This window comes from Idiomarina sp. UBA4520, assembly GCF_002388365.1.
Taxonomy (GTDB): domain Bacteria; phylum Pseudomonadota; class Gammaproteobacteria; order Enterobacterales; family Alteromonadaceae; genus Idiomarina; species Idiomarina zobellii.
In genome coordinates this window covers 57,672-173,014 of record NZ_DGMK01000002.1, presented here as the reverse complement: position 1 = coordinate 173,014, position 115,343 = coordinate 57,672, and the positions used below count along the sequence as shown (strand labels likewise).

Genomic DNA, 115,343 nt, shown 5'->3' with positions numbered 1-115,343 from the left:
GGGGCGGAAAACACCTGAGAGGAAGCAGCAAGCAACAAGGCTGCGCAGGTGAAAGCTATCGTTTTTATTGTTTTCATCGGTTATCCTCGACACATTCGTTCGGCTGACTGACACAGACTTTAGCATGACCCGACAAGAACTCCGACGCAAGTTACAGCAAATTCGCCGCAGCTTACCCCAGGACTATTCCAAACAGGCCGGTATGGCGGTTGCTGACGCTGTTGAACAGCGACTGCACGGGTTAGAGCCTACCCAAACCACTGTTGCGGTGTATCACAGTTTTGCCGGCGAGCTGCCCACACAGCCAGTTATTGAGCGGCTTTGGGAACACGGTTTTCAAACAGTGTTGCCGGTGCTGCACCCGTTCGCCAAAGGCCACTTACTGTTTTTGCGCTACACCCCTGACACCCGCATGACTCAAAACAAGTACGGCATAGAAGAGCCGGAGCTGCGTGTCGATAATGTGGTGCCGCTAGCTGATATTGATGTACTACTTCTGCCACTGGTGGGTTTTGACGAAAAAGGCAACCGCCTGGGCATGGGCGGCGGTTATTACGACCGTACATTAGCGCAGTGGTATAACGGACATACACCCCATTTATTCCCGATTGGGCTAAGTTATGACGAGCAGCGGGTTAGTGAGCTGCCTGTCGAGGCCTGGGACATTCCTTTACCGGAAATTATTACTCCGGGTAAACACTGGCGTTTTTAATCACGTTTTTGCGGTAAAGCGTTCGATAAAAACCAACAAAAACCTTATACTGACGCTAAAAGTCAAACGGGGAATTCCACTATGTCAGGCAATACAGATTCACTTAAAAAAGCCGCTGCTGAAGCAGCCATGCAGTATATTGAAAATGGCACTGTGGTCGGTGTTGGCACCGGCTCGACAGTTAACTTTTTTATCGATGAGCTGGCAAAACGAAAAGATGATATTGAAGGTGCGGTGTCAAGCTCTGAGGAGTCGACCAAACGCCTGAAAGCCCATGACATTGAGGTGTTTGACTTAAACTCAGTAGCGGATGTTCCGGTCTATATTGACGGCGCCGACGAAATTAACGAGCACGGTCAAATGATAAAAGGCGGTGGCGGTGCACTGACTCGCGAAAAGATCATTGCGGCGGTCGCCGATAAATTCATTTGTGTGGCCGACGACAGCAAACGCGTGGGTCGTTTAGGCAGCTTCCCGTTACCGGTTGAGGTTATTCCTATGGCGCGCTCTTATGTGGCGCGGGAAATTGTGAAGTTAGGCGGTGACCCGGTGTGGCGCCAGGGCTTCACGACTGACAACGGCAACTGGATTCTCGATGTGCATAACCTGGACATTATGAAGCCTATGGAGCTTGAGTCAGACCTTAACAATATTGTCGGTGTGGTCACCAACGGCTTATTCGCGCAGCGGGGCGCCGACGTTGCGCTTATTGCTCGCGAAGACGGCGTTGAAACACTTAAGGTAGCAGGCTAATGCAAAAGTCATTGTCGAAAGACAAGATAAAAGTTTTATTGTTAGAAGGTGTGCACGACAGTGCCATACAGCTTTTCCGTCACCACGGTTATAACAATTTAGAGATTCTGCAAACCTCGCTCAGCGAAGACGAGTTGTGTGAGAAAATTAAAGACGCGCACATTGTCGGCATACGCTCGCGCAGCCAGTTGAATGAACGGGTGTTTGCGGCGGCGGAAAAACTCATTGCGGTTGGCTGTTTTTGTATTGGTACCAACCAAGTCGACCTTGAGGCGGCGAAAAAACACGGTGTTATTGTGTTTAATGCGCCGTTTTCTAATACCCGCAGTGTGGCCGAGCTGGTACTGGCTGAAATTATTATGTTGCTGCGCGGTGTTCCTGAGAAAAACGCAGTAGCTCATGAAGGCGGCTGGTTAAAGTCGGCGAAACAGTCGTTCGAGGCTCGCGGTAAAATTCTAGGCATTATTGGTTATGGTCACATTGGCAGTCAGCTGAGCGTTCTTGCCGAGCAGCTGGGCATGCACATTCGCTACTACGATGTGGAAGACAAGCTGCCAATGGGCAACGCACAGTCAGTGCCAACCCTCGATGACTTACTGGCTCAATCTGACATTGTCACTTTGCACGTACCGGAAACTGAGCAAACTCAGTGGATGATTGGCCGTCGCCAAATTGAGCGCATGAAACCCGGTAGCTTACTGATTAACGCGTCGCGCGGCACAGTGGTTGATATTGAGGCTTTGGCCGACGGTTTGTCGTCTCGCCACTTAGGCGGCGCGGCTATTGATGTGTTCCCCGTTGAGCCTAAAGGCAATAATGACGAATTTGTGTCGCCGCTGCGCGGTTTGAAAAACTGTCTGCTGACACCACACATTGGTGGTTCAACACTGGAAGCACAAGAAAACATTGGTGTGGAAGTGGCCGGGAAACTGGTGCGTTATTCGGACAATGGCTCAACGTTGTCGGCGGTGAACTTCCCGGAAGTCAGCTTGCCAACGCATGCAACCACACAACGGTTACTGCATATTCACAAAAACCAGCCGGGTATGCTGAACGCTATTAACCGCATTATTAGTGACAACCAAATAAACGTGGCGGGTCAGTACTTACAAACCGATGAAACCGTGGGTTATGTTGTTATGGATATCGACAGCGAGAATGGTGCCGATATCCTGCAACAACTGAAGGGCATTCCGGGCACCATTCGCGCCCGGCGTCTGTTTTAGTCTGCTTTTTTCCCCAAAACCGTGCGTTCCATGCTCTCCGGTGAGACATGGCGCACGTCTTTGCCTTTCACAAAGAAGATAATGTACTCGGCAATGTTCTGGCAGCGGTCGCCCATACGCTCTAATGAACGCGCTGACCACAGTACATCCATAATCTTCGGTATCGAGCGTGAGTCTTCCATCATGTAAGTCATTAGCTGACGCGTCAGTGCTTCGTACTGGCGGTCGGCCTGCTCGTCCTGTTGGTGTACGTCGTAAGCCGCTTCGAGATCCATACGTGCAAAGGCGTCGAGCACTTTGCGCAGCATGCTGAGAATGTGCTGACCTAAATTCTCCAGACTCACCAACAACTGCTGTTGGTCTTTGTTGAAGCTCTCTTTTGCCACTTTGGCAATACGCTCCGCTTCATCACCAATGCGCTCTAAGTCGGCAATGGTTTTGATAATAGCAATGACCAAACGCAAGTCACTGGCTGCCGGCTGACGTTTCGCAATAATGTGCACACACTCTTCATCAATCTGCACTTCCAGCTTATTAATTTTGTGGTCACTGCTCAGGACTTTTTCTGCCAGCTCAACGTTGCCTTTTTGAATGGCTTCCAGCGCATCGCTTATTTGCTGCTCGACCATTCCGCCCATGCTCAATACCCGGTTACGCACAGCCTCAAGCTCTTCATTGAACTTACCGGAAATGTGCTTACTCATGTTCATTTTATCCATAACACTCTCCTTAGCCGTAACGACCGGTAATGTAGTCTTCGGTTTGCTTTTCCGACGGTGTCGTAAATAACGTGTCAGTGTCTGCGTATTCTATCATTTTACCCATGTACAAAAATGCGGTCTGGTCTGACACACGCGCCGCCTGCTGCATGTTGTGGGTAACAATAACCACGGTGAACTTCTCTTTCAGCTCGGTGATAAGCTCTTCAATAGTTAAGGTTGAGATAGGATCCAACGCCGACGTCGGTTCGTCCAGCAGCAGAATTTCCGGCTCAATGGCAATAGAGCGGGCGATAACCAAACGCTGCTGCTGACCACCCGACAGGCTGAACGCACTGGCGTTCAAACGGTCTTTCACTTCGTCCCAAAGGGCGGCACCGCGCAGCGATGTTTCTACCGCTTCGTCTAATACGCGCTTGTCTTTTACGCCTTGTAAGCGCAGACCGTACACCACATTCTCGTAAATAGATTTCGGGAACGGGTTAGGACGCTGGAACACCATACCAACACGGCGTCTTAATGCGGCAACATCGACGCTTTTGTCGTAAATGTTCTGGCCGTGCATTTCAATTTCGCCTTCAATGCGGCAAATTTCCACCAGGTCGTTCATGCGGTTAATGCAACGCAATAAGGTTGATTTACCACAACCCGACGGTCCGATAAACGCGGTAACGCGGTTTTTCGGAATGCGCATGGAAATGTCATGCAGCGCCTGATCTTCACCGTAGTATAAGTTCAGGTTCTTAATATCCAACGCGGTTTGCTCGGCTGGCAAGTTGTGTAAGTCCAGCTTTTCCATGTTGCTTGTACTCGGGTTTACCGAAATCATAAATTCTGACCCTTTCGCTAATTCATCAAAATCTTCTTTGTAAACTTTAGTGCTCAAGAGAGCGGTATTTTTCACGTAAATGGTTACGCACACCAATGGCCGTCAGGTTAAGACCGACAATGACGGTAATTAATAAGAACGAGGTGGCGTACACCAGCGGTCGAGCCGCTTCAACGTTCGGGCTTTGGAAGCCAACGTCGTAAATATGAAAGCCTAAGTGCATAAACTTACGGTCTAAGTGTAAGTACGGGAAGTTCCCGTCGACCGGCAGCATAGGTGCCGACTTAACCACACCCACCAGCATTAGCGGCGCTACTTCACCTGCGGCTCGCGCGACGGCCAGAATTAAGCCAGTCATAATTGCCGGCGATGCCATTGGCAATATAATGCGCCAGATGGTTTCCCACTTGGTTGCACCCAGCGACAAACTGCCCTCGCGCAGCGATGGCGGAATGCGTGACAAGCCTTCTTCAGTCGAGACAATAACCACCGGCAGTGTCAATATTGCCAGTGTTACGGCAGACCATAGCACGCCCGGCGTACCGAAGGTTGGGTTAGGCAAAGCTTCTGGATAGAAAATTTGGTCCAGGCTACCACCCACCATGTATACGAAGAAGCCCAAACCAAACACACCGTAAACAATAGACGGGACACCGGCCAGGTTAATCACCGCAATACGAATGAGCTTGGTGACCGGGTTTTTACCGGCGTATTCGTGCAGATAAACCGCCGCAACCACACCAAAGGGCGTCACAATAATGGACATAAGCAGTACCATGAATACGGTACCGAAAATGGCCGGGAATACGCCGCCTTCCGTGTTTGCCTCACGCGGGTCGTCACTGACAAACTTACCAATTTGCTGGAAGAAATGACCCAGCTTGGCGAAAAAGCCCATGTCATTCGGAAAGTTAACGTCCAACACCCGGTACATTGGCACTTTTACGTCTTCGCCACGAAAGTCCTTCACGATTAAAGCGTCGCGCTGTGCTTGTTCACGCAGATCGAATAGCTCTTTTTCGTAGACTTGATAGTCGGCGTTTAACTGCTCACGTTGCGCCTGTAAGTCGGCGATAGCCTGCTCAGTCAACTCGTCCTGTAACTCCAGTCGACGGCGCTCAAGCGACAGCTCATTCAGCTGGTAGTTGATCGACGATATTTCGCCTTCCTGCAGTCCCATAGCTTGCATATTGAGCTCGACAGCACGTTCAACACGCTCGAACATGACTTTTCGGAAGTCTTCGTCACTTTGCTTGGCAACAACTTCGCCATTTTCGGTGACTGCCGTAATGCGGCCGTAGAAGTTGCCGTCTTTACTGCGCTCAATAACCGCCATGTTTTTTGGCGTGGTGTCTTTGGTAACCAATGACTCCAGCACCCAGGTAAAGTCCAGCGGCACGTATTCACGGTTACCAATTTTCATTAGGTAACGAGTGACGGTTTCTGACTCTATGTCAGCCAAGTCGACCATAGACTGTGGCAAACGCGTTGTCGGCACCACTTCTGAGTCGTACACCTCACCGATTATGTGCTTGGTGCTGCCGTCGGCCTGCTTAATATCCATTTCATGGATGGCAGACGGCCAGAAGAAAGACAGTCCGCGCCAGCCAATCATGATAACCAGCCCAATGACCGCAATTAGGCTGATGCTGACCGAGCCAGCGGTTAGCCAAATCCAGGGTTTTCCGGTTCTAAACCACTTTTTCATCGTTAAACCTCAATTCCGCGGGTTACATTGAGCTGTATTTGTCGCGCAAGCGTTGGCGCACAAATTCAGCAATGGTGTTAAAGAAGAAGGTGAATATGAACAACACAAAGGCTGCCAGGAACAGAATGCGGTAATGCGAGCTGCCTACCTCTGATTCCGGCATTTCAACGGCAATGTTCGCCGACAAGGTGCGCATACCTTCAAAGATATTCCAGTCCATAATTGGCGTGTTACCGGTCGCCATGAGTACTATCATGGTTTCACCAACGGCACGACCCAGTCCCATCATCACGGCTGAGAAAATACCCGGGCTGGCTGTTAGCAACACGACTTTGGTCAGGGTTTGCCATGGTGTCGCACCCAATGCCAATGAGCCATTCGACAAGTGCTTAGGTACACTAAATACCGCATCTTCAGCAATGGAGAATATGGTTGGAATAACCGCAAAGCCCATTGCAATACCGACCACCAGCGAGTTACGTTGGTCGAAAGTAACGCCAAGTTCGTTAGTAATAAAGCGACGTGCATCACCGTCAAATATGACCTGCTCGACCCACGGACTGATTTCAAACGAGAACCAACCCACTGCCAGGACAACAGGAATTAACAGTAATGCGGCGCGGCCGTCGTTGACTTTGCTCTTAATTTGAGTCGGTAACTGGCTCCACAGGGCTGCCACAAGAATAATGGCCAAGGGCACCAGCAAGAGCACTGCCACAAACCCAGGCAAATAGGCCTCGACCAAGGGTGCTAACCAAAGGCCGGCAAGGAAACCAAGAATAACCGTGGGCAATGCTTCCATTATTTCGACGGTCGGTTTGACGTATCTGCGCACCGACGGCGACATAAAGTAAGCCGTGTAAACCGCTGCCGCTAAACCAATAGGCACCGCGAATAACATGGCGTAAGCCGCTGCTTTTATAGTACCGAAAGAAATAGGCACCAGGCTGAATTTGGACTCAAAGTCGTCAGAGCCCGAGGTTGATTGCCAGGTGTAATCCGGCTCTGGATAGCCTTCGTACCAGACCTCCTGCCACAAACCACTCCAGCTGACTTCCGGGTGCTCATTGTCGACGTCGTACAAGCCATAACCTTCGGCTGTTTTCATCAGCAGATAGTTAGCGCGCGGGTCAACCATGACTGCTTGAACTTTAGCCTCGGCGGGCTTACCTCGATAGAGATCTGCCTCTGCCGTGGTATGAAAAATGTTCATGTCGCCGTTTTCAGACAAGGTGTAAAACGTACGGCGATAATATTCTACTTCAATTTCAGTGATCGGTGAGCCGGCGTCGAAGCTGCGAATGTACTGATACTGACGGCCATCGTCACCCGGTACTTCAAACCACTGTGAGACTTTCCCTGTGTCATGGGTTAGCAAGACAGAAGAGGCGCCGGCCAACAGGTACATGCCGGTGGCATTACCCAGCTCGCGCGTGCGCATAGGCAGCAGCTCACGCTCGGTTACGTTACCGCTAATGGAAATATCAAATACGTGTACGCGGTTGCCACGACGCGCAATGACTTGTCGTAAGTCCGGCGTGACAACAATGTCATCAATAGCGGTGTTTAACGGAATTTCAGTGTAGTTCGGCGTTAATGTAACTGCGCCGGTCATGAAGTTCTCTTCGGCAACAAAGTGCGTTATCAGCAAGGTGCTGTTTTCCACAGCTGCAGCGAACAGCATACCGTCGCCGTCAGTTTCATAGGACAGCTTTTCAAGTGCGCGGCCGTTTTCATCGACAACCAGCGGCTGCCCGTCATTTTTCACCTCAAAACGAGGCGTAATGACACGTTCAACTTTGTCTGTTGCAGCGGTTGCGGCTGTTTCCGGGAAAGTCACTGAAAACTTAGGTTCAACCACAACAGCTTCACCCGACTCCAACCCATAGGCGTACTGGTGGTTTACCGGTAAGGTTTTCGCAAAGCTGCTAACATTTTCCGGTTCAACAAAAGTTTCGCTCAGTAAAATATCGCCTGAGCGACGATCATTTTTGTCGATAAGGGAGAAAAATTGCAGCTCACCACTTCGTAAAAAGCGATAACCAATTTCGGCCTGCTCTTCCATACCTACGGCTTCGACTTGTCCCGATTCGGGCAGGTTAAAGCTGTTTACTTTTTTCAGGCTGACCGACTCAAATATCGGCTGCACCACGTAAAGCAGGTAGAAGAAGATCAGAAGCAGTGCGACCAATACCATAACGCCGCCAGCCGTTACGCCGTATCGCGCAAAACGGTCTTTGAACAATCGCATGCGATTGGCCGACAGCTGTTGGGCAGATTGTGTTGCCATTGTGACCTCGGACTCTAAAATGACTTTAAGTTTAACTGCGTCTTAACTGGGTAGTAGTGTAGTAAAGTTTTATGACAGTACTGTTACAGTTCCGTCATATTTTCTTCACTAAAGTGTCAAAATAGAAAAAGCCGGTAGTTTCAAGGAACTACCGGCTTTGTTATGACGTAATTTTTTAGTGGCTAAGGCCTAGCTTTTTAAGCTCAGCTTCAACAACCTGCTTCGGCAAACCAATGTAGCCGTCTTTGTTCACAATGTCCTGACCTTGCTTCGACAAAATCATTTTCATGAACTCAGCTTCTGCTTTACCTAATGGTTTGTTCGGGTGCTTGTTCACGTATACGTAGAGGAAGCGTGCCAGTGGGTATTTACCCGCTAACGCTTGCTCACGTGACGCTTCAATAAAGTCGTCGCCGTCGCCTTTAGCAATAGGTACCGCTTTCACACCAGAAGTGACATAACCAATACCTGAGTAACCAATTGCGTTCAGTGACGTAGAAACTGACTGCACAACTGACGCTGAGCCAGGCTGTTCGTTGACGTTAGAGCGGAAGTCACCGTCACAAAGACCCACTTCTTTAAAGTAACCATAAGTACCTGACACCGAGTTGCGACCGTACAGCTGTAAGTCACGACTAGTCCAGTCGCCGTCTAAGTCCAGTTGTCCCCAGCGGTTCACTTGCTGGTTAGCACCGCATTTACGGGTTGACGAGAAAATAGCGTCAACTTCGGCAATCGATAAACCTTCGATTGGGTTATCTTTATGCACGAATACCGCTAACGCGTCGATAGCAACACGTACTGGTGTTGGTTTGTAACCGTGGCGCTTTTCAAACGCTTCAATTTCTTTTGACTTCATCGCGCGGCTCATAGGGCCAAAGCTTGACGTCCCCTCGGTTAATGCCGGCGGCGCAGTTGAAGAGCCTGCCGCCTGAATTTGGATGTTAACGCTTGGGTACATGCGCTTAAATTCTTCGCCCCAGAACGTCATCATGTTGGCCAGTGTGTCAGAGCCCACTGACGATAGGTTGCCTGATAAACCGCTAACTTTTTCGTACTCTGGTAGGTCCTCGGTTGCTGCTGCCAGCGTGCTGAACATTAACGTGCCCGCTGCAACTAAACCAGTTAATGTCTTGTTCAAAGTAGATTGAAACATGTTTTTCACCTCTGTGGGTTTTGTCTAAATTCAAGAAATCGTTCTTCGATGATGAGTAGTTTAAGAACGATTTGTGACAGCTTTATGACAATGTGAAAAATTTATGACTTAATTAATCCGTGCGGCAGTTGAAATGCAAAACAACTGCCTTTGCCCGGTGTACTGCTAATATCCAGTTGAGCGTTATGATGTTCGATGGCTTGTTTCACAATAGATAACCCCAGCCCAGTTCCACCACTGGCACTGTTACGGTCTTCATCAATACGATAAAAACGTTCAGTCAATCGCGGTAGGTGCTGCGCGGGTATGCCTTTGCCATTATCGATCACGCTGAATTCAACGCCGCCCGAGGTCTCTTTCCAGCTCACCTCTATTTCGCCGCCTTCCGGCGTGTAACGAATGGCGTTAGTAATCAGGTTCTGCATGGCACTGCGTAGTAACGATTCTTTGCCGTAAATATGAATGGGGTCGATATTAAACTGCAGCTTGTGTTGCTTCTGTTCGTTAAGGCGATGCGCTTCCGTTTGTAGCTGCTCCAGTAAAGCCGGCACATTCACTTCGTGGTCAAAAACATCGTCACTGGGAGTTTCCATGCGCGATAATACTAATAGTTGATCAACCAAATTCGCCATGCGGTCACTTTGCGCATTCATATTCTCGACCGCCTTTTTCAGCATAGCCGGTGGTGTTTGCTCCGGCTCTTCCAGCATTTCCAGATACCCCTGTAACACCGTCAACGGCGTTTTTAACTCGTGCGACACGTTAGCAACGAACTCTCGACGCATTGAGTCCAGACGTTTAACTTGGGTGACGTCACGCGCAACCAACAAGAACTGGTCTTCGCTGTACGGCATAATGCGAATTTCAATGTCGAGACTGTCGCGCACAGGAGAAGGAATAGTGAGAGCATCATCAAACTGACCTTTGCTGAGATACACCGAAAACTCCGGGTGACGAATAAGGTTAGACAGCCTTTGTCCGGCGTCGTCCGGCCAACGCAGGCCGAAGTAAAACTGTGCGAGTTTGTTGCTCCACAACAGCGCACCGTCGGCACGAAACACAATTGCTGCGTCCGGTAGTGCTTCTGCCGCTTCGCGAAAGCGTCTTAATAAGCGTGCCAGCGATTTACGGCGCTTTTGACTGCGGCGTTGCGAACGATAAATGCCGTCATAAATATAGGACCAGCTACCCGGCGCTGATGGCGGCATTAAAGTACGACTTTGCCATAACCATTTAATGAGTTTTTGCTGATAAAAATAATGCCAGCAAACCAGCCCCAGCAACGCAAACGTCAGCAGCGGCCAGAGAATACCGAACAACCAGCCGACAAAAATAAACGGCAGCAGGAAAAGCGCCAGATTGCGCAGCGACTGCCAGTTTGAATAGTCTCTGTCCATATCAAGCAGACTCGCTGTTAACGACTCGAGAAACGATACCCGACTCCTCGCACGGTCTGAATAAGACGATCATAACCGTGGTCTGCCAGTGCTTTGCGTAAGCGACGAATGTGCACATCGACGGTTCTGTCCTCGACGTAAACATTAGTGCCCCAAACGTGGTCTAGCAGTTGTTCACGGCTGTACACGCGCTCTGGGTGTGTCATGAAAAAGTGCAGTAGCTTGAATTCGGTTGGTCCCATGTCAACACTGTTGTCGCCAACCGAAATGCGGTGCGATACGGGGTCGAGCTTTAAGCCTTCAACTTCCAACGGCTCGTCTAACACCGTTGGCGCTACACGGCGGAATACAGCACGCATTCTTGCCATCAGCTCTTTTGGCGAAAATGGTTTAGTTATATAGTCGTCAGCGCCGACTTCCAGACCTTTTATTTTGTCTTCTTCTTCGCCGCGGGCGGTCAACATAATAATAGGTATATTGCGGGTAAAGTCATCGCCTTTAATTTTTTTGGCCAGTTGAATACCTGAGCCGCCCGGCAGCATCCAGTCCAGCAGAACCATATCGGGATATGGCTCGGCAATTTTACCGACAGCGGCGTCAAAATCATGAGCTTCGACTGCTTGATAGCCGTGTTGCTCCATAACAAAGCTCAACATCTCACGAATGGGTGCTTCATCTTCTACAATTAGAATTCTACGCGACATGTATTTAGTCCCTTATTGGATCAGTTGAGCCAATTATTACTAAAGAATATGACATTTTTATGACCAGCGACACATTGCTGTAAGATTTCTTTTGTTTATGATGCTTTTGGGTCTATTTGTCCAATATCGTTTAATTTATTGGACAAAAATACTGTGTAATGTCCAATAAACATGCTTTAATGGACATTAATATTGCATTAGCTGTCCAATAAAGTGAGTGTTATGACCATTCAAGCTGAATTAGAAGCTATCCTTACATGTCTGGAAAGTATTGGACAGCCCGTGTCCGTCGGTGCCTTGCAAAACCACCTGGAAGCCGACATGCCCAAAAAGACGCTACAACGAAGGCTGAAAAAGCTGGTTGAGTATGGACAGGTGATTGCTGACGGTGAGAAAAAAGCACGCACTTATCGCCTGGCATCTTATGGTATTGCCAGCTCTGTGGCAGAGCGTGCCGTTACAAATAACCTTGAGCTCAATGAAGAAAAACATCAATATAATCAACACCCTATTTTTTCTGCGGAGTCCTTAGCCAAGTTAGCCTACCTGGACACGCCCCCCTATGCTCGAACTAAACGTACCTACCAGCTGCGGTTAATTGAGCAATATACTCCTAACAAGACTTTTTACGTGCCGTTGCCTGTGCGCACGAAACTTCACACAATGGGTAAGCGAGTTGACAAGGCGCTGGCTGCCGGGACTTATGCTAAAGAGATTGGACAAAAGCTACTAATAGACCTGTCGTACAACTCAAGTCGTTTAGAGGGCAATACGTACTCTAAGCTCGACACTCAAAAACTGATAGAACAAGGGGTATCAGCAGAGGGTAAGGTTCACGAAGAAACCGTGATGATAATGAACCATAAGGAAGCCATCGAATTTCTGATTGAAAATGCAGAAGATATAACACTCAGCTCTTTTACGGTTCGAAACATTCATTACTTGTTGTCTCAAGACTTACTGGCGAATCCTAATGCGTGTGGAAGAGAACGAGAGCTTGAAGTGACTATTGGGAAGTCGGCGTATACACCTCTCAGCAACCCTCACCAAATCAAAGAACTATTAGCGCGCGTGTTGTTAAAAGCCGAGCAAATTAGCGACCCTTTTGAACAAAGCTTTTTTCTGTTAATGCATTTGTCTTACTTGCAGGCATTTGAGGATGTAAACAAAAGAACAGCCCGGCTTACCTGTAACATTCCATTTATAAAAAACAATTTATGCCCGTTAAGTTTTACCGATGTGCCGCAAGAGGACTACTTTAAGGCTCTGCTGTATTTTTATGAAACTAACGAAGTACAGCCAGCTTTGGAGCTATTTGAGTGGGCTTATAAAAAATCCTGCGAGCAATATGACGTGGTAAAAGAGTCTTTGGGGGATATCGATGCCTACCGCATTAAATACCGAGCGGCCAGAAAAGAAGCGATGGGACTGGTCATAAGAAATGACATTAGCGGAGCAAAAATAAGTGCGTTTTTGAGCCGTTATTGCCATGACCACAATATTGAGCAGCCAGACAAGTTTATTGCTATGACAATAGCCGACTTAGAGCAATTGCATGAAGGTGCAATTATCGGCTTAGGTATTACCGAAGCCATGTTTAAAGCCTGGAAACGGCAGTAATCGTAGCGGTAGCCGTTTCCGTTTTACGCCAAAAATTGCATTAATTCGTAGGTTAACGGCAGTGTGATAAAGGCCAGTAGTATGCCGTAGCCGACCATGGCTGCCGATAGCCGCGGCGCCAAACCCGCCATAATAGCAACGGCGCCAGCCGTTATCATAGGCGGCATAGCCGCTTCAAAGATGGTGACTTGAATCAGTGTGTTGTCAAAGCCAAAACTGAACAGCAGTAACATAGCCACTGCCGGCATGAGTACCAGCTTGGTTAACAAGCCAATGGCCAACGGTGTTTTACTGCCTTTGGGTAAACGGAACTTCAGTTGAAAACCCACGGCTATCATAATGACCGGCACTAACGTAACGGCTAATGACTCAATTAGGCGCTGAAAAACATCGGGGTAACTCAGACTTTTAGTTAACAGCGCCAGCACCAAAGCGATAAACGGCGGGAAAGTAATAATTTTTTTAAAAACACCTGCCACGGTCGGCTTTTCGTCTTGGTCTTTATAAAGCGCAATAATAACGGTTGAGTAAATGGCCAACCCGAAGAACGAGCCAAACTGGTCATAGAGCAAACCATAGGCAATAGCGTCGCTGCCGTAGAAGGCTTCTATCATCGGAAAACCGAAGAAAGAAGTATTCCCTAAAGGAACACAAACTAACAGAGCGCCGACAATTTCTTTGCGCCAGTTCAGTGCCCTGCCAATAAGGAAGATAAACACGGCACTAAACGCCAGCAGCACCCAGGGAATAATAACCGGAATCAGTAAGTCAGCAGAAAATTCCAGGCCAGGCACTTTACTGAAAATAACACCGGGTAACGCGGCATAAATAACGTATAAGTTAAGAACTTCGGCCGTATTGTCGGGGCACTTCCCAGAGCGTTTTAGAATAAAACCAATAAGTAGGTAAAAGCCAAGTACCGCCAGGTTGGTCATGTTGAATACAGAGGTTGAGAATGACGCCTATAGTGTAGCCTGACCGAGGCGATCAGGCTACATTAGTCTGCTTTAGACGCTTACCAGGAAAAGTCGTGGCGAATGCCAACGGCGAAAAAGTCTTGCTCTGCGCCTGGTGTTGCACCACAACCACGGCTTTCGTAGGTAGCAATGTCACACTCACGACCGGTGTACCATGCGTACACACGAGTGTCGCCGGTGAAATGATAGTCAGCACCAAATGTGAACGAGGCGTCACTTTCACCGCTTTCGTCGACTGACTGGTACTGGCCTTTCAACACCCAGTTATGAATTGGGTAAGTCGCGCTCAGCAAATAACCGTCGCCGTCTTCCAGGCCGTCGGTACTTTCAAACTGCTGAACAGCGGCACCTAATTTAAAGTCACCTAATTTGGTGTGCACACTGAGTTGCTCGGTGTCGTAACCGTCGACGTCACGGTCAACCGCAATGGCAGCGTAAAATGGTGTTTTCTTAAGTTTGTCGTCTCCGTACAACACCCCCATTGAAACGCCGTCATCTTCTGCGTCGTTTTCAGATGCAATGTAAGTCACACCAAAGGTGAAGTTGTTATAGGTTGGCGAGTAATAGGTTACCGTGTTGTCCGGGCGTTCCTCACCAACGAATAAGCTTTTTAGGTCTGCTTCGTAGTCTTTAAACGCGTCGATAGAGCCTTGCGAGTCCTTCAGGAAGGTATCGTAACGGCCAATCATGACTTCACCAAAGTTACCGCGCAGGCCAACAACTTGGTTACGATTAGTTACCGCATCTTTGTCGTCGCTGGAGTCTGCCAGATCAACGCCAAATTCAAGCTGATAAAATACCTCCAAGTCGCTCTTAAGCTCAGCCGCGCCTTTAAAACCGAAGCGCGACGCGTTACTGACTACTTCGGCTTCAGCACCGTCACCAGTGTCATTACTTTGTAAAGACACATTGGCACGACCATAAACGGTCAAGGTGCCATCATCGTTCGCAAATGCTGGAAACGTGGCACCTGCAATTAACAACGCAATTAAAGACTTTTTCATAGAACCCTCATTAACTCATTACTAAACTGCCTAATTCTTAACCGCATTATCGACACGATAAGAATTATTGCAGTTATTTTTCTGCCATGAGTCAATTCTATGTCTTTTTTGTTACATCTTTATGACAGCTATAAGTCAATTAACGAAGCCAACTGCTCCTTTTGTCGATATTGCGCTTTCGCGTACTTTAACCACTGCTTTGCAGCAGATGCTGTTTTTTCATATTCGCTTGCCTGTTCAAAGGCTTGTAGCGCCAGCTTGTAGTCTTTTAAATTTAACGCCGCCATTCCTTCTACTAAATGCAAATGTCCCGGGTTCGATACCTGGCCTTTATTACGGCTGCGTTCAACGTACTTAATGGCTTGGTCATTATTGTTCAGGTTTAAATGCAGTTGTGCAATTTGCGCGGCAAAGTCGCCATGGTCGACCTGCTCTGATGCTTTCTCATAGGCCTGAATGGCTAATTCATACTCTTTTGCCTGAGCGTAGGCCTGCGCTATGAATTTCAGATTATCAACATTGGCTTCGACCACACCCTTTTGCATGGCGTTGCTTAATGTCTCTGCTGCTTTAAACGGCAGTTCATTAAAGTAGTACGCTTGTGCGAGCTGACGCCAGTCGCTGGCTTTTTCAATAAAACCCTGCTGATTCGCTGCTTCCAGAACCGCTAATTGCTTTTTGTCCTGCTCTAACTGCGCGTAGACACCCGCCAGTTGCAGCCAGTATTCCGGTTTACTGTAGTCAGTGACCAGGCGTTCCATGACTTTGGCGACTTGTTCAGTTTGTTCCAGTTCATAGTGCAGTGCACGTTTGAGTATTAACCAGTTTTCGTCGGGCGTTTTCTTGTTGGCGTCTGCATTAGCAATGGCTTTATCAATGAGCGGCAGCGCTTTATTAAAGTCTCCCGACTGATAAAAGGCTTGCGCTTTTAATACCCAGGCTTTGCCCAATTCGTCTCGTTCAGCCAACGCTTCCCAGCGCCCCAGAAATTCTACAGAACGTTGATACTGACCTTCGCTTAACGCCAGTTGAGCCAGGCTGAACAGGGTACTTTTTTTGAGCGACTCGGGAATTGGCGATTCATTCACAACTTTCTCGAAATAGTTAATGGCCTGGCCTATTTGATCCTGCTCGTAATACATAAAGCCGTAGAAGTTCCAGAGCATGGCACGCTCATAACTGTTCATACTGTCGGCTTTGCCTTCAATGTCTGACAGTATGCTAAGCCCTTGCTGAAGATTACCGTTGTCGGCTTGTTCCTGCGCCCGTGCCAGCTGACCATATACTTTTTCGCGCAGTGCTGGCACACGCTCTGTTTGTTGTGCCCCTGTCTGTTGCGCAAGAAGGGGCTGCGTTAACGCTATCCAGCCGCTTAAGGCGGCAATAACCACAAATTTCATGTTCATAAGTCACCCAATTAGTTCATTTCGAAGGTCATGCGGTTTCTGACTCCGTCAACTTCAACCGCTTCACCATCAATGACCCGTGGTTTGTATTTGAATTTCAGTACCGCATCCATAGCAGCCTGATCAAAAATGCCTTCCGGCTCTGCCTGGACAACGACAGGATCACGCACCGAGCCTTGTTTGGTCACAGTAAATTCCACCACCACATAACCTTCAATACCACGCTGTAACGCACGCCGAGGGTAAGCCGCCTGCACTTTCACAATAGGCAGATACTCGCCGTCGCTGGCTTGCAGTGACATGCCATTGCCAATGTCGGCACCGGCATCCATACCGGCCGAGAAGTCGTAACCTGAGCCGCTATCCGCATCAGCAATGTCGTTATCCATTTGTGGTTGCGGCAAATCTTCAGGCGGCTGTTCAGGCTCTGGGGGACGCTCAGGCTTACGCTCCTTTTCCTGCACTTCTTCAGACTCTGGTGTACGCACAAAGTCCAGCACACTGCCTCGCGGCGGCTCGCTCATTGCCCCTTCGCCACCGCTTATTAACGACTGCATCAAGTAAAACAGTCCAATAGTGACAAACGCGGCGACCAATAATGCTGCCAAAAGTCTCATTGCGGGTTACTCTTCGTCAGTTGCAACAGATACGTCATACACACCAGCGGCTCGCGCTGCGTCCATTACTTTAATCAGGACACGTGTGTTCGACTCTTCGTCGGCCTGAATCACCACAGAGCCTTGCGGATTCTCCGCATACAAGCGTTCGATGTTAGCCTGCACTGCACGCACATCCACCTGACGTTTGTTTATCCAAATTTCATTGTTGTCACTAATAGCAACCAGTATGTTGGCACGGTTCTTCTGCACCGCCGTTGCTGCGTCAGGGCGGTTTACATCGATACCCGCTTCTTTGACAAAAGACGCGGTAACAATGAAGAAAATCAGCATAATGAACACCACATCCAGCATGGGCGTCATGTCGATGTTGCTCTCTTCTTCTTCAATTAAGTTGGCAAAATGCTGTTTCATAGTTGTTTCCTCAGCCTCACCTTAGTGACGCTCTAAAAGTATTTTGTCTTCCAGCTTCATGCGCTCGCGACGGGTGGTGCGCTGTAACCAGGTGGCGGCGAATACGCCGGACAGTGCGCCAACCATGCCCGCCATTGTCGGGATAGTGGCTTTTGACACCCCCGATGCCATAGAGCGGGCGCTGCCGGTACCAGTTACTGCCATAACGTCGAACACTTCAATCATGCCGGTAACGGTACCCATAAGACCCAACAACGGGCATAACGCGACTAAGGCTTTTATCACTGGTAAGTTACCGCCCAGAGCCAACCCGACGCGTGAGATCATTGCCTGACGAATTTGCTCTGCGTTCCAGGATGACTTGTCTTCACGTTGCTGCCAGCGCTTAAGCGTGTCTTTAACACGCGCACGATGCCCTTTCAGGTAGTAAAAAATGCGCTCGAGAATCATTAACCACATACTAAAAATGAGGATTCCGATGACCAGCAGGACTTGCCCGCCAGCCTCAATGAAATCTCTAATCGCATTATTAAACTCGATGAGAAATAACACGGTTACTCTCCTCGCTCTGAGCGCTCCGCAATAATGCCGGACGCCTGCTCCTGCAATATGTGAATCAGGTTTTTACTGCGAGTGTGTAAGGTGGCAAACAATAAGGTCATGGGTATTGCGACCACCAAGCCGAGTACGGTTGTGACCAGGGCTTGAGAAATACCACCTGCCATCAGTTTCGGGTCACCCGTACCGAATAGTGTTATCGCCTGGAAGGTATTGATCATGCCTGTCACGGTACCCAACAGACCCATCAACGGTGCGACCACAGAAATGATTTTTATGAACGTCAGGTTGCGTGTAATTTTAGGAACTTCGCGCAAGATACCTTCACTGAGCTTCAACTCCAGCGTTTCGGTGTCGGCTTGCGGATACTTGTCCTTAATAAGCATGACTCGACCCAGCGGGTTGTCCTGACTTGGCTTGTCTTTCTTAAGCTGACGTTTCACTTTGTTGCCCAGTAGCATCAGTGACACAAAGCGCTCTAACGCAAACAGCAAGCCAATAGCACCCAAAGCAAGAATGATGTAACCCACGGTACCGCCTTGGTCGATACGCTCACCTAAGCTTGGTGCCTGAACTAATAAACCAAGAATTGAGCCGCCTGTTGGGTCAACGCCGAATGTGACAATGCCACTGTCGGTTTGCTGGATATTTTCAGCAGTGTCCAGATAGCGACCTGAGGGTTGGCGTACCAGCTCAGCAACAGATCCGGTTGAGCTCATGCGCTCTAAATACTTGCCATTTGAAACCAGGTTAAAAGCACCAACACGAACGACTTCTTGTTCAGCTTTGTCGCCGTTGGCTGCTGTCACCTCAGTCGTGAATTCAGCGACTTTACCCGATTCGGTCATTTCCTCTTGCAGGGCAAACCAGACACTTTCAATGTCTTCAATAGACGCCAGTTTAGACGACGAGCTCATGTTTTCTGCTAGCTCCTCAAGCGCATCTGAACGGCCTGGGTACTGCGCTGAAATAACCGAGTTGTCGAACTTGCCTGAAGCATCATTAGCAACCTGCTGCAGCACACCAAACAGCTCTTTGAGTGAGCCCATGCGCTGAGTCAGAGTGTCGCTTAAGTTGCCTAAATCGACTTCGTTCTGTTCAAAGTTAGTTTCCAGTTGCTCGGCGCGTTGCTCCAATTGGTTTCTTTGAGCAATTGCGTCTTCGAGCATGGCTTTTTGCTCTTGCTCTTTTTCGCGGAAGCGCTGCTCGCGTTGCTTATTGCTCTCTGACTGCGAGAACTTACCCTGCTCCAACTGCTGTAACAGCTGGTCTAAGTTAATTGGGTCTTGCGGCAGCGGCGCGGCGAGTGCAGCACTCGAGGTTGCTGCCAGCGCAATAACTGAGAACCACTGAACAATTCGTTGTGTTAATTTCATTGGTGCGACTCCTTATTGGCCAGCGGCGCTGTTTGTGGCGGCTTTGTTAGCAAAAACGGGCATCATCAGCATGTCCGGTGCTAACTGTTTTCGGGCTATGCGGATAGCTTCTTCAACGGCAGGTAAGTGCTTACTATCGAGCTCTTGCCAGTTGCGCTCCTGCTGGTTCCAGATACCCAGGTGCTGACCGTCGCGGGTTTTATAAATAAGTGCTACCCGACCAATGCGCAGGAAAGTGACGTCTTGCTGTTGGCCGTTAATCTCATGTTCTGCCGTGTAGGCTTCAATGTTGCGGCCGTAGTCTGCTTCTATTTGATAAGCTTCCATAACACGGCGGAACTTTTCAGACACATCGACGTTAGCGCGCTCCATCAGGTCGTTTAATTGCGCTAAACGCTCGTTACGCTCGGTTTCAAGGAACGGAACGTCCAGTTCAACAAAAGACTCGAGAGAGTCAATCATACGTAACATCAGCGGAGTAATTTGACGCTCGACATAACTGACCTTGTCTATTGAGTCATTGATGTCTTGCTTTTCCTGTTGTTGGTTACCAATTTGCTGCTCAAGCTGTGCGGTATACACTTTTAAACCATCAATTTCCTTCATGATGCGTTTATACTGCTGCAAACGCTCTTGCATGTTGTCTGAAATTTGGTCAATGGTCAGTTGTGACTGACGCGCAGACTGGTTAATTGAAGAGGCTTCTTCAACAACAGGCTCAAGTTTGTCCTGCTCTTGTATTGGAGCTGCGTACGCCGTGGTCGTCAGCGCTGGTAAAAACAGCGCAGAGCTTAAAACGAAAGCGCCAGCGGAGGTAATGAACTTCATAAGTTATAACCCTTGTGAATTAATTTGTGGCAACTTTAGTGAGTTTTAGTGACAGCTTGATGACCAAAGTGTGTCAGTTTTGTGTCAATTGCTCTGGGTGAGAACGCTTTGCTTTATTGCGTTATTAACAGCAATGATTTAGTTTAAGCTTATATTTACAAAAATCTTACGCACACCTCATATATGGCCATCAAAAGTATTTCATCATCGCTGCTGACACGGGTTCTGTCCGTTTACTTTGTGCTGACGCTTATTGTCACTGCAGTACAAATTGGTGCGGAATACTTTGATACCAAGCGCATACTGATTGCCGAGCTGCAAAACCAGCAACGAACCTTTAATGGGTCTTTGACGCGCTCACTTTGGGAATTTAATAGTGACCAAATTGACAGCATCGCCGACGGCCTTATTGGCATTCCGGCTATTGCCGGTGTATTGATTCGCGACGACGCCGGTAATATTTTGGTTCAGTTGGGCGAGACCTCAGAAATGTCTGACTTGCCCGAAGAAGCCAGTGAAGGAATTCTGCTTCCTGAGCGTAACGGTATTTTTGGCTACCACAACTCGCTCATTTTCGAGTTTTCCGGGCATTCCACCAAGGTCGGCGACGTTAGCCTGTTTTCAACGCGAGACATAGCCATAGACCGCATTAAAGTCAGTTTGGGCTTTATTGTTGGTAACGCGCTTATAAAGAGTACCTTTTTAATTATTCTGTTTACGGTCGCATTCAGCCGCATGTTGAGCCGCCCGCTCAATGACTTAACTCAGCAAATTAAGAGCTTCCGCCTGGATAACCTCGAGCGCTCCCGCATTCGCTTAAAAGACCAACACAATAACGAGCTGGTACTTATTGAGCAGGCGTATAATCAGTTACTCGATAACATTGAAGAATATCAGGCTGACCTGGAACGCACACAGAATAAACTGAAAGCGGCAAACCGACAGCTGGATGAACAAAATGCGATTTTAGAACAGGAGGTGGCCCGTAAAACCTCCCGTTTGAGCCAGGTGATGCTGGATCTGGAGCAGCGCAAAAACGAACTGGAAATGCGACAGGAAAAGCTTGAACGCGAAATTAGCCAACGTCGTACTATGGAAAACACGCTGCGTCAGTCTAACCAGCGGCTTGAGTCGTCGTTGAACCACTTACGCGAAACCCAGCAACAACTCATTGAGTCGGAAAAAATGGCCTCGCTTGGTGGCCTTGTGGCGGGTATTACGCACGATGTGAATACACCTATTGGTATTAGTGTCACAGCAGCTTCTTACCTGCGAGAAAAACTGGATTCGCTGGATTCGGCTTTGACCAATAAAGAACTGACACAGCAACAATTACAAAAGTTTATAGAAGAAGGCAGAGAAAGCCTCAGCTTACTGGATAACAACCTGCATCGGGCCTCTGACCTTATCAGTAGCTTTAAGCAGGTAGCGGTCGACCAGGCGTCTGACGCCATTCGCGATATAAATGTGAAACGCTACATAGAAGAGCTGATTCAGTCGCTGCAACCGCACTTAAAGAAAACGTTGCATAAAATAGAACTGAACTGTGCCGACGATTTATTTATTCGTTGCCCGGCGGGTGCGCTGTCGCAGATATTTACCAATTTAATTTTAAACTCATTACGTCATGCCTTCGACGGCATTGAGCAAGGTACCATGATCATTGATATTGAGCTGCGCGACAGCGAGCTTCATGTTGTTTATAAAGACGACGGCAATGGTCTTTCAGAAGACGCTTTAACCAAGCTCTTTAACCCATTTTTCACCACTAAGCTCAATGACGGTGGTAGTGGTTTGGGAACTCATATTGTACGCAACCTGGTTACCCAAACCCTGCAGGGCGATATTGACGCCACCAGTCAACCGGGTGAAGGGCTGACTTACACCTTTTCATTTCCTGTACAGGTTTTAAACTGACACAGACGCCGTTAGTCGATACAATTCAGGGTTTCTAATGCCGGACAGGAACCCTTATTTATGTGGTTTAAAAACCTTCGCTTTTATCATTTCAGTGAAAATTTCTCGTTACCCGAAAACTTTGAAGAGCAGCTTGCGGAGCACAGCTTTCACCCATGCTCTCGCACTGAGCAAAGCAGTTTTGGCTGGTTCTCTCCCTTTGGCCCAGACAACGAGACGTTAACCCATAGCGTCGGTAACTGCTGGTTACTCTGCGCTAAACGAGAAGAAAAAGTCCTTCCCAGCACGGTTGTGAACGCTCAGCTCGACGAAAAAGTCCGTCAGATTAGTGAAGCCGAAGGCCGCTCTGTGCCGCGCAAAGAAAAACAAAACTTAAAAGAAGACTTAATTCATCAGTTATTGCCACAGGCGTTTAGCCGTTTTCGCTTAAGCTGGGGCTACATTGATTTAGACCGTCAATTTATTGCGGTTGACGAGTCGGCGGCGAATAAAGCGGAAGACTTTCTCGGTTTATTGCGTGGCTCGGTGGGGTCTTTACCTGTCAGACCTTTCAGCCCGTCTGAGGCCGTTGAAGTGTACTTGACCGACTGGCTACAAAAACAAGACATTCCTGCCCCCTTTGAACTGGGCGACGAAGCAGAGCTGCGTTCACCCCAGGCCGACGGTGGCATCATTCGCTGTAAACAGGAAGACCTGACTCGTGACGACATTCAGGCTCATTTAACTGCCGGTAAGCAAGTGACTCGGTTAGGTTTGGTGTGGCAGGAAAACTTGGAGTTTATTCTTGAAGCCGATATGGCACTAAAACGTGTTAAGCCAACCGACGTACTGCTGGACGCAAAAGATGATTTGGTAGACCCAACCCCGGAAGAGAAAGTAGATGCCGACTTTGCGCTAATTAGCGGCGAAGCCGGGCAGCTATTTGATGATTTGAAAAAGGCGTTTGAGTAACGCGAGTTAGCCAAATAAGTCCAGCACCTGGTGGTAAGACTCTTGAGTCGAGTCTTGCTGCCAGAAGTCTTCGCTTTCAATCACTCCTCTTAATTCATACTCCACCACGGTCACATTTTGCTTTTTACCTAAGTTATTTCCTGTTAGTAAGCTGGCCAAATGAACAATATCGCAATAATTAACGGTAATGGCGTCGTCCAGGTTGGTTCGCCCTTTATTATAGTGCAGTGGCACCTGCACCAAATTAGGCGTGAACTGCCAGTAATTCAGGATATTAGTACCCAACGGCGAGCTTAACTGCATAATGCATTCATTAATAAAGGTAGGGTTAGCAAAGCTGTCCTCAAATTCACTGGCCATTCTTAGAATAGGTGTTACCCCTATTCTGGATACCATGCCTGCCAGCAGAGAGACGTCCTGATGCAGCCGGTGCCCTATTCCGCGGCGTTGGAGGTCTTTCGTAATAACCACCGACGCTGCTGCAATTTGCCGACTTTCCTTAATGTATTGCTCTGAGAACATCTTCACAATGTCGTTGTCGGGTTTAAACACCTGCTCCATTGCCATTGCAAAAGCCAGCGTGCGAATTCGACGCATGCCAATACGTGTTAACGCCTGCATCAGGCTTTCTGCCTTGTTTCGGCCCCCCAGATAGGCACTGTTTGCCAGTCGTATTAACCGGGCTGACAATACCGCGTCTTGCTGAATGATATGCGCCAGGTCGTGCAAATTACAGTCAGGATCGAGCGTAGCGTTACGCACTTGCTCCGCCGTTTTCGGTAGCCCCGGCAGGGTGAGTTCGTCACGCTGCAACCGTTCATCAATGAGTAAGTAAAGCGCATTCTGCGATGCCATTGAGGGATCCTTTTTTATAGTTATTCTATTGCTTCTAGTCAGGCATAGAAGTAGATTAACAGAACTTTCCAACAACTCAATTTTACAAAAGTATCATTATGAAAAAATCTGCATTTTTTATTGCGCCGCTGGCGCTTGCTATAGCCGCCTGCGGTCAACAAACAACGACAGAGAGTACCGAAACCACGGCTCCGAAAAGCTACCAATTGGTTGAAGGAAAAGAGCAAAGACTCGACATTTACACCCCTTATTCATTGACCAGCGACTTATCACACTTGTCCAGCGACCAGAAGAAGATGGTCAGTTTGCTTATTGATGCATCGAAAATAATGGATGAGCTGTTCTGGCAGCAAGCTTTCCCGGGCAGCAAAGACGAGCTGCTGGCTAAAGTTGAAAAGCGGGCTAAAGAATTCACAGTGATTAACTATGGCCCGTGGGATCGCCTTAACAACAACCAACCCTTTTTAACCGGCTTTGACGATAAGCCTGAAGGCGCTAACTTCTACCCGGAAGATATGACCAAAACCGAGTTTGAAAATGCAGAGCTTGCTGACAAAGACAGCCTTTATACATTATTGCGTCGTGATGAAAACGGCGACTTAATGACGCTTCCTTACTCTGAAGCGTTTAATGATTCACTGGCTGAAGCGGCCGAGTTACTGCGTCAAGCCGCTGAGCTTGCGGAAAGCGAAGACTTTGCCAAGTATTTGCGCCTGCGCGCCGATGCGTTTTTGAGCAATGAGTATCAGCCGTCGGATATGGCCTGGATGGACATGACCGACAACGATGTTGATGTGGTTATTGGCCCTATCGAAAACTACGAAGACCATTTGTACGGCTACAAAACCGCGTTTGAGTCTTACGTATTGATTAAAGACAAAGCATGGAGCGAGCGCTTAGCGAAATACGCTGAGTATCTGCCTGAATTGCAACGTGGCCTGCCAGTTGAAGACGCTTATAAAGCAGAAATGCCGGGCGCCAATGCCCAGTTGAACGCTTACGATGCAGTTTACTATGCCGGTCACTCGAATGCGGGCAGCAAAACTATTGCGATAAACCTGCCGAATGACGAAGAAGTTCAGCTGGAAAAAGGCACTCGCCGCTTACAGCTGAAAAATGCCATGCAGGCTAAGTTCGATAAAATTCTGGTGCCTATTGCTGAGCAGCTAATTGTACCGGAGCAGCGCGAGAACATTACATTTAATGCGTTCTTCGCCAATACCATGTTCCATGAAGTGGCCCACGGCCTGGGTATTAAAAACACCCTGAATGATAAAGGCACCGTGCGTTCGGCATTGAAAGAACACGCTTCAGCACTGGAAGAAGGTAAAGCCGATATTCTGGGGCTTTACATGGTGACTCAGCTGTTTGAACAAGGCGTTTTAGCTGAAGGTGAACTGGAAGACTATTACACCACCTTTATGGCCAGTATTTTCCGTTCAGTGCGCTTTGGTGCATCCAGTGCCCACGGCAAAGCCAACATGATTCGTTTCAACTACTTTGCCGATGCAGGTGCCTTCAAGCGCAATGAAAAAGGCCAATACGCCATTGATATGGACAAAATGCGTGCCGCCATGAATAGCTTGTCTCGTAAAATCCTGACCCTGCAAGGCGACGGTGACTACAACGGTGTGGCTGAACTGGTTGCAACCTTAGGCGTTGTCAGCCCACAGCTAAAAGCCGACCTCGACAAACTCGCCGACGCCGGCATCCCGGTTGACGTCACCTTCAAACAAGGCAAAGACGTACTGGGCCTATAGAGTGGGTGGAGGGATTGAACCACGAGCGCTGAGGTTTCAGGAGCTACTGCGGAGGACGCCCGTGAATACATCCCTGTAGGGCTTGTGCAGCGCCATCCATGGCGCTGCACACCTCCTCAGTAGCTCCCGAAACCATTGGGCGCACTCATGGTCCATTCCCCCACACGACCAATGGTAGATAGGGCCGGTTGCTCACTTGTAAGCGTTACGAGTGTTGAACCTCCTGTGGCGGAGTGTCGAAGGCCAAGGATGGCCTTCGTCAAGCGTTCATGGATGAACTCGTAGCGTCTCCGCCACAGGAGGTTCAATGCTCAAGCGAAACAAGTGACAACCGGCCCTCCTCCCAGCTTGGCTATTGCGCAGTCAATATATTCGGTATAACATATATATGGGCTATCGAATATATGGTATTACCTGATGACGAAGGTTTTGTTTCTGTGTACGGCGAATTCTGCGCGGTCTTTGATGGCGGAGGCTATTTTTCGGCAGTTTGCTGATGATGACTTTGAGGTTGCCAGTGCGGGTACTGAGCCGACACAACCTGAACCGGGAGCTTTAGCGGCATTAGAGCACTTGGGTGTTGAAACGGATGGGCTGCATTCAAAAGCGCTTGCTGATATTGATCTCAATAGCTTTGATTACGTGATAAGCCTGTGTGATCGGGCTCGCACTGAGTGCCAAGCTTTGTGCGGTGATCAGCACTTCATTGCCTGGGACTTCCCCGACCCGGTGGCCAGTAAAAAAGCGGATGCTTTTAAGAAAACGGCGCATGAATTAAGCGAGCGTATAAAGATGCTGTTGCTTATTTTACGCAAGAAAAGTGACCGTCCGCAGCTGTTTGATGCACCTCATGAGTTCTTCAAAATTATGGCTGACCCCCTGCGCTTGAAAATGATTCTAATGCTGCAACACCATGGTGAATTATGTGTTTGCCAGTTTGTGGACGCGACTGGTATGTCACAGCCAAAAGTGTCGCGGCATTTGGCGCAACTGCGCGAATACGGCTTATTAGCCGACCGTAAAGATCAGCGCTGGGTGTACTATCGAATAAACCCGGCCCTACAAGACTGGATGGCGACTATGATTAAAACCACGGCGGCTTATCACGCGTCGCTAATTCCCCAACAAGTTAAGGATGTCGATAATGGGTGTGTTTGAACGGTACTTATCGGTTTGGGTCGCTCTGGCGATTATTGCCGGTACCTTACTGGGTAACTTGTTCCCACCAGTTTTCGAAGTGCTGTCAGGTATTGAGTTTGCGCAGGTTAACCTGATTATCGCGGTGTTGATATGGCTGATGATTTACCCGGTCATGGTGCAGGTAAACTTCGAGTCTATTACACAAATTGCTAAAGAGCCTAAGGGGCTTATTCTAACCATCGTTATTAACTGGCTGGTAAAACCCTTCACCATGGCGCTGGTTGGCTGGCTGTTTTTCAAAGGTGTATTTGCTGACTTCATTCAGCCAGAAACTGCTAACGAGTACTTGGCCGGAGTCATTCTACTCGGTGTTGCGCCGTGTACGGCTATGGTTTTTATCTGGAGTCAGCTGACCAAAGGCGATGCCAGCTATACGCTGGTACAGGTGTCGGTCAACGACGTCATTATGATTTTTGCCTTCGCCCCCATAGCCGCGCTGCTGCTGGGGATCACCGATATTATTGTGCCCTGGCAAACCTTGCTGTTAAGTGTTGGGCTATACGTCGTGGCACCGCTTATTGCCGGACTGTTAACGCGCCAGCGGCTAAAGAGCAAAGCAACATCGCGACAGCATAATGTCGACTCTGCGCTGCAAGCCTTTGATGCACGCATGAAGCCCTGGTCCATTGTCGGCTTACTGCTAACCGTAGTGCTGCTGTTTGGCTTTCAGGCAGAGGTGTTACTGACGCGTCCCTTAGACATTGCCATGATAGCAACCCCGTTGCTAATTCAAACTTACGGCATTTTTGCTATCACTTTTATTATCGCGTTGCTGATTAAGTTGCCTTATAGAATTGCGGCTCCGGCCTGCTTGATTGGTACCTCAAACTTTTTCGAACTAGCAGTGGCTGTGGCTATCAGTCTATTTGGCCTGCAATCCGGCGCCGCACTAGCCACGGTTGTTGGTGTACTGGTAGAAGTACCGGTGATGCTCTCTTTAGTCTGGTTCGCGAATAAGACGAAACACTGGTTTAAATCATGAATGCTAAAACCCTTTAGATATAGAAGGGGGAGTTTGTTGTCTTGTAAGCGTTATGAGTGTTGAAGCTCCTGTGGTGGAGTGTCGAAGGCCAAGGATGGCCTTCGTCAAGCGTTCATGGATGAACTCGTAGCGTCTCCGCCACAGGAGGTTCAATGCTCAAGCGAAACAAGACAGTAAACTCCCCCAAAGCCCTATAACGGGCAGATAAAAGATACATAAGGAGTCTTTTATGACGATTAAGGTTGGAATTAATGGTTTGGGTCGTATTGGCCGTTTAGCGTTACGTGCGGCGTGGGACAATCCTGAGCTGCAGGTTGTTCAGGTGAATGACCCAGGCGCTGATGCGGCAACCTTTGCGCATTTGCTGAATTTTGACTCGGTGCACGGTCGCTGGGGGTATGAAGCTGAAGGTCTGGACGACGCCATTCAAATTGGTGGGAAACGCATTGCTTTCACTCAGCACAAAACCATTGCTGACAACGACTGGAGTGGTTGTGATGTGGTTTTAGAAGCTTCCGGCAAAATGAAAACCGTAAAGGTTCTGAATGATTACCTGTCACAAGGCGTAAAACGAGTTGTCGTATCGGCTCCGGTCAAAGAGCCCGGCGCTTTGAATATTGTGATGGGCGTTAATGACCACCTTTATGATCCTGAAAAACATCAGATAGTCACAGCCGCGTCCTGCACCACTAATTGTCTGGCTCCGGTAGTCAAAGTTCTGCAGGACAAAATTGGTATTAAACACGCGTCTATCACTACTATTCACGATTTGACCAACACGCAAAGCATTCTGGACGCGCCGCACAAAGACTTACGCCGTGCCCGTGCCTGCGGCATGAGCTTAATTCCGACATCCACCGGCTCGGCAACGGCCATTGTGGAGATTTTCCCTGAACTGAAAGACAAAATTGACGGTCACGCTGTCCGCGTACCCCTTGCCAATGCGTCCCTAACCGACTGTGTGTTTGAAGTCGAAAAAGCTACTTCGGTGGAAGAAATTAATGGCTGGATGAAAGAAGCCGCTGCAGGTGACCTTAAGGGCATTCTGGGTTATGAAGAGCGCCCGTTAGTGTCGATAGATTACAAAACTGACCCGCGCTCAAGCATTGTGGATGCGCTATCCACCAAGGTCATTAACGGCACGCACGTTAAGATCTATGCCTGGTATGACAATGAATGGGGTTATGCCAACCGCGCGGTTGAGCTGGTCGAAAAGGTCGGCTAATGCTGAGTCAGCTGTCGCCGGCAATACGCCAATATTTAATTGTTACCGGTAATTACTGGGCCTTTACCCTGACTGACGGCGCGCTGCGCATGCTGGTGGTGCTGCACTTCCACCAGTTGGGTTACAGTGCGTTGGAAGTGGCTATGTTATTCCTGTTCTACGAGTTTTTCGGCATAGTCACTAACTTATTTGGTGGTTGGCTGGGCGCTCGCTGGGGACTCAACAGGACCATGAATATTGGCCTCGGCATACAGATTGTGGCACTGGTCATGCTGCTGGTGCCCAGTTCTATGCTTACTGTTATTTGGGTAATGGCGGCTCAGGCGCTGTCTGGTATTGCCAAAGATCTCAATAAAATGAGTGCCAAAAGCACCATTAAGCTTTTGGTGCCGGACGACAAACAAGCTCAGCTTTATAAGTGGGTGGCTATACTCACTGGTTCAAAAAACACCTTAAAGGGCGTTGGATTTTTCCTGGGTGGCTTGTTGCTGACGTTAATTGGCTTCCAGGGGGCAGTGCTGTCCATGGCAATTATGCTCAGCGTAGTTTGGGTCGGTAGCTTAATCTTCCTGAAAAAAGAATCCGGCAAAGCTAAGTTCAAACCTAAGTTTAAGGATATTTTATCTAAAAGCAGACCTATCAATATTCTATCGGGCGCGCGCTTTTTACTTTTTGGTGCACGCGATGTTTGGTTTGTGGTGGCCTTACCGGTGTTCTTAGCCAGCCAGCTGAACTGGAACCACTGGCAGGTGGGCAGTTTTTTGGCCTTGTGGGTTATTGGCTACGGGTTTGTGCAAAGCATTGCGCCTAAATTCACGAGAAATGGTGATAACGTACCAAAAACTCAGGCGGTAGTATGGAATGCGTTACTGACGCTGAGTCCACTTGCGTTAACCCTGGCGCTTTGGCAACAATTGCCGGTTGCCCAAAGCATTATTATTGGCTTAGGCCTATTCGGCATTCTGTTTGCCATTAATTCATCGTTGCACAGTTACCTGATTGTTTCATACTCACGCGCCGACGGTGTGTCTTTAGACGTTGGTTTTTACTACATGGCGAATGCGGCTGGGCGTCTGCTGGGCACCATTTTATCGGGTTGGGTGTATCAACAATGGGGGGTGGTTGCTTGCCTAATGATATCAACGCTGCTATTGCTATTATCCACGGCTGCAATTAGCTTTTTGCCCGGGCGGGAGCAGCATCGCGTCTGATATGTCAGGCTACGCCGATGTGGAAAGCACTTGTAGTTGGCACATTTTATGCTAAAATTCGCGCTCTTTTTTTGACCAGCCTCAAACCATAAGGAGCCACCTACGTGCTGACGCGTATTACGCCACCCTAACCGTCACTTCCCTGTCACAGGTGCGCAGTAGGCTGTTCACTGCTTTTCTGGCCATTCCGGCCACTTATTACTTTATTGTGTTTAAAAATTTGGTGTCATTTAACTATGTTGAAGTCTATCCAGCAGAACTGGTTTTCTAATATACGTGGTGATTTGCTCTCAGGTATTGTCGTTGCTCTAGCGCTAATTCCTGAAGCTATCGCATTCTCTATCATTGCCGGTGTTGATCCGAAAATAGGCTTGTACGCGTCGTTCTGTATTGCGGTTGTTATCGCATTTACCGGCGGGCGTCCGGGGATGATATCTGCCGCAACAGGCGCTATGGCGCTGCTTATGGTCACCCTGGTCAAAGACCACGGGCTTGAGTACCTGCTAGCCGCCACTCTGTTGACCGGTGTGCTGCAAATAATTGCAGGTTATCTCAAGTTAGGGGACCTCATGCGCTTTGTCTCGCGCTCGGTGGTGACAGGCTTTGTGAATGCCCTGGCTATTTTGATATTTATGGCACAACTGCCCGAGCTGACCAATGTCACCTGGCATGTGTATGCAATGACGGCGGCTGGCCTGGCTATTATTTACGGCTTCCCTTACATTCCGGTTATCGGAAAAATTTTACCGTCTCCGTTGGTTTGTATTGTTTCTTTAACCATTGTTGCCGTGTTCTTAGGCTTAGACATTCGCACCGTTGGTGATATGGGCGAACTGCCGGATGCCCTGCCGATATTCTTATGGCCTGACGTTCCATTAAACTTCGAAACATTAGCAATCATTTTCCCATACTCTGCGGCACTTGCCGTTGTCGGTATTCTCGAGTCACTAATGACAGCAACCATTGTTGACGACTTAACCGACACGTCCAGCGACAAAAACCGTGAATGTAAAGGTCAGGGTATTGCCAATATAGGCTCTGGATTACTCGGCGGTATGGCGGGTTGCGCCATGATTGGTCAGTCGATTATTAATGTAAAATCAGGTGGTCGTACGCGCTTATCCACACTGGTTGCGGGTATCTTCCTGCTCATTATGGTTTTGGTATTGGACAGTATTTTAATACAAATACCCATGGCTGCTTTAGTTGCTGTCATGATCATGGTCTCCATTGGTACCTTTAGCTGGAGCTCTATCCGAGATTTAAAGAAGCATCCGCTATCGACCAATATCGTTATGGTGAGCACCGTTGCTGTCGTTGTCGCAACGCACAACCTGGCGTTAGGTGTATTAGTCGGCGTATTGCTTGCCGCTATGTTCTTTGCCAATAAAATCGGGCACTATCTGTACATTAAGTCAGACATCGATGCCGACGGCATAAAGCGCACCTACCGTGTTATTGGACAGGTGTTTTTCAGCTCGTCTGAGAAGTTTCTTGCCGCATTTGACTTTAAAGAAGGTGTCGAACGGGTTGTTATTGATGTCAGTGATGCCCATTTCTGGGATATCACCGCCGTTGAAGCACTCGACCGCGCTGTGGTTAAATTCCGTCGTGAAGGTGCTGATGTCGAAGTAATTGGGCTGAACGAAGCCAGTGCCACCATCGTGGATCGCTTTGGTGTTCATGACAAACCGGAAGCGGTTGATAAATTAATGGGCGGCCACTAAAAAGGAATTCGATGATGAAACATGTTGTTGCTTGTATTGATGGATCTGCCTCGACGCAATCGGTTTGCGATTACGCCAGCTGGGCAGCGCTGCGACTGGAAACGCCACTGACGCTTTTCCACGTACTGGACGAAGCGCGTTATCCGACTGAAACGGATATGACGGGCAATATTGGTTTAGGTAGTCGTGAGGCATTACTGGAACAGCTTGCAGAACTCGACCAACAACGCAGTAAGTTAGCGCTTGAGCAAGGGCACCATATGCTGGAAAGCGCGAAAGCTCGCGCTTTGGAAGATGGTGTCGAACAGGTCAATCTGCGCCAGCGTCATGGTGACTTAGCCGAGTCGCTGCATGAAATTGAAGACTCTATGCGTCTGTTGGTTATGGGGTTACACGGCGAGGACACAACTCGTACTAACCGTGTAGGGAGTCAGCTGGAAACCGTGGTAAGAACCATGAACCGCCCTATTCTGGTGGCGCCTGAAGAGTTTACTGAACCGAAAAGCGTTATGTTAGCTTACGATGGCAGTGACTCTTCACGAAAAGGTATACGCTTGCTGGCTGAAAGCCCTATATTCCGAGGTTTACCGCTGCATTTAGTCATGGTTGGCGCTGACACCAACGACAACCATGCCTCAATTGAGTCGGCCGCGAACCACCTGCGAGAGCTTGGCCACGATGTACGCTTTGAAATACGCTCCGGCGAGGTTGAGCCAACGCTGCACGCGTATCAGAATGAGCACAATATTGACGTGTTGGTTATGGGCGCCTACGGTCATTCCCGCATTCGTCAATTCCTGGTCGGCAGTACCACCACCAGTATTTTACAAACAACCAACTCGGCTTTGCTGTTGTTGCGTTAATTGCTTTTTAAGAGGAAAGAAGATGGTCCCAGACTGGGAAGAGTTAGAACTGGATGATCGCTTAATTGGCGTTCTTAAAGCGGCCGATTTAAACAAGCCGGCCAAGGTTCAACAATTAAGTATTCCACAAGCGCTCGACGGTCGGGACTTGTTAGTTAGCGCGCCAACAGGTACCGGCAAAACGCTGGCCTTTTTATTGCCCGCGCTGCAGCATTTGCTGGATTTTCCTCGTAAACAACCGGGACCGGCGCGCATTTTGGTGTTAGCGCCGACGCGTGAGTTAGCCGAGCAAATACACCAGCAAGCCTCACTGTTTTCTGAGGCAACGGGTTTGTCGTCAGTGGTTGTCACTGGTGGTATCAATTATGGCAGTCAACTGTCTCAGTTGGAGAAAAGCCACGACATTGTGGTCGCGACGCCAGGTCGTCTGATGGATTTACTGGAAGCCGAACAATACAACTTAGAAAGCGTTGAGTGGCTGGTTATTGATGAAGCCGACCGAATGCTGGACATGGGTTTCGCCGCTACGGTAAAAGAAATGGCCTTGCAGGCGCGACACAGACAGCAGTCGTTGTTGTTCTCAGCAACTCTGGGTAGCTCTGGGGTTATTAAGTTTTCTAAAGAACTGCTGGAAGAGCCCGAGTACATTGACGTGCAACCACCCAAGCGCGAGCGCGGTAAAATTGTTCAGTGGGTTCATTTGGCTGACACCGATGAGCACAAGCGTAAGCTTTTAGTCTCAGCGCTAAAAGACTTTGACGGTCGACAGTTTGTGTTTGTGCGTACTCGTGAGCGGGTTGAAATAGTCGCCAATTTCCTACGCAGTGAATTTACTGATACGCGTAAAATTGTCACGCTAAGAGGCGACATGCCTCAGAACGAACGTCAGCAAATTATTAATACGCTGAAGGAAAACCAGAACATCACGCTAGTTGCGACCGATGTCGCTGCCCGCGGACTGGATATTGATGACATTGCCCTAGTGGTTAATTACGACTTACCCAAACAAGCGGACGTCTACGTGCACCGTATTGGCCGCACCGCTCGTGGTGGGCAAAAAGGTACGGCAATTTCCTTAGTCGAAGCTCATGATGCTCTATTGCTTGGCAAAATTGAGCGCTATTTAGATGCACAGCTCGACAGACGTGTTATTGAGGGGCTTCGTCCTCAATACAAATTCCCGTCGACGAAAAAATCTAAGCCGAAGAAGAAAGCGAAGAAAGATACGAAAGGGAAAAAGTCAGTTAAACCGAAAAAACCTAAAAAGTCGCGTTAAGAACGCGACTTTTTTAATACATGGTGTAAGCCAAAGTAAGCAATAACACCGCAAGCGTCGGCTATCCAGTCGTAGACATCGGCACCGCGTCCCGGAGCATAACTTTGTGCGACCTCGATAGCCAAGCCGTAAAAAGCTAAAAATAACAGCGATAACCGTGCAGACAAGGCAAAAGCCTTATGAAAAGTCATCGCTAACACAAAAAATATTCCAAAATGAACCGCTTTATCTAAGTACGGTATACTTTGTGCGCCAGTTGTTGGAAATTGCCATAAAAATAAAACCGTTGTTACGGTCAACAGCAGAAAAAACAGCACTCTTGCCAGCATAAATACGTCTCTTTAGTCAGGCTTATAAACAGATACGTTGTTAAAGCCATTTTCGTGCAATAACAGCGCCTGCATGCGGCTCATAACTCCCTGATCACAATAGAGTAAGTAATCGCAACTCTGGTCTAATTCAGGAAACTTAGAGGCCAATTTAAAAAACGGAATTTCAATGACTTCTGCACTGACGTTTAATGGTGCAGCTTCAATTTCATCGTCGTTACGAATATCTATGATGACACTCTGTTTAGTGAGTTCCGCTGTAGTGTCCGGCATTTTCAATTCATTTTCAGTTTGCTCGGCAATATCCTGCATACTCAACACATTCGATGCGCGCACGACCTGCTCTAACAAATCCTGGTTCAACTTCGCTTCTTCCGCCTCGATAACTTCAGGTACCGCTTTCACCGTCGGTTTATTTGAAATAACCCCACAATATTCAGGAATTGACTTAGCTAACGGCTCGGTGCCTATTTTCTTCGCTTCGTCGACAATTTCCTGTTTGTCTTTGGTAATTAGCGGGCGTAGCACCAGTGCCGGTGTCGCCTGATCAATGACGCGTAAATTTGACAATGTCTGGCTCGACACCTGACCTATAGCCTCACCGGTGACTAAAGCCTGGGCTTTTACATAGTGCGCAACCCGGGCAGCCGCTCTTAGCATTTGACGTTTTAGTACAACCCCCATTTGGCCATTATCGACATTCGTTAAAATGTCATCGACAATAGGTGCAAAGTCGACACTAATAAACTTAATAGGGTGCGATGAGCTGTATTTTTTCCAAAGGAAATAGGCAATTTGACGCACCGCCACTTCGTGAGCGTCGCCCCCTAAGTTGAAAAAGCAGAAATGAGTACGTGCGCCTCGGCGAATAAACTCATAACTGGCAACGCCCGAATCAAAGCCGCCACTGAGCAAGGACAGCACCGTTTCCTGCGTTGGAATAGGAAAGCCGCCCAGGCCGTCGATACGTTCACCAATTAAATGAACCACCTGATTGGTAATTTGCAACTGAACTTCTTCGTCAGGTCGGGTTAACTGAACACGGGAGTTTTCAGCGTGTTTCAGTAGATAGCCGCCAATGTAGCGTTCAAGTTGCTGTGAGTTAAACTCGTGTTTACCCTGCCGCTTTACACGCACCGCAAAGCTTTTACCTTGCAGCCGCTTATTCCAATGCTCACCCACTAAATCAGTAATGTCGTCAAAGGTCGTTAACGGCTGTTCGATAACTTCCGCAAACCATGAAATGCCCGGAGTATGCCTAAGCGTTTCACGTATGGCGGCACGCGCATCATTGCTGTCGGTATCTGCCGCTACTTCAATGCGATCCCAAAGCCATTTCACATAAATGGACGGATGTATCGGCGCCAAAATTTTGCGCAAGTTATTGGTTAACACCTTACCGTGGCGTTTTCTGACGGATGCGCTTTTGATGGTAATTTCGGCGTGCAGACGAACAACAAACTTCATAGCAATATCATTAGACGTTGGGGGAAAGTCGGCAATTATACGTGTCCTAAGCGCCAGAAACCAGCGCTTAGTCTATAACGTCAACCTGCTGTTCAGACTCTGCCGCTTTACCCTGCATCACCGATATTTCAACACGGCGGTTACGGCGGCGGTTCTCTTCAGAGTTGTTAGGCACCAGTGGTTTGGTGTCTGAATACCCCATAACCACCATACGATCTTCGCTAAAGTCTTCAACTTTAAGTATTTCTTCGGCAACTGCTACGGCTCGTTTGCTGGAAAGGTCCCAACGCGAGGAGTAAATTTCTGACACCACTTGCTCGTTATCACTGTGTCCTGAAATGGTGATTTCGCCCGGGATTTCTTTAAGTGCTGTTGCTACTTGTTGAATAATCGGACGGAACTGTGGCTGCAAAAACGCCGACCCTTCCGGGAATGACCCCTGCTCACGAATACGAATAATGATTTGCTGACCATGCTGCTCTAATTCAATGGTACCTGCTTTAATTTCATTTTCGAGCTGCCGTTCAATGCGCCGCATAAGCTCTTTAGATACCTGAGTCATGGCTTCGGTGTTTTCTGATTCCGCCTGCTTTTCGTCTTCCTGACTGTCCGCTTCCTGACCGCCACGCTCGGTTTGCTGACCGCCGGCAAAATCGGACTGACCTTCCTGGAACTCCAGCATTTGCTGGGTCATTTCAACGGTTTGCTGCTGAATGGTTTCTATAGGTGTTGGTTCAGGACGCCCCGGACGGAACTCCTGAGCAATAACGCTAGTGCCTTTCGGAATGTCTTTCACTTCAATTTTATTCTGCACACCAAGTGCGTACTTCATTGAACCCGCTATTTGCTTAAACTTCAGCACGTCCATTTCTGAGAACGCCAACAGCAAGACGAAGAAGCACATTAACAGTGTCATCAGGTCGGCGAACGTTGCCATCCACATGGGAAGTCCCTGTGGTGGACAGTCGCACTCTTCTTCTTCGTCTCTTACTGTTTCAGAGGCCATTATTACTCTTCCTCGTCCCCATCGCCGATACGCTTCGACTCAGCCAGGTAATTACGCAGAATACCTTCAATAACGCGCGGGTTCTGACCGTCCTGAATACCCAAAATAGCATCCAGAACCAGCTGCTGATTCAGCTTTTCCTGCTCGGCACGCAGTATTAGCTTGTTAGCAATTGGAATAGCAATAACGTTAGCCAGAAACGCACCATACAGCGTTGTCAGCAAGGCAACAGCCATTGCCGGACCAATGGCTTTAGGGTCATCCATGTTGGACAGCATAGCCACTAGGCCAATCAACGTACCTATCATACCCATGGCTGGTGCTACATCACTGAGAATTTTAAAGACTCGAGCGCCCTCTTCATGACGCGCAAAGCTCATTTTTATGTCTTTCGAAAGAGTTGTTCTGACAACTTCTGCGTCGTGGCCGTCGACCAGCATGTCGACACCTTTACGGAAGAATTTATTGGGGATTTCGGCTTCTTCCAGTGCTAAAAAACCACCTTTACGGGCAGCATCAGCCATTTCAACCGCAGTGTCGATAAGCTCTTGCGGGTGTTCAATTTTGAAAAAGAAGGCTTTTACGACAACCTTGCCGGTGCCCAGGAACTGGCTAAGCGAGAAGTTTGCGAGCGTAATGAACAGGGAGCCACCAAAAACAATAAAAAATGAGCGAGTATCAAGAAATAGCCCAATGTCTCCCCCTAAAACCATCGCCACAACCACGAAGCCAATGGCGCCGATGATTCCTATGAGCGTTGCAATATCCACTCAGTTCTCCTCCCCAATTCTCGTTTTGCCATTCCAGCTACGCTCCATTCTTAAACAATAGCGCTGCTCTGACAAGCATCTTCTTGTTATGTTACACAGGAATAATGAGATCATCGGCTGACATTCGGGATTCTTTATCGGATAATTAGCCCTAACACACAACAATTGCGCAAGAAGCATTATGTCAGAACAACAAAAAGCCCCGTCGTTTGAGCAGGCATTAGAAGAGCTTGAGTCATTGGTTAATGAGCTTGAGCACGGTGAACTGCCACTGGAAAAGTCGCTGGAAAAGTTTGAGAAGGCCATTCAACTGGCTCGCACCAGTCAACAACAGCTGCAACAGGCTGAGCAAAAAGTGACGACACTCATGGCTGCTCAGGAAGGCTCTGCCGATAATGATGACGGAGAAGTGATGTGAGCATTAATGCGTTAACGGCTGATGTGCGCGAGCAAGTCGACGCATTTTTAAAACAGCAGCTGGCGCGTCACTCTATTAATGAAACGCTTAGGCGGGCGATGGAGCATGGCGTGCTACTGGGCGGCAAGCGTGTCCGTCCTTACTTACTAATGACTATTGCCGAAATTTGCCGTGGCGATAAACAAGCCGCGTTGACGGCTGCCGGTGCTATTGAATTAATTCATGCGTATTCACTGATTCATGACGACCTGCCCGCCATGGACAACGATGAACTCAGGCGCGGCCAACCGACCTGCCATATTGCCTTTGATGAAGCGACCGCTATTTTAGCGGGCGATGCTCTGCAAACTTTGGCCTTCGAATTATTGTCAGAATGGCCGTTAGGTGGGTTGAAGGCAGAGCGTCAGTTGTCTATGGTGAATGCATTGGCTCGTGCGAGTGGCAGTGCGGGTATGTGCGCCGGTCAGGCAATTGACTTACAAGCCACCGGTCAACAGGTAAACGAACACGAACTTGAACACATGCACCGACATAAAACCGGTGCTTTAATTGAAGCTGCGGCAACAATAGGCGTGCTGTGTGGTGAAGAGGAAGCACTAAAATGGCAGCCTCATTTTGAAGAGTTTGCGACCCATTTGGGGCTCGCATTTCAGGTTCAGGATGATATTCTCGACGTTATTGGCAACACAGAGCTACTGGGCAAACCGCAGGGCTCGGACACAGCGGCAGACAAGTCGACTTATGTTCAGCTATTAGGCGTCGAAGGTGCTCAAAAATACTTAAGCTCGTTGCATGAGAAAGCACTACTGTCACTCGCCGATATCCCTTACAATACGGCAAAACTCGAACAATTTTCTGACGTCCTGCTGAAGCGGGATCACTGAGCGAATGATACAAAATTACCCGTTACTCGATAAAATTAATTCTCCAGCTGATTTGCGCGAGCTTGCGCCGAGTCAACTGACCGATTTATGCGCTGAAGTGCGTCAGTTTTTACTGACCTCAGTCAGTCAAAGCAGTGGTCACCTAGCCTCTGGCCTTGGAACTGTTGAGCTTACTGTTGCTCTGCACTACGTGTATCACACGCCAAATGACAAGTTAGTTTGGGACGTTGGGCACCAGGCATATCCGCACAAAATTCTCACGGGTCGCAAAGAGCAGCTACATACCATTCGCCAAAAAGACGGTTTGCACCCTTTCCCATGGCGCGAAGAAAGCGACTATGACGTGCTTTCTGTTGGGCATTCGAGTACATCAATATCCGCAGCTTTAGGTTTAGCTGTTGCCGCACAGCGTCAAAAACGTGAGCAGAAAGTGGTGTCCATTATTGGTGACGGCGCTATGACTGCCGGTATGGCCTTTGAGGCAATGAACCATGCCGGTGACATAAAACCCGACATGCTGGTTATTCTGAACGACAATGACATGTCAATTTCAGAGAACGTCGGTGCGCTGAACCATCATTTCGCGCGCTTACTGTCTGGTCGTTTTTATACCTCATTACGCGAGAGCGGCAAGAAGCTGCTAAGTCCACTGCCTCATATTCGTCATTTCGCCAGCCGTGCCGAAGAGCATATGAAAGGCATGATGGCGCCAGGCACAATTTTCGAAGAGCTTGGCTTTAACTATATAGGCCCCATTGACGGTCACGATGTTAATGCGCTGGTAGACACCCTACGTAATATGAAAGACCTGAAAGGTCCTCAGTTACTGCATATAGTGACGCAAAAAGGCAAAGGCTATAAGCCCGCTGAGAAAGACCCTATTGGTTACCACGGCGTACCCAAGTTTGACCCTAAGTCATCAGAGCTGCCACAAAAAGCTCCAGGAGTGCCTAACTACTCCGATATTTTTGGTCAATGGCTGTGTAGCACAGCTCAAAACGATAAGTCGTTGATGGCGATAACACCCGCTATGCGGGAAGGCTCCGGGATGGTCGAATTTTCACAGGCCTACCCCGAACAATACTTTGATGTCGCCATAGCTGAGCAGCATAGTGTCACCTACGCCGCTGGTTTAGCCATAGCTGGTATGAAACCTGTTGTCGCTATTTACTCCACGTTCTTACAGCGCGGTTACGACCAGTTAATTCACGACGTGGCGCTACAGAACTTAGATGTATTATTTGCGATTGACCGCGCCGGTATTGTTGGTGCCGACGGCCCAACCCACCAGGGCGCTTTCGATATTAGTTACATGCGCTGCATACCGAATATGGTCATAATGACGCCTAGTGACGAGCAAGAATGCCTGGATATGCTAACCACCGGTTATCAGTATAAAGGGCCTGTTTCAGTAAGGTATCCACGCGGAGCCGGTGTCGGGCTCGAATTGAGAGACCCCAAGCCACTAGAAATAGGCAAAGCCAGAACCGTCCGCGAAGGTGAAAAAATAGCATTCCTGAACTTTGGCACACTATTGCCCGAAGTTCAGCAAGCAGCAGACGCATTAAACGCCAGTGTTATTGATATGCGCTTTGTGAAGCCTCTGGATACCCAAGCCATTGAAGACACCGTTGCCAAACACGACAGTTTAGTCACCGTTGAAGAAAACGTAACAGCCGGTGGCGCCGGCAGTGCCGTACTGGAATATCTCGCCGACAAAGGCTTGTCTATTCCTGTCCTGCAACTCGGACTCCCCGACGAGTTCATTAAGCACGGTTCCCAAGCCGAAATCCGCACCGAACTCAACCTCGACGCCAAAGGCATAGAAGCCCAAGTCAAAGCCCGCTTCGTTTAAATCGAGGAAAACGAGCGCTGAGGTTATAAGGGGCACTATGGAGGACGCCCGTAAATACATCCCTGTAGGGCTTGAGCAGCGCCATCCATGGCGCTGCACACCTCCATAGTGCCCCTTACAACCTATGTGGGCGCTCGCTTATACCCCTCGATATTACGCGGCGACTATCTTTTTCTAGCCCGAAGGGACAGATAAGCCGCTTATAAGCGTTACGAGCATAGGGAAGCTTTACTGGGGAGTGTCGAAGGCCATGGATGGCCTTCGTCAAGCGTTCATGGATGAACTCGTAGCGTCTCCACAGGAAAGCTTCCCTATGCTCAAGCGAAATAAGAGGGTTATCTGTCCCTTCGGGCTTTAAAGGAAGTATGCCGCTATATGCAAGATGGCGGTGGTTAGGATGCCGGCCAGGACGTCGTCCATCATTATGCCGGTGCCGCCGGTGAGCTTTTTGTCGGACCAGCCGATGGGGCCGGGTTTCCAGATGTCGAAAAGGCGGAATAAAATAAAGGCGGCGATGAGCCAGGTTGCTTCAAAAGGTAATGCAAACATGGCGAAGCCGTAGCCGACTATTTCGTCCCATACGATGGATGGATGGTCGTGCTCGCCCATGGCTTTGGCGGTGTATTGGCACAGAAAGATACCGATAATTGTAGCCAGTATCAGGGCGATGAGTTGCCACTGCCATGTGAGTTGGGTAATCAGGTAGACAAAGGGTATGCCGACGAGTGTGCCGAAGGTGCCGGGGGCTTTTGGGGCTAACCCTGTGCCGAAACCAAGGGAGAGCCAGTGGATGGGGTTAAACCAATTCAGTTTCGGCATGACTTACTCGCCTTCTTTGACTATTTCTTCTTCGGCAAAGTGGTTAAAGCTTTTATAGCCTTGCGGAAGTTCCCACGGCTCGCCTTCGTAGTGCATGTTAATTTTTGCTTCAGCACCTTTCATTATCCGGCCGATACAAACGGGCTTGGTCTTTAAATGCGATGTCAGCGTTTCCATGCGACCACGGTGCTCTTCAGGCAATGTAAAACATAGCTCGTAGTCGTCACCGGCTGTTAACGCCATAGCCAGGGCTTCATTGGCGTTTAATGTTTCGGTAAGTGCCAATGACAGGGGTAATTTTTCTAAATCGATTTGCGCGGAAACTTGTGCCTGATTCAGTAAATGCCCTAAATCGGCTATCAGGCCATCAGAGACGTCAATGCAAGACGTTGCAACGCCCCGAAGTACCTGCCCCATTGCCACACGAGGCGTTGGGTAATGTAACTTCTCAATAACGTGCTGCAAGTGGCGGCCTGTTGTGCTGACTTTATTCTGTGTGACTTGTAAGCCAAGTCCAGCATCACCAAGTGAGCCACTCACGTAAACCCAGTCGCCGGGCTTTGCTCCGCTTCGGCTAATTGCAGTTCCTGAAGGCAACTGCCCATGAGCAGTAACAGTTATCGTTAAAGGGCCTTTGGTTGTGTCACCACCGATAAGCTGGCAGTCATAGTAACGGCAGATTTCATCAAGGCCGCTACTGAACTCTGTCCACCAATCTTGGTTAGTATTGGGGCACGTCAGCGCTAAGCTCACCCAACTTGGTTGCGCCCCCATTGCCGCCAGGTCGCTTAAATTGACGGCAACAGCTTTGTGGCCGATGGCTCTTGGCGGCGTGGTTTTGTCGAAATGTACACCTTCAACTAAGGTGTCAGTAACCACAACGATATCGTGCTCGGGCATGGGTTTAACGACAGCGCCGTCGTCGCCAATGCCTATTACAACATCGCTCCGACGAGCGGAGCGATTTGCAAAATAATCGTTAATGAGAGAAAACTCGTCGTTAGGCATAACTATTTTCGTGCGGGTCGTAAGGTATCTACCGCTTTGTCCAGAACACCATTCACAAAACGATGGCTTTCGTCAGCACCAAATGACTTGGCAAGTTCAATCGCTTCGTTAATGGCAACTTTGTACGGAACATCCATGCGTTCGCTTAACTCGTAAGCCGCAATACGCAGAACCGCCAGCTCGATAGGATCAAGCTCGTTTATCGGACGTGCCAAAAATGGCTTCAAAGACTCGTCGAGCGAACGGTAATGACCGCCAACGCCTCGCACTAGCTCAAGAAAGTAATCTACGTCGACTTTGTCGGTGTCCGTATCTGTTAAAAACTGAGCTTCTATATCGCTAAAACTGTTTTGCGACAACTGCCAGGAGTAAATAGCCTGAACCGCTAACTTTCGTGCTTTTCTTCGTGCTGCAGGTTTCATCTTCAGATTTTATCCAGTACGTTGACCATTTCGAGCGCGCTTAAAGCGGCTTCGGAACCTTTGTTACCCGCTTTAGAGCCGCTTCGTTCAATAGCTTGCTCTAATGAGTCTGTGGTAATAACACCAAAGGCTACCGGCAGTCCAAATTCGGTTGCAACACGACCCAGCCCGCTATTGCACTCGCCTGCGACAAACTCAAAGTGCGGTGTGCCGCCACGAATTACAGCACCGACGGCAATAATTGCATCGTACTTACCCGATTGCGCTAAACGCTTTGCTGTTACCGGAATTTCATAGGCACCAGGAACACGTACCACAGTAATGTCGTCGTCCGCCACTTCGCCATAATGCTTTAATGTTTGAACAGCACCGTCCAGTAAGCTTTCAACAACGAAATGGTTGAAGCGAGATACGATAATGGCAAATTTTTTGCCAGCCGCATTGATACCGCCTTCAATTACCTGCATAAGTCTTCCTTAATTAACCTGTCTTTTATACTCAATAGCGAATTGCGCGCGATCATAGCACAACGAGGAATTATTTGCGTGAAATTGCGTATGAGAAATACTTTTCTTGTGTATCGAGGTTTCTGCCGATGTAGCGCGCCTCACTGCTTTCCAACAGCTGCAAGGCAGTAGCATTATTGTCTGAAACAGGAAACATGACCTGCCGCCACGGCCAACTCTCACCGAGCCAACGTGTTAGTAACGAGAAAAGGTCGTTGTGAAGGTTGTTGTCGACTGCGCTTTCTAGTAACCACCAACTGACTTCAGCGTTATAAGCATTTCTTGAAATACCACTTTGCTCCTGCCGCTCGGGCGCTACCGGAACCATGTACACAGCGCCGACAATCGAGCTGTCTGACTTATCAATCACAATGTAGGTAAACGCCGTTTTTTCGGCTGCCTGTTCCAGATGGTAGTTCACCATTGTACTGTTTTGCTCGAGTGTGCTTTTCTCTGAAGGCCACGACCAGCCAAGCTTTTTGTAAAGCCACTTTTGCGAGGTCATATAAGCATGGAAAAAACGTGCCTTGTCGGATTCTCTTAGCGGCCGAATGGTTAAATTATTGCTTTCTGTTTCACCGGGCACTGTCCATTGCTGCTGCCAAAAGTCGCCGGCTTTTACTGGCATTACGACCAGCAAAAGAGCACTTGTAATGACTGCAACAAAGGTCCTTAGCACGATGCTTCACTCCGTTTGCCCTGCGCATGCGCAAAAAACGACTTCACACGAAGTAGTTCTTTTTCAATTTCGTCGGTGATCATTAACGCTGGGCCAATATCAATGGCTTTACGGGCAAAGTCGAATGCAATTGGTATAACCGGTACTTTTGCTTGCTTCGCCATGTGCAAAAAGCCCTTTTTCCATTCAGTGACTTTTTTACGCGTACCCTCCGGGGTGATAACCAGAATAAGCTCGTCCTTGCTACGAAACTGCTCGACCATGCTGCCAACTACCCCATTAGCGGCACTTCTATCTACAGGAATGCCTCCCAGCTTGGTCATCAGCGTTTTTATAGGAAAGCGGAACAGGCTATTCTTACCCAGGTAATTCAGTTTAAGTCCCATAGCAAGCATAACGAACGCGCCAACCGGGAAGTCCCAGTTTGACGTATGTGGCGCCACAGGAAGAATCGCCTTTTTAACCGCTGGCATACTTCCGTTAATTTTCCAGCCTCCCATGAGACGCATTCCAACACGGCCAACCCAGCGCAAGAAACGATTATCTCTGACAGGAAATTCGCCTTTTACAAATTCAGGAAGCTGATCGTTACTTTTCATAAACTACTGCAGTGCCCTTTGGATTTCTCTAAGTTTTTGTTTAATACGCTCGATATTGTCCGGCCCCATGCGCAACAATTGCTTTTGGGCTGCCGGTAACGCTTCATAAGCATCATCCGCATAAGTATACATGACGCTGTCAGCGTTCACCTCGACCAAACCTTCCGGCACTGGTGTCGACAGCAGCACATCGATAGCTTCGATTAGGGTGTCATCAAAGTTTGAATCCGGGTAACCAATTTCCGCATACGCTTCCTGAACTAAAGGCTTAAAGAGCTCGTAGTTGTCAGCTAATGCGTAGGCGTCCAGACTAACGAACCAGTCGACTAGTGCGTCGTAACGACGGTAGGAACTCTCATCAATATAAAGCTCACCATCCACTTCTATAACGCTAAAACGACCATCCGGGCGCTGCACAATAGTGCGGTCTCGAACGATAGTGCCATTACTAATATTGTCGGCTAATACGACAGCGTCGCGGATAAGCTGAGAGCTTTTCAGCGGACGAATGTTAATATCGCTTGAGTCCAGCTCCTGTAAAACTGTCGGCGTACTGTTGTTAAGCTCTGGCAGTGCTATTTGTTCAGGCTCAGGGTCTTCTTCGGTTTGTTCAACCGGTTCAGGCTCTGGCTCTACGGGTTCCGGTAAAGGTTCCGGCTCTTGTTCTGCAGGCTCTTCAGGTTCGTATGACTCTGCTTCTACCTCTGTTGAGGTTGACTGCTCCACAACAACCTTTTCTTGCTGCTGTGACTTTTCCGAGGGCAACCACCACCAAATAACAGCAGCAATGACCGCAACCACAATGACAATAACAACGGCCCAGGTTGTTTTCCGGCTGGCATCTTCTGTTGCCGGAGAGTTTTCTACTTTGTCGTCACTCATTCAGGGCTCCTTATTTTTGCTCTGCCCGGCAAAACACCAACTCATTACCTTTTGACAGGTCTTCGTTGTAGCTGTATCCGGCCGCATCAAACTCTTTAAGATCAGACACAGATTGTGGCTTTTGGTTCACTATAAAGCGCGCCATCATGCCTCTTGCTTTCTTAGCATAGAAGCTAATGACTTTGTATTGACCATTTTTTTCGTCTTTAAACACCGGCGTTACAATGTCTGCGTTCAGCGCTTTTGGTTTTACCGCAGAAAAATACTCGTTCGATGCCAAGTTAACTAAGATTGAGCTGCCGATAGCGTCCAGGTCTTTATTGAGCTGTTCTGTTATCGACTCACCCCAAAATTCATAAAGGTTTTTGCCTTTCTCGGTTTGCAGCTTTGTACCCATTTCCAGACGATAAGGCTGCATTAAATCAAGAGGTCTTAATACACCATATAGCCCTGACAATATGCGTAAATGCTGCTGCGCATTGTTCACTGCGTCAGCATCTAACGAAGCTGCCTCTAAACCCGTGTAGACATCTCCATTAAACGCATACATTGCAGGACGAGCATTTTCTTCCGTGAACGGCCGTTGCCACTCTTCAAATCGCGCAGCGTTAAGCCCGGCTAACTTATCACTAATTTTCATTAGCGAGCCTAAGTCTTGTGGGCTTAATTTGCGACAGACTTTAACCAAAGCTTCTGCCTGGTCCAGCATTCTTGGTTGGGTGACGTCTAACTTCGGCAAGTCACTGTCATAGTCTAGATTTTTAGCAGGTGAAACAACGGCTAGCATGCTCTAATCTCCTGTAATGTTAACTCAGGCCCCTCTTATTGAAGAGGATCCTGGTCTGCACCTTCTTTTTCAACTTCCGGAGGCATTAAGTCTTCTCGGCTTACACCAAAGGCTAAGGCGACGGTACTTGCAATGTAAATTGACGAGTAGGTACCGATAACCACACCGAATAACAACGCTGTTGCGAAACCGTGAATTAATGGACCGCCTAAGAAGAACAACGTCAGCAACACCAAAATAGTGGTAATGGACGTGACCAAAGTACGGCTTAATGTGTCAGTCAGTGCCCGGTTCACAGTTTGAATAGGCGTTAACTTAGCGTACTTACGGAACGTTTCACGTATACGGTCACACACTACAACGGTATCGTTAATGGAGTAACCTATAACCGCAAGAAGCGCTGCCAGTACCGTTAAGTCAAACTCAAGGCCTAACACTGAGAACAATCCAAGTGTAAGAGTCACATCGTGCGCCAACGCAGCGACTGCGCCGACCGCTAAACGCCATTCAAAGCGCATCGCAATGTAAAGCAAAATACAGATTAGCGCTGTCAGCATAGCTAAACCGCCCTGCTCAATGAACTCGTCACCAACATTGGGGCCAACGAATTCAATACGGCGCATTTCAACTGTCTTATCGAACTCTGCACGCAGTGCTTCGAGGATATTTGAACCAAGCTCTTCGGCTTTTACGTCAGCACGGGGTTCCAGGCGAATAAGAATATCTTCCTGCGTTCCGTAATTCTGAACAACAGCATCGCCGAAGCCTTCGCTTTCTAACGAGCTACGTACTCGGTTGAGGTCCGCAGGCTCTTCAAAGCCAACTTCCAACAAAGTACCACCGGTAAAATCGAGACCAAAGTTCAGTTTGTTTACCGACAATGACACGATAGACGCAATAACCAATAATGCACTGATGATTCCGGCAATACCCCGGAAGCGCATAAAGGGAAGTCGTTCTTCTGAATTAATCATATTCCTGTACCTCCCTTATATCGACAGCTTCGATAAGCGCTTGCCACCCCAAACGGAGTTAACAATGGCACGCGTACCGACAATGGCTGTAAACATGGATGTAATAATGCCGATTGCTAGAGTAATAGCGAAGCCTTTAATAGGCCCGTTACCAATAGCGAACAGAATAAGTGCGGCAATTAATGTCGTGACGTTGGCATCGGCTATGGTCGACAGAGCACTGTCATAACCATGATGAATAGCCTGTTGCGGACTGCGCTTCGCTTTTATTTCTTCACGTATACGCTCAAAAATAAGTACGTTCGCATCGACCGCCATACCAACGGTTAAGACAATACCTGCCATACCCGGCAAGGTCAGTGTCGCTCCTGGTATCATCGACATAACGCCAATAATTAAAATTAAGTTGGTTGCCAATGCCGCATTTGCGACCAGACCAAACTTCTTGTAATACACGACCATAAAGGCCAACACTAAAACGAAGCCCCAGAAAATAGCCTGTATACCTGAATCGATGTTTTGCTGACCCAGGCTTGGACCAACGGTTCGCTCTTCAACAATTTGAATAGGCGCAATAAGAGCACCGGCGCGAAGCAGCAGCGCCAGGTTTTGCGCTTCGTTAGCACCAACACCGGTAATACGGAAGCTACTTCCAAGACGAGACTGTACGGTCGCGACGTTGATAACCTCAGCACTTTTCGTGAATTGCAGGTTGCCTTCCGAGTCGCGCTCTTCAGTTGCTTCATACTCAATAAAGACCGTTGCCATTGGCTTACCGACATTGTCCTTTGTTGCCAACGACATTTTGTTACCACCAGCACCGTCTAGCGTTATATTTACCTGAGGACGGTTATATTCGTCGTAGCCAACGCCAGCATTAACAATGTGGTCACCCGTTAAAATAACGTCTTCTTTAAGCAGTTGCTGTGGACCATCTCGCATTGGCAATAATTCACTACCAAAAGGCACGCGGCCATTTTGCGCATCACGGACATCGTTTTCAGTGTCGACCATGCGAAATTCCAGCGTTGCTGTCGCGCCGAGAATTTCTTTTGCCCGGGCAGTGTCCTGAACACCAGGTAACTCAACAACAATGCGATTGGAGCCCTGGCGTTGAATGACCGGCTCGGCGACGCCAAGCTCGTTCACACGGTTACGCATAATGGTAATATTTTGGTCAACTGCGTAGTCGCGCGTTTCGACAATCTTCTGTTCGCTCATTTCTAAGCGCAGAGTACGATTTTCTTCGTCTTCAACAAGTACATAACCTTGATAACGGTTATCAAGGTATTGGGCTGCCTGCTGATACGCTTCGTCGTTACGAAGCTCGACTTCAACGGCTGTGTCGTCAACTCGAACGGCGCTATAACGGATACGCTCTTCACGCAGCTCAGCTCTTACGGTGTCTTTCATGCCATCGACAATTTTGGACATTGCTTCGTCCATATCGATTTCCATTAAGAAGTGGACACCACCACGTAAATCGAGGCCGAGTTTCATTGGTTGGGCACCTAAGCTTTTCAGCCACTCGGGTGTTGCCGGTGCGAGGTTAAGTGCGACAATATAGTCGTCACCCAAGCTATCAAGAATGGTTTCTCTGGCCTTTAACTGCTCGTTGTCTGAGTTCAAACGAACCAACAGTTGTTCATTCTCTAATGACACGCTTTTGGGTTCAATGCCAACACTGTCCAGCGTGTTGCGCACGCGGTCCATAGTGCTTGCATCAATGGTTGCGTTTCTATCTGCGGAAATTTGCACCGCTGGGTCTTCGCCATAAATATTTGGCAGCGCATAAAGCGCTGCCACTAATACAACAAAGATAACCAGCAAGTTTTTCCACAACGGGTATTTGTTTAACACGTCGTGCCCCTGCTTATTTCTTTATCACATTACAGTGATTTCATGGTTCCCTTAGGAAGAACAGAAGTAACAGCACCTTTTTGAATGGTCACTTCTAACTCGTCAGTCAACGCGATAACAACAAAGTCTTTTTCGTCGCTCACTTTGGTGATTTTCCCAACTAACCCACCTTGAGTCAGAACTTCGTCACCTTTGCTCAAAGAGCCCATTAATTCTTTGTGTTTTTTCACGCGCTTTGCTTGTGGGCGGTAAATCATGAAGTAGAAAATCAAAGCGAACATGACCAGCATGAAGATAAGCTCCATACCGCCACCACTTTGTCCACCAGCGTCCTGGGCATAAGCTGAGCTAATAAAAAAGTCCATAAGTTTCCCTCAAATTAACGTTAAATTATTATTCGTTATGATTGCTTCTCCAGAGATATGGGGACAAAGCAACCAAAATACAATTCGTAATTTACAGACAGCGTATCTTAACAGAAAGTTTTTCAACTCTCAGTAGAATCAAATGTCATAACCTAAGCTTTTTAAACGCCGTCTCAAGCCTATCTGTGAGACACGTAGTTCCCACATCATTTTTTCGGTATCACCCCGGTGTTTTGCGTAGCTGTCTTTAATTTCCGATTCGCTGAGATCCTGCGCTGTCTGAAGACCGTCAAAGCGCTGGATTAACTGATAAACCGACGCCCTTGAGATATTCAGCTTTTTGGCAACAGCCTGGAGTTCAAATTGGCAGCTTTCCAGAGCGCCTGTAAGTTCTCCCCGACTCACACTGTTCGGCCGGCGTTGTTTAGGCACAGACTCTGCCGAACCCGTCTGAGGTGACTGAGGCTTCAATAAAGACAACAATTGCGGGTCTAAATACATTTGCTCTTGATCTCGGCTGTCGATAACAACCTGCCTCGCGACATTTCGAAGCTGACGAACATTACCCGGCCAGGTAAAAGTCATCAGCTGTTTCATCAACTCGCCCGGTATGACAAATTGATCCGCTTTTTCAGGATACAACTTGCGCCATTGCTCACGAACAAATGCGTTAAAGAGCAGGCCAATATCTTCTTTACGCTGCACTAATGGCGGCATAAATAGCTGATACGGCGCCAGCTTTTCAAACAACATCGACACCATCGACGACTCATCAACGGCACTACTCTCCTGATGGCTGGTTATTATAATGCGACATTCAATAGGTATGGCTTTAGTGCTACCTTTAGGCATGACACTTTGGCTCTGCAATGCGCGGCTCAGTAGTTGGTGTATGTTGTCTGACGCGTCTTCGATATCTTCCAACACAATAGTGCCGCCAGCCGCCTGCTCGAAATAACCCGGCTGATGCTTAGCATTTCTGACCACCCCAAATAACTCTGTTTCAGCGACCGCATCGTGAATGGCGGCTAAATTCACTGAAATGAAAGGCTTATCATCGCCAAATTGTTCTTTATGAATGGCATACGCGGCTTGTTGCTTACCAACACCAATAGCACCACGAATAATAACAGGTACGGACAACGTCGCCAGATGCTCAACTCGGTGACGTATTGCCTGAATATCTGCGCTAATACCCATTAGCGTATGGCTGTCGTCAACTGTCGTGTCTTTTAACGGAAGGCGTTTAAACAACAGCACAATACGATGGTTAAGTCCGAGTACGACACCGTTATCCAGTTCGTCCTCACTCACCAGATACTCGTCCTGAGGGCGGCGGCCGGCTAATGTCAGAACGGTTTTAGTGCTGTGCGCACGCAACTTGATGCCACCACTGTCAGTGGCCTCAAAGATAATAGGCGAGCGGCTCACATATTCATCGAGCAATGCGCGGCCGGCATTACCATTTTTCGCAAACTCAGGTTTTACACGACTTAAGTAGTCCGTTCCTGATAGGTGCAAGTCGAGCAATGCCGCTCGCTCACCAATACGCTCCCGGTTCGGGTGCGTGGCTATAATGAGCATAGGCACGCGCTGGTATGACTCTACCAGTTCATCAACCGCATGTTTTGTGGTGCACTGGGTAACACTCATTGACGCTAATCCTTAGCTTGACTGTGTGTAAGACGGCATAATTTGTGCTGGGAATCAGCAAAGGTTAATGACAAACTAAGCCTTAACATTTTGACCTTTTATACCGCACATGGAACAGATATTCTACTGGACAGATCAGGCTGGTGTCGCTGTTTTTGCGATAGCTGGCACATTATTAGCGTTTCGTAAGAAAATGGACGGCTTTGGTGTCATTGTTCTCGCTTCTGCGACTGCTATTGGCGGTGGAACGATTCGGGACTTAATACTTGGCTTGCCGGTGTTCTGGACGCACGATGAAGTTTATCTGTACACCATTTTAACCGCTGCATTACTCACCATTGTGTGGTTAAGATTTAAAGCCTACATACCCATGACAACGCTACAAATAGCCGATGCTTTCGGGTTAGCCTTTTTCGCAGCCATGGGCGCCGAAAAGACACTAGCCGCAGGCTTCTCCCCATTTATTGCCGTTATTATGGGTACAATATCGGCGTGTTTCGGCGGCATGCTTCGCGACGTTTTAGCGCGCGACATACCTATGGTGCTAAAAGGCGAACTTTACGCTACGACCTGTCTGGTTGGCGCTACGGTATATGTGTTACTGGTGCCATTCCAACCACTTATTGCGCTCGCCGCCGGTATGTCAGCAACATTAGTCATGCGCTTAGGCGCTATTAAATATCAATGGTCATTGACAGTGTTTCGTGACCATCAGGATCATTACTAGCAAAAAATAATAAGGAAAAACTATGCTAAGTATGATTGGTTTAATTGGAGGGTTAACCTTACTTATCGTGCTTACCCTGCGTGGGGTGAACTTATTCATTAGTGCCCCATTATGTGCGCTGGGCGTTGCAGTGACCAGTAACGTCAGCGTGCTTGCCGGAGATGCTAATTTTGTAACGACTTATATGGATGGCTTTTCTGGATTCATAGCATCTTGGTTTTTTATGTTCTTACTAGGCTCAATGTTCGGTAAGTTTATGGAGGACACTGGTGCTGCAGACAGCTTGGCCAAGTCTATTATCGATAAACTCGGTCGTAAACAAGCGGTACTAGCGGTTGTTCTCGCCTGCGCAGTGCTAACTTACGGCGGAGTGAGTGTGTTTATTGTTGCTTTTTCAGTTTATCCAATGGCTTTAAGCCTTTTTAAAGACGCAAATCTTCCACGCCGATTTATCCCGGCTGCACTTACCTTCGGTTCTGTTACTTTCACAATGACCTCGGCTGGTTCCCCGGAGATACAGAACTGGATACCTATCAAGTATTTAGGGACTTCCCCGTATGCGGCCTGGGAAGTTAGCTTGGTGGTTGCGTGTTTAATGGCTGTTATGGGCTACTGGTGGCTCAAGAAAATGATAAACAAGGCTGTTGCTAATGGAGAGTGCTTTGAAAGTCGCCCCGATGACCCCGAAACAATTGTCCGTGACTTACCTTCCCCGTTGAAATCTCTTATTCCGCTTTTGGTGGTACTCAGTATCTCATTCTTCTTCCACGAAGAGTTTCAGCAAAACGCTTTAATACTGGCGTTGCTGGGTGGCGTTTTGTCATTGGTCATTATTAACATCAAGCATTTTCACCGACCACAGAATGCCATTAATGAGGCAACCGTAGGAGCTCTTCTCGCTATTGGTAATACCGCCGCTGTTGTTGGCTTTGGTAGCGTCGCTAAAATAACGCCAGCGTTTGAACAGGCTGTTACAGCAATGACAGGATTACCCGGCAATGAGCTGGTGGGGGCAGCAGTAGCGGTCAGTGTGATTGCGGGACTGACGGGCTCAGCTTCCGGAGGACAGGCCATAGCGCTTCCAGAAGTGGGGCCTCACTATTTAGAGGCCGGCGTTAACCCTGAACAGCTTCATCGAATTGTCTCAATTTCTTCCGGAGCCTTAGATTCACTGCCTCATAATGGCTATATCGTTACAACCATTCGCGCTATCTGTAAGGAAACTCACGGCGCCGCATATTGGCCAATAGCTGCGGTAACCGTGGTTGTCCCTTTTATTGGGCTAGCTATCGCTATTGGCCTGTTTATGATTTAACGCATAGTTTCTTAAGCTTAAGAGTCGCCAAACAGGCGGCCCTTAAGCTTATCTTTCAGACTGTCTTCAATTTTAGATTTCAGTAACTCTTCCAGTTTCTGGTCTTTCTCACCTGATTCGCTGTTCCATTGCGTCAGGCTTTGTAGCAGCTCTTCCTGACCACCTAGCTGATCAGACACTTTTGCGGTTAAGTCAGCTTTAATATCCGCCAGTTTACCATCAGCCTCTGACATGGCGGTGTCGGCCAGTAAACTGCCCAGTTGATCATCCAGGTCCGAGTCAAAACTCAGCGAAGGACTCTGAATATCGCCCGTAATGTTGGTCGCAATGTCCAAACGCTGTAACTGGCTAAGCGCACTGGCAATAGCATTGGTCAGTTTGCTGGAGCCGCTGGCATCCATGTCCAGGTTCAGCATTCTGACCATGGCGTTACCATCAAGCTTGTTTTCTCTGACTAAAATAGTGCCGTCACTGTCGAGCAATGAGGAGACAATTTGGGCGCTCAACTCCGCACTTTCACTCAGTCCAAGGTTCTGTAACTGCGCACCTTTTAACTGCCATTGTTGCTTGGCATCAATACCCAAGTCTGAGAGCGAAAGTTCGCCGTTTAAGTTAAACGCCTTCCAGATTTCACTGTTATCAGCACGCGCCTGGTAAGTCGTTGGCTGCCCCAGTAAATTGTGCTGATGAGTAATATTCTGCCAGTCAACATCAATGACGGTGCCCGCCACCATAAACTCAGTACGCGCCTTTTTAATCAGAAACTCCGGTGGTGCGTCTTCCTCAGCAAAAGAAATGCTCTGGCCTTCACCACGCACAGGCTTAACCGTTTCTGAATTGTCTGAACGCGCCAGCATGGGCCCTAATTGTTCATAGGCCAGCAACAAATATTGACTCCATTGCTTTGCCTGCTCACCCAGTAACAAGCCAGTTACGTTCTGTAAACCTTGCCCGTCCATACTAAAGAACGACTTAATTCTATCAATGTCATTGCCCGGCGCATTTTTTAGTTCAGTTACCTGTGTTTGCAGCACACTTTTCGCTTCTGACACTTTGTCCCGGAAGTTCGCTATAGCCTCCTTGTCTTTACGAATAGACTCTTTAAGTTCGTCTAAGGCCTCTTTGCGCGCTGCAATAGCTCCTAAGTCTTTAACATCGCCTTCGGTTATTTCTTTTATCTTTTGCTCGTACTCTTTAATTTTATCTTCACTCGGCAAAGCGTCTTTCGCCGCGATAACTTGCTGCTTCTGCTTCTCATACGCCGCTTTTGACTCTTCAATAACTTTGTCAGTACGAAGGTTTACCTGAGCCATAATCTCATCGGTCGACGGCAGTGACATTTTTAAGTCTTCCCAGGACTGGCCGGCCCACTGCTTCATGTCATCTTCTGACGGCAGAACGTACACCTCGCCTTCACTATCACGCTCTTGATTGACTCTTATACCAGTCATGGTCAGCTGTTCAATAAGAGTGCGCCCCAAAATGAGTTCTGTCGGACTGATATCGGCAGACGCTTCCCCCACTTGCACCCGGTTATGCGTTGGTTGCTGAGGGTTCGTCACTTGCACACCTTTTATGCGTAACGCCAGTGGCGACCAGCTGTGCTCAACCTGCTCAATATTAACTTCAGCGCCATTTAAGCGCCCGAGTGTGTGCTCCAAAGTGACTTTTATAATAGAGTCCAGAAAAAGCCATGAAATAGCCACCAACAGCAACACGAATCCGGCAAATACGGCCAGTCCAGGCCAACGAATAATACCTCGTTTCATGGTTACCCCCTTAGACTCGTATAAATTTGCCAGAACCGACTGCCTTTAATGACTTGCACAACTCTCAGTTTCATAAAGGCTTTTTGAATACGCTTACGATAATTTGCCACGACAAAATAGCTAATAGCGGCAACAAAAGGCGCCGCCAACAAGCTGAAAATGACACTACCCATGGTTATGGTGTGGTTAAACATAGACAACCGCCCTACCGCACTGGCATAAGCGGCTTCGTAGATACCCTGCCAGCTTGAAGCATTCAGAATACTCAGGCCAATGTCGTGGAAAACCGGATCCAACAGGTAGGCAATACCCGAGAACACACCGAAAGAAACCAGGAATAAACTTAAATTCACCCGAAAAATAAGGGCCGCAAGAATAATAATGAGGTTATGGATCCGCCACAGCGGCGTCAGACCAATGAACATTCCTAAAACGACTGCTAACGCCAGCGCCCATGGGCTCGTTTCCGAGTTCAACGCCTTTAGCAGCTTAGCCAAAATTGTCAGCATTTATCTGACTCCTTTCAAAGCAAAAAAACAATAAAATCTGCTTGTTATCCGTTATCTTTCTAATATAGTGTCAGTTGCTTTTAATAAGCAAATAAACTCGTGGGTTTTACACTTTTTATATCAGGACATCATGCAAACTCAGGCTCACGTCATTATTGACGACATGGTCGATTGGCAGCCATATTACCCTAGCCAAAGCTTACTTAGCGCAAGTGAGTACTTGCAAACCACTCACTCAAATTCGCGTCAAAGTATTTTAAATCTCTGTAACGACCTGTCTTACTTGTCGACCGGCTACTATGTCAGCCTATTAGCGGAAGCCCGCGGCCAAAAAGTCATTCCGTCAGTTGCCACTATTAACGATGTGAACAACTTTTCACACTATCAGTTACTCATTAATGCGACCGACCGATCACTTCTGCGTTACCTGCAACAGTCCGACAAGAAATCGTTGTCCTTACTTATTTGTTTAGGTATGTGCGAAGAAAAAGCGCTGACGAACTTTGCCCGGCAGATTTTCGAGCGCTACCCATGCCCAATATTACGAGTACAGCTTGAGTTTAATGGTCGCTGGCACATTTCGGCTTTGCAGGCCGGTGCCCTAAACCAGTTAGACGACAACGAGCAAAGCTTTTTCGGTAATGCTTTGGATCAGTTCAGTAAACGAGTTTGGCGTAAAGCCCGCTCTCGTAAGGAGCTGCGCTTTGACCTGGCCATATTACACAACCCGGACGAGGCTATTCCTACCTCTGACAAACGCGCTCTAAGCCAATTTATTAAGGCGGCAAAAGAAGCGGATATCGACGCCGAGTTAATAACCGCAGACGACTTCAACCGTTTGCTGGAGTTTGACGCGTTATTTATAAGAGAAACCACACGAATTAACCATTACACCTACCACTTTGCTAAAAAGGCAGAAGCCAACGGTATGGTGGTGATAGACCATCCTGACGCTATTGTTCAATGCGCTAATAAGGTGTTTTTGAAAGAACTGTTAGACAAACACAAAGTAGCTACACCAAAAACTAAATTATTACTGAGTCAATCCGACATTGACTATAAAGCTATTGGCGACTCTTTAGGCTACCCGGTGGTTTTAAAAATTCCTGACGGTTCATTTTCTATCGGTGTCGAGAAAGCAGAAAACCTCGAGCAATTACAAACAACTGCGGAGTCGCTGTTTAAGCAGTCGACTATTTTGCTGGCACAAGAGTTTATTAAAACGGACTACGACTGGCGTATCGGCGTACTGAATAACCGACCTATTTATGCCTGTCAGTACTTTATGGCGCGTAACCATTGGCAAATTTATAACCACAAAGAGTCATCTTCTCGTGCTAAAAGCGGTTCGTTTACAACATTAGGGGTGCATCAGGCACCTAAAGACGTGGTCCGCCTGGCATTACAAGCGACCCGGCTTATCGGCGACGGTTTATACGGTGTCGATATTAAACAAACCGAGCGCGGCCCCGTGGTAATAGAGATTAACGATAACCCGTCCATTGAATACGGCGTGGAAGATCTGCACCTGGGGTATGAGCTTTATCGTCTCATTATGGCGGACTTTAACCGCAGGCTAGACGAGCGCAAGTAAGATCAGGTAACCCACAGTGAATGTCAATGTCGAACGCGCTCAACTTTCAGACCTGGATAACTTAGTCCGGCTGGAACGCGCGACCTTTAATTACAGTTGCATTAGCCGTCGTAGCTTTAAGCACTTAATAAGCTCTGCAACGGCTTACTGCTGGGTAGCCCGAGACGGAAACAGACTGCTTGGTTATGCGCTGGTACTGACCCGTAAAAACAGCCCGGTGTGGCGGCTCTACTCTATTGCCGTAGCGCCAGAAGCGCGCGGCAAAGGTATTGGCCAGAAGCTTATGGATGAGCTTATTTCATGCGCTCGAAAAAGCCAGGCGAAAGCTCTTTCTCTAGAGGTTAAATCAGACAATAAAGCCGCAATAGCCTGGTATCAGGACTGCGGCTTTGAAACTATTGATGTTCTCGCTAACTATTACGATGACGGCTCTGATGGCTTAAAAATGCGCTTTACTTTTGATCCGGAAAGTCCGTAAACGCGCCTTCAACACCGGTAGTTTTCAGCCACTTTCGCAATTGTGAGTGAGACTCTACACCTTCAGGTAAGTCATCCGCGCGCAAGGTATACACGTGAACATCCAGACCTTTTTTGTCGGCCGTGTCTAACACTGTTGACCATTGGGGCTGCCCCTCTTTTACGCCTTCCAGTGCGTGACTCAACCAAAGACCAATGCCCTCGGCATAAGACTTCACCGCTTCCAGTCCGGCACTGGTACGCATGGAGCTGTAATCCACATCGCTCATGCCCCAGTCGTTATCACCAATAAGCTGTATAAGTGGTTGCTCCCAGTTAAACTCACGTTTCAATCGGCGTAGCACTTCCGGGTCGAACGACTGCAAATAAATTGGGGTCGCCATAGTGTCGTGATAACCATTTTGAGCGAGTACCGACATAACCGCAGCCGTTGCATCATATCCTTGTTGCTGGTACCAACGCGGCGACTTTATCTCAACGTATATACCTGTGTTTTCTTCGCGACTCCGGTTCAGTTCATGAATTAATTTGAGTTGCTCGTCCAGGGTTTGAATGGGAAAGCGAACCTCAGTATTTGCGAAGCGCTTAGGATATACCAGCTCATAGTCCTTATGCCGTGGCGTTATTGACAGCTGTTTTAACTCAGCAAGGGAAAAATCCACCACATAATAATGGCCATCGGGACGGTGCTTTTCCGGAAATACCTGGGAAACATCGGTAATGTAATCCAGCACTTCGTCATGCAGCACAACAGGCACACTGTCACGGGTTAACTGTATGTCTTGCTCAATATAGTCTGCGCCCATTGCATGCGCCATAACGGTGCTGGCTTGCGAGTGCTCGGGTACATAACCCGATGCTCCCCGGTGTGCAATGTCTATAAACTGCGGTATTTTCAGGTCGGACAGTGACCCTTGCTGCGGCAGAACTTCCGCGGTTGCTGAAGAAACAATAACGCCCAGAAAACTTACCGCATAGACAAGTATTTTAGTCATTATTCCAGCTCACATTTAACACCTTATCGCCCAATGAACGATAGCGCTCAAACAATGCGTCTATCGGCTCCGGCTCAGTGCTCAACTCCCGGCCTCGAAGGTATTCCGGGTTATACAATTTACTGGCTGAACGTTCACCTAAGTCACAGGCGAAAGTCACAATACGTTGTCCAGCCCCTTTTTTCAGCGCTGCCGCTAAAGCAGCAGCAACATTCAGGGCAGAGCTGCTGCCGAGTACAATGCCGTCATGGTCGCGTACGTAACGGGAAATAGTCACTAAGTCCTGGTCCGGTAAGTTAACCGCATGGTCTATTTTTGCCTGCTTAAAGTTTTCCACTAAGCGCATAATACCGATGCCTTCAGTCATCGACCCGCCGTGTGATACATACTCGCCGGTTTTCAGAAACTCATAAATGCCAGAGCCGTCAGGGTCTGCCAGCCACACATCAATGGTCGAGTCCTGCTCTTTGAAAAACTTAGAATTACCGCCAATAGTACCGCCTGTGCCTGCCACCGACACAAAAACGTCGATATTGCCGTTCATTTGTTCCCAAATTTCGGGCGCAGTGTGCAGGTAATGCGCCCGTGCGTTACTGGTATTTTCAAACTGATTCGCCCACCAGCAGTCATCGCGCTCTTCGGCTAAACGACGTGCCGTATGGTAAAAGTGGTTTTCATTTTTAAAAGGTACCGGGTCCACCGCCATCAGCTCACCGCCGTGCAAGCGTATCATTCGCTCTTTTTCCGGAGTCTGATCATTGGGCATCACCGCCAGCATGTTTAATCCGTAAGCTTTAGCAACAACAGCCAAACCAATGCCAGTGTTACCCGCAGTACCCTCAACAACGGTCATCCCCGGCTTCAGCTCGCCACGTTCCATGGCATCTTCAATAAGCTGCTTTGCCGCACGGTCTTTAATAGAGCCGCCCGGGTTTTGAAACTCGCACTTCAGGAATATGTCGCACCCCGTCAAATCCGATAATGACGGAATACGTAAGAGATCGGTCTGCCCAATTAAGTCACTCTGACGTTCACCTACCAGCATGGCTAAACCCTTTAATCATTCAATAGTGTTGGTAAATAGTATCTCTTCTGAGCACACCGCATCAATAGGACTTTTTGGTGCAATGCACCCGCTTAGTGCAAGTTTCCGCTTTAATAAGCTCTTAAAAATAAATTTAACCTTAAAAATCAACACTTTGTTTTTTGGCATGGTTCGTGAAAGGCAAAGGTTAACACTGCATTAACAAGGTAAAGCCCATGAAAATGATTATCGCATTAATTAAGCCGTTTAAATTGGACGACGTGAAAGAGTCTTTATTCGAGATAGGCTGCCAAGGACTAACCGTATCGGAAGTCAGAGGTGTTGGTCGTCAAAAAGGACACACCGAACTTTACCGAGGCGCCGAATACACCGTTGATTTTCTCCCTAAAATTCGTATCGAAATTGCGGTTAGTGACGCGCAGCTAGAGCGAGCGTTAGAAGTCATTCAGTCAGCGGCGCAGACCGGCGCCATTGGCGATGGGAAAATTTTTGTCACCCCTTTAGAGCATTGCATACGCATTCGCACTGGAGAAACGAACGAACAAGCTTTATAGAGGAAGCACTCATGGAATCTCAACAGCACTTAGCGCAACTGCCTTATGTTTTAGACACTTTCTTTTTATTAATCTCCGGCGCCTTTGTTATGTGGATGGCCGCGGGTTTCTCTATGCTTGAAGCCGGTTTGGTCAGAGCTAAAAACACGACAGAGATACTGACTAAGAATATCACCCTATATGCGTTAGCCTGCCTCAGCTATTTGTTTATTGGTTATGCCATCATGTACCCAAATGCGGCGCCAACAGCCCACGCAGCTGACGCCGGCTTCTTTTTCCAAATGGTGTTTGTCGCCACCGCAATGTCTATTGTTTCGGGCGTTGTTGCAGAGCGCATGAAACTCAATAGCTTTTTACTTTTTTGTGTTGCATTAAGCGCCTTTATTTACCCAATCCAGGGCGCATGGAGCTGGGGTGGCGGTTTCCTGTCAGAACTTGGCTTCGTTGATTTTGCCGGTTCAAGTATTGTTCACCTAACCGGAGCATCCGCCGCTTTTGCCGCTGTTCTATTACTAGGTCCACGCTTGGGCAAATATTCTAAATCAGGTGCCGTAATGGCCATTCCAGGCGCTAATATGCCACTGGCCACTTTGGGAACTCTGGTTTTATGGTTCGGATGGTTCGGCTTTAATGGCGGCTCTCAGCTTGCATTAAGCTCTACCGCAGATGCCAATGCTATTGCTTCCGCCTTTGTGAATACCAACATATCAGCAGCGGGAGGAACGGTCGCGGCCTATTTGTTTACCAAAGTCTTTTTTAAAAAGGCTGACCTCACGATGATTCTAAATGGCGCCCTCGCAGGCTTAGTTGCTATAACAGCACAACCCGTTACTCCACCAAGTTGGCTGGCGGCCATTGTTGGCTTTACGGCAGGAATACTGGTTGTGCTATCCATTATTTTTCTGGACAAACTGCATATCGATGACCCTGTTGGGGCTATTTCAGTTCACGGGGTGGTGGGAATATTCGGTACCCTGGTCGTTCCAATCAGTGACTCGGGGGCAACTCTGCTTAACCAGTTGATAGGAGCATCCGTCATTCTGGCCTGGGGCTTTTTAACGAGCTTTGTCCTTTGGGGGTTACTGAAATTCACAATCGGAATAAGGGTCACCAAAGAACAAGAGTATGCGGGCTTAGATAAAGTGGACTGCGGCGTGGAGGCTTACCCTGAATTTATTCGCTCTCCGGAAGGACAGTGACTACTCATTGTCAGGGTTATAGCTTCCTGTTAAGTTAATGCGACATTTCTGGAAAGAATGGACCAAATGTTATGGCAACCTCTAAGGCATATGTTGAGGAATTATTAGCCAAGGCCGATATTCGCATTAACGGAAACCGCGCCTGGGATATGCAAGTTCATGACGAGTCTGTTTTTGATGAGGCTCTTTCGCGTGGCAACCTGGGACTTGGTGAGTCTTATATGGCTCGGCTGTGGGACGCCGAGTCACTGGATCAGTTCTTTTTTAAGCTGCTGCGCTCTGGCATTCAGGACGAAGTAAACCCTGCCCGGCTCATTTTTCATTCTCTGAAAAGCCGCTTATTTAACTTACAGGACAAGTCGCGTGCCTGGAAAGTCGGACAACACCACTACGACATGGGCAACGACCTGTATCAAGCCATGCTTGATGACAACATGGTCTATACCTGCGGTTACTGGGAAAAAGCGGATAACGTAAACGACGCACAACGTGACAAGCTAGAGCTATGCTGCCAAAAGCTAGGGCTGAAACCAGGCATGACGGTGCTGGATATTGGTTGCGGCTGGGGTAGCTTCATGAAATACGCTGCTGAAAACTATGGTGTGAAATGTGTGGGCGTCACCATTTCCAAAGAGCAGGTGGCGCTGGGCGAGAAACGCTGTGAGGGGCTACCTGTCGAGTTCCGTTTACAGGACTACCGTGACTTAAACGAGCAGTTTGACCGAGTCATTAGCTTGGGCATGTTTGAGCACGTTGGGCAGAAAAACTACGACGACTATATGGATGTGGCATTACGCTGCACCAAGCCTGACGGACTTTTTCTGCTGCACACTATTGGTAAAAACGTCAGTGATACTGCGGCAGACCCATGGATAAGCAAATACATTTTCCCCAACGGCGAAATTCCTTCTATTTCTCAAATTGGACAAGCACTGGAACAGAAGTTTGTCTGCGAAGATCTTCATAACTTTGGGGCGTATTACGATAAAACGCTCATGGCTTGGTTTGAGAACTTTGATGCGGCCTGGCCGCAGCTTAAAAGCCAGTTTGATGATGAGTTTTATCGCATGTGGAAATATTATCTGCTGTCTTGCGCCGGTGCTTTCCGCGCTCGCGACATTCAGCTTTGGCAGTGGGTATTATCGCCTAAAGGTCAGCTCGACGGTTATTTAAGACCGCAGCTTTAACGCTGCGGTTTATCGTCTTCATAGACATCGGTGGTATTAAACTCGGACATAAACAGCTGCCAAAACACCAAGAATAGCGCGGCAATGAGAGGCCCTAAAACGAAGCCGGTAATACCAAATAATGCAATACCGCCCAGCGTTGAAAACAACACTAAATAATCCGGCAGTTTGGTATCACGTCCCACTAAAAGAGGACGCAGTACATTGTCGGCCAGACCAATGACCACTGCGCCGTAGGCTACTAGTATAGAGCCAGCAACCCAACTTCCCGTCGCAAAGAGGTAAATCGATACCGGCAACCACACCAAGCTTGCTCCCACTGCAGGTATTAGCGACAAGAACGCCATAACCACACCCCATAAAATCGGGCCGGGAATATCTAACAACCAAAATATAAGGCCACCTAACGCACCTTGCACCATAGCAACGACAATGTTTCCTTTTACTGTCGCACGAGTCACTTCGGCGAACTTTTGAAACAATTGGCGTTCACGTTCGTCACCCAGTGGCAATGCCTTCATCAAGACATACAGCAACTGCTTACCGTCGCGAAGCAAAAAGAAGGTCAAATACAGCATAAGTGCGACACTCATAATAAAAGCAAACGTATTTTGACCAATACTTAAAGCTTGCTCCGCGAACATTCGGCTTGCCGTCACAGCGAATGATGACAGGCGCTCTCTAACGTCGGCTGGCGTAATATCGAACTGAGCCAGTAAGTCATTAATAAAAGGAAATGCGGTTCTAATTTCTTCGAAAAACTCACCCGGGTTGACCTTGCCTGAGTCAAGCTTTTGATAAAAGCTCAGACCTTCCTGAACAAACGAATAAGCAATGCCTAACACCGGTAATACAACAATGAACAAGGCCACCATCAGCGTACTTAAGGCCGCTCGGTTTGGCTTCTCGCCAAAAATACTTTTCAGTTTTTCCTGAAGAGGAAAGAATATAACCGCCACTGCGCAAGCCCAAAATATAGCTCCCCAGAACGGTTTCAGTACCAATGCAAATACAACACTGACAAGCGCCAAAGCCAGTATGAACGAACGCCTTTCAATAGACTCACGCATGGTGATATTCCCTAACTATTTATTAAATCTTGGTAAATGTCGTAAACATGCGGGTCGTGAACATCTAACTGTTCAAGCGCGAGCTGTAGCTTCACCAAATACTCACTGTTTGGACCGCTTGGGCCTGACGCCTGCCCGATATGCTCAGCCAACTCTTTACTGCTGGCAGGCCCTAAGAAGGCTTCGTTGTCCTCGGTTGCAATATAGACAAGCCCTTCATGCTGGCTGCCGTCTCGAAACGTCATGGGTGTGGTAAAGCGTAAATAACCGTTTTTCTCACGATGATCTAAGTGCTCAAACACATCGGGCGTTACTTTGTAGGCCATACCCGTACACTTTTCTCCCGGCGTTTCGATTAATGTCAAAACGCGCCCCGGTGCTTCCGGCGTACCACGGTGGTCGTGTGAACCCTGCCAAAAACGTCGCGACCAACCTTCAATGTAAGCTGGTGCGCGCTCTAAGTAAGGAAAGTCGACCTTGTAAATCAACGACCCATAGCCGAACAGCCAAACCTCGCTATGACCACTTAAGTCGTGACGTTTCTTGTTTTCGGCTATGGTGTTTTGCGACATACTTCTCCCGTTACGGCCTGTCGTTATTTAAGTCTTCTTCCTGTCGGAGGTAACCGGCGGCTTCCTCATCAGACGTTTGCTGCTTCTCATCTAAACGTTCTTGAGAGCCTGGAATCGCACGAGTCTGCTCATTAAGCTGATGAATTTGCGACGCATTACCCAAGTCACGCTTGCTGGTCAGCGACGCTATTGACTCTCTGTCTTTCAAAAAGTCTATCACATCGTTTCGTATACTCTCGAGCTCCGCATCGGCTCTGTGCATTTCCAGAATATGCCGCGGGTGCTCGAGGTTTCTCATACCGGTAGCAGCAAAGGTCGTAGTTACTAATCGGGAAACAATAACCCAAGGGGTAATACTGCTTCTAACCAGCGTATTTTCAGAGCGTGTGCTGTCGTGAATACCGGTTCCGGTTGATATTTTAGACTCGGTGAATGTACCTTCACACTTAAAATAAATAAGTAACGACTCAAACTGGATCTCCGCGAAGAATAGGTGTGCTACATTCGCCAGCAAGTGGGCAAAGGCCTTCAACAAATAACCAATTAAAAAAACATGAATGGCTCCAACCGCCACAGTCGCGAATGCTAAAAGCTCAGCAGATGTATTCACTTGATAGTCAATGCCTCGCAAGAAGGCAGCAACTTCTGTCACTTCATAAGCCAAGAGAAAGGTTGCAATAATACCGCCAACAAACAGCAAATTGCCCAGCAGCAGACTTATAAAACGGAACTGACCAAACGATGCACCCAATTCCATATCTTTCACTTTTGGCTGTATTTCCTGGATCATCTCACCATTAAATGCGCCCTTACCATCTACTTGCTCTTGCAAGCTAGGGTTCAGTTCACGATAGACACGATTCGGCACTTCTTTGTAACGGCGATTCGCCATGACCAGGTTGTCGAGGTTGATAAATATTTCCTTCGGGTGCACTGACTCCTGCCAGTTTTCCCGCAGCTCTGATACTTCTGATACCGGGTTGGCTTTTGCAAGGCGCTTTTTAAGTAGCAAAACTGAAATGGCAGTAGATATTAATGCACCCAATGCGATGCCTGTTAGATAAAGCCCCGCATGAAACGAAGGCAACGCGGAAAACCAAACTTCTACTTCTGAGGCTGTCACGCTTTCAGAAGACATCCACCAGGAAAATACGAGCCCCACGACAACCGGCAGTAGCAGTGAGAAAACAACCGTTTTTGCCAAAGCTCCTGCGCCCATTGAGTCAATGGACTGCTCTGCATTTCGTGAAATTGATGTTCCCGCCTTGCGCCATACTTGAATTAAATAAAGCGTCAGCAATACGGTATAAACCGGAAAGGCGAGTTCCCCAGCCTCTCCGGCGAAACCTGCCAAAGACACAAACGCAGCAAAACCGAATGCTATCATGGCGGTAATAGTACGAACCCAGGCGCCAAGCAAACGCTGCGCCATATTACGCACGGGGTATGGCATAAATAGCAGCTTAGGAAAAACCGTATGGGCAATGCGCGCCAACAGTCCTTTAGGCTCTACAAAGGTCGCATTTTTACGACCCATAAGCATTTCTTCCAAGCCCCGATCGGTATAGCCAACATAAGGCATTTCTTCTTGTGAGGTACTGCGCTCCGACTTACTAAAGTTTCGAGCCAGAGACGTTGGGTGGTTACGGCCTACAAAATAGCGAAGCATGGCCATAATACCGCCACTGATGACTTTTATGCCAGCAATCAGCAGCAGTACACCGAATATAGCCAGAACCCAACCGGTAAGCGCGTCTTCTTTGACTGAGCCGGCCGCCGATACCAGCAAAAAGACAGCCGCGACTAGCTGTATACCGCCACGCAAGGCGGTGACAAGTCCCTCTGTTTTAAATGGGTTTTTAAGCCCTAGATCTATGGAGCCGTAATCAAAAGCCACTGACAATCCCCTATTCGCTTTAGACAAAACTAAAGGTTAAAGGTTAACGGCTCGTAAACTTTTGAGCAACGAAAATATCTCAGTTTTCTTTTTAAATCACCGACTTGGTAATCACAAAAATGCCCATTAGCACAAGAAACACAGCAAATCCTTTCTGGAGCTTTTCTTTGGGTAAGCTACGGCCGATTTTAGAGCCAAAAATACTCCCGAGAATTCCGCCGGCTATCATTATAGAAATAATAAACCAGTTAAACTCGACGTCGTTAGCTGACATGACTGCATAATATTTAAAGAAGCCGGCAATAGACTTAATGACGATAATTAACAAACTTGTACCAATTGCCACAGGCATTGATAGTCCGGCTAAAAGAACCAGTGCTGGTACAATGAGAAAGCCTCCGCCGACCCCAACAAAACCGGTTATCACACCCACCACTAAGCCCTCAAGCGTTACTTTGGCATAGTTCATTTCAGTAACATGGCCAGGAGGCTTAGGCTTACTGCGCCACATAAGTAATGCTGCAACTATCATTAATAGAGAAAAGACAAGTAACTGCCAGCGGCTATCAACTAATGTGCCTATCCACGCACCACCGTATGTACCTATCATCCCGGGAATACCAAATACCCAGAAGTGGCGCCAGCTTACGTTTTTCCGTCTTATGTAGGAAATTGAGCCAAACAAACTGATGCCGGCAACAATTAATAATGACGAGGCAATTGATTCACCTGCGGGCATACCCACTAAGTACATCAGCACAGGAACAGTTAGTATTGAGCCCCCGGAGCCAAATAAGCCTAAACTCAAACCAATAATCACAGCACCTAAAATCGCTAGCAGCATTTTTTTACCTCATATTCTTATTTGAAATATGATTATAACAAAAAAGAATTAAAACAAAAAAGGCCGCGCTTAGTACGCGACCTTTAACCTGTAAATTACTTGCTAACCCGCAGAAATTACTTAAGGTTCGTCAAGCGTAGATAAGGACGCAGTGTCTCCCAGCCTTGCGGGAATTTCGCTTTTGCATCTTCGTCAGAAACACTTGGACGAATAATAACCGGTTTACCGGGCTCCCAATCTGCAGGGCAAGCCACTTCTTGACTATCCGTTGTTTGCAGTGCATCGATTACACGCAAGATTTCGGCGAAATTACGACCTACAGTCATTGGGTAAGTCATCGTCAGGCGAATTTTCATATCCGGGTCAATAATGTAAACCGAGCGGATAGCCGCATTGTCATCTTCATCCGGATGAATCATGTCATACAGTTCAGCCACTGCTTTGTCTTTGTCAGCAACAATAGGAAACTCAAGCACAGTATTTTGTGTTTCGTTAACATCTTTAATCCAACCTAGGTGCTCTTCAACCGTATCAGTTGAAAGGCCTAGTGGCTTAACATTGCGTTTAGCAAACTCTGGAGCTAACTGCGCAGTGCGACCCATTTCAGTCGTACATACTGGCGTGTAGTCGGCCGGATGACTGAAGAAAAACGTCCAAGACCCTTTAGCCCATTCATGAAAGTCGATGGGGCCTGTGGTTGTTTCAATTTTAAAGTTAGGTGCGATAGTGCCAATACGTAAACTCATTAGTATTTCCTCTCTTTCGATTGTCGTCATTTAGTTAATTCAATTAATTAAAATTTATTCGCCGGAATTTTGAAGTAATGCTGTCCATCTTTCTCGGCAGGTGGTAATTGCCCTGCACGCAAGTTAACTTGCAGAGCGTGTAACATTCTGTCTGGCAGCGCCAAGGTTTCATCGCGTTCGTCTCGTACCTTTCGGTACTCCTGCTCGCTGACATCACCCGATAAATGCACATTGCTTTGTTTGTGCTGCGCCACAGTGGCTTCCCACTGAGCCTCGCGTCCGCCTTTTCCGTAGTCATGCCCAACAAACAAGCGTGTCTCTTCGGGAAGGCTCAAGATACGCTGCAATGATTCCCATAAATCTTTTGAAGAACCACCGGGAAAGTCAGCGCGTGACGTACCACTGTCTGGATACATAAATGTGTCATGCACAAATGCGGCGTCACCCACAATATAAGTAATTGAACCCAATGTATGACCCGGTGATAACCAGACTTTGACTTCAAGATCACCAATGCTGAAGGTATCCCCCTTTTTAAATAACCGATCGAAATCCTTTTTCGGATCGAAGAGCCCTGATACGTTGTAGTAATCGCTCCATAGCTCTGCTATTTCACAGGTCTTCTCTCCAATAGCATTAGGTGCACCGGTTTTCTCTTTTAAATAAGCTGATGCCATCAAGTGGTCAGCGTGCGGGTGCGTATCTAAAACCCATTCGATGGTTAGACCGTTGTCTTTCGCCAGCTCCAATACTTCGTCAGCGCTCTCAAATGACGTTTTTGCGCTGCGCGGATCGAAGTTCTGAACAACATCAATAAGCGCCGCTTTTTTGGTATTAGGATCTGCAACGATATACTGAACAGATCCAGTGTCTTTTTCGTAGATTCCCCATACATCAGGAGAACTTCCACCTGTCGATGGGCTTTTGCGAATGATGCTTGTCATAATGACCTCCTCGCTTGAGTTTGGTTATAAGCATATAACAAAAAGTAATTACTTCAAGCGATCAGCCCATTTGAAAAACGATTACTTTAATCGTTATTTTAGATTTAAAATTTTGTTCTAATAGAATTGATAACTATAACTTATTGTTATTTGCCCATTGCTCTCTTTGGAGTTAGTGTTGGCTATATAGATATTACTTTTGGTTATATATTACTGAAGAGGCTTTATATATGTCATCAAAGAATCCTGTCGTTACTCACTTTTTCGATGAACCGACAAACACATACAGCTATGTTGTGCAGGATCCAGAATCTAAACACTGCGCTATCATTGACTCCGTACTCGATTTTGACTACGCCGCAGGCCGCACTAACACAGAGTCAGCTGAGGCTATATTGGCTTTTGTAAAAGAAAAGCAGCTTACCGTGGACTGGATTTTAGAAACCCACGTTCACGCTGACCACTTATCTGCGGCTCCTTATTTGCAAGAGAAAACCAGTGCAAAACTAGGTATTGGAGAACATATTAAGACCGTTCAGGAGACTTTCGGTAAAGCATTTAATGCGGGTACCGAGTTTGCTCGTGACGGTAGTCAGTTTGACCGGCTGTTTGCCGATGGAGATACCTTTAATATCGGTAATATTGAGGCAAGAGTACTACATACACCGGGTCATACGCCGGCCTGCCTTACCTATGTCATCGGCGACGCCGCGTTCGTTGGCGATACCCTATTTATGCCCGACTATGGCACCGCGCGCTGTGACTTTCCTGGCGGTGACGCTCGCACGTTGTACCGCTCTATACAGAAAGTATTTGCTTTGCCGGGCAACACTCGCTTATTTATGTGCCACGACTACAAAGCCCCCGATCGCGATGAGTATGCCTTTGAAACAACCGTTGCAGAAGAGAAGCAAAACAACATTCATGTCGGTGGCGGAAAAACCGAAGAAGAGTTTGTGAAAATGCGTACCGAGCGCGATGCGACACTGGGTATGCCCCGGTTAATCCTCCCCTCAGTACAAGTCAACATGCGCGCAGGGCAAATGCCGCCAGCGGAAGATAACGACCAACGTTACCTGAAAATTCCGCTTAACCTATTCTAAATGAGGTCTTGTTATGGAACGTCGTAAACTCAGCCCGTTTATCAGTGTTTCACCACAGATCTCTGTCGAGGATGTCGGTGTTGCTGCATCTCTGGGTTTCAAAACCATCGTCTGCAATCGCCCTGATAACGAAAGCGACGATCAAATCAATGCCGACAAAATTAAGCAGGCAGCTGAGAGAAATGGACTAACATTTAAACACTTACCCGTAGTTTCCGGGAATATCACCGACGATGATGTAAGTGCGTTTGCGAAGCTGATGGCCGATATCAAAGGCCCCGTACTCGCTTATTGCCGCACCGGCACTCGTTCATGTACCTTGTGGGCGTTGGCAGAGGCTGCTCATCTAGCTCCACAAACGTTACTCGATACAGCTCAAGAAGCAGGCTACGACCTCTCAGGTCAGCAATCCCGTATGCAGCAACGCTTTGAGCAAAGCACTGCTGACACTTCTCAAGCAAACGCCCCTTCGGTCAACAAACATACAGTGGTCATCGTTGGCGGCGGAGCCGGTGGCCAGTCAGTTGCCGCTAGTATTCTAAAGCGCCAACCGCAAACCGATATTGCTATTGTTGAGCCGGCTGAAGCACATTATTACCAGCCTGGATGGACCCTAGTCGGCGGTGGCGTTTTTGAGCGTGAGCAAACCAAACGACAGATGCGCGACATCATGCCGAAGGCCGCCAAGTGGTACCAAACCGCAGTCAGTCAGTTCCTGCCTGAGCAGCAACGCATCGTCCTCGAAAATGGTGACCAAATTGCGTATCAAAGTCTGGTTGTAGCAACCGGACTCAAACTAGACTGGGAAGCAATTCCGGGATTAAAAGAAAGTCTGGGGCTGCATGGTGTCACTTCAAACTATCGGTTTGATCTTGCACCGTACACTTGGAAATTAGTACAGGCCACCCGCAAGGGTAAAGCCATTTTCACGCAACCGCCAATGCCGATAAAGTGTGCTGGAGCTCCACAAAAAGCAATGTATTTATCTTGCGACGAATGGAAGCGTAGTAACTTTCTAAAAGACATTGATGTTGAGTTTTGCACGGCAGGCGCAGCTCTTTTCGGCGTCAAAGACTACGTACCGGCGTTGCAAAAATACGTTGATAGCTATGGCATCAATTTACAGTTTCAGCATAATTTAATTGCTGTAGACGGTCCCAATCAAAAAGCAACGTTTGCAGTAACTGACAGTAGCGGCCGTACCTCTGAAGTAGAGAAGTCATTCGATATGTTACATGTTTGTCCGCCGCAAAAAGCCCCTGACGTTATTGCCAAGAGCCCATTAGCCGATAAAGTAGGATGGGTCGATGTCAGTGCAGAAACACTGCAGCACAAACAGTATGGCAACATTTATGCCGTTGGAGATGTGGCTAACGCACCTAATGCGAAAACCGCTGCAGCAGTTCGTAAACAGGCCCCGGTCGTTGCCGAAAATGTACTGTCGACGCTTGCAGGTAAACCCGCAATGGCGGTTTACGAAGGCTATGGCTCTTGTCCATTGACGGTAGAGCGCGGAAAAATCGTATTGGCTGAATTTGGTTATGGCGGCAAATTACAACCTACCTTCCCAGCCTGGTTAGTTGACGGCACAAAACCGACTCGCTTGGCTTGGTTCCTAAAAGAGAAAATGTTGCCGTGGCTATATTGGGATATCATGCTTAAAGGCAAGGAATGGCTAGCCAAGCCTAAACACCTCAGTCACCGACCTGAACCGCATAGCGCACCTGACGCCTGCAATTTCGAAGAAAAGAAATAAACCTTTCCCAACCTAGTGGCGGCTACTCATTCTCTCCGGTAGTCGCTGCTTTTTAGTTAAAACGGTTTAAGTACTACCGTTTCCCCCTGTGGAATTTTCGGGTTATCAAGTTCGTTTGGCCCAAGGTGGCTAATAATAATCCACGTTTTGTCCTTGTAGGCAGCAACGATATTTTCCAGCATTCTTTTCGCCAGTTGACGCTCGAGCCCCGCAAAAGGCTCATCTAACAAAATAATGGGACGCCCTTGTAATAAAACTCTTGCTAACACAAGTCTCCGTAATTGACCGCCTGATAGCATCACGCCTCTGGCACCAACTAGGGTATTCAGTGATTCCGGTAAGGCTCTTACTACATTATCCAGTTCCACTAACTGCAATACCGCCCAGAGTTCTTCATCGCCCATAGGTTGATGCGATAGGTTCAGGTTTTCTCTTATCGACCCATCCAATACTTCCGTTCTTTGCGTTAAAAAGCTGATATGGTTATCTACATCCGCCCCTTGCGATAAGGTGATTTTTCCGGTGAAACAGGGCAGCCACCCCATAATGGCTTCGGCTAACGAGCTTTTACCAAGGCCTGACGGACCATTCAGCCAATGGACATAACCGGGTTTAAACTGTGCCGATACCGGCCTTATCAGGACTCGCTTGCCTCGTTTGACACTGATGTTATCCAGCGTCAAGGAAATAGCTTTTTTCAAAGACTTACTGCTGTGACTCTTCACTGGCTTCTGCACTGAGGCTTCATTAGCTAACAAGTGTTTCGCTGCCGCTACCGTTTTTCCATAACCTCCCCATTGAGACGGTAACTCCGCTGCAATCTCTTGCCACGCCAGCGCTGAGAGCACCAACATAATCATGTCAGCGCTGCTTATCATACCCGACTCAAAAGCAAAGCCTGAAAGTATCACCGCTAGCAAAAAGACGCTGTGAGAGAATATTTCGACAAGCCATAGTGTTTTATGCTGCATTGCCAGCTGCTTGTCGTCGAGCTGCTCTTGTCGTTGGGCTTGCTTTAGTAACGCCTGCCGGTGGGTTTTATACGCCCCCCATGCGAGTAGCTCAGTAGCTGACTCAGTAAACGCCATCGACTGCCGCCGCAAACGCTGTGTTGATTGCAGTTGTTGCATTGCCAAAGCACGTGTTTGCTTTGCCATTCGAACACTGACAAAGAGCACAAGCAATGCCGCTATTGCCAGTGCTATCGCTGCCGAAGGAATATAGATTCCCCAAAAGAGAATCAACAGACACGACGATAATACGAAAACCAACATCGGCGCCATAAGCCTTAACAGCAGGTTATCCATGGCATCCAGATTACGCGTTAAATATTGTACGCCGTCGGCAACTCGCAAAGGGGCTAAGCTTGCCAGCGAACGGCCTTGTAGTCTTTTGAACAGCGCGACACGCCAGCGCGCTTGTAGCTTTAAAACAGCATCGTGATTGATCAAACGCTCTACATAGCGGCTCAGAGTACGCGTCACAGCAAAAAAGCGAATTCCGGCCCCCGGTGTGTAAATATCAAATGCAGTATATAAAGCAGCGGCTGTTATAAACCAACCAGACAATGACAATAGACCAATACCAAATAACGCAGTCGCTGTCGCAAGCCCCAAGCCAATAAAAATCTGAAGCCGGACACTTCTAAGCTGCTTAAGCCAGGGCTTTAAATATTGCCAGTCACGGTGATTCATGCCGACACCTTTATTAATTGCGTAGCCCGTTTAATAAGTAATGGATCATGACTTGCGACAATGACGGTATTGCCATCATGGGCATAACTCTGTAAGCACTTTCTAATAGCTTCCGCAGACACTTCGTCAAGATTCTCCGTCGGCTCATCGGCGATAATGACAGCTCGTTGAGATAATAGGCAACGTGCTAACGCAAGCCGACGCTGCTCACCTCCAGATAGTCCGATCCCGTGCTCTGAAAGCTTAGTGCCAAGTCCCTCAGGGAGCGTTGCCAGAAGCTTATCAAGACGCACCTGTGCTAATGCTTCGAAAATTTGTGCGTCACTGTGATGCTCGAATATGTTGAGGTTAGCACGCAAGCTGCCTGCGGTTAGGAATGGTTGCTGAGCAAAATAGGCAATTTGGTGAGTACTTTCGACTGGTTGAGATAACTGTCCCTGAAACGGCAGCTGCCCCAACAGAACTTTGACTAGCGTCGTTTTACCGCTGCCTGAGTCACCTGTTATTACACAAAGCTCCCCCCGCGCTATCTCGCTATCAGGAAACTTTAATTGCTTATTAGCTCCGCTACTGCCAAATGTCACGCTTAGGTTATTCCAAGCATAAAGATGAGTGTCTTTGCGCAAATCATCACTAGTACCAGAGCTTTCTTCAGCGGTAAGGCTATCTTTATTTAACTCGCACAATAAGGTCGCGGCACCAACAGCCGCCGCGCGATCGTGGTAACTTTGCGCAAATTGTCGAAGTGGCGCAAAGTATTCCGGCGCCAGCAGCAAAACGAAGAGCCCTGTAAATAAGGTTAATTGGTCAGCGCCTAACCAGTCGATATAACCCAATAGACCAAAGCCCACATACAAAGCAACACCGGCAATCGCCACACTGGAAAAAAACTCCAGCACAGCTGACGATAAAAACGCAATACGAAGAGTCGACATAGTGGCTTTGCGGTAATCTTCGCCCGCTACTGCGACATCATTAACAGCAGCAGTACCGGCACCAAATAGCTTTAACGTCGTTAGGTTGCGTAATTTGTCAGTAAATACACGGCTCAACGCAAACGTTTGTTGTGCATGTTTTTGGCTTAACCTTTCAGCCCCTATACCAACAAGCGCCATAAAAACCGGAATAATCGGTCCTGAAATTAGGAGTAAAGCACCAACAACTGGGTTTAAGTAAAAGCACACCAGTAAAATAAGTAACGGAGAGGTGACGACCAAATACTGTTGCACCAAATAGCGGCTGAAGTAGCCCTTCAAAGATTCAATAGGCTCTAATTGCAACGAACCGTCTGCTGCCGCTAACGGCTTTCCCGCTAACACTTTTCGCTGCCAGTCGTCAGCAAGCTTCTGACGAGCTTGTTGGCTTGCCAATAATGTCGCTCTGCGCAGAAACTGTTGCTGTATTTGCGGCAGCGTTGCTCTTAACAAACTGGTGAGCGATAACCCGCTCAATAGCATTGGCTGAGACCAAAGTGAGTGTCCACTCACAAATAATCTTTCGGCCAATAGTGCCAGGAATGATAACTGCCCGATGACAGCCACTGTTTTTAATAAACCTAACAAAAACGCCCACTGAATGGGGCGTTTTACGTAAGCAGCAAGCTGCTTTAAATAGGCTGAAGCAGACGCAAAATCAGCGTTCATTCACCATTCCTAATGATAACCCTGGTCAGCTTTGACCTTACCTCGGAATACCCAATAGGTCCAAGCGGTATAGACCAGTACAATTGGAATAACGAATAGCAGCCCTATTAACAGAAACAGCTGAGACTCGTGTGCTGACGCCGCATCCGCAAGAGTATAATTCGGCGGTACTACGTAAGGCCATTTACTTGCCAACAAGCCTAAATACGTAAAGATAAATAGCGCCATGGTCGCAATAAATGGCGTGCCTTCGCGACGCTGACTAACAGACCGATAAATCCAGAATGCACTGAGTAAACCGAGTATAGGCAGTAGCCAAATTGCAGAGAAGCCACTAAACCAGCGCTCAGCCACAAATGCATCGACAAACGGAGTCCAAACGCTAATGACAAGGAAAATGATTAACACAGCTGCCAATAGTGGTTTAACAAGCTTGTAAGCCCAATCTTGAGTCGCTCCTTCTGACTTCATCACTAACCAGGTTGCACCAAGCAGTGCATAACCCGCAACCAAACCTACACCGGTCAAAACAGTGAAGGGTGTTAGCCAATCTAATGCACCGCCAACGTACCGCATATTCTCTGTTTCAAAACCTTGAATGTAAGCGCCCACTACCGCGCCCTGTGCAAACGCTGCAACGGTGGAGCCAATAGCGAATGACCAGTTCCATAAGTACCTGGACGAATGCGCTTTAAACCTGAATTCAAAGGCTACACCACGGAAAATGAGCCCTGCCAGAAGTAAAAACACACCAATATAAAGTGCAGGTAAGAAGATTGAATAGACTAAAGGAAAAGCAGCCAACAACCCGGCTCCACCAAGCACTAACCAGGTTTCGTTGCCGTCCCAAACAGGGGCAACCGAATTCATCATAATATCTCTATCTTGTTCGCTCGGTGCGAACATAAACAGGATACCCTGCCCCAAGTCAAAGCCGTCCATCAGTACATACATGATGACACCAAAGGCAATGATTGCAGCCCAAATATAGGTTAAGTCAAAAACGGGTTCACTCATAACTGACATCCTTAATCAAAGCTTGCTTCAGCAGCAGACAGTGGGCGTTTCGGACGATGTTTCTCATCATCGTGTTGTTCGGTACCTTCTGTACCTGTACGAATAACTCGCGTCAGATAGTAAGCGCCAGCAGCGAAAACAAACGCATAAACTAAGAAGTACCCAATCAAAGTAAACAGTGCCATCCCACCCGTTAACGATGGAGTAACTCCCTCTGCGTGCGTCATTTGCCCATAAATCAAATAAGGCGCGCGACCCACCTCGGTGACGAACCAGCCGGCCAATACAGCAATAAACGGACTTAGCGTCATTAAACGCAGTGTTTGTAAGTACCAACGCTTATGCATATAGGCTTTGTTACGTCGCAGGAACAGTCCAATAACAGCAACCAACACCATTAACAAACCCATAGCCACCATAATCCGGAAGGACCAGAATACGATAGGTACATTTGGCTGTAACTCCGGTGGCTGCTCTTTCACACCAGGAATTTCACCGTCCCAGTCGTGAGTTAATATGAAGCTAGCCATTTTCGGAATGCCCACTTCAAAGTGGTTGGTTTGCTGCTCTTGATCTGGAATTGCAAACAATAACAAAGGCGCGCCTTTTTGCGTTTCCCAGTTACCTTCCATCGCAGCCACTTTAGTTGGCTGATGCTCAAGCGTATTTAAGCCGTGCAGGTCGCCAATAAAGACTTGTAGTGGCGTCAGGAATAATAGCAGCCAAAGCGTCATCGATAATGCTTTACGATGTAACTCCGTGTCCCGCTTTTGAATCAGGAACCAGGCACTAACACCTGCAACCACAAAACCACCGGTCAAGAATGAAGCCAAGCCCATGTGAGCAAATCGATACCAGAAAGACTCGTTAAAGATGGCCGCCGACCAATCGACTACATGGTAGATACCGTCACGAATCTCTACCCCTGCAGGCGTTTGCATCCAGCTGTTAGCCGAGAGGATCCAGAATGACGAAATAAAGGTACCAATAGAGACCATCAACGCCGCAAAGAAATGCACACCGTTAGGCACTTTGCCTCGACCAAATAGCAATACCCCTAGAAACGCAGCTTCAAGGAAGAATGCTGTCACAACCTCGTAACTAAGCACAGGCCCCAGGAAGTTTGCGGTTGCCAGAGAGAAATTACTCCAGTTCGTACCAAACTGAAACGACATGACAATGCCTGACACAACTCCCATGCCAAAAACAACAGCGAAAACCTGCGTCCAGAACGCGCCTAAACGTTCCCATTTCGGGTTATTGGTTTTGAATGCAAGGCCGTAAATGAGTGCAATATAAGACGCCAGTCCGATAGTAAATACCGGGAAAATGGCATGGAAAGACACAACAAATGCGAATTGAATTCGCGAGAGGAACAGCGGGTCAAGTTCCATCACATCATCTCCTAACTAAGGATTTAAGTCATTCTAAACAATAACCTTACAATATCAAGGGTTATTGGCTTTAATTTTTTGATCTAACTAAAAAAGCGCCTCGAATCTTCCCAACTTCGAATCCAGTCGCTTTATCGTTTGGGTACTTGTCGGTAATTACTTTTCTTAGCTCAGGCTCAATGCTCGAGCCATGACACGCCGCACACTGTGGCTGCATAACGATGGCTTTCATCCAAACCGTTTGCCCCTCTTCATTCGTGTAGCGCTGAGTCGGTACGTTTTCTTTCGTTTTGTTCCATAACCGCTCGAACTCTTTTAGAACCTGCTGTTGCTTTTTAGTCGGTTCATTCTGCGGGTTTCTCACTTTCAAAGATGTACGTCCAACGCTTAGGTTTAGTTCATCACTCACCGCACTGGCAATTTCTGGTGCCTGCTCGTTACAAACAGAAATTGCAGCAACATGACCGTCTTTCTGAATGGTCGACATAAGCACCTTACCTAAACGCTGTTGCAACTGCTTCGCCGCCTCTTCGTAATTTTCTTCACTAGCAAACGCGGATGTTGATATACTAAGAAACACTATTGCAGATATAAGACGCGATACAGTGAACATAGTTAACCTCTCAGTTGAATTTTACGCTTAGGTTATATGTTTATACTGTTTAGTTCTATTGGAATTTTTGAGACATATTGTCGCAGGGGTAATCAACATTAATTTCGCAGTTTACAACCACTCAGAATAGTCAATAATGAGTTTATGACAACATCACCTTCAAACCGGAGTCTTAGTAGCATTAATAATGTCGATATTGAAAGTATACGCAAAAATATAGAAAAGCTGCCAATGCTGCCAGTGGTTGTCTATGAACTCATGAAGTACAACCCTGATAGCAAAGACTTTTACGATATTGTTTTAAAACTCGCTCAAGCCGATCCGCCGCTTGCCACCGCATTGCTAGGGTACGCCAACTCTGCCGCTTTCGCGCAACATGAAGCGACAAAAGTCTCCAGTGTTAAAGCCGCTCTCTCTCGCGTCGGCGCCAAACGTTTATTTGAGCTTCTCTTTGCACAGTCAGTGACCCGGGTTTTCCTGCCACGCAAAGCAGAACACCGAGAACTTTGGAAGCATTCACTGCAAGTAGCTCAGTTCGCCAGTTATTTAGTCGAGAGATCAGAGCACCAATATGTCGACCCTCAACAAGTATATATGGCGGGTCTACTTCACGACATTGGCCGTTTTGTCATATTGCAGTTAGCACCTCACGCCATAGACAAAACAGAAGAAAAAGGTTGGCACACAGCAAATGAGCTTATTGATGTCGAAAAAGAAATAACAGGACACACTCATGCTGAAGTCGGGTTGAGCGCTTGTAAAAAACTTCATTTACCAAGGGTTATCGGTATAGCCGTTCAGTACCATCACACACCCGAAGTATTTAATAGTAAAGCCTTGTCGAAAGAAAACAGACAGTTATTAACTGCTATTATGATTGCAGATGAAATGAGCTTCTTTTTAGCAAATAACAAAAAAAATGCACACCTTCCTCCTGCTGAAATAAAAAAAACGCTAAAGGAGTCGGTTTTAAGCGAACATATCGACACCGAGATAGTGCCCTTCAACAAGTTCTGCTATGAGTTTGGTAAAGCCCAACATCAGGTTGAGCGAACATTGGATTCGTTGGGAATAGGTGACTCAACCCATAAAGTCAACTCACATTAGTATGTAGACAGCTAATTGACAATGGTAACGATGCGTATCAATCTAAAACGAATCTCTTCCTAAACGAAAAGCTATGAAAACAATTGTAGAACATTTAGCTCAATACGCCGCTTACCACCGCAACCGTAAGAACGTTGCAACACACTTAATTGGTATTCCGATGATTGTTGTGGGTATTTTAACGCTGCTTTCGCGGCCAGTTTTGCCCATGGAGTTTATGATTATTACGCCTGCCAGCATTGCCGTTTTTCTGTCGATTATTTTTTATGTTCGGCTGGATATCCCGTTAGGCCTGCTTATGACGGTTTTGCTATGGTTTGCGTTGGCTGCCGGCCGATACTTTGCGGCTATGCCAACTGAGCTATGGCTCAGTTGGGCCATTGGCTTGTTTGTTGTAGGTTGGGTATTCCAGTTTATTGGCCATTACTTCGAAGGTCGCAAACCGGCTTTTGTTGATGACATTATGGGCTTAGCCGTCGGTCCGTTATTTGTCGTGACCGAAGTTGTATTTATGCTGGGCTTGCGAAAAGAGTTAAAAGCCGACGTTGAGCGTCAATTAGAACAATAAGTCCCAAGGCTGGCTTGGTTAAAGTCAGCCTTGAATATTCACTAATGACTTAGTTGTCTTCGGTGTTTAAGCTTTTCTCTTTTCTCGGTGGGTTCACCCAATACACATAATTACCTCCTGAACAGTCTAAACCGCTCATTACTGAGTATAGAATCTGCTCAATTTTTCGCCTCAACTAAATCTCTTTAGTAATCAATCAAGTATTTTATTGCCCTTAAAATTTTAAACTTGTATGGTTCCAACAACACCTAAAACTGATTAACAGAAAATATTGGTATGATTTAATGAAGCGCTTAATATTTATCGTTCTGGCCACTTTTTTAACGTGCTCTTTTGCTCTCAGCGTTCAAGCAGAGAAACTTAAACAAGTCTCCTTTTCAGAGGTGCTTGAACTTTCCTCAGGTAGTTCCGTTAAAAAACACAGTTATGGCACCCACCCCTCTCAGTTCTTTGAGTATTGGCCAGCGAAAAACGACGCAGGCCACTTCGACATGATTCACCCTAAAACCGATACCTGGACAATCATTATTCAGCAGCTGAACAAAGAATTGAAACCATGAATGTAACTGATGTAGAAGTCTTAGATAGCAATGACCCGTTGGCCAAATATCGTGATGAGTTTCACCTTCCTGAAAACACCATTTATCTGGACGGCAATTCACTCGGTGCGCTACCCAAACGGGTCAAACAAAGGGTCAAAGAGGTTACCGAGCAACAATGGGGTAACGACTTAATAAGCAGCTGGAACCAACATAACTGGGTCAATTTACCACAGCAAGTGGGCGAAAAAATTGCGCCAATTATAGGCGCGTCGGAAGGTCAATTAATATGCTGCGACTCTATTTCTGTCAATTTATTCAAACTGCTAAGCGCTGCACTTAGTTTTAACGGCACAAACAGCCGCAACAAAGTCATTTCAAGCCGCGACAATTTCCCTACGGATCTTTACATAGCACAGGGCTTACAAGGGCTTCTGGGTGAACAGCGCTGCCAATTCGTTGACGTTCAGGAAGATAATTTGCTTCGCAGTATCGACGACTCAACCGCTGTCGTTATGGTCACCGAAGTGAACTTCCGCAGCGGTAAGCGGCTCGATATTAAGTCGTTAACCGAAAGGGCTCATCAGCATGGTGCGCTTATTATTGTTGACTTAGCGCACAGTGCCGGTGCTATGCCTGTTCACCTGGATAACTGGAACGTCGATATGGCCGTAGGTTGTACCTATAAATACCTCAATGGTGGGCCAGGTGCTCCGGCGTTTGTTTACGTAAATAACGCTTTGCAAAATAAATTACAACAACCCATTGCCGGCTGGTTTGGCCATCATAAGCCATTTGAATTTGACCCACAGTATCAACCTGACAGCGGCATTAAACAGTTTCTCGCTGGTACACCATCTATTATTTCAATGTCAGCAATCGACGCTGCATTAGAGCTGTTTGACGATCTAGATTTGCAAACCGTGCGTAAAAAGTCAGTGACATTAACGACATTGTTTGACGACTTAATCAATCAATACGGTTTAAGTGACCAGCTACAACGTCTTTCCCCGGCGTCAGCTGAAGAGCGAGGCAGCCAACTGAGTTACTCGTTCGCGTATGCTTACGAGCTGTGTCAGGCGCTGATAGACCGGGGCGTCATTGCGGACTATCGAGCTCCGCACTTTATTCGTTTTGGCTTTGCGCCATTTTATAACAGCTATAAAGATGTATGGAACGCTGTTGAGCAAATACGAAACGTCATGCAAACAGATGCGTATAAAGAGTCACGTTACGCAGAGCGCCAGGCAGTCACTTAAACGCTATTTCGGAGGTTTTATGGGAAATACAGTATCAGGAAATGACTACCAGCCACCTAAAGTGTGGAAGTGGGAGCAAGAAAGTGGCGGCAAGTTTGCCAGTATTAATCGCCCTGTGGCTGGCGCTACGCATGACAAAGAATTACCTGTGGGTAAGCACCCGCATCAGTTGTATTCGCTGGCAACCCCGAACGGACAGAAGGTCACAATTTTATTTGAAGAGCTGTTGGAGAAAGGCATAGATGCTGCCGAATACGACGCCTATATTATCGATATTACTGAGGGTGAGCAGTTCAGTAGCGGTTTTGTGGACATCAACCCAAACTCAAAAATTCCGGCGTTGCTCGATAACTCTACAACACCAGCAACTCGGGTATTCGAGTCCGGGTCCATACTGCTTTATTTGGCCGAAAAGTTTGGGGAGTTTTTGCCGACAGAGCCCGCCAAACGTGCCGAATGTTTGAATTGGCTATTCTGGCAGATGGGCAGCGCACCTATGTTAGGGGGTGGCTTTGGTCATTTTTACTCTTATGCGCCAGAAAAACTGGAATACCCCATTAACCGTTACACCATGGAAGTAAAGCGCCAGCTCGATGTGCTCGATAAGCAACTCGCAGACAACGACTATATTGCCGGCGACGACTACACCATTGCCGACATGGCCATTTTCCCTTGGTACGGCGCACTTGTGTTAAACGAGGTTTATGAAGCCGCAGAGTTTTTACAAGCACACGAGTACAAAAACGTGGTGGCCTGGGCGAAGCGCATAAACGAACGTCCAGCCGTAAAACGCGGTCGTCGTGTGAACAAAGTTTGGGGCGAAGAAAGCGAGCAGTTACGCGAACGCCACAGCGCCAGCGACTTTGAGTAACTCCTCCGTTGGCAGTGGCTACGCCGATAATGATCAATGACTGAAAGTGTGGGATAATCCCGCACTTTCTTAGCTCTTCTATTTACAAGCGAAAGTCCCTCTCTATGGAAATCAATGTTCGTTTTCTCGAAAACATGCGCCTTGAGGCGAAGTTTGATGACTTCACCGTCATTTCTGACCAACCCATTCGTTATAAAGGCGATGGTTCAGCGCCCGGGCCGTTTGACTACTTCTTAGCGTCATCGGTTATGTGCGCTGCACATTTTATTCGTCTTTATTGCGATGCGCGCGACATTCCCACCGAGAACATTCGCATTTCCCAGAACAATGTTGTTGACCCGGAAAACCGCTATCAACAGCTGTTTAAAATTCAGGTTGAGTTGCCGGCGGACATCGACGAGAAAGATCGCAAAGGCATTATTCGTGCGGCTGAACGCTGCGCGGTTAAGCGGGTTATTGAGAACGAATTGGCGTTTGACGTTGAAGCTGTGGAAAGCATCACGCAGGACGCTCAGGCATTACTCACTATTGACCCCAGCGGTGACGAGAAAACCTACATTGAAGGCAAAGACCTGCCCTTAGAAGACACCATTAACAACATGACCAAGCTGTTAGCTGACTTGGGTATGAAAATAGAGGTGGCCTCCTGGCGCAACATTGTGCCAAACGTTTGGTCACTGCATATTCGTGACGCGGCGTCGCACATGTGCTTTACCAACGGTAAAGGCGCCAGCAAAGAAAGTGCTTTGTGCTCGGCACTGGGTGAATTTATTGAGCGCTTAAGCTGCAACTTTTTCTACAATGACCAGTATTTTGGTGAAGAAATTGCCAATGCCGACTTTGTTCATTACCCGCAAGAAAAGTGGTTTCAGCCCGGGCCAAATGATGAACTACCGGCAGAAATACTCGATGAGCGAACGCGCGAGTTTTATGATCCTGAAGGCGAACTACGCGGCTCTCATTTAATTGACACCAATTCAGGACGTGTCGATCGAGGCATTGTGTCACTGCCGTTTGTGCGTCATTCCGACGGAGAAACTATCTATTTCCCGTCAAACCTCATTGAGAACTTATACTTAAGTAACGGTATGAGCGCCGGCAATACATTGGCGGAAGCTAAAGTGCAGTGCTTGTCAGAGATTTTTGAGCGGGCGGTTAAGAAGCAAATTATTGAAGACGAGATTACCCTACCCGACGTGCCGCAAGACGTCCTGAATAAATACCCTGATATTGTTGCCGGCATAAATGCCCTTGAGGAGCAAGGCTACCCGGTATTGGTAAAAGACGCTTCACTTGGCGGACAATTCCCGGTTATGTGTGTGACGCTGATGAACCCACGTACCGGCGGCGTATTTGCCTCCTTTGGCGCGCACCCGAGCTTTGAAGTGGCATTAGAGCGCAGCTTAACGGAGCTATTACAAGGTCGCAGCTTTGAAGGACTGAACGACTTACCACCGCCAACCTTTAATTCTATGGCGGTGTCCGAGCCAAACAACTATGTAGAGCATTTTATTGACTCCTCTGGTGTCGTGTCCTGGCGCTTTTTCAGTGCCAAGTCAGACATTGAGTTTGTAGAGTGGGACTTTGCATCCCCAACCAATGATGAAGAAGCCGATACCTTGTTCAGTATTCTGAAGGAATTGGACAAAGAAGCCTACATTATGGTGCATGAAGACTTAGGGGCTCCGGTTTGCCGCATCTTAGTGCCGGGTTACTCCGAAGTGTATCCGGTTGAGGACTTAGCCTGGGACAACACCAACATCGCGTTGCAGTACCGCGAGGACATTCTGAACCTACATCGCCTGTCAGACGAGCACCTGGAAGATCTCGTCGAGCGATTAGAGGACAGCCAACTCGACAATTACATGGACATTATTACCCTTATCGGTATTGAGTTTGATGAAAATACCGAGTGGGGGCAGCTCACTATTTTAGAGCTTAAGTTGCTTATTTATCTAGCACTGCAACGTCGTGAAGACGCTCAAGAGTACGTTGAAATGTTCCTGCAGTATAATGACAACACACCAGAGCGGGTGCTGTTTTATCGGGCGGTGGAAGCCGTGCTGGAAATCACCCTCGACGACGAATTAGAGCTGAGCGATTACCGCTATAATTTAGGGCGTATGTACGGTGAAGACGTCATTGAGGCAGTTATAGGTTCTGTACAAGGCACCACACGCTTTTACGGCCTGACGCAAACCAACATGCAACTGGAAGGCATCGACCGTCATCTGAAGCTGCTGGACAGCTACAAAAAGCTACATCGTGCGCGAGCTAAGAGCGCTAGTTAATTTTAAAGCGGCCCACGGTCGCTTTCAGCTCTGATGAAATATCTCTTAAACTACTGAAGTCAGACTGCATAGAGTTAGAGTGCGCTACCATTTGTTCCGTTAAGCTATGAACGCTTTCTAACTCACCATTGACTTCAGCAGCAAGTGCCCGTTGGTCTTCTGTCGACGTGGATATACTGTGGTTCATTTGCGTCACTTTTTGCATCGCTCGCTCAATTTGGGTAATCGCATTCAGTACCAACTCAACTTGCTCTTCACCGTCATTACTCATGGCGTCTGTTTGCTCCATAGCAGCTTTGACTTTAGTCGCTTCGGCTTGCAACTTTTCAACCGTTTTCTGAATATGGTCAATGGAGTCCTGAGTTCGGGTTGCCAGTGTTCTAACTTCGTCCGCCACTACCGCAAAACCTCGTCCCTGCTCACCAGCTCGAGCTGCTTCAATCGCCGCATTTAACGCTAATAAGTTAGTTTGTTCCGCAATTCCGGTTATTACGTCTAAAACGGTGGTAATATCCGCAACATCATCGTTAAGACTTTGAACAGCTTCCGTTGCGCTGGATATAGAACGCGATACTTCACTAATAACTTGTTGCGTTTTATGCGAATTATTCGACACGACTTTGACCGATTCCGCCGCATCATCAACTGACTGGGACGCATCACGCGCATAATCAGCTATTGTCTCGCTGGTGGCATTCATTCTCTGAACCGCCTCAACAATTCGCGCTATTTGCTGTTGTTCGTTATGCACTTCACCGTTCAGTTCATTCACAGTGCCGGATACTCGATCAGCTGCCCCATTCACCTGTTCTGAGGACTGATTCGCATGTGCAATGAGCTGCTGTATCCTGTCTGAGAATCGGTTAAATTCGCGCGCCATAGTTCCGACTTCATCATCAGAATCTATTTCCAAGCGTTGAGTTAAGTCGCCGTCACCTTGAGCAACATCTTTCATCGCTGCGGCAATCGTTTTGACTGGCTTAAACACTTTCATTGACACGTAGTAGGTCACTAACGTCAGAACGATAATAATAGCTAACAGGCTACTGAAAGACATCCAGCGAGCGTTGGCTATTGGCACCTCTATCATTTCGCTTGGAACCAATAACCCTAGTTGCCAATCGATATAAGGCACTTCAGATTTCACAGGGACATAAAATACTTGATAGTCTTCTCCCTTCCACGTTAAGGAGATGCCGCTTTCTCGCGGGCTTTTTGACATGGTTTCAGATAACTTATCAAAACCTTGAGTTTCAGACTCCAAAGCTGACGAATAAACACTATCTAATTTTCCAATAGGCGTATTCAGATCCAGTTCAATATCCTGAGTCGGAAAGTAAACTAACTCATTTTTTTCATTCACCAAAAACGCCTTACCTTGCCCTTGGTAATTTATACTGTCAATAAGCTCAGCAATGGTTGTAATTAATATATCAACCCCACCAACACCTACAAGTTCACCCTGTTGGTTTTCTATGGGCATCTGCAATACTGAAGAAATTGTTTTGTCCGTCGCGTCAACCTGAGGAGACGTCAAATATAAACGCCCCTCTTCTATCGCGTTATGCCACCATGGACGCTTATTAGTAAAGTAGCCCTTGGTTGGGTCGCCCGCATCGGGCCCCGAAGTATCAACACCAATACGACCTTCCTCATAAAGGTATTCATAGGTGTTCGCAGACCCCATAAAAACAGATTTAACGGTGGGGTCATTCTGAACAATAGTTTCAAAGGACTCCTTTATTGATTGAAAATCTGAGTCCGTCGAGAGATCCTTCCCTCTTTCAGTATACTGAGTTAACCATCGAGTAATTCGCGGTTCCGTTAAAAGGGTAGTGGGAATTCGGGCTCTCTCACTGAAAAAGCTATTAATTTCAGCAGCTCTTAGCTCAATAAGCTCGGCAACCTGGGCTTCTGTTTTCTCTCGAGTTAGCTCAGCGATTGTTTGAGTAACAAATACACCAAACGCAGCCAGTAAAACAATCAAAACGCCTGAAATAGACAGAATAAGCTTACGCTGCAAAGAGCCTTTTATTTGCATGGTCCCACCGTTTTTTATTTTTATACACGTTGATATTATCGGCTAATTCATGGTTTTCTTAACGATGACTCAATGCACGGATTATATCTCGGGTAAAATCATGCTCGTTAAAGCCTGCTTTTCCCGCTAAGTCGTAACCGCGACGTACGACAATAAGGTTCTCGCTTGGAATAATGACCAGGAACTGCCCGCGATTACCACGTGCCGCAATAGTGTCGTCAGGAAGATCTGGAAAACGTTCATTGTAGAGCCACCACTGTGCGCCATAACCTGGAGCGCTTTCAGGCGGTTGGGCGGGTGTCGGGGTGCTGATATATTCCAACCAATTCGGCGGTAAGATCTGCTCCCCCTGCCACTTCCCGTTTTGTAAATGCAATACACCTAAGCGAGCCAAATCGCGTGATGTTGTCCATACTTGTGACGACAAAATGAAGTCACTCTGCCAGTCTGTTTCTAAAAACGTATGCTGCATACCGATTTTGTCGAGCAACGCTTCATAAGGGAAGGTTACGTAAGCCTCTTCACTGGACATTGTTTCACGCAGTACGCGAAGCGCCAACATGGTGTCATTGTTCGCGTACTTCCAACGAGAGCCCGGCTCAACTTCAAGTGCCGTTTCTGTTGCGGTGTCACTGACTAAACCGCCGCCCATGTAGACACGATCGGTTCGATTACCCGCCTGGTTACTATCAAGGCCTGACGCCATATGTAATAGATTTTCCAGTGTAATGCGCTGACGCGGATCCAACGGATGCGACCAGTTCTGCAGGCCTGCTTTTTGGTCAACCGATAAAATCTCCTGCTGAACCGCTGCGCCAATAACGCTGGCACCGATGCTTTTCGCCACAGACCAGGTTCGTTGGGCTGTTTCCGGCGTGAAGTCTTCTTTATAACGCTCAGCAATAATTTTATTCGGCGTCGCGATTAACACGGCAGACGTTCGTGCACCTTCGCCATAATGTTTCGTAAAGGCCTGCTCAATGACTGCATCTAGCTTGTCGTTTCCGGTGGGTTCATTAACCGCGTTACGGCTTTGCCATGGGTCTCCGGTGTCCGCTTGTTCAGCGGGGTTGTTTTGAAACGGCTGGTAAACCTGTTTAATGTCTTGTTCAGTAGCCCCTACCGGCAAATCAACACAGCCTAAGCGAGGTCGCCAGACTGAATAACGGATTCTTTTGCCATCATCATAGGCAACACGGACCCATTTATCGTTGCTATTTATTTCAGCGGTCAGCCCATTCACTTTATCGGCAATTAAAGAATAAATCCCCGTTAGCTCGTCTTCTTTAATTTGCGATGGTGACTTTCCGCCATTAAAGGTTGCGCTGCAGGTAAAGTTTGCTTTGTATCCGGCAGCGTAGGCATTGAGCGTTGTGTCGGTTTCTTCAGCGCTCACACATAGAGAAAGAGCTCCGGCTATTATGACTGTTAAATAGCGCTTCATAAAAGATCCTCAATAAAATGTTTATTCTATAAACGCTATAACAACTTCAGGACGATAGCGAGTCAGTGACTCACTCACAAACGTATTAAAGTGTCCGTTCAACGCTTTATACGCAAACTAAGCAATAGCCGCTAACCCGACCAGCCCAAAACAGCTTATTAGTCCGAGCACCGACACAAATTTAGGAATAAAACGCTGCTCTTTCTTGACTTTCAGAGCCGCTATGTTCGTGATGCCGTAGTAAATAAGTACGGTGAAAGCACTTAATGTCCAGGCGGATTCGATGCCTCCGAGCGCGGCGATAATGCCCATAATAAGAAAGGTTAGCCAGGTCGCAGCAGGTGCCGCCTTCTGGGCTTTATCGAGGCCGCCCAGAAGGCGAGGCAAGTCACCGCGGCGTCCCATAGCTAAAATGACACGCGAGACACCGAGTAATAAGTTTAAAACCACACCGCCCATAGCTAGTATTCCGCCGACAATGACCACCCACTGCCACGGAGAGTCACTGATTAGGTTAGCGATATTGAAGTGGCTCTCTTCAAATGTATTAAGGCCCCCTACATGCAGAATAGCAAAACCAACAGCAATGTATAACGCACTAACCACCGCTAACGTCAAGACCACCGCCCTGGGAATATTGCGTCTGGGGTCGGTTATTTCTTCCCCCATTGTGGCTATGCGTCCGTAGCCGGTAAATGCAACGAACATTAAAGCCGCCGCATGGAAAAGCGACAAATGGCTGGTTGGAACCAACTCATTACCAACTGCCGGTGCTTTAGAGTCACTCCCTAAAGCAACACCAATAAATACCACTAAGCCTATAATACTGACTGTGACTAACAGCATATTCAGCCAGTTAGTTCTGCGTACCCCGGACAACACAAATACCGTAAACAGCACCAAAAGGCCTATGGCAACCGCTTTTACCGTGGTTTCTGACACCCCAAAACTGGCACTGATATACCACGCCACCGCCAATGCCGCCGTTGCCGCCGAAGCGCTTTTTGCCACGATGAAGAGTCCGCCGGCTATGATACCGCTGGCTGGATTCAAAAACTGATAACCATACTCGTAAGTGCCGCCACTGACAGGGTGTGCAGCCGCTAGCTGTGCAGAAGACAACCCATTAAACAACGCGGTTAGCGCCGCTAGTACAATTGCCCAAACCAGCATATCGCCGGCTATGGTCGCACTGAGTCCTACGCTGACGTAGGCGCCGGTACCCAGAATAGAGCCCAGGCCAATGATTAACGCGCCACCTAAGCCGGTTTCCCTGACTAATTGGTTCGCCATGTTCACACCTTTAAGGGTTGCTTGATTGAGGATTGTTACATTTTAGACAGGTTTTTGTTGCAGTTTAATGGCATTTTGGAAGTGGTGGCCCCTCGCAGATTTGAACTGCGGACCAACCGATTATGAGTCGGGTGCTCTAACCACTGAGCTAAGGGGCCATTTCTGGTTGGAATGCTTGAAAGCGGCGCAGATTATACGAACTTTTTACCCTTTTGTCATGGGTATCAGCACGTTAAATCGCGATGTTTTTTCAAGTTTTTCGTAATTTATGTCGCCGCCCTGACTTTTTATTGCGTCTTTGATCACTTTTAAGCCAACGCCGTAAGCGTCCGGGTTTACGTCATCGGTTTCGAACATAGCACCTAAGTTTTTCTTGGCTACGCCGTTACTTTCGTCGCACACGGACACATTCACAAAGTTGCCTTCGATATTTGCCTGTATCAGCACTTCGGAGTTAACCGGTATAAACCTCACGACATGCCGAAGCAGGAAGTCAAAAACAAAACGAAACACTAATGGGCTTATCGTGACACGAATATTATCGTCGACAATAGAAGTTACGGTAATGTTCTTCTCACCTGAAAAGCTTTCATGATAATCCGCAATATCCTGCAGCCAGGCCTCTAACTCGAGGTCGCTTTTATCAAGCCCCTGCATGTCTGGCGACAGCTGTGAGAAGGCTTCAAACAAGCTCACAAGCTCTTGTACTTTAGATTTCAATTCAGCGCTATCACTGTCCCTTAACCGTTTCTCGATATTTTCCAAATTACTCAAAGCTAATGCCGCCATTGAACGTGCCATGCGACCGGCTAAGGTTTTTTCAGAGGCAAGGCGAAGCTTGTCAGCTTCTTTCTCGAGTTCTCGCTCAGCAGCCTGTACTTGCTGGCGTGCTTGATACAACAAAAGAAGGAAAGGCTGTATTTCACCTATTTCAGAGGTCACAGAAACGGCTTTACTAGTATCTTCAGCGTCATTCACAATGCGATCACGCTCTTTGTGCCAACGCCGATTAAACGCTGACTCTCGCACAATAATGGCAACACCAATTAATGCCAGCAACACAAATAGCACGCTTGCAGTGACACTAAAATAATTCTGTACCGGCTGTATGGGATGACTAAGCCATATGGCAAGCCCAGCGTGCTGTTTTTCCGGACATGCCACCACGACACGTATAGGCAGCTGCTCAGTGACATTTGCAGCAGCTTTATTATCAGCAATTGCCTTTCGGGCTGCGGAGCTTATAGCCAGTTGGACAGCTCCGGCTAACTGGCTGTCTTGCGAGTTACCACGTGAAGAGGCTACCGCGTAGCCCATGAATCCATTTTCAATGTGCCAAAAGCCGCCAAGCGTGTGTTCCTTATTGCGAATAGACTCGCTAATAGCCTGATACAAAAGCTCGGGGTTACTAACCGCTTGCTGCTTACTTTCAGAAGAGGGATAGAGGTTACTAACAGTTCGCTGAACAGCCGCGCAGGTTTGCTCAAGGCTACTTGTCGTTCGACTGATTAATTGACCGGATGACTGCCAATAAGTCAGCAGCAGACCACCTATCGCTATCGCAATAATAGCGATAGCGAACCAGCGATTAGTACGGGTGTGGCTTGCGAGTGACTGCACGTTGCGTCACTCGCTCTTATTAAGGAAGTTGGTAGAAGTCGCGTGCATTTTGATAAAACACTTTATCAACAGCATCTGCACCACCGTCGGCACTTTCCAACGCATTCACAATGGTTGTAATGTCCGAAGGCTCAAACGAACGGTTACTACGGGTACCTGGTAAGTCGGTGCCAAACATTAAAGCATCTGGGTTAGTTTTATATAGCGCTTTAACAGCATCAGCCACATTGACTTCTGTGCGACCAAAACCACTGGCTTTAATTTTTACGCCACCTTCGGCTAAACGACGCACTTGCGACAAGCCCGACTTAGCCATACCTAAGTGGTCAACGCTAAGTTTTGGGAGCTTCAGCAGCGTAGGCACCATGTCGTCAAGCTCGCGGCTGTCGACGTAAATTTCCAAATGCCAACCCGCTAAGTCCCAAATACGCTTACCAAATTCAACAATACCTTCAATGTCGCGGTGAACACCGCGCTTCAGGTTCACACGAACGCCACGAATGCGGTGTTCGTTCAGTTGCTGAATCTTTTCATCACTCACAGAGCCTGGTAGTTGGGTCACGCCTACAAAGTTGTCACCCAAATTTTCCAGTGCGGCTTTCAAATAACGCTGCTCAAAGCCCTGGAATGAACCCGACACAATAACACCGCCTTCAATAGGCAGGCCACGTGTTAAATTCCGATAATCATCAATATAAAAAGGCTCAGGGATATGACCTTGGTTTTCAATTAGCGGAAACTCGTCATCGTAAATATGCAAATGCGAGTCAATAATACGTTTCGGCCAATTGTCACGGTTATTACCCATGCTGCCTCCTGTGTCAGAGAATATCTTACTCATCCAAGAACGATTTCAGCTGCTCAGAGCGGCTTGGATGACGAAGCTTTCTTAATGCTTTGGCTTCAATTTGACGAATTCGTTCACGAGTTACATCAAACTGTTTACCAACTTCTTCCAAAGTATGGTCAGTATTCATATCAATACCAAAACGCATACGCAAGACTTTCGCTTCACGAGCGGTAAGGCCGCCGAGCACTTCGCGCACTGAGTTACGCAAGCTCTCAGACGTCGCCGAATCGATAGGTAAGTCCAGCGTGTTGTCTTCAATGAAATCACCCAGGTGCGAATCTTCGTCGTCACCAATAGGGGTTTCCATTGAAATCGGTTCTTTTGCAATTTTGAGAACTTTGCGAATTTTGTCTTCCGGCATCATCATGCGCTCAGCCAGTTCTTCCGGCTGCGGCTCTCGGCCCATTTCCTGCAACATTTGACGCGAAATACGGTTCAATTTATTGATGGTTTCAATCATGTGAACCGGGATACGAATCGTACGAGCCTGGTCCGCAATTGAACGAGTAATTGCCTGGCGGATCCACCACGTAGCATAGGTAGAGAACTTGTAACCACGGCGATATTCGAACTTATCCACCGCTTTCATCAAGCCGATGTTACCTTCCTGAATTAAGTCCAGGAATTGCAGGCCTCGGTTGGTGTATTTCTTCGCAATTGAAATAACCAAACGCAGGTTGGCTTCCACCATCTCTTTTTTCGCACGGCGGGCTTTCGCCTCACCAATAGACATACGGCGGTTAATTTCTTTAACTTTACCGATGGTTAAGCCGGTCTCTTTCTCAACGTCGACCAACTTATTCACGCAACGCTCAATTTCGTCGCGTGTTTCTTTCATTGTACTTGCGTAGCTCTCGCCTGAGTTAATTTGCGCATCAACCCACGCCATGCTGTTTTCATTACTTGCGAAAGCCTTCATGAAATCGCGCTTAGACATACCGCCTTGTTCAACGCTTAATTTCATAATAATACGTTCTTGCACGCGCACACGCTGCATCATTGAACGCATGTCTTTAACTAGACGGTCAAACTGCTTTGGTACCAGACGGAACTGTTTAAACAGATCGCTTAGTTTGTCAATTTCAACGCGGGCATCGGCACCATCACGACCATGCTTGGCAATTGCCTGGCGAGTCGCTTCGTATTGTTCACGCAGCTCGGTGAATTTAGCACGAGCGAATTCAGGGTCGATACCAGTATCTGACTCTTCTTCTTCGTCATCGTCTGCATCGTCGTCTTCGTCTTCCAGCTCTTCTTCTGGCAGTTCAGAACCAACGTGAGTAGCAGCAACAGGCGCTTCATCGACCTCTTCCGGGTCGATAAAACCAGAGATAATATCGGTTAAGCGTAACTCTTCCGCTTCGTAAGAGTCCCACTGATCCAATAAGAAATTAATGGCTTCAGGGTATTCCGCCACAGAGCACTGAACTTGGTTAATACCTTCTTCAATGCGCTTGGCAATATCAATTTCGCCTTCACGAGTCAGCAATTCAACAGTACCCATTTCACGCATATACATACGCACTGGGTCAGTTGTTCGGCCTATTTCGCTGTCGACCGACGCTAGGGCTTGAGCAGCTTCTTCCGCAGCATCTTCGTCTGCTGCGCTCTCGGCCATCATCAAGTCATCGGCGTCCGGCGCACTCTCAAAGACACGGATGCCCATGTCGTTGATCATGCGAATAATATCTTCAACCTGATCGGAATCTACAATTTCTTGAGGTAAATGGTCATTAACCTCAGCAAAAGTTAAAAAACCTTGCTCTTTGCCTTTCGCAATAAGTACTTTCAGTTGCGATTGCCGACTCTGCTGCATACAGACGTTCCACCCATGACTGTGAATGTAGAATACCCAAAATGACCAGACAGTATAACAGAATTCAGTCTTTTAAGCTAGAAAAGGCTGACTAGCGAGTGTTATTTCGCCTTGTTTAAGTACTGTATAATTGTCTGGTATTCTTGGCGCTCTACCTTAGTTAATGCGCCCTCTTGCGATTTTTTCAAGAGTGCGTTTGCTCTTTGTTCGAAATACTGGTCTATCAAATAAATAAAAATATCAGAGAATTCCTGCTCAATGTTTTCTTCATCGAGCTGATGATTCCAAAGCGCTAGCTTTTGCAGAGCTGAGTAATAGTCACTGTCGCGCCAGCTCTCAAGTACCTGCGCTGTTGTCATTGGCTTATTCGCACACTGTTTGTGAAGTTCAATGAACAACTCAACGCCATTTAGCTGAAGTGCCCGCAGTTCTTCCTTAACCGCTATTTTAGTGCCAAGCTGCGGGTATTGAAGCAGTAAAGATATCGCCTTTCTAATTGGCGTCATCTTTATTGACTCGGACTTAGGCCGCTTCTGATTAGGCTTGTCAAAATGTCGCTCTAACTGAGACGTTTCACGTCGAAGTATTTCAGCTAACCGTTGCATTAAAGCATCGCGGTAGTACCCACTGGCTATTTTCTCAATCAGTGGCTTTGCTGTACTGAGTAGCTGTGAGCGGCCGGCATCAGTACTAACGTCGATACCTTCCTGCAAGTGTTCAAAAAAGTATTCAGTGAAAGGCTTCGCTTGAGTTAATGCCTGTTCAAACGCTTCTTTGCCTTTATCCCTGACAACGGAGTCCGGGTCTTCACCTTCCGGCAGAAATAAAAAGGCCATATCAAGACCATCTTTTAATAAATGTAGCGCATTTTCCAGCGCTCGCCAGGCGGCATCTCGACCCGCTCGGTCTCCGTCATAACAACAGACAACACGCGGTGACGTTCTGAATAAACGCTGCAGCTGCTCAGTTGTCGTTGCCGTACCCAGCGATGCAACAGCATAGTCAATACCAGCCTGAGACAACGCAACGACATCCATATAACCTTCAACAACCACCACTTGATCTGGTCGGCGCACAGCTTGTTGCATATGCCAGTAACCGTAGAGCTCACTACCTTTATGAAACAAACGCGTTTCCGGTGAGTTCAAATACTTTGGTCCGTCACCTTCAATGATTCGTCCACCAAAGCCGACAACCCGCCCGCGCCGATCGTGGATGGGAAACATAACCCGGTCACGGAAAAAGTCATAATGACGACCTTTATCGTTACGGTTAATGAGCTTCAGTTCGAGCAACTGTTGACGCTGTTTAGCACCTTGCCCGAAGGTTTTTAGCAAGCTGTCCCAGTCGTCCGGAGCATAGCCTATTTGAAAGCGCTTAACCGTTTCGCCACTCAGACCACGCTTTTTCAGGTAGCCAATAACTTGCTCCGAACTCGCATGATGTTTCAGCTGATGCTGATAAAACCGTGCCGCTTGATTCATTATCGCGACATCATCCTGAGTTTGCTGTTGCTTCTTCTGCGCCGCTTGCGGGTTTTCCGGTTCTTCTCTGGGTACCTGCACCCCAAACAAACCTGCCAATTCTTCGACCGCGTCCGGAAACTGCAGACCATCGAACTCCATTAGAAAGTCGATAGCGTTACCATGGGCGCCGCACCCAAAGCAGTGATAAAACTGCTTGTCTTGGCTGACGGTGAAGGATGGCGATTTTTCGTTATGGAAGGGACAACATGCCTGATGGTTCTTGCCGGCTTTTTTTAGCGGCACACGACTGTCAACGACTTCAACAATGTCTGCTCTTTCGAGTAAATCATGAATAAAGCTTTTAGGGATCAAGCCTGCCATTGCCGTCTCAGTTTCAAGGTTAAAGAATCAACAGAAACACGAAAGCCGCGACAATAAGTCACGGCTTCCAGCACTTTACGAAAAAGTGAACACTCAAATTGTCGTTAAACGCTCTTAGTATAAACGAGTACGACGAGCGTTTTCACGAGCCAGCTTTTTAGCGTGACGTTTTACGGCCGCGGCTTTCTTGCGCTTGCGCTCTGCAGTAGGCTTTTCGTAGTGTTCACGACGACGAACTTCTGACAGAACACCTGCTTTTTCACAAGAGCGCTTGAAACGACGCAAAGCTACGTCAAACGGCTCGTTTTCTTTCACTTTTACGACTGGCATTAAAACATCACCTCGGATAAATTATCTATTTGATTAAAAATTAGCCGCTACTGGCTTAAATTGGTGCTGAATTGTACCGACTAAGATTCGGCTTGTAAAGTGTTATCCAATGTTTCAAAACCAATATCGTTGTCACTCAATAATGCCTTAACTTCCGACGATGCCATCAGCAGTTTTCCCAGCAAATTTTGGAACTCGTCAGGCTTATTTTTAAACGCTAACCCAAACTGCCATACCCCTGGTCCAACAATATCCAAACTTTTTACATGGAAAAGCCCAAGTGACAAATCGTTGCCCGGTTCAGTCACTGTTACGCTGGCTTGTAACCCGTCTTCGTCCTCCAGAGAAACCGGTTGAGTCCCTCGATATTGGAAACCAATACCTTTTCCCGATACATCGACAACGGTACCGCTTAATGGATTACCGTTACCCTCTGCATGATGCAGTTGAAGCTCTGCGCTACAGTTAACCGGAATGCGAGGAGATGTGCGTAAAGGCTGAATGTTCGCTTCTCGAGGATAACTCACAAACAATAACTTTTGCGGAAACTGTGTCATGCTGAGTAAATCGACCGTTCCTGTTACTTGCTCACCCGATGCAGCCACTGTGGTAAACGCAAATGTTTTATTCGCTTTTAACTGGGGCAATACATCCTGCCAACGATACTGGCGGGACAATTCAAGAATCAAGTAGTCGGGGTATTGTTGGCCAACCAGCGTGATGTTCAATGTCTGGTAGCCACCGTTTGACTGTAATGAAATTTGAGCAGGCTGCCGAAACCGATTGTTCGCCAAAACACCTTTGCCATTCTGCATTAGTGCTGTCCTTTTTTATTATTATTTTATTAACCATTCATAATAGCGAATATCTGCTACTTTTTAAGTAAATACTCGATATTTATCAGTCGATGTCAATTGACGTCAGTTTTTATAAGGAAGGCTTTCGTTAGCTTGGATCCTGTTGTTTACCGACTATGCTCGCTAGACTCTGAATTAGCTAGACAGTAAGGATGCGAACTTGGCTATTAGTTATTCCAGAGACACATTCCCATACCCGATACCCGAACGTTACCAATGCGAAGGCCTGCTCGGTTACGGCGGTAGCGGCTTGGTTTATAAAGCTTACGACGAGAGACTTCAGCGTACCGTTGCCGTGAAGTTCGCCCGCTCACCCTCGTTAGTCAGTCGTAACCGTTTGGTTCGCGAAGCTCGCTTACTGTCTCAGGTTTCACACCCTTCATTATGTCGCGTTTATGACATTGGTGAGCCAGAAGTCACCTCTTCATCTTTATTCCTTGTCATGGAGTATGTTGAAGGGACTAGGCTCGATAAACTCAATAAGCACTTATCAGTTAACGATGCGGTTGAAATTACCTATCAACTTGCCAATGCTTTAAGCGCACTACACAAGTCGGGGTACGCTCATAATGACGTGAAAGGACATAACATCATTTTGTCGAAACAGAAGCAGTCCGATGTGCCTGTATTGGTTGATTTAAGTATCGCTGAAAACGTTTCGAGAGAGTCTCAGCAACAAGATATCTATCAGGTTGGTGAATTACTGCTACTTCTTCTTGCCAGCATGACCCCCGATGTATTTTTAATGCAACCTGTAGCCGATAAGCGCCGATTGCCGTCAGGGCTGGCGGACATTATTAAGAAAGCACTCGCCGTCGACTCTTATGAATCATTTACTGACATGCCGGAACTGGCTAATACGCTAGCTAAATGGCGAGCTAAATCTTACAAGCAACGAAGACGCCTGGGCTGGGCAACGGCATTGACCGCCTCCACCCTAATACTAGGGGGGCTGGCTCTTACCGCTTTCAATAAACTCGAGACTTACGAAAGCATATACAGTGCCCCGGTTCATCAACATTCGCACGGGCAAGTATTTGCTCATTATACTGAGCACTTAATTGAAGACGGCAACTTGGGCGAGGCCCAGGAGACTGTCGAGCTAGCACTATCACATTTCGACAATGCAATTAGTGAGCATGGTGATTATTTGACGCATCACCGTGAACGCATTGAGTTCCTGCTCGGGCTTGAGCCCATTTTTTCGGATACCGAGTACACCACCCGGCTATTGAACGCTCTAAATAATATGGGCGCTCCAGCTAAATATTCCAGACCAGATGCCGCGTATCACGTCCAAGCCAAAGCTTATCTGGCACTCGCTAGAGTGAACAAAAAACAGGAGCATTTAAGAGCTCGCTGGGTTGAACAGGCCTGGGCAGCGCTGAGTTCAGCACAGGAGCTTTCCTCTGCTGAACATTACTTGCCTACCCAGAAAATGCTTGAGAAGTTTCAGTCCAGCGGCGGAACTGACTGACCGCGCTGCTGATAAAACGCCTCGACAAACTTGTCGAATGTATCGTTATCTAACGCATCGCGCATATCACTCATGACCTTTTGATAAAAACGTAGGTTATGGATAGTGTTTAAACGCCCACCCAACATTTCATTGGTTTTGTCTAAGTGATGTAAGTACGCCCGAGAGTAATTTTTACAAGTGTAGCAGTCACAGTTTTCATCCAACGGACCGGTATCGGTTCTGTGCACCGCGTTACGTATTTTTACCACGCCGGAACTGATAAACAGGTGACCGTTACGCGCATTACGGGTTGGCATGACACAGTCAAACATATCGATACCACGACGCACGGCTTCAACCAAGTCTTCCGGTTTGCCCACACCCATTAAGTAGCGTGGCTTTTGCTCCGGCATTTTGGGCGCCGTGTGCTCTAAAATGCGCATCATGTCTTCTTTGGGCTCGCCTACCGACAAGCCGCCTATCGCGTAGCCGTCAAACTCAATGTCAGTTAAGCCTTTCAAGGAAATGTCGCGCAGCTCTTCGTACATACCGCCCTGAATAATACCAAAAAGCGCTGACTTATTTCCTTCGTGCGCTTTTTTAGAACGCTCAGCCCAGCGCAGCGACAACTCCATAGAGCTACGAGCTTCTGCTTGAGTGGCTGGAAATGGCGTACACTCGTCAAAAATCATGACAATGTCAGACCCGAGTTCACGCTGAACCTGCATCGATTTTTCTGGCGTCAGTAAAATCTTCTCACCGTTAATTGGCGAACGGAAGGTCACACCTTCTTCGGTAATTTTTCTCAGCTCGCCAAGACTGAATACCTGAAAGCCGCCCGAGTCCGTCAGAATGGGCTTATCCCAATTCATAAAGTCATGCAGGTCGCCATGCTGCTGAATAATTTGCGTGCCCGGGCGAAGCATTAGGTGGAAAGTATTACCCAGACAAATCTGAGCCCCGGTATCTTTAACCTCTTCCGGGGTCATTCCCTTAACGGTCCCCAGTGTCCCAACGGGCATGAAAGCCGGTGTTTCTACGGTGCCACGCTCAAACTGCATGCGTCCACGGCGGGCTCGACCACTGGTTTTATCAAGTTCAAATTTCATTGTCATAATGTATCACTTCAAAAATTGTCTGTTTATCGCTGCAACAGCATTGCATCGCCGTAGCTAAAGAATCGGTACTTTTCATCAATGGCTTGCTGATAAGCATCCATAATTAAATCACGTCCGGCAAAGGCTGAAACCAGCATAATGAGTGTCGATTCCGGTAAGTGAAAATTCGTTATTAAACTATCGACCACTTTAAATTTGTACCCCGGATAAATAAAAATATCGGTGTCGTCGAAAAAGGGTTCGATATCGTCACTACTTGAAGCATTTGCCGCTGACTCCAGCGAGCGTACAGAGGTGGTGCCTACTGCCACAACTCGCCCACCATTGGCTCTCGTCTCTTTTATAGCATTGCAGGTTTCTTCACTGACCTTTGCGTACTCGCTATGCATGACGTGATCATTGAGATTTTCCACGCGCACCGGCTGGAATGTCCCCGCACCAACATGCAGCGTTACATAAGCAAAGTTAACACCTTTGTTTCTCAGCTTTTCCAGAATATCGTCGTCGAAATGCAACCCCGCTGTTGGCGCGGCGACAGCTCCCGGCTCACGGCTATAAACGGTTTGATAACGTTCTTTGTCGGAGCTTTCATCCGGACGGTCGATGTATGGCGGTAACGGCATGTGACCATATTCTTCAAGAATGTCCAATACGGGTTCTTCATGCTCAAATTTAAGCTCAAATAACGCATCGTGCCGCGCTAACATAGTGACCTTTACAGCACCTTCCAAAAGCAACTCTGCGCCCGCTTTAGGCGAGCGGTTCGAGCGAACATGAGCTAATACCCGGTGCTCATCCAGCAGTCGTTCTATCAGCACTTCTACTTTCCCGCCGGATACTTTTTCACCCAGCAAGCGAGCAGGAATAACGCGAGTGTCATTAAACACCAGGAGGTCACCTGAACTCAGGGTATCAATAATGTCAGTAAACTGTTTGTGCTCTATCGACTTTGACTCGGCATTGATCTGCAGCAGGCGACTGGCACTGCGCTGCTCCTGCGGATAACGGGCGATAAGCTCGTCAGGCAATTCGAACGAGAAGTCACTGACTTTTAAAGAAGACGGGTTATTTTCTGACATACCTGCGCTTTTTCTGGAACACTTTTAAAGCGCGGATTTTACTGGAAAGTTGGCAGCCTGTCACTGAAACAGGCTGCCTTTTCATGGCTTCTTAATTGGCGAAGCTTATGCCACGCCGAATATCGCCTTCAGGATATAGAAGAAGACAATAGACATAATGGCACCCGCCGGCAGGGTCACAACCCAAGACACAACGATATTGCGCACAACGCCTAAATTAAGAGCGGCAATACCACGCGCCATACCAACACCCAGTACAGCACCTACCAGAGTTTGCGTAGTAGAGATTGGCAAGCCAGTACCTGACGCAAGCACGACGGTAGACGCAGCGGCCAGTTCGGCAGCGAAACCACGGCTAGGCGTTAAGTGAGTAATACCTTTACCAATGGTCGCAATAACACGTTTGCCCAGCATTGCCAGACCGGCAACGATACCAATACCGCCTAGCGGAAGCACCCACCATGCCAACTGCGCTTTGCCACCTATTTCGCCGCCATTTGTTACGACACTGACAACAGCAGCAAGTGGTCCAATAGCGTTAGCGACATCGTTGGAGCCGTGGGCAAATGCCATGGCACAGGCAGTTACCACCATAAGTACCGCAAATACTTTCTCGACGTTGGTGTAATGCATGTCTTTGTCATCAGACGGGTTGAACTTAAGACGGCCAATGGCAAGTTTACCTATAACAAACACAAGCACAGCGATACCTAAAGCCCAAAGGTAGCCCTCCAGACTGCCTAAGTCTAAACCAACGTGCTTCAAGCCCTTTTTAATGGTAACCAACGATAGGACGAAGCCTGCAAGACCCATGTAAAAAGGTACGTATCGTTGAGCCATTTTTAACGGGTTTGAACGATCAAAAATGAGTTTTTGCGCACTCATGAATATGAGATAAGCGATGAAACCGGATATCGCCGGTGTCACAACCCAGCTCCCCACAACACCGCCAACTTTCGCCCACTGCACAGACTCCATACTGACACCAACAGCCGAGAAGCCGACAATAGCACCAATAATTGAATGTGTTGTCGATACCGGCCAGCCCAGGTAAGACGCAATAAGCAACCAAAAGCCCGCTGCCAGCAGTGCCGAAATCATGCCAAAGACAAGAAGCTCGGGCTGATCAACAAAGTAAGCCGAGTCGATAATGCCTTTACGTATCGTGGAGGTCACTTCGCCACCGGCAAGGTAAGCACCGGCGAACTCGAAAACCATCGCAATGAGAATAGCTTGTTTAATGGTTAGCGCTTTTGAACCAACCGAGGTGCCCATTGCGTTAGCAACGTCGTTAGCACCAATACCCCAGGCCATAAAAAAGCCGAACATTGCCGCCATGCCAATAAGCAGCATGCTGTAACTTGAAATAATATCCATAAATTAGACTCCGCTTAGACTCGCGCCAGCATCAATTCAAAACGTGCACCAACTCGTTCTGACAAGTCAGCTAAGTCACCCACCCAGTCCAAAATACGGTATAAAAACATGGCATCCAGTGGGTTCATATCCAGCTCTATTTTGCGTAAGTCTTTGCGTAACTGGATTTGCAGTTTATCGGTGTCTGCTTCAATTGCGTCAAGTTCTGCAATGAAATCATCAACTAAGTCGCGCTCACGACCTTTAAAACCAGTTTCCAGCAAGTCATCAAACTCGGCGATGGTTTCTCTGGCTTTCGCAGCGGCGTCAATACAGCGATTCAGGTAAGCGTCGAAGTCTTTTACCAACGGCTCAGGAATGGTTAATTCACGACCAGTCATAAGACCTGAAATGTCTTTGGCTTTGTTAGCGATGCGGTCTTGCTGAGAAACCAACTCAAGTAAGTCAGTACGCTCAACGGGCATGAATAAGCCACTTGGAAGGTTCAAACGAATTTTGCGCTTTAGTTCGTCCGCTTTTTGCTCGTGCGTAACAATTTTGCTACGAGCGGTTTCTGCCGACGCCCAGTCCTTAGCGTATACCGCTTTAAAAAACTCTTTCAGTGCTTCAGCACAGCGGTGCACTTCGTCCATGTGCTCGATCATCGGTTTAATCGGGGACTTTGCAAATACCCCAAGGAATGAGTTCATTGACATAACCAGTTCCAATTTTTTCAGCTGTTGTTAGCTGCGCGAATGGTAGCGAAAAGTTTCTGTAAATGGAACCGTGATGTTTGATTAAACATCTATCAGCTGAACGCTTGCTCAATTTCACTTTGTTGCTTATCAACCTGTAGTTCGACATTTTGCAACAACTGATGGGCATGACTCATATTATCGATTAACGATCGAATTTCCTCTGAAAACGCTGTAACCCTTGAGCTCTGCTGCTCTGCGAGCTGCAATGAGGTTTTAGCCTCGTCACTTGAAGCCTGTGCTTTCTTCGAAACTTCGTCCGCAGTATCAACCAGGACATTAACGTACTCATGCTGATTTGAGCTCGTCTCTATAATATTCTGGTAGCTACTGTCGATAGCAGCGGATGCGTCCGTCAGCTTTCCTAATGTACTATCAATACTGGTCAGTGAGGACTGAGTTTTCTGGGCTAATTGCCTTACCTCGTCAGCGACAACCGCAAAACCACGCCCTTGTTCCCCGGCTCGAGCAGCTTCAATTGCAGCATTAAGCGCCAGTAAATTAGTTTGATCAGCGATACCCGAAATAACAGACAGTGCCGAACTCACCTGCTCTACAGAACTGGCAAGTTCATTAACTGACGTTTTTGCAGAGTTCATTGCCTGCTCATTCACGTTCGACGCATCACTCAGTTTTCTGATGTATTCCCGGCTTACTTGCATCGACTCTTGTGTACCTAACGCATTTTGCTCAAGCGCTGCCGTACAGCTATTTAAAGAGGTCGTCAGCTCATTGAGCTGATTAATGCCCTCAATCGTTGATTCTGCCGATGTTTGCGTTTTATGTGACGATGAGACCAGCTCCTGCAACTCTTGTATTACCGTTTTAAGTGCGTCATTTACGACAGACATTTGACGAGACTTCTGCGCTTCACTGGACTTTGTTTGCTCAAGAATACCATTAAAAAACTTGGCGACTTCTCCGAATTCTGTTCTTTTATCCGCACCGGGTAAGTAGGTAAGCTGTTGCTGTTCGAGGAGTTGCTGCATAGCGTTACGCAAACTTCGAAGAGGCGTCAAAACCATTTGTTTTAGCAACAAAAAGTTAATTAAAGCAAAGAGTAGTAAAGCGGCAACTAACGCTACAATGGTTATCTTTATTTGTAAAAGTTGTTCTTGCTGAACGTCGATAAGCTGCTTTTCAGCAGCTACTGCTATTGCCTGAATTTGCGCAATGTCTTCTGAGATACTTTTGAATGCCTGCTCTCGTTTGGCTATTAACTCTAAAGTGGACGATAACTCTCGTGGGTAACGGTTAACCAGACTGGCCATCTCCGAGATTATTGTAGGGCCCTGCTCTTTCGCCTCACGTTGAACAAGCATCATTGACTGGTCAGGCAGTTCTTCCTTCACGCCCAGTGCTGGTAACCCCTCCAACCTATTTATTTCTTGCTTGATCGAGTTAAGAACTTGCTGAAGAACATCCTGCTCAACTTCTCCATTAAACAAACGCTCCCGGGTATGAACAAGCTCATTTATTAATAGGATGAGGTCACTACCAACCTGAGCATACTTTTGGCTGGCGGACGGGCTGTTTGCAATTCCTTTTCGGGCGTAATCAAATAACCGGGAAAGTTCATTCGACAATGAACGCTCAGCATTAAAAAGCAAAGCAGTTTCCTGCCCAGAGAGCTTCCCAACTGATCGGTAATCTTTGCCTATTCTGGTATTTATAGACTGGAGCTGGTTAACAACATCGGATTTTTTATCAAAGCCTAAGTCAACCAATTTAGTTTCGGCGTGCTCTACTGCCTTTTGGGCGTCAGTAAGCAGTAAGGTATTTCCGGACTGCAGGTAGCCACTTAGATCAGTAACCACATTAACCATCAGACTTTGCTTTACTGACGAATAAGTTGCCTGCTTATCCTCAATAGTGTTGAGCTTGTTGCTCGACCAAAACAGAACCGTTAAAAAAAACAGCGACAACCCAAGTAAAACAAAAGAAGAAACTCGACTGAATGTGGATACGCGCATAACGTCAAACCGCTTTGAATAATGCGGTCAGTTTAAGACGCTTTTATGACAATTTTATGAAAAAGGCCGCGAAGATTTACTCAACGCGGCCTTTTAGGAACAATTAAGTCTGAATAGACCTTAAAACGTATAAACCAGAGTAACAGCCGTTTCCGTATCCAGCTTTTCAATGCTTTCATCAGATACGTTTGAGTTGTGCGTTCCGCTGACAGAAAACTTCATTGCTAGTGAACTGTTAATGTTCGATGACAATGAGACTTCTGCTTTACTCTTAGTGTTGTCTTCACCCAATTCAGATGACAGCAATGCATTGAACTTTGAATTCTCGGAAATTTTCCAGTCCAGGTTACCCGCCAAACGAAGAATCATTTGCCCTTCAGATTCAACAGGGGGCTCACCTTCAATTTGAATTGGCTTGGTTCGAGAGTAACCAGGACCAATTTCATAGTCGGCGTAAATGTCTTCATCATAGCGATAACGCGCACCATAACCGGTTGCTACCGTTGCCTGGTACTCGTAACCACTAAACTCGTCTTCTTCATAAGAACCAAATACAAACAACGATGAACGACTGTCCGGTGAAAACTTGTAGTTGCTCTGAGCCGACACAAACATACGATCAGCGGTTTCAATTGACTCACCGGTTGACTGGTCTTCCTGTTCAGCCGTGTAGTAGTCAATAACACCTTTATGACGCCAATTTTGGACGTCTCGCGATATATTAAGCTTGCCTTTTAAGCTTTCAGTCTCGGTATTACCCGACGTGTAAAGCAGGCCAAACTCAGCACTTGCTTCCCACTCTTCAACCGTTTCGGTATCCATATCGTCAGCGTCATCAAACATGAAGGTTTGAGCACTGGCCGAAACTGACAAAAATAAACTTGCAAACAATACTGATAAACGCACATTAACCCCTTTATTTTACAATTGCATTTAATTCACCGCTTTCATAGCGCTGGAACATGGTTTCTAGTGTTATTGGTTTTATTTTACTTGCCATGCCTGCACAACCGAAGGCTTCATAACGCGCTTTACAGATTTCTTCCATCGCCGTTGTTGCTGCCGCTAAGAATTTACGCGGGTCGAAGTTTGATGGGTTCTCTGCCAAGTGGCGACGGATAGCACCCGTTGAGGCTAAACGTAAGTCAGTATCAATGTTGACTTTGCGAACACCGTTTTTAATGCCTTCCTGAATTTGCTCAACCGGAACGCCGTAAGTTTCAGGAATTTCGCCGCCAAATTGGTTAATAACTTTCAGCCATTCCTGAGGCACAGATGATGAACCATGCATCACCAAGTGTGTACCCGGAATACGACGATGGATCTCTTTAATGCGATCAATGGACAAAATATCGCCTGTCGGTGGGCGCGTAAATTTGTAGGCACCGTGAGACGTACCACAAGCAATTGCCAAAGCATCTACATTAGTTGCTTTAACAAACTCAGCAGCTTCTTCTGGGTCGGTCAGTAGCTGATCGTGTGACAATTTCCCTTCAGCGCCAACGCCATCTTCTTCACCGGCCTCACCTGTCTCTAACGAGCCCAGACAGCCGAGTTCACCTTCAACAGAGACACCACAAGCATGTGCCATTTCTACGGTTTGCTTAGTCACTCGAACATTGTAGTCATAATCAGCAGGGGTTTTGCCGTCTTCCAGCAACGAACCGTCCATCATGACTGAACTAAAGCCTAATTGAATAGAACGCTGGCATACCGCCGGTGACGTGCCGTGATCTTGGTGAACAACCACAGGGATATGTGGCCATTCTTCAACCGCTGCCTGAATTAAGTGACGGAGGAAAGGAGCACCTGCGTACTTGCGTGCGCCTGCTGAAGCCTGAACAATAACCGGGCTGTCAGTTGCGTCCGCTGCCTGCATAATCGCACGCATTTGCTCAAGGTTATTTACATTGAACGCCGGTACACCGTAGTCGTGCTCGGCGGCGTGATCCAATAACTGTCGTAATGACACCAGGGCCATAAAAATACTCCTTTAAATTATAAAACTTGGGTTCAGGCGTCGTTTGCGCGCTCTTCTAAAACGGCCACTGCGGGTAAAGTCTTGCCTTCCAGAAACTCCAGAAATGCTCCGCCACCTGTTGAAATATAGCTTATCTTATCAGCGATACCATATTGATCAATGGCTGCAAGGGTATCTCCCCCGCCTGCAATGGAAAAAGCATCGCTATTGGCAATGGCATCCGCAATGGCTTTTGTGCCATTTCCAAACTGCTCAAATTCAAATACGCCAACCGGGCCATTCCAAACAATGGTGCCAGCGTTAGTCAGCATAGAGGCAAGCTGCTCTGCTGTTTTTGGGCCAATATCGAAAATCATGTCATCGTCAGCCACAGCATCTACCGCTTTGGTTTCAGCCTTAGCTTCCGCACTAAATTCTTTGCCTGTCACTACATCCACCGGCAACGGAATATCACCACCTTTGGCTTTAGCTTGTTCAACTAACCGGTTGGCTTCGTCTGTGAGGTCGGCTTCATATAGCGACTTACCGACATTATGACCGGCAGCAGCTACGAAAGTATTAGCAATACCACCGCCAACAATAAGCTGGTCAACAACACCACTTAATGACTCCAGCACCGTTAATTTCGTCGATACTTTAGAGCCGCCAACAATAGCCACTAATGGACGTTTCGGATTTTCCAATGCTTTGCCAAGAGCGTCTAATTCAGCTGCCAGCAAAGGGCCTGCGCAAGCAACGGGCGCATATTTGGCAACACCATGTGTCGATGCCTGAGCGCGGTGAGCCGTGCCAAATGCATCCATAACATAGACATCACATAAGGCAGCTAGCGTCTTCGCCAGCTCATCATCGTTTTTCTTCTCACCAACGTTGAAACGTACATTTTCAAAAATAACCAGCTCGCCCGCTTCAATCTCAACGCCATCAAGATAGTCTTTGCACAAACGTACCGGGCAATCGAGAGCATCTGCCAAGTAGTCTACAACCGGTTGCATTGAAAACTGCGCATCGTATTCGCCCTCGGTCGGTCTGCCCAGGTGGGACATAACCATAACCTTCGCGCCGCCGTCCAACGCAGCTTTAATGCTTGGAATAGCCGCTTTCAGGCGAGCATCTGATGCGACTTTGCCGTCTTTAACCGGCACATTCAGGTCTTCGCGAATCAGTACACGCTTATTTGATAAATCCAAATCGGTCATTGCTATGACAGACATCTAAAACCTCTCTTCTTTAAATTCAGATTAAATCTGTTCGGCCATTTTGCGAGTCGTATCCAGTAACCGATTCGCAAAGCCCCATTCGTTATCACACCAGCATAAAAGCTTTACCAACCGCTTATGGCTAACGCGAGTTTGCGTACCATCCACAATTGACGAATGAGGATCGTGGTTAAAGTCGATAGAAACCAGTGGCTCTTCGGTATAATCCAGAATGCCTTGCAACGCACCAGCGCTATGCTCTTTGAGCACTTTATTGACCATTTCCAGCGTCGCGTCACTATTTAGCGTAACGCTTAAGTCCATTGCGGTCACATTGGTGGTTGGCACCCGCACAGCAATGGCTTCAAAGCGCCCTTCTAAGTGCGGCAATATACGCTCAATGCCGCGCGCTAATTTTGTATCGACCGGAATAATGGAACGGCCTGCGGCACGCGTACGACGTAAGTCTGGATGGTAAGCGTCTATAACCTGTTGGTCGTGCATTGCCGAGTGAATCGTAGTGATAGCACCTGAGTCTATACCAAAAACGTCATCCAGCACTTTAATAACCGGGACAATACAGTTCGTGGTACAAGAGCCGTTGGAAATCACTTTATGTTCGGGTGAAAGTTCGTTTTCATTCACGCCGTAAATAGCGGTAAAGTCGACGTCAGGTTTCCCCGGGTGCGAGAACAGTACCCGCTTAACACCTTGCTTTAAGTAACGTTGACCGTCGTCCTGAGAACCGTAAACCCCTGTGCAATCGACAACAAAATCGACGTTATAGGAACGCCAGTCTATCGCTTCAATTTCAGTTTCATGAGCTAAGGCTATATCATCACCGGCAACCGTGAGTTCATCATTTGATTGCGTTACCTTGAAACCGAAGCGACCATGGCTCGAGTCGTACTTCAGTAGGTGAGCTATCGCTTCCGAAGCCGCTGGTTCGTTGATTAGCACCACCTGAATACTGTCTCGGTAACCATTTTCATAAAGCGCACGCAAAAAGCTTCGGCCAATACGACCGAAGCCATTAATTGCGATACGAACGACTTTGCTCATTTACGCGTCCAATAAACGTTTGGCAGCGGCCACAGCGTTTTCAGCGGTAATGCCAAAGTGCTTGTATAAATCACCGGCAGGCGCTGACTCACCAAAAGTGGTCATGCCTATTACTTCCCCGTTTAAGCCAACATACTTCATCCAAAAATCGGTAATACCCGCTTCAATCGCAACACGGCATGTTACGTTTGCCGGTAAGACCGACTCTTTATATTCAGTGCTTTGAATATCAAACACATTGGTCGATGGCATAGAAACAACGCGCGCCTTACGTCCTTCTTTAGAGAGTTGTTCGTACGCTTCAACCGCTAAATCCACTTCCGAGCCAGTCGCAATGAAAATAACGTCAGGTTCGCCGTCGCAGTCTTTCAGGATGTAACCACCACGAGCAATACTTGCCACTTGCTCTTCGTCACGCTCTTGCTGCTGCATTCCCTGACGACTAAACACCAATGCCGACGGTGTTTTACTGCTTTGTATTGCTGCCCCCCAGGCTACTGCGGTTTCCACAGGGTCGCATGGGCGCCAGCATTGCAAGTTCGGTGTTTGACGTAAGTTTGCTAACTGTTCAACCGGTTGGTGTGTGGGGCCATCTTCACCCAGTCCAATAGAGTCGTGGGTGTATACAAAAATACTTGGCTGTTTCATTAACGCCGCCATACGAACCGCATTACGTGCATATTCCATAAACATCAGGAAGGTCGCGCCATAAGCTTTGAAGCCGCCGTGCAGTGTCACACCGTTCATAATGGCCGACATACCAAATTCGCGGACACCGTAGTAAACGTAATTACCGCTGGCGTCTTCTGCTGTCACACCCTTAGCACCGTCCCATAACGTGAGGTTAGAGCCCGCCAGGTCAGCTGACCCACCTAACAGTTCTGGCAGTTTCGGTCCTAGTTCGTTTAATACATTCAGTGATGCTTTACGCGTTGCAATGGCTTCCGGAGCGTTCTGTAGTTTCTGTGCGTAATTGAAGACCGTTGTCGAGAAGTCATCCGGAAGTTCGCCATTCAGTCGGCGCTGTAACTCTTTTGCAAGTTCCGGGTGCTCTTGTTCATAGGCTACCCAGCGCTTGTTCCACGATGACTCCACCGCAGCGCCTTTGTCTTTTGCTGACCACTGCTGATAGACATCAGCAGGGATTTCAAAGGCATCGTGCGACCAGTTCAACTGCTTGCGAGTAGCTTTAATTTCATCGTCACCCAGAGGTGCTCCGTGACAGCTTTCAGAGCCTTGCTTATTCGGCGAGCCAAAGCCTATAACGGTTTTACAAATAATCAGTGTTGGCTTCTCAGTTTCTGAGCGTGCTTCTTCAATAGCTTGTGTAATTGCTTGTGCGTCATGACCGTCAATCGCTTCAATAACCTGCCAGCCATAAGACTCAAAACGCTTAGCGGTATTGTCGGTAAACCAGCCTTCAACTTCACCGTCAATTGAAATACCGTTGTCGTCGTAAAACGCGATCAGCTTGCCAAGACCCAGAGTGCCTGCCAGCGAGCAAACCTCGTGAGAAATACCTTCCATCAAGCAGCCGTCACCCAGGAATGTGTATGTGTGATGGTCGATAATATTGTGGTTTTCGCGATTAAATTGTGCCGCAAGTACTTTCTCTGCCAACGCCATACCAACAGCATTAGCAATACCCTGACCCAAAGGGCCGGTCGTCGTTTCAATACCAGGGGTATAACCATACTCGGGGTGGCCAGGGGTTTTAGAATCCAGCTGACGGAATTGTTTTAAATCATCAATGCTTAAGTCGTAACCCGTCAAATGCAGCAATGAGTATATCAACATAGAGCCATGACCGTTCGACAGCACAAAGCGGTCGCGATCAGCCCAGTCCGGGTTATTCGGGTTATGCTTTAGGTAGTCACGCCACAGCACTTCTGCGATATCTGCCATGCCCATTGGCGCGCCGGGGTGTCCCGACTTGGCTTTTTGAACTGCGTCCATGCTGAGTGCACGGATGGCATTGGCGAGATATTGACGATCTAACATGAAAAACCCCCTGAGGATGAAGAGCAACTTGCGATGCGCGTATTCTCCACATTTCAGGGGGTACAAGCAAATTTATTGGTTAATTTCTGGCTAAATATCGGCCTGTAAATCGGCAGCCTTGTCCGTTTGTTCCCATGGCAAGCCATCACGACCAAAGTGCCCGTATGCCGCTGTTTGCTTATAAATAGGACGCTCTAAGTCGAGCATTTTAATCAAGCCATAAGGACGTAAATCAAAATGACGGCGCACCAGTGCAATTAATTGCTCCTCTGAGTGCTTAGACGTACCGAAGGTATCAATGCTAATAGAGGTCGGTTCAGCAACACCAATAGCGTAAGAAATTTGCAATTCGCAACGCTCTGCTAAACCGGCTGCAACCAGGTTTTTAGCAACATAGCGGGCAGCATAAGCCGCACTACGGTCAACTTTTGACGGGTCTTTACCTGAGAAAGCACCACCACCGTGACGTGCCATACCGCCATAGGTGTCGACAATGATCTTACGACCCGTCAAACCACAGTCACCCATAGGTCCGCCAACAACAAAGCGTCCGGTTGGGTTAATATGGAATTGCGTGTCTTTGGAAATCCACTGCTCCGGCAATACCGGTTTAATAATTTCTTCCATCACCGCTTCACGCAAAGTTTCCTGAGTAATGTCTTCTCTGTGTTGCGTTGACAGAACCACAGTATCAATGGCGACGGGCTTGCCGTTCTCATAAACAAAAGTCAGCTGGCTTTTAGCGTCAGGGCGTAACCAGTCCAGCGTGCCGTTGTTACGCACTTCCGACTGACGTTGCATCACTCGATGCGCATAAGTAATTGGTGCAGGCATTAGAACGGAGGTTTCGTTCGAGGCATAGCCAAACATCAGCCCCTGGTCACCTGCGCCCTGTTCTTCAGGGTGAGCACGGTCGACGCCCTGATTAATATCGCCACTTTGCTTGCCTATGGCGTTTAAAACCGCACATGACGCACCGTCAAACCCCATATCGGAATGTCGATAGCCGATGTCTTTGACGGTTTGACGAGCCAGGTCTTCAACATCAACCCAGGCTTTTGTTGAAATTTCACCGCCAACCAGCACCATGCCGGTTTTAACGTAAGTTTCACAAGCAACACGGGCTTTAGGATCTTTTGCTAAAATGGCGTCTAAAACCGCATCAGATATCTGGTCGGCAATTTTGTCCGGATGCCCTTCGGACACTGACTCTGAAGTAAACAGGTGACGTGACATATGCCCACTATTCCTTTATTTTGATGAAATCACTCAATACTGGTTGCATAATGTAACCGATCACTCTGTTTTTTTCTACTTCTGGACGTCTAAAAGTCCGAATAAGGCAAATAGCATGCGAGTACCGCGGATCTATCACCCTGATCCCATCGACCTAAACGTTGAAGCCGAACTGAGTGCTGACGGTTTTCAACACTTGATCAAAGTGCTGCGTTTAAACGTAAACGATAGCATTGTCCTGTTCAATGGGGACGGCAAAAACTACCCGGCAACCATCACTCATGTTGCGAAAAAGTCTGCGTCCTTTAAGGCAACCGCAGCCGAAGCGAACGATATTGAATCTCCGGTTCATGTGCACTTAGGACAAGTTATTTCGCGTGGCGACCGTATGGACTTCGTGTTGCAAAAATCAGTGGAACTGGGGGTCAGCGAAATTACGCCGTTGTTTAGCGAGCGCTGCGGCGTAAAGCTCAGCGGTGACAGGCTCGAAAAAAAACAGCAACAATGGCAGAAAATAGTGCGCTCGGCTTGTGAGCAGTGCGGCCGCAGTGTAGTACCGGACGTTAAACCGGCACAGACGCTAGAAAACTTTATAAACAACAGCTTTGACGGCTTGCGGTTAACGCTCGATCCAACAGCAGAACAGCCGCTGTCATCTTATACTCAAGCTGACAAGGGTATTCAGTTACTGATTGGTCCCGAAGGCGGTTTTACCGATGACGAAGTCAGCAACGCGGCAAGCCAGGGCTTTAAACCCATGAAGTTAGGCCCAAGAATATTAAGAACAGAAACCGCAGCGCTCTCTGCTTTAACCGCTGTGCAGTATCAGTTTGGCGATTTACGCTAAAGGAGTTTATATGAAAAAGTTAGCAATGGTGATGGACCCTATCGCCGACGTAAAGACCGAGAAAGATACCAGCTTCCGCTTATTACTCGAGGCACAAGCGCGCGGCTATCAATGCTTCTACCTGGAGCTGGGCGACTTAGTTATCGACAACGGAAACCCGATGGCGTTCGCACAGGAGGTCACTGTCCGCGACCAAAAAACTGACTTTTATGACCTTGGTGACAGCGAATACCTGCCTTTGGAAAGCTTCGATGTCATTATGATGCGCAAAGATCCGCCGTTTGACAGCGAATTCCTTTATGCCACGCACATATTAGAGCTTGCCGAACATCGTGGCAGCCTGGTAGTGAATAAGCCGCAAAGCCTTCGTGACTGTAATGAAAAGCTGTTCACCTCGTGGTTTGCGGACGCTATTGCTGACACCGTGGTCAGTGCCCGTGCAGACGTTATAAAAGCATTCCACAAAAAGCACGGCGATGTCATTTTGAAGCCGTTGGACGGCATGGGCGGCGCTTCAATTTTTAAAGTCACCGAAGACGGTAACAACCTGAGCGTTATTATTGAGACCCTCACCGAGAAAGGCCAGCGCTACGCCATGGCTCAGAAATATTTGCCGGAAATTAAAGACGGTGACAAGCGCATTCTGATTATTGATGGTGAGCCGGTGCCTTACTCATTAGCTCGTATTCCCAGCGCCGGTGAAACTCGCGGTAATTTAGCGGCAGGCGGCAGCGGTCGCGCACAGCCGCTTTCCGACAGTGACTGGGCGCTAGCACGTAAAGTTGGACCTGAACTGAAAAAAAGAGGCCTTATTTTGGTTGGTCTGGATGTCATTGGCGACCGTATAACAGAAATAAACGTAACCAGCCCAACCTGCATGCGGGAAATTGAAAACGCTTACGATATCAATATTGCCGAATTGGTGTTTGAAGCTGCCGAGTCGAAATTAAATTGAATTTCCTCTTTGCGCCCCCATATCGAAAGTAGAGATTATCGTTAAGGAGTCGGTGAATCGATGAACAGCTTACAAAACCATTTTTTGATAGCAACACCCATGCTAAACGATCCAGCGTTTAAACGGACCGTTACCTACATTTGTGAGCACAATGAAGAGGGCGCTATGGGGCTGGTCATTAATCAGCCTGCGGAGCTCAGCGTAACGTCGTTACTGGATAAATTAGAAATTGTTTACCCGGATAACAACGAGTATCTGCAAGGCCAGGTTTATCAAGGCGGCCCTGTCGGTCGCGAGCGTGGTTTTGTCATTCACCCGCCACAAGATAACTGGCGTGCGAGTATGAAAATGAGCGACGATATTATGGTCACCACATCGCGTGATATTTTGGAGGCGCTGGGCTCTTCGGCCGCACCGCAGCACTTTTTGCTGACACTGGGTTACGCGGGTTGGGAAGCGGGCCAACTAGAAGAGGAAATGGAAGAGAACTCTTGGTTAGCGATACCTGCCGACCCTGAGCTTTTATTCAATACTCCTGTCAGTGAGCGGTGGCAAAAAGCGACCGAGAAGCTCGGTTTCGATGTTTGGAAATTGGCGCCTGACGTAGGACACGCATGAGCACCATAATTGGCTTTGACTTTGGCACCAAGAGTATCGGAGTTGCCGTTGGTCAAAGTGTTACCGGGACAGCGTCACCGCTTAGCGCTTTAAAAGCCAAAGACGGCATTCCTAACTGGGACGCTATAGAGCAATTATTTAAAGAGTGGCAGCCAGAGCGCTTGGTTGTAGGGCTACCTTTAAACATGGATGGTAGCGAGCAACCGCTCACCCAACGTGCCAAAAAGTTCGGTAGTCGCTTACATGGACGTTTCGGCTTGCCCGTATCTTTTCAAGACGAACGGTTGACTTCAACGGCTGCACGCGAAGAGCTATTTAACAGCGGCGGCTATAAAAAGCTCGAAAAAGGACTTGTCGATAGTCAAGCCGCACTGCTAATTGTCGAGGATTTCTTGAGCAATTCTTTGCCAACCAGCGATAATTCGTTATAGTGTGCTCAGTAATCAGTTGATGTGACAGGAGCTGACCTTGTTTGGTAACGAAGAACCGTATTCAGTTACGGGCAATACAATTCTCTTAAAAGATGAAAATAAAAAACTTCTCTTAATTACTGGGCCTAAATACGACAACATTCTCGTATCGCGCAGTGGCGTTGAGTTTACTGATTTGCCGCCAGAGCGTCGCCCTGGACTCCGGCTGGTCTCTTTACTAGAAGTCTTTAAGAAAGAAAAAACCTACTTTTTTGTCCGTGCGGGCGGTGTCGAGTACCAAATCGACCTTAAATTCGAAGAAAGCCCCATTACGGAAATGAAGTTTTAAGGAC

General features: G+C 47.6%; 106 protein-coding genes and 1 tRNA gene (1 of these 107 only partly in view). 38 read left to right on the top strand and 69 right to left on the bottom strand.

Annotated elements, in window-relative coordinates; genetic code table 11:
* Positions 1-77, bottom strand: the 5' portion of a protein-coding gene (locus B3850_RS01135) for an amidohydrolase family protein (RefSeq protein WP_286911260.1). 1,510 nt of this gene lie to the left of the window's left edge; only the first 77 of its 1,587 coding nucleotides appear in the window; the start codon lies at positions 75-77; its stop codon lies beyond the left edge, outside the window.
* 47 nt (positions 78-124) lie between these two features.
* On the opposite strand from B3850_RS01135, the gene B3850_RS01130 reads away from it, so the two are divergent.
* From B3850_RS01130 to serA, 3 genes are all read left to right on the top strand, one after another.
* On the top strand, positions 125-712 hold the full coding sequence (locus B3850_RS01130; RefSeq protein ID WP_286873076.1) for a 5-formyltetrahydrofolate cyclo-ligase: 588 nt from the start codon (positions 125-127) through the stop codon (positions 710-712).
* Between the two features lie 81 nt (positions 713-793).
* Positions 794-1,465 carry a ribose-5-phosphate isomerase RpiA gene (rpiA, locus tag B3850_RS01125; RefSeq protein WP_286911259.1) on the top strand — a complete coding sequence of 224 codons (672 nt, stop codon included), beginning with the start codon at positions 794-796 and terminating at the stop codon, positions 1,463-1,465.
* Positions 1,465-2,691 (top strand): phosphoglycerate dehydrogenase, encoded by a 1,227-nt coding sequence (gene serA / locus B3850_RS01120; protein ID WP_286911257.1) that lies wholly within the window; start codon positions 1,465-1,467, stop codon positions 2,689-2,691. Before rpiA ends, serA begins: the two co-directional genes overlap by 1 nt.
* On the opposite strand, the gene phoU is transcribed toward serA, so the two are convergent.
* The 7 genes from phoU to phoB all read right to left on the bottom strand — a co-directional run bounded on the left by phoU (position 2,688) and on the right by phoB (position 11,494).
* On the bottom strand, positions 2,688-3,410 hold the full coding sequence (phoU, locus tag B3850_RS01115) for a phosphate signaling complex protein PhoU (protein WP_088767546.1): 723 nt from the start codon (positions 3,408-3,410) through the stop codon (positions 2,688-2,690). The two genes, serA and phoU, sit on opposite strands and share 4 nt — an antisense overlap.
* A 10-nt stretch (positions 3,411-3,420) precedes the next feature.
* Positions 3,421-4,239: a phosphate ABC transporter ATP-binding protein PstB gene (gene pstB / locus B3850_RS01110; RefSeq protein ID WP_058576276.1), complete on the bottom strand. Its 819-nt coding sequence runs from the start codon at positions 4,237-4,239 to the stop codon at positions 3,421-3,423.
* A gap of 46 nt (positions 4,240-4,285) precedes the next feature.
* Positions 4,286-5,947: a phosphate ABC transporter permease PstA gene (gene pstA, locus B3850_RS01105; RefSeq protein WP_053953741.1), complete on the bottom strand. Its 1,662-nt coding sequence runs from the start codon at positions 5,945-5,947 to the stop codon at positions 4,286-4,288.
* A gap of 22 nt (positions 5,948-5,969) precedes the next feature.
* A complete protein-coding gene (locus B3850_RS01100) occupies positions 5,970-8,237 on the bottom strand; it encodes an ABC transporter permease subunit (protein WP_286875268.1) in 2,268 nt (755 codons plus the stop codon).
* Between the two features lie 175 nt (positions 8,238-8,412).
* Entirely contained in the window at positions 8,413-9,393 is a 981-nt protein-coding gene (locus B3850_RS01095) for a PstS family phosphate ABC transporter substrate-binding protein (RefSeq protein ID WP_286875266.1), read from the bottom strand.
* 101 nt (positions 9,394-9,494) lie between these two features.
* Positions 9,495-10,790 (bottom strand): phosphate regulon sensor histidine kinase PhoR, encoded by a 1,296-nt coding sequence (gene phoR, locus B3850_RS01090; protein WP_286875264.1) that lies wholly within the window; start codon positions 10,788-10,790, stop codon positions 9,495-9,497.
* Between the two features lie 17 nt (positions 10,791-10,807).
* Positions 10,808-11,494 carry a phosphate regulon transcriptional regulator PhoB gene (gene phoB, locus B3850_RS01085; protein ID WP_129497118.1) on the bottom strand — a complete coding sequence of 229 codons (687 nt, stop codon included), beginning with the start codon at positions 11,492-11,494 and terminating at the stop codon, positions 10,808-10,810.
* 222 nt (positions 11,495-11,716) lie between these two features.
* Here phoB and B3850_RS01080 point away from each other — a divergent pair, with 222 nt between their 5' ends.
* The gene (locus tag B3850_RS01080) at positions 11,717-13,114 is read left to right on the top strand and encodes a Fic family protein (protein WP_286911256.1); all 1,398 of its coding nucleotides are present in this window, start codon (positions 11,717-11,719) and stop codon (positions 13,112-13,114) included.
* Positions 13,115-13,137: 23 nt separating this feature from the next.
* Here B3850_RS01080 and B3850_RS01075 read toward each other — a convergent pair whose 3' ends face one another.
* The 8 genes from B3850_RS01075 to B3850_RS01040 form a co-directional block, all read right to left on the bottom strand.
* The gene (locus tag B3850_RS01075) at positions 13,138-14,049 is read right to left on the bottom strand and encodes an AEC family transporter (protein ID WP_286875258.1); all 912 of its coding nucleotides are present in this window, start codon (positions 14,047-14,049) and stop codon (positions 13,138-13,140) included.
* Positions 14,050-14,129: 80 nt separating this feature from the next.
* Positions 14,130-15,095, bottom strand: coding sequence for a porin (locus B3850_RS01070; protein ID WP_286911255.1), 966 nt, complete (start codon positions 15,093-15,095; stop codon positions 14,130-14,132).
* A gap of 128 nt (positions 15,096-15,223) precedes the next feature.
* Positions 15,224-16,501, bottom strand: coding sequence for a tetratricopeptide repeat protein (locus B3850_RS01065; protein ID WP_286911253.1), 1,278 nt, complete (start codon positions 16,499-16,501; stop codon positions 15,224-15,226).
* Positions 16,502-16,512: 11 nt separating this feature from the next.
* Positions 16,513-17,118, bottom strand: coding sequence for an energy transducer TonB (locus B3850_RS01060; RefSeq protein WP_286875248.1), 606 nt, complete (start codon positions 17,116-17,118; stop codon positions 16,513-16,515).
* Positions 17,119-17,124: 6 nt separating this feature from the next.
* Complete coding sequence (locus tag B3850_RS01055) at positions 17,125-17,532, bottom strand: ExbD/TolR family protein (protein ID WP_053953732.1); 408 nt, start codon at positions 17,530-17,532, stop codon at positions 17,125-17,127.
* A gap of 21 nt (positions 17,533-17,553) precedes the next feature.
* Positions 17,554-18,084, bottom strand: a complete 531-nt coding sequence (locus B3850_RS01050; protein ID WP_058576215.1) for a MotA/TolQ/ExbB proton channel family protein — start codon at positions 18,082-18,084, stop codon at positions 17,554-17,556.
* Positions 18,085-18,086: 2 nt separating this feature from the next.
* The gene (locus B3850_RS01045; RefSeq protein WP_286875245.1) at positions 18,087-19,466 is read right to left on the bottom strand and encodes a MotA/TolQ/ExbB proton channel family protein; all 1,380 of its coding nucleotides are present in this window, start codon (positions 19,464-19,466) and stop codon (positions 18,087-18,089) included.
* Between the two features lie 12 nt (positions 19,467-19,478).
* A complete protein-coding gene (locus B3850_RS01040; RefSeq protein WP_286911250.1) occupies positions 19,479-20,294 on the bottom strand; it encodes a DUF3450 domain-containing protein in 816 nt (271 codons plus the stop codon).
* 183 nt (positions 20,295-20,477) lie between these two features.
* On the opposite strand from B3850_RS01040, the gene B3850_RS01035 reads away from it, so the two are divergent.
* Entirely contained in the window at positions 20,478-22,211 is a 1,734-nt protein-coding gene (locus B3850_RS01035; RefSeq protein WP_286875239.1) for a sensor histidine kinase, read from the top strand.
* A gap of 60 nt (positions 22,212-22,271) precedes the next feature.
* Positions 22,272-23,162: a recombination-associated protein RdgC gene (rdgC, locus tag B3850_RS01030; RefSeq protein WP_053953727.1), complete on the top strand. Its 891-nt coding sequence runs from the start codon at positions 22,272-22,274 to the stop codon at positions 23,160-23,162.
* A gap of 6 nt (positions 23,163-23,168) precedes the next feature.
* Here the strand turns inward: rdgC and B3850_RS01025 are convergent, their stop codons facing one another.
* Positions 23,169-24,017, bottom strand: a complete 849-nt coding sequence (locus B3850_RS01025) for an HDOD domain-containing protein (RefSeq protein ID WP_053953726.1) — start codon at positions 24,015-24,017, stop codon at positions 23,169-23,171.
* A gap of 98 nt (positions 24,018-24,115) precedes the next feature.
* Here B3850_RS01025 and B3850_RS01020 point away from each other — a divergent pair, with 98 nt between their 5' ends.
* The 8 genes from B3850_RS01020 to srmB all read left to right on the top strand — a co-directional run bounded on the left by B3850_RS01020 (position 24,116) and on the right by srmB (position 34,261).
* Positions 24,116-25,777 (top strand): dipeptidyl-peptidase 3 family protein, encoded by a 1,662-nt coding sequence (locus tag B3850_RS01020; RefSeq protein ID WP_286875234.1) that lies wholly within the window; start codon positions 24,116-24,118, stop codon positions 25,775-25,777.
* Between the two features lie 417 nt (positions 25,778-26,194).
* On the top strand, positions 26,195-26,935 hold the full coding sequence (locus B3850_RS01015; RefSeq protein ID WP_286875232.1) for a metalloregulator ArsR/SmtB family transcription factor: 741 nt from the start codon (positions 26,195-26,197) through the stop codon (positions 26,933-26,935).
* Positions 26,922-27,959: an ACR3 family arsenite efflux transporter gene (arsB, locus tag B3850_RS01010; RefSeq protein ID WP_286911248.1), complete on the top strand. Its 1,038-nt coding sequence runs from the start codon at positions 26,922-26,924 to the stop codon at positions 27,957-27,959. Before B3850_RS01015 ends, arsB begins: the two co-directional genes overlap by 14 nt.
* Before the next feature lie 229 nt (positions 27,960-28,188).
* Positions 28,189-29,184, top strand: coding sequence for an ArsJ-associated glyceraldehyde-3-phosphate dehydrogenase (locus B3850_RS01005; RefSeq protein WP_286875227.1), 996 nt, complete (start codon positions 28,189-28,191; stop codon positions 29,182-29,184).
* Entirely contained in the window at positions 29,184-30,395 is a 1,212-nt protein-coding gene (arsJ, locus tag B3850_RS01000; protein WP_286911246.1) for an organoarsenical effux MFS transporter ArsJ, read from the top strand. Before B3850_RS01005 ends, arsJ begins: the two co-directional genes overlap by 1 nt.
* 236 nt (positions 30,396-30,631) lie before the next feature.
* Positions 30,632-32,122, top strand: a complete 1,491-nt coding sequence (locus B3850_RS00995; RefSeq protein ID WP_286911245.1) for a SulP family inorganic anion transporter — start codon at positions 30,632-30,634, stop codon at positions 32,120-32,122.
* Between the two features lie 14 nt (positions 32,123-32,136).
* Positions 32,137-32,985 carry a universal stress protein gene (locus B3850_RS00990; protein ID WP_286875274.1) on the top strand — a complete coding sequence of 283 codons (849 nt, stop codon included), beginning with the start codon at positions 32,137-32,139 and terminating at the stop codon, positions 32,983-32,985.
* 22 nt (positions 32,986-33,007) lie between these two features.
* Positions 33,008-34,261: an ATP-dependent RNA helicase SrmB gene (gene srmB, locus B3850_RS00985; protein WP_286911243.1), complete on the top strand. Its 1,254-nt coding sequence runs from the start codon at positions 33,008-33,010 to the stop codon at positions 34,259-34,261.
* Here the strand turns inward: srmB and B3850_RS00980 are convergent.
* From B3850_RS00980 to pomA, 4 genes are all read right to left on the bottom strand, one after another.
* Entirely contained in the window at positions 34,258-34,590 is a 333-nt protein-coding gene (locus tag B3850_RS00980) for a VanZ family protein (protein WP_286873499.1), read from the bottom strand. The genes srmB and B3850_RS00980 overlap by 4 nt on opposite strands.
* Before the next feature lie 12 nt (positions 34,591-34,602).
* Positions 34,603-36,057, bottom strand: a complete 1,455-nt coding sequence (gene thiI / locus B3850_RS00975) for a tRNA uracil 4-sulfurtransferase ThiI (protein ID WP_286873502.1) — start codon at positions 36,055-36,057, stop codon at positions 34,603-34,605.
* Positions 36,058-36,124: 67 nt separating this feature from the next.
* Positions 36,125-37,063 (bottom strand): flagellar motor protein MotB, encoded by a 939-nt coding sequence (locus tag B3850_RS00970; RefSeq protein WP_286911242.1) that lies wholly within the window; start codon positions 37,061-37,063, stop codon positions 36,125-36,127.
* Between the two features lie 2 nt (positions 37,064-37,065).
* A complete protein-coding gene (gene pomA, locus B3850_RS00965) occupies positions 37,066-37,833 on the bottom strand; it encodes a flagellar motor protein PomA (RefSeq protein ID WP_126752415.1) in 768 nt (255 codons plus the stop codon).
* Positions 37,834-38,014: 181 nt separating this feature from the next.
* Here pomA and B3850_RS00960 point away from each other — a divergent pair, with 181 nt between their 5' ends.
* Genes B3850_RS00960 through dxs form a run of 3 tightly spaced genes read left to right on the top strand, consistent with a single transcriptional unit; the run spans position 38,015 to position 40,990 of the window.
* Positions 38,015-38,251, top strand: coding sequence for an exodeoxyribonuclease VII small subunit (locus B3850_RS00960; RefSeq protein WP_058576199.1), 237 nt, complete (start codon positions 38,015-38,017; stop codon positions 38,249-38,251).
* Positions 38,248-39,135, top strand: coding sequence for a farnesyl diphosphate synthase (locus tag B3850_RS00955; protein ID WP_286873514.1), 888 nt, complete (start codon positions 38,248-38,250; stop codon positions 39,133-39,135). The genes B3850_RS00960 and B3850_RS00955 overlap by 4 nt, the downstream gene beginning before the upstream one ends.
* A 4-nt stretch (positions 39,136-39,139) precedes the next feature.
* Positions 39,140-40,990 (top strand): 1-deoxy-D-xylulose-5-phosphate synthase, encoded by a 1,851-nt coding sequence (gene dxs, locus B3850_RS00950; protein WP_286873517.1) that lies wholly within the window; start codon positions 39,140-39,142, stop codon positions 40,988-40,990.
* 354 nt (positions 40,991-41,344) lie between these two features.
* Here the strand turns inward: dxs and B3850_RS00945 are convergent, their stop codons facing one another.
* The 12 genes from B3850_RS00945 to B3850_RS00890 form a co-directional block, all read right to left on the bottom strand.
* Positions 41,345-41,809: a phosphatidylglycerophosphatase A family protein gene (locus B3850_RS00945; RefSeq protein ID WP_286873520.1), complete on the bottom strand. Its 465-nt coding sequence runs from the start codon at positions 41,807-41,809 to the stop codon at positions 41,345-41,347.
* A 3-nt stretch (positions 41,810-41,812) separates the two neighbouring features.
* Entirely contained in the window at positions 41,813-42,817 is a 1,005-nt protein-coding gene (thiL, locus tag B3850_RS00940) for a thiamine-phosphate kinase (RefSeq protein WP_053953709.1), read from the bottom strand.
* Positions 42,818-42,819: 2 nt separating this feature from the next.
* A complete protein-coding gene (gene nusB, locus B3850_RS00935) occupies positions 42,820-43,239 on the bottom strand; it encodes a transcription antitermination factor NusB (protein WP_053953708.1) in 420 nt (139 codons plus the stop codon).
* Between the two features lie 2 nt (positions 43,240-43,241).
* Positions 43,242-43,706, bottom strand: coding sequence for a 6,7-dimethyl-8-ribityllumazine synthase (gene ribE, locus B3850_RS00930; protein WP_053953707.1), 465 nt, complete (start codon positions 43,704-43,706; stop codon positions 43,242-43,244).
* 70 nt (positions 43,707-43,776) lie between these two features.
* Complete coding sequence (locus B3850_RS00925; RefSeq protein ID WP_286873528.1) at positions 43,777-44,424, bottom strand: GNAT family N-acetyltransferase; 648 nt, start codon at positions 44,422-44,424, stop codon at positions 43,777-43,779.
* Positions 44,418-45,023: a lysophospholipid acyltransferase family protein gene (locus B3850_RS00920; protein WP_053953706.1), complete on the bottom strand. Its 606-nt coding sequence runs from the start codon at positions 45,021-45,023 to the stop codon at positions 44,418-44,420. Before B3850_RS00920 ends, B3850_RS00925 begins: the two co-directional genes overlap by 7 nt.
* A 3-nt stretch (positions 45,024-45,026) precedes the next feature.
* Positions 45,027-45,905 (bottom strand): DUF3014 domain-containing protein, encoded by an 879-nt coding sequence (locus B3850_RS00915; protein WP_286873531.1) that lies wholly within the window; start codon positions 45,903-45,905, stop codon positions 45,027-45,029.
* Positions 45,906-45,915: 10 nt separating this feature from the next.
* Positions 45,916-46,692 (bottom strand): peroxide stress protein YaaA, encoded by a 777-nt coding sequence (gene yaaA / locus B3850_RS00910; protein ID WP_273269061.1) that lies wholly within the window; start codon positions 46,690-46,692, stop codon positions 45,916-45,918.
* Positions 46,693-46,727: 35 nt separating this feature from the next.
* Complete coding sequence (secF, locus tag B3850_RS00905; RefSeq protein WP_053953703.1) at positions 46,728-47,666, bottom strand: protein translocase subunit SecF; 939 nt, start codon at positions 47,664-47,666, stop codon at positions 46,728-46,730.
* Positions 47,667-47,681: 15 nt separating this feature from the next.
* The gene (gene secD, locus B3850_RS00900; protein ID WP_053953702.1) at positions 47,682-49,526 is read right to left on the bottom strand and encodes a protein translocase subunit SecD; all 1,845 of its coding nucleotides are present in this window, start codon (positions 49,524-49,526) and stop codon (positions 47,682-47,684) included.
* Positions 49,527-49,555: 29 nt separating this feature from the next.
* Positions 49,556-49,891 carry a preprotein translocase subunit YajC gene (gene yajC / locus B3850_RS00895; RefSeq protein ID WP_053953701.1) on the bottom strand — a complete coding sequence of 112 codons (336 nt, stop codon included), beginning with the start codon at positions 49,889-49,891 and terminating at the stop codon, positions 49,556-49,558.
* Between the two features lie 138 nt (positions 49,892-50,029).
* Positions 50,030-51,544 carry a sigma-54-dependent transcriptional regulator gene (locus B3850_RS00890; protein WP_053953700.1) on the bottom strand — a complete coding sequence of 505 codons (1,515 nt, stop codon included), beginning with the start codon at positions 51,542-51,544 and terminating at the stop codon, positions 50,030-50,032.
* Between the two features lie 109 nt (positions 51,545-51,653).
* Here B3850_RS00890 and B3850_RS00885 point away from each other — a divergent pair, with 109 nt between their 5' ends.
* The gene (locus B3850_RS00885; RefSeq protein WP_053953699.1) at positions 51,654-52,271 is read left to right on the top strand and encodes a trimeric intracellular cation channel family protein; all 618 of its coding nucleotides are present in this window, start codon (positions 51,654-51,656) and stop codon (positions 52,269-52,271) included.
* Positions 52,272-52,293: 22 nt separating this feature from the next.
* Positions 52,294-53,586, top strand: coding sequence for a GntP family permease (locus tag B3850_RS00880; protein WP_053953698.1), 1,293 nt, complete (start codon positions 52,294-52,296; stop codon positions 53,584-53,586).
* A 17-nt stretch (positions 53,587-53,603) separates the two neighbouring features.
* On the opposite strand, the gene B3850_RS00875 is transcribed toward B3850_RS00880, so the two are convergent.
* Entirely contained in the window at positions 53,604-55,355 is a 1,752-nt protein-coding gene (locus B3850_RS00875; protein WP_286911237.1) for a TIGR03545 family protein, read from the bottom strand.
* Between the two features lie 2 nt (positions 55,356-55,357).
* Positions 55,358-55,864 (bottom strand): DUF2062 domain-containing protein, encoded by a 507-nt coding sequence (locus B3850_RS00870; protein WP_058576189.1) that lies wholly within the window; start codon positions 55,862-55,864, stop codon positions 55,358-55,360.
* 130 nt (positions 55,865-55,994) lie between these two features.
* On the opposite strand from B3850_RS00870, the gene B3850_RS00865 reads away from it, so the two are divergent.
* Both B3850_RS00865 and rimI read left to right on the top strand, forming a co-directional pair.
* Positions 55,995-57,458 carry a RimK family protein gene (locus B3850_RS00865; protein ID WP_286911236.1) on the top strand — a complete coding sequence of 488 codons (1,464 nt, stop codon included), beginning with the start codon at positions 55,995-55,997 and terminating at the stop codon, positions 57,456-57,458.
* Between the two features lie 16 nt (positions 57,459-57,474).
* Complete coding sequence (gene rimI, locus B3850_RS00860) at positions 57,475-57,936, top strand: ribosomal protein S18-alanine N-acetyltransferase (RefSeq protein ID WP_286872220.1); 462 nt, start codon at positions 57,475-57,477, stop codon at positions 57,934-57,936.
* Here rimI and glpQ read toward each other — a convergent pair.
* Together glpQ and B3850_RS00850 are read right to left on the bottom strand one after the other, a co-directional pair.
* The gene (gene glpQ, locus B3850_RS00855) at positions 57,911-58,930 is read right to left on the bottom strand and encodes a glycerophosphodiester phosphodiesterase (RefSeq protein ID WP_058576186.1); all 1,020 of its coding nucleotides are present in this window, start codon (positions 58,928-58,930) and stop codon (positions 57,911-57,913) included. The two genes, rimI and glpQ, sit on opposite strands and share 26 nt — an antisense overlap.
* Positions 58,923-59,975 (bottom strand): cysteine synthase A, encoded by a 1,053-nt coding sequence (locus tag B3850_RS00850; RefSeq protein ID WP_058576185.1) that lies wholly within the window; start codon positions 59,973-59,975, stop codon positions 58,923-58,925. The genes glpQ and B3850_RS00850 overlap by 8 nt, the downstream gene beginning before the upstream one ends.
* Before the next feature lie 215 nt (positions 59,976-60,190).
* Between B3850_RS00850 and B3850_RS00845 the strand changes: the two genes are divergently transcribed.
* The 3 genes from B3850_RS00845 (at position 60,191) to cfa (ending at position 62,915) form a co-directional block, all read left to right on the top strand.
* Positions 60,191-60,529 (top strand): P-II family nitrogen regulator, encoded by a 339-nt coding sequence (locus tag B3850_RS00845; protein WP_053953691.1) that lies wholly within the window; start codon positions 60,191-60,193, stop codon positions 60,527-60,529.
* Positions 60,530-60,540: 11 nt separating this feature from the next.
* The gene (locus B3850_RS00840; protein WP_286872226.1) at positions 60,541-61,728 is read left to right on the top strand and encodes an ammonium transporter; all 1,188 of its coding nucleotides are present in this window, start codon (positions 60,541-60,543) and stop codon (positions 61,726-61,728) included.
* Positions 61,729-61,799: 71 nt separating this feature from the next.
* The gene (cfa, locus tag B3850_RS00835) at positions 61,800-62,915 is read left to right on the top strand and encodes a cyclopropane fatty acyl phospholipid synthase (protein WP_286872229.1); all 1,116 of its coding nucleotides are present in this window, start codon (positions 61,800-61,802) and stop codon (positions 62,913-62,915) included.
* On the opposite strand, the gene B3850_RS00830 is transcribed toward cfa, so the two are convergent.
* The 6 genes from B3850_RS00830 to B3850_RS00805 form a co-directional block, all read right to left on the bottom strand.
* Positions 62,912-63,985 (bottom strand): AI-2E family transporter, encoded by a 1,074-nt coding sequence (locus tag B3850_RS00830; RefSeq protein WP_058576181.1) that lies wholly within the window; start codon positions 63,983-63,985, stop codon positions 62,912-62,914. The two genes, cfa and B3850_RS00830, sit on opposite strands and share 4 nt — an antisense overlap.
* A gap of 11 nt (positions 63,986-63,996) precedes the next feature.
* Positions 63,997-64,557, bottom strand: coding sequence for a gamma-glutamylcyclotransferase (locus B3850_RS00825; protein ID WP_053953687.1), 561 nt, complete (start codon positions 64,555-64,557; stop codon positions 63,997-63,999).
* Positions 64,558-64,567: 10 nt separating this feature from the next.
* Positions 64,568-66,454 carry a hypothetical protein gene (locus B3850_RS00820; RefSeq protein WP_053953686.1) on the bottom strand — a complete coding sequence of 629 codons (1,887 nt, stop codon included), beginning with the start codon at positions 66,452-66,454 and terminating at the stop codon, positions 64,568-64,570.
* A 91-nt stretch (positions 66,455-66,545) separates the two neighbouring features.
* Positions 66,546-67,298, bottom strand: coding sequence for a sulfite exporter TauE/SafE family protein (locus tag B3850_RS00815; protein WP_322295308.1), 753 nt, complete (start codon positions 67,296-67,298; stop codon positions 66,546-66,548).
* Between the two features lie 116 nt (positions 67,299-67,414).
* Positions 67,415-68,044 carry a peroxiredoxin gene (locus B3850_RS00810; protein WP_058576179.1) on the bottom strand — a complete coding sequence of 210 codons (630 nt, stop codon included), beginning with the start codon at positions 68,042-68,044 and terminating at the stop codon, positions 67,415-67,417.
* Positions 68,045-68,091: 47 nt separating this feature from the next.
* Positions 68,092-68,988 carry an MBL fold metallo-hydrolase gene (locus B3850_RS00805; RefSeq protein WP_286872237.1) on the bottom strand — a complete coding sequence of 299 codons (897 nt, stop codon included), beginning with the start codon at positions 68,986-68,988 and terminating at the stop codon, positions 68,092-68,094.
* A 230-nt stretch (positions 68,989-69,218) separates the two neighbouring features.
* On the opposite strand from B3850_RS00805, the gene B3850_RS00800 reads away from it, so the two are divergent.
* Positions 69,219-70,091, top strand: coding sequence for an MBL fold metallo-hydrolase (locus tag B3850_RS00800; protein ID WP_053953683.1), 873 nt, complete (start codon positions 69,219-69,221; stop codon positions 70,089-70,091).
* 13 nt (positions 70,092-70,104) lie between these two features.
* Positions 70,105-71,847 carry a bifunctional protein tyrosine phosphatase family protein/NAD(P)/FAD-dependent oxidoreductase gene (locus tag B3850_RS00795; protein WP_053953682.1) on the top strand — a complete coding sequence of 581 codons (1,743 nt, stop codon included), beginning with the start codon at positions 70,105-70,107 and terminating at the stop codon, positions 71,845-71,847.
* 56 nt (positions 71,848-71,903) lie between these two features.
* Here B3850_RS00795 and B3850_RS00790 read toward each other — a convergent pair whose 3' ends face one another.
* The 5 genes from B3850_RS00790 to B3850_RS00770 form a co-directional block, all read right to left on the bottom strand.
* Positions 71,904-73,541, bottom strand: coding sequence for an amino acid ABC transporter ATP-binding/permease protein (locus B3850_RS00790; RefSeq protein WP_286911235.1), 1,638 nt, complete (start codon positions 73,539-73,541; stop codon positions 71,904-71,906).
* Positions 73,538-75,184 carry an ABC transporter ATP-binding protein/permease gene (locus tag B3850_RS00785; RefSeq protein WP_286911234.1) on the bottom strand — a complete coding sequence of 549 codons (1,647 nt, stop codon included), beginning with the start codon at positions 75,182-75,184 and terminating at the stop codon, positions 73,538-73,540. The genes B3850_RS00790 and B3850_RS00785 overlap by 4 nt, the downstream gene beginning before the upstream one ends.
* A 9-nt stretch (positions 75,185-75,193) precedes the next feature.
* Positions 75,194-76,201: a cytochrome d ubiquinol oxidase subunit II gene (gene cydB / locus B3850_RS00780; protein WP_058576175.1), complete on the bottom strand. Its 1,008-nt coding sequence runs from the start codon at positions 76,199-76,201 to the stop codon at positions 75,194-75,196.
* Positions 76,202-76,212: 11 nt separating this feature from the next.
* Complete coding sequence (locus tag B3850_RS00775; RefSeq protein ID WP_053953679.1) at positions 76,213-77,595, bottom strand: cytochrome ubiquinol oxidase subunit I; 1,383 nt, start codon at positions 77,593-77,595, stop codon at positions 76,213-76,215.
* 70 nt (positions 77,596-77,665) lie between these two features.
* Entirely contained in the window at positions 77,666-78,208 is a 543-nt protein-coding gene (locus B3850_RS00770) for a Tll0287-like domain-containing protein (protein ID WP_286873045.1), read from the bottom strand.
* Between the two features lie 144 nt (positions 78,209-78,352).
* Here B3850_RS00770 and B3850_RS00765 point away from each other — a divergent pair, with 144 nt between their 5' ends.
* The 6 genes from B3850_RS00765 (at position 78,353) to B3850_RS00740 (ending at position 84,843) form a co-directional block, all read left to right on the top strand.
* Positions 78,353-79,315: an HDOD domain-containing protein gene (locus B3850_RS00765; RefSeq protein WP_053953677.1), complete on the top strand. Its 963-nt coding sequence runs from the start codon at positions 78,353-78,355 to the stop codon at positions 79,313-79,315.
* A gap of 73 nt (positions 79,316-79,388) precedes the next feature.
* Positions 79,389-79,883: a DUF962 domain-containing protein gene (locus B3850_RS00760; RefSeq protein ID WP_053953676.1), complete on the top strand. Its 495-nt coding sequence runs from the start codon at positions 79,389-79,391 to the stop codon at positions 79,881-79,883.
* A 284-nt stretch (positions 79,884-80,167) separates the two neighbouring features.
* Complete coding sequence (locus tag B3850_RS00755; protein WP_286911233.1) at positions 80,168-80,443, top strand: hypothetical protein; 276 nt, start codon at positions 80,168-80,170, stop codon at positions 80,441-80,443.
* On the top strand, positions 80,440-81,681 hold the full coding sequence (kynU, locus tag B3850_RS00750) for a kynureninase (protein ID WP_286911232.1): 1,242 nt from the start codon (positions 80,440-80,442) through the stop codon (positions 81,679-81,681). Before B3850_RS00755 ends, kynU begins: the two co-directional genes overlap by 4 nt.
* A 19-nt stretch (positions 81,682-81,700) precedes the next feature.
* On the top strand, positions 81,701-82,552 hold the full coding sequence (yghU, locus tag B3850_RS00745) for a glutathione-dependent disulfide-bond oxidoreductase (RefSeq protein ID WP_286873052.1): 852 nt from the start codon (positions 81,701-81,703) through the stop codon (positions 82,550-82,552).
* Positions 82,553-82,656: 104 nt separating this feature from the next.
* Entirely contained in the window at positions 82,657-84,843 is a 2,187-nt protein-coding gene (locus B3850_RS00740; protein WP_286873055.1) for an OsmC domain/YcaO domain-containing protein, read from the top strand.
* Here B3850_RS00740 and B3850_RS00735 read toward each other — a convergent pair.
* The 10 genes from B3850_RS00735 to B3850_RS00690 all read right to left on the bottom strand — a co-directional run bounded on the left by B3850_RS00735 (position 84,836) and on the right by B3850_RS00690 (position 96,899).
* Positions 84,836-86,884, bottom strand: coding sequence for a methyl-accepting chemotaxis protein (locus B3850_RS00735; RefSeq protein ID WP_286911231.1), 2,049 nt, complete (start codon positions 86,882-86,884; stop codon positions 84,836-84,838). The genes B3850_RS00740 and B3850_RS00735 overlap by 8 nt on opposite strands.
* A 58-nt stretch (positions 86,885-86,942) precedes the next feature.
* The gene (locus B3850_RS00730) at positions 86,943-88,328 is read right to left on the bottom strand and encodes a serine hydrolase domain-containing protein (protein ID WP_058576165.1); all 1,386 of its coding nucleotides are present in this window, start codon (positions 88,326-88,328) and stop codon (positions 86,943-86,945) included.
* Positions 88,329-88,445: 117 nt separating this feature from the next.
* Positions 88,446-89,621, bottom strand: coding sequence for an APC family permease (locus tag B3850_RS00725; protein ID WP_273268877.1), 1,176 nt, complete (start codon positions 89,619-89,621; stop codon positions 88,446-88,448).
* A gap of 82 nt (positions 89,622-89,703) precedes the next feature.
* Positions 89,704-89,779 (bottom strand) — tRNA-Ile (locus B3850_RS00720).
* 46 nt (positions 89,780-89,825) lie between these two features.
* Entirely contained in the window at positions 89,826-91,241 is a 1,416-nt protein-coding gene (locus B3850_RS00715) for a HAMP domain-containing histidine kinase (protein ID WP_053953923.1), read from the bottom strand.
* Positions 91,242-91,260: 19 nt separating this feature from the next.
* A complete protein-coding gene (locus B3850_RS00710; RefSeq protein ID WP_058577032.1) occupies positions 91,261-92,049 on the bottom strand; it encodes an amidohydrolase family protein in 789 nt (262 codons plus the stop codon).
* Between the two features lie 25 nt (positions 92,050-92,074).
* Complete coding sequence (rpoD, locus tag B3850_RS00705; RefSeq protein WP_053953921.1) at positions 92,075-93,907, bottom strand: RNA polymerase sigma factor RpoD; 1,833 nt, start codon at positions 93,905-93,907, stop codon at positions 92,075-92,077.
* 101 nt (positions 93,908-94,008) lie between these two features.
* On the bottom strand, positions 94,009-95,754 hold the full coding sequence (gene dnaG, locus B3850_RS00700; protein WP_286911230.1) for a DNA primase: 1,746 nt from the start codon (positions 95,752-95,754) through the stop codon (positions 94,009-94,011).
* 114 nt (positions 95,755-95,868) lie between these two features.
* On the bottom strand, positions 95,869-96,084 hold the full coding sequence (rpsU, locus tag B3850_RS00695) for a 30S ribosomal protein S21 (protein ID WP_006954239.1): 216 nt from the start codon (positions 96,082-96,084) through the stop codon (positions 95,869-95,871).
* Positions 96,085-96,164: 80 nt separating this feature from the next.
* On the bottom strand, positions 96,165-96,899 hold the full coding sequence (locus B3850_RS00690) for a PilZ domain-containing protein (protein ID WP_286875953.1): 735 nt from the start codon (positions 96,897-96,899) through the stop codon (positions 96,165-96,167).
* A 202-nt stretch (positions 96,900-97,101) separates the two neighbouring features.
* Between B3850_RS00690 and B3850_RS00685 the strand changes: the two genes are divergently transcribed.
* A complete protein-coding gene (locus B3850_RS00685; protein WP_286875955.1) occupies positions 97,102-98,418 on the top strand; it encodes a protein kinase domain-containing protein in 1,317 nt (438 codons plus the stop codon).
* On the opposite strand, the gene tgt is transcribed toward B3850_RS00685, so the two are convergent.
* The 11 genes from tgt to metK form a co-directional block, all read right to left on the bottom strand.
* Positions 98,394-99,509 carry a tRNA guanosine(34) transglycosylase Tgt gene (gene tgt, locus B3850_RS00680; protein WP_058577080.1) on the bottom strand — a complete coding sequence of 372 codons (1,116 nt, stop codon included), beginning with the start codon at positions 99,507-99,509 and terminating at the stop codon, positions 98,394-98,396. The two genes, B3850_RS00685 and tgt, sit on opposite strands and share 25 nt — an antisense overlap.
* Positions 99,510-99,541: 32 nt before the next feature.
* A complete protein-coding gene (queA, locus tag B3850_RS00675; protein WP_286911229.1) occupies positions 99,542-100,597 on the bottom strand; it encodes a tRNA preQ1(34) S-adenosylmethionine ribosyltransferase-isomerase QueA in 1,056 nt (351 codons plus the stop codon).
* A 105-nt stretch (positions 100,598-100,702) separates the two neighbouring features.
* Complete coding sequence (locus B3850_RS00670) at positions 100,703-101,974, bottom strand: inorganic phosphate transporter (RefSeq protein ID WP_058577037.1); 1,272 nt, start codon at positions 101,972-101,974, stop codon at positions 100,703-100,705.
* A 14-nt stretch (positions 101,975-101,988) separates the two neighbouring features.
* A complete protein-coding gene (locus tag B3850_RS00665) occupies positions 101,989-102,669 on the bottom strand; it encodes a TIGR00153 family protein (RefSeq protein WP_058577038.1) in 681 nt (226 codons plus the stop codon).
* Between the two features lie 92 nt (positions 102,670-102,761).
* A complete protein-coding gene (locus tag B3850_RS00660; protein WP_058577039.1) occupies positions 102,762-104,681 on the bottom strand; it encodes a methyl-accepting chemotaxis protein in 1,920 nt (639 codons plus the stop codon).
* A 120-nt stretch (positions 104,682-104,801) separates the two neighbouring features.
* Positions 104,802-105,587: a DUF481 domain-containing protein gene (locus B3850_RS00655; RefSeq protein ID WP_063744300.1), complete on the bottom strand. Its 786-nt coding sequence runs from the start codon at positions 105,585-105,587 to the stop codon at positions 104,802-104,804.
* Between the two features lie 10 nt (positions 105,588-105,597).
* Complete coding sequence (gene fba, locus B3850_RS00650) at positions 105,598-106,662, bottom strand: class II fructose-bisphosphate aldolase (RefSeq protein ID WP_058577040.1); 1,065 nt, start codon at positions 106,660-106,662, stop codon at positions 105,598-105,600.
* A 32-nt stretch (positions 106,663-106,694) separates the two neighbouring features.
* Positions 106,695-107,876, bottom strand: a complete 1,182-nt coding sequence (locus tag B3850_RS00645) for a phosphoglycerate kinase (RefSeq protein ID WP_286911228.1) — start codon at positions 107,874-107,876, stop codon at positions 106,695-106,697.
* Positions 107,877-107,903: 27 nt separating this feature from the next.
* Positions 107,904-108,923 carry an erythrose-4-phosphate dehydrogenase gene (gene epd, locus B3850_RS00640; protein WP_286875967.1) on the bottom strand — a complete coding sequence of 340 codons (1,020 nt, stop codon included), beginning with the start codon at positions 108,921-108,923 and terminating at the stop codon, positions 107,904-107,906.
* The gene (tkt, locus tag B3850_RS00635; RefSeq protein WP_286875969.1) at positions 108,924-110,924 is read right to left on the bottom strand and encodes a transketolase; all 2,001 of its coding nucleotides are present in this window, start codon (positions 110,922-110,924) and stop codon (positions 108,924-108,926) included.
* A gap of 90 nt (positions 110,925-111,014) precedes the next feature.
* A complete protein-coding gene (gene metK, locus B3850_RS00630) occupies positions 111,015-112,160 on the bottom strand; it encodes a methionine adenosyltransferase (RefSeq protein WP_058577044.1) in 1,146 nt (381 codons plus the stop codon).
* 115 nt (positions 112,161-112,275) lie between these two features.
* On the opposite strand from metK, the gene B3850_RS00625 reads away from it, so the two are divergent.
* From B3850_RS00625 to B3850_RS00605, 5 genes are read left to right on the top strand one after another with little or no spacing between them, the layout of a single operon-like run.
* On the top strand, positions 112,276-113,007 hold the full coding sequence (locus B3850_RS00625; protein ID WP_286875971.1) for a 16S rRNA (uracil(1498)-N(3))-methyltransferase: 732 nt from the start codon (positions 112,276-112,278) through the stop codon (positions 113,005-113,007).
* A gap of 10 nt (positions 113,008-113,017) precedes the next feature.
* A complete protein-coding gene (gene gshB / locus B3850_RS00620) occupies positions 113,018-113,962 on the top strand; it encodes a glutathione synthase (RefSeq protein WP_053953907.1) in 945 nt (314 codons plus the stop codon).
* Between the two features lie 60 nt (positions 113,963-114,022).
* Positions 114,023-114,580 carry a YqgE/AlgH family protein gene (locus tag B3850_RS00615; RefSeq protein ID WP_286875972.1) on the top strand — a complete coding sequence of 186 codons (558 nt, stop codon included), beginning with the start codon at positions 114,023-114,025 and terminating at the stop codon, positions 114,578-114,580.
* The gene (ruvX, locus tag B3850_RS00610; protein ID WP_286875974.1) at positions 114,577-115,011 is read left to right on the top strand and encodes a Holliday junction resolvase RuvX; all 435 of its coding nucleotides are present in this window, start codon (positions 114,577-114,579) and stop codon (positions 115,009-115,011) included. Before B3850_RS00615 ends, ruvX begins: the two co-directional genes overlap by 4 nt.
* Positions 115,012-115,048: 37 nt before the next feature.
* Positions 115,049-115,339, top strand: coding sequence for a hypothetical protein (locus B3850_RS00605; protein ID WP_053953904.1), 291 nt, complete (start codon positions 115,049-115,051; stop codon positions 115,337-115,339).
* Positions 115,340-115,343 lie beyond the last annotated feature (4 nt).

What these genes read in the sequence shown, in the direction of transcription:
- B3850_RS01130 (WP_286873076.1), top strand. Translation starts at nt 125, where the DNA reads ATGACCCGACAAGAACTCCGACGCAAGTTACAGCAAATTCGCCGCAGC.
- rpiA (WP_286911259.1), top strand. Translation starts at nt 794, where the DNA reads ATGTCAGGCAATACAGATTCACTTAAAAAAGCCGCTGCTGAAGCAGCC.
- serA (WP_286911257.1), top strand. Translation starts at nt 1,465, where the DNA reads ATGCAAAAGTCATTGTCGAAAGACAAGATAAAAGTTTTATTGTTAGAA.
- phoU (WP_088767546.1), bottom strand. Translation starts at nt 3,410, where the DNA reads ATGGATAAAATGAACATGAGTAAGCACATTTCCGGTAAGTTCAATGAA.
- pstB (WP_058576276.1), bottom strand. Translation starts at nt 4,239, where the DNA reads ATGATTTCGGTAAACCCGAGTACAAGCAACATGGAAAAGCTGGACTTA.
- pstA (WP_053953741.1), bottom strand. Translation starts at nt 5,947, where the DNA reads ATGAAAAAGTGGTTTAGAACCGGAAAACCCTGGATTTGGCTAACCGCT.
- B3850_RS01100 (WP_286875268.1), bottom strand. Translation starts at nt 8,237, where the DNA reads ATGGCAACACAATCTGCCCAACAGCTGTCGGCCAATCGCATGCGATTG.
- B3850_RS01095 (WP_286875266.1), bottom strand. Translation starts at nt 9,393, where the DNA reads ATGTTTCAATCTACTTTGAACAAGACATTAACTGGTTTAGTTGCAGCG.
- phoR (WP_286875264.1), bottom strand. Translation starts at nt 10,790, where the DNA reads ATGGACAGAGACTATTCAAACTGGCAGTCGCTGCGCAATCTGGCGCTT.
- phoB (WP_129497118.1), bottom strand. Translation starts at nt 11,494, where the DNA reads ATGTCGCGTAGAATTCTAATTGTAGAAGATGAAGCACCCATTCGTGAG.
- B3850_RS01080 (WP_286911256.1), top strand. Translation starts at nt 11,717, where the DNA reads ATGACCATTCAAGCTGAATTAGAAGCTATCCTTACATGTCTGGAAAGT.
- B3850_RS01075 (WP_286875258.1), bottom strand. Translation starts at nt 14,049, where the DNA reads ATGACCAACCTGGCGGTACTTGGCTTTTACCTACTTATTGGTTTTATT.
- B3850_RS01070 (WP_286911255.1), bottom strand. Translation starts at nt 15,095, where the DNA reads ATGAAAAAGTCTTTAATTGCGTTGTTAATTGCAGGTGCCACGTTTCCA.
- B3850_RS01065 (WP_286911253.1), bottom strand. Translation starts at nt 16,501, where the DNA reads ATGAACATGAAATTTGTGGTTATTGCCGCCTTAAGCGGCTGGATAGCG.
- B3850_RS01060 (WP_286875248.1), bottom strand. Translation starts at nt 17,118, where the DNA reads ATGAGACTTTTGGCAGCATTATTGGTCGCCGCGTTTGTCACTATTGGA.
- B3850_RS01055 (WP_053953732.1), bottom strand. Translation starts at nt 17,532, where the DNA reads ATGAAACAGCATTTTGCCAACTTAATTGAAGAAGAAGAGAGCAACATC.
- B3850_RS01045 (WP_286875245.1), bottom strand. Translation starts at nt 19,466, where the DNA reads ATGAAATTAACACAACGAATTGTTCAGTGGTTCTCAGTTATTGCGCTG.
- B3850_RS01040 (WP_286911250.1), bottom strand. Translation starts at nt 20,294, where the DNA reads ATGAAGTTCATTACCTCCGCTGGCGCTTTCGTTTTAAGCTCTGCGCTG.
- B3850_RS01035 (WP_286875239.1), top strand. Translation starts at nt 20,478, where the DNA reads ATGGCCATCAAAAGTATTTCATCATCGCTGCTGACACGGGTTCTGTCC.
- rdgC (WP_053953727.1), top strand. Translation starts at nt 22,272, where the DNA reads ATGTGGTTTAAAAACCTTCGCTTTTATCATTTCAGTGAAAATTTCTCG.
- B3850_RS01025 (WP_053953726.1), bottom strand. Translation starts at nt 24,017, where the DNA reads ATGGCATCGCAGAATGCGCTTTACTTACTCATTGATGAACGGTTGCAG.
- B3850_RS01020 (WP_286875234.1), top strand. Translation starts at nt 24,116, where the DNA reads ATGAAAAAATCTGCATTTTTTATTGCGCCGCTGGCGCTTGCTATAGCC.
- B3850_RS01015 (WP_286875232.1), top strand. Translation starts at nt 26,195, where the DNA reads ATGACGAAGGTTTTGTTTCTGTGTACGGCGAATTCTGCGCGGTCTTTG.
- arsB (WP_286911248.1), top strand. Translation starts at nt 26,922, where the DNA reads ATGGGTGTGTTTGAACGGTACTTATCGGTTTGGGTCGCTCTGGCGATT.
- B3850_RS01005 (WP_286875227.1), top strand. Translation starts at nt 28,189, where the DNA reads ATGACGATTAAGGTTGGAATTAATGGTTTGGGTCGTATTGGCCGTTTA.
- arsJ (WP_286911246.1), top strand. Translation starts at nt 29,184, where the DNA reads ATGCTGAGTCAGCTGTCGCCGGCAATACGCCAATATTTAATTGTTACC.
- B3850_RS00995 (WP_286911245.1), top strand. Translation starts at nt 30,632, where the DNA reads ATGTTGAAGTCTATCCAGCAGAACTGGTTTTCTAATATACGTGGTGAT.
- B3850_RS00990 (WP_286875274.1), top strand. Translation starts at nt 32,137, where the DNA reads ATGAAACATGTTGTTGCTTGTATTGATGGATCTGCCTCGACGCAATCG.
- srmB (WP_286911243.1), top strand. Translation starts at nt 33,008, where the DNA reads ATGGTCCCAGACTGGGAAGAGTTAGAACTGGATGATCGCTTAATTGGC.
- B3850_RS00980 (WP_286873499.1), bottom strand. Translation starts at nt 34,590, where the DNA reads ATGCTGGCAAGAGTGCTGTTTTTTCTGCTGTTGACCGTAACAACGGTT.
- thiI (WP_286873502.1), bottom strand. Translation starts at nt 36,057, where the DNA reads ATGAAGTTTGTTGTTCGTCTGCACGCCGAAATTACCATCAAAAGCGCA.
- B3850_RS00970 (WP_286911242.1), bottom strand. Translation starts at nt 37,063, where the DNA reads ATGGCCTCTGAAACAGTAAGAGACGAAGAAGAAGAGTGCGACTGTCCA.
- B3850_RS00960 (WP_058576199.1), top strand. Translation starts at nt 38,015, where the DNA reads ATGTCAGAACAACAAAAAGCCCCGTCGTTTGAGCAGGCATTAGAAGAG.
- dxs (WP_286873517.1), top strand. Translation starts at nt 39,140, where the DNA reads ATGATACAAAATTACCCGTTACTCGATAAAATTAATTCTCCAGCTGAT.
- B3850_RS00945 (WP_286873520.1), bottom strand. Translation starts at nt 41,809, where the DNA reads ATGCCGAAACTGAATTGGTTTAACCCCATCCACTGGCTCTCCCTTGGT.
- thiL (WP_053953709.1), bottom strand. Translation starts at nt 42,817, where the DNA reads ATGCCTAACGACGAGTTTTCTCTCATTAACGATTATTTTGCAAATCGC.
- nusB (WP_053953708.1), bottom strand. Translation starts at nt 43,239, where the DNA reads ATGAAACCTGCAGCACGAAGAAAAGCACGAAAGTTAGCGGTTCAGGCT.
- ribE (WP_053953707.1), bottom strand. Translation starts at nt 43,706, where the DNA reads ATGCAGGTAATTGAAGGCGGTATCAATGCGGCTGGCAAAAAATTTGCC.
- B3850_RS00920 (WP_053953706.1), bottom strand. Translation starts at nt 45,023, where the DNA reads ATGAAAAGTAACGATCAGCTTCCTGAATTTGTAAAAGGCGAATTTCCT.
- B3850_RS00915 (WP_286873531.1), bottom strand. Translation starts at nt 45,905, where the DNA reads ATGAGTGACGACAAAGTAGAAAACTCTCCGGCAACAGAAGATGCCAGC.
- yaaA (WP_273269061.1), bottom strand. Translation starts at nt 46,692, where the DNA reads ATGCTAGCCGTTGTTTCACCTGCTAAAAATCTAGACTATGACAGTGAC.
- secF (WP_053953703.1), bottom strand. Translation starts at nt 47,666, where the DNA reads ATGATTAATTCAGAAGAACGACTTCCCTTTATGCGCTTCCGGGGTATT.
- yajC (WP_053953701.1), bottom strand. Translation starts at nt 49,891, where the DNA reads ATGGACTTTTTTATTAGCTCAGCTTATGCCCAGGACGCTGGTGGACAA.
- B3850_RS00890 (WP_053953700.1), bottom strand. Translation starts at nt 51,544, where the DNA reads ATGAGTGTTACCCAGTGCACCACAAAACATGCGGTTGATGAACTGGTA.
- B3850_RS00885 (WP_053953699.1), top strand. Translation starts at nt 51,654, where the DNA reads ATGGAACAGATATTCTACTGGACAGATCAGGCTGGTGTCGCTGTTTTT.
- B3850_RS00880 (WP_053953698.1), top strand. Translation starts at nt 52,294, where the DNA reads ATGCTAAGTATGATTGGTTTAATTGGAGGGTTAACCTTACTTATCGTG.
- B3850_RS00875 (WP_286911237.1), bottom strand. Translation starts at nt 55,355, where the DNA reads ATGAAACGAGGTATTATTCGTTGGCCTGGACTGGCCGTATTTGCCGGA.
- B3850_RS00870 (WP_058576189.1), bottom strand. Translation starts at nt 55,864, where the DNA reads ATGCTGACAATTTTGGCTAAGCTGCTAAAGGCGTTGAACTCGGAAACG.
- B3850_RS00865 (WP_286911236.1), top strand. Translation starts at nt 55,995, where the DNA reads ATGCAAACTCAGGCTCACGTCATTATTGACGACATGGTCGATTGGCAG.
- glpQ (WP_058576186.1), bottom strand. Translation starts at nt 58,930, where the DNA reads ATGACTAAAATACTTGTCTATGCGGTAAGTTTTCTGGGCGTTATTGTT.
- B3850_RS00850 (WP_058576185.1), bottom strand. Translation starts at nt 59,975, where the DNA reads ATGCTGGTAGGTGAACGTCAGAGTGACTTAATTGGGCAGACCGATCTC.
- B3850_RS00845 (WP_053953691.1), top strand. Translation starts at nt 60,191, where the DNA reads ATGAAAATGATTATCGCATTAATTAAGCCGTTTAAATTGGACGACGTG.
- B3850_RS00840 (WP_286872226.1), top strand. Translation starts at nt 60,541, where the DNA reads ATGGAATCTCAACAGCACTTAGCGCAACTGCCTTATGTTTTAGACACT.
- cfa (WP_286872229.1), top strand. Translation starts at nt 61,800, where the DNA reads ATGGCAACCTCTAAGGCATATGTTGAGGAATTATTAGCCAAGGCCGAT.
- B3850_RS00830 (WP_058576181.1), bottom strand. Translation starts at nt 63,985, where the DNA reads ATGCGTGAGTCTATTGAAAGGCGTTCGTTCATACTGGCTTTGGCGCTT.
- B3850_RS00825 (WP_053953687.1), bottom strand. Translation starts at nt 64,557, where the DNA reads ATGTCGCAAAACACCATAGCCGAAAACAAGAAACGTCACGACTTAAGT.
- B3850_RS00815 (WP_322295308.1), bottom strand. Translation starts at nt 67,298, where the DNA reads ATGCTGCTAGCGATTTTAGGTGCTGTGATTATTGGTTTGAGTTTAGGC.
- B3850_RS00810 (WP_058576179.1), bottom strand. Translation starts at nt 68,044, where the DNA reads ATGAGTTTACGTATTGGCACTATCGCACCTAACTTTAAAATTGAAACA.
- B3850_RS00805 (WP_286872237.1), bottom strand. Translation starts at nt 68,988, where the DNA reads ATGACAAGCATCATTCGCAAAAGCCCATCGACAGGTGGAAGTTCTCCT.
- B3850_RS00800 (WP_053953683.1), top strand. Translation starts at nt 69,219, where the DNA reads ATGTCATCAAAGAATCCTGTCGTTACTCACTTTTTCGATGAACCGACA.
- B3850_RS00795 (WP_053953682.1), top strand. Translation starts at nt 70,105, where the DNA reads ATGGAACGTCGTAAACTCAGCCCGTTTATCAGTGTTTCACCACAGATC.
- B3850_RS00790 (WP_286911235.1), bottom strand. Translation starts at nt 73,541, where the DNA reads ATGAATCACCGTGACTGGCAATATTTAAAGCCCTGGCTTAAGCAGCTT.
- B3850_RS00785 (WP_286911234.1), bottom strand. Translation starts at nt 75,184, where the DNA reads ATGAACGCTGATTTTGCGTCTGCTTCAGCCTATTTAAAGCAGCTTGCT.
- cydB (WP_058576175.1), bottom strand. Translation starts at nt 76,201, where the DNA reads ATGAGTGAACCCGTTTTTGACTTAACCTATATTTGGGCTGCAATCATT.
- B3850_RS00775 (WP_053953679.1), bottom strand. Translation starts at nt 77,595, where the DNA reads ATGGAACTTGACCCGCTGTTCCTCTCGCGAATTCAATTCGCATTTGTT.
- B3850_RS00770 (WP_286873045.1), bottom strand. Translation starts at nt 78,208, where the DNA reads ATGTTCACTGTATCGCGTCTTATATCTGCAATAGTGTTTCTTAGTATA.
- B3850_RS00765 (WP_053953677.1), top strand. Translation starts at nt 78,353, where the DNA reads ATGACAACATCACCTTCAAACCGGAGTCTTAGTAGCATTAATAATGTC.
- B3850_RS00760 (WP_053953676.1), top strand. Translation starts at nt 79,389, where the DNA reads ATGAAAACAATTGTAGAACATTTAGCTCAATACGCCGCTTACCACCGC.
- B3850_RS00755 (WP_286911233.1), top strand. Translation starts at nt 80,168, where the DNA reads ATGAAGCGCTTAATATTTATCGTTCTGGCCACTTTTTTAACGTGCTCT.
- kynU (WP_286911232.1), top strand. Translation starts at nt 80,440, where the DNA reads ATGAATGTAACTGATGTAGAAGTCTTAGATAGCAATGACCCGTTGGCC.
- yghU (WP_286873052.1), top strand. Translation starts at nt 81,701, where the DNA reads ATGGGAAATACAGTATCAGGAAATGACTACCAGCCACCTAAAGTGTGG.
- B3850_RS00740 (WP_286873055.1), top strand. Translation starts at nt 82,657, where the DNA reads ATGGAAATCAATGTTCGTTTTCTCGAAAACATGCGCCTTGAGGCGAAG.
- B3850_RS00735 (WP_286911231.1), bottom strand. Translation starts at nt 86,884, where the DNA reads ATGCAAATAAAAGGCTCTTTGCAGCGTAAGCTTATTCTGTCTATTTCA.
- B3850_RS00730 (WP_058576165.1), bottom strand. Translation starts at nt 88,328, where the DNA reads ATGAAGCGCTATTTAACAGTCATAATAGCCGGAGCTCTTTCTCTATGT.
- B3850_RS00725 (WP_273268877.1), bottom strand. Translation starts at nt 89,621, where the DNA reads ATGGCGAACCAATTAGTCAGGGAAACCGGCTTAGGTGGCGCGTTAATC.
- B3850_RS00710 (WP_058577032.1), bottom strand. Translation starts at nt 92,049, where the DNA reads ATGGGTAATAACCGTGACAATTGGCCGAAACGTATTATTGACTCGCAT.
- rpoD (WP_053953921.1), bottom strand. Translation starts at nt 93,907, where the DNA reads ATGCAGCAGAGTCGGCAATCGCAACTGAAAGTACTTATTGCGAAAGGC.
- dnaG (WP_286911230.1), bottom strand. Translation starts at nt 95,754, where the DNA reads ATGGCAGGCTTGATCCCTAAAAGCTTTATTCATGATTTACTCGAAAGA.
- rpsU (WP_006954239.1), bottom strand. Translation starts at nt 96,084, where the DNA reads ATGCCAGTCGTAAAAGTGAAAGAAAACGAGCCGTTTGACGTAGCTTTG.
- B3850_RS00690 (WP_286875953.1), bottom strand. Translation starts at nt 96,899, where the DNA reads ATGCAGAATGGCAAAGGTGTTTTGGCGAACAATCGGTTTCGGCAGCCT.
- tgt (WP_058577080.1), bottom strand. Translation starts at nt 99,509, where the DNA reads ATGAAATTTGAACTTGATAAAACCAGTGGTCGAGCCCGCCGTGGACGC.
- queA (WP_286911229.1), bottom strand. Translation starts at nt 100,597, where the DNA reads ATGTCAGAAAATAACCCGTCTTCTTTAAAAGTCAGTGACTTCTCGTTC.
- B3850_RS00670 (WP_058577037.1), bottom strand. Translation starts at nt 101,974, where the DNA reads ATGGATATTATTTCAAGTTACAGCATGCTGCTTATTGGCATGGCGGCA.
- B3850_RS00665 (WP_058577038.1), bottom strand. Translation starts at nt 102,669, where the DNA reads ATGTCAATGAACTCATTCCTTGGGGTATTTGCAAAGTCCCCGATTAAA.
- B3850_RS00660 (WP_058577039.1), bottom strand. Translation starts at nt 104,681, where the DNA reads ATGCGCGTATCCACATTCAGTCGAGTTTCTTCTTTTGTTTTACTTGGG.
- fba (WP_058577040.1), bottom strand. Translation starts at nt 106,662, where the DNA reads ATGGCCCTGGTGTCATTACGACAGTTATTGGATCACGCCGCCGAGCAC.
- B3850_RS00645 (WP_286911228.1), bottom strand. Translation starts at nt 107,876, where the DNA reads ATGTCTGTCATAGCAATGACCGATTTGGATTTATCAAATAAGCGTGTA.
- epd (WP_286875967.1), bottom strand. Translation starts at nt 108,923, where the DNA reads ATGAGCAAAGTCGTTCGTATCGCAATTAATGGCTTCGGTCGTATTGGC.
- tkt (WP_286875969.1), bottom strand. Translation starts at nt 110,924, where the DNA reads ATGTTAGATCGTCAATATCTCGCCAATGCCATCCGTGCACTCAGCATG.
- metK (WP_058577044.1), bottom strand. Translation starts at nt 112,160, where the DNA reads ATGTCACGTCACCTGTTTACTTCAGAGTCAGTGTCCGAAGGGCATCCG.
- B3850_RS00625 (WP_286875971.1), top strand. Translation starts at nt 112,276, where the DNA reads ATGCGAGTACCGCGGATCTATCACCCTGATCCCATCGACCTAAACGTT.
- gshB (WP_053953907.1), top strand. Translation starts at nt 113,018, where the DNA reads ATGAAAAAGTTAGCAATGGTGATGGACCCTATCGCCGACGTAAAGACC.
- B3850_RS00615 (WP_286875972.1), top strand. Translation starts at nt 114,023, where the DNA reads ATGAACAGCTTACAAAACCATTTTTTGATAGCAACACCCATGCTAAAC.
- ruvX (WP_286875974.1), top strand. Translation starts at nt 114,577, where the DNA reads ATGAGCACCATAATTGGCTTTGACTTTGGCACCAAGAGTATCGGAGTT.